The organism is Candidatus Limnocylindrales bacterium, assembly GCA_035559535.1.
GTDB lineage: Bacteria > Moduliflexota > Moduliflexia > Moduliflexales > JAUQPW01 > JAUQPW01.
The window spans coordinates 57672-156374 of record DATMBG010000017.1 but is presented as its reverse complement, the minus strand read 5'-3'; the positions used below and the strand labels follow the sequence as shown (position 1 = coordinate 156374).

At 45.5% G+C, this 98703-nt stretch carries 76 protein-coding genes (1 of these 76 cut by a window edge); 38 read left to right on the top strand and 38 right to left on the bottom strand.

The window, feature by feature from the left end; all coding sequences use genetic code 11:
* Positions 1-508: 508 nt before the first annotated feature.
* Both VNM22_05595 and dapF read right to left on the bottom strand, forming a co-directional pair.
* Positions 509-2062 carry a hypothetical protein gene (locus VNM22_05595; GenBank protein ID HWP46615.1) on the bottom strand — a complete coding sequence of 518 codons (1554 nt, stop codon included), beginning with the start codon at positions 2060-2062 and terminating at the stop codon, positions 509-511.
* 557 nt (positions 2063-2619) lie between these two features.
* A complete protein-coding gene (gene dapF, locus VNM22_05590) occupies positions 2620-3468 on the bottom strand; it encodes a diaminopimelate epimerase (GenBank protein HWP46614.1) in 849 nt (282 codons plus the stop codon).
* A gap of 447 nt (positions 3469-3915) precedes the next feature.
* On the opposite strand from dapF, the gene VNM22_05585 reads away from it, so the two are divergent.
* The 5 genes from VNM22_05585 to VNM22_05565 all read left to right on the top strand — a co-directional run bounded on the left by VNM22_05585 (position 3916) and on the right by VNM22_05565 (position 8530).
* On the top strand, positions 3916-4641 hold the full coding sequence (locus VNM22_05585) for a hypothetical protein (protein HWP46613.1): 726 nt from the start codon (positions 3916-3918) through the stop codon (positions 4639-4641).
* A 93-nt stretch (positions 4642-4734) separates the two neighbouring features.
* Positions 4735-6081, top strand: coding sequence for a DNA double-strand break repair nuclease NurA (locus tag VNM22_05580; protein HWP46612.1), 1347 nt, complete (start codon positions 4735-4737; stop codon positions 6079-6081).
* Positions 6082-6147: 66 nt separating this feature from the next.
* Positions 6148-6750 carry a hypothetical protein gene (locus tag VNM22_05575; protein HWP46611.1) on the top strand — a complete coding sequence of 201 codons (603 nt, stop codon included), beginning with the start codon at positions 6148-6150 and terminating at the stop codon, positions 6748-6750.
* A 5-nt stretch (positions 6751-6755) separates the two neighbouring features.
* A complete protein-coding gene (locus tag VNM22_05570) occupies positions 6756-6911 on the top strand; it encodes a hypothetical protein (protein ID HWP46610.1) in 156 nt (51 codons plus the stop codon).
* Positions 6887-8530: a DUF87 domain-containing protein gene (locus tag VNM22_05565; protein ID HWP46609.1), complete on the top strand. Its 1644-nt coding sequence runs from the start codon at positions 6887-6889 to the stop codon at positions 8528-8530. Before VNM22_05570 ends, VNM22_05565 begins: the two co-directional genes overlap by 25 nt.
* Before the next feature lie 75 nt (positions 8531-8605).
* Here VNM22_05565 and VNM22_05560 read toward each other — a convergent pair whose 3' ends face one another.
* Positions 8606-9748 (bottom strand): branched-chain amino acid ABC transporter substrate-binding protein, encoded by a 1143-nt coding sequence (locus VNM22_05560; protein ID HWP46608.1) that lies wholly within the window; start codon positions 9746-9748, stop codon positions 8606-8608.
* A 510-nt stretch (positions 9749-10258) separates the two neighbouring features.
* Here VNM22_05560 and VNM22_05555 point away from each other — a divergent pair.
* The 10 genes from VNM22_05555 to VNM22_05510 all read left to right on the top strand — a co-directional run bounded on the left by VNM22_05555 (position 10259) and on the right by VNM22_05510 (position 22998).
* Entirely contained in the window at positions 10259-11521 is a 1263-nt protein-coding gene (locus tag VNM22_05555) for an exonuclease SbcCD subunit D (protein HWP46607.1), read from the top strand.
* Between the two features lie 83 nt (positions 11522-11604).
* On the top strand, positions 11605-14652 hold the full coding sequence (locus VNM22_05550; GenBank protein HWP46606.1) for an SMC family ATPase: 3048 nt from the start codon (positions 11605-11607) through the stop codon (positions 14650-14652).
* Positions 14653-14744: 92 nt separating this feature from the next.
* On the top strand, positions 14745-15146 hold the full coding sequence (locus tag VNM22_05545) for a PPOX class F420-dependent oxidoreductase (GenBank protein HWP46605.1): 402 nt from the start codon (positions 14745-14747) through the stop codon (positions 15144-15146).
* A 252-nt stretch (positions 15147-15398) separates the two neighbouring features.
* Positions 15399-15821, top strand: a complete 423-nt coding sequence (locus VNM22_05540; GenBank protein ID HWP46604.1) for a thioesterase family protein — start codon at positions 15399-15401, stop codon at positions 15819-15821.
* Between the two features lie 28 nt (positions 15822-15849).
* Positions 15850-16143, top strand: a complete 294-nt coding sequence (locus tag VNM22_05535; GenBank protein HWP46603.1) for an antibiotic biosynthesis monooxygenase — start codon at positions 15850-15852, stop codon at positions 16141-16143.
* A 117-nt stretch (positions 16144-16260) separates the two neighbouring features.
* The gene (tyrS, locus tag VNM22_05530; GenBank protein HWP46602.1) at positions 16261-17481 is read left to right on the top strand and encodes a tyrosine--tRNA ligase; all 1221 of its coding nucleotides are present in this window, start codon (positions 16261-16263) and stop codon (positions 17479-17481) included.
* A gap of 693 nt (positions 17482-18174) precedes the next feature.
* On the top strand, positions 18175-19335 hold the full coding sequence (locus VNM22_05525) for an ABC transporter substrate-binding protein (GenBank protein HWP46601.1): 1161 nt from the start codon (positions 18175-18177) through the stop codon (positions 19333-19335).
* 69 nt (positions 19336-19404) lie between these two features.
* A complete protein-coding gene (locus VNM22_05520; protein ID HWP46600.1) occupies positions 19405-20292 on the top strand; it encodes a branched-chain amino acid ABC transporter permease in 888 nt (295 codons plus the stop codon).
* Positions 20289-22115, top strand: a complete 1827-nt coding sequence (locus VNM22_05515) for a branched-chain amino acid ABC transporter ATP-binding protein/permease (GenBank protein ID HWP46599.1) — start codon at positions 20289-20291, stop codon at positions 22113-22115. The genes VNM22_05520 and VNM22_05515 overlap by 4 nt, the downstream gene beginning before the upstream one ends.
* 61 nt (positions 22116-22176) lie before the next feature.
* Entirely contained in the window at positions 22177-22998 is an 822-nt protein-coding gene (locus VNM22_05510) for an ABC transporter ATP-binding protein (GenBank protein HWP46598.1), read from the top strand.
* A gap of 305 nt (positions 22999-23303) precedes the next feature.
* Here the strand turns inward: VNM22_05510 and VNM22_05505 are convergent, their stop codons facing one another.
* From VNM22_05505 to VNM22_05450, 12 genes are all read right to left on the bottom strand, one after another.
* Positions 23304-23981, bottom strand: coding sequence for a hypothetical protein (locus tag VNM22_05505; protein HWP46597.1), 678 nt, complete (start codon positions 23979-23981; stop codon positions 23304-23306).
* Positions 23982-24012: 31 nt separating this feature from the next.
* Positions 24013-26493, bottom strand: a complete 2481-nt coding sequence (locus VNM22_05500) for a hypothetical protein (protein ID HWP46596.1) — start codon at positions 26491-26493, stop codon at positions 24013-24015.
* Positions 26494-26550: 57 nt separating this feature from the next.
* Complete coding sequence (locus VNM22_05495) at positions 26551-27531, bottom strand: ROK family protein (protein HWP46595.1); 981 nt, start codon at positions 27529-27531, stop codon at positions 26551-26553.
* On the bottom strand, positions 27532-27699 hold the full coding sequence (locus VNM22_05490; GenBank protein HWP46594.1) for a hypothetical protein: 168 nt from the start codon (positions 27697-27699) through the stop codon (positions 27532-27534).
* Between the two features lie 14 nt (positions 27700-27713).
* Entirely contained in the window at positions 27714-30509 is a 2796-nt protein-coding gene (gene bamA / locus VNM22_05485) for an outer membrane protein assembly factor BamA (protein HWP46593.1), read from the bottom strand.
* A gap of 326 nt (positions 30510-30835) precedes the next feature.
* Positions 30836-32197, bottom strand: coding sequence for a nitrate/sulfonate/bicarbonate ABC transporter ATP-binding protein (locus VNM22_05480; GenBank protein ID HWP46592.1), 1362 nt, complete (start codon positions 32195-32197; stop codon positions 30836-30838).
* A gap of 68 nt (positions 32198-32265) precedes the next feature.
* Positions 32266-34014 (bottom strand): ABC transporter permease subunit, encoded by a 1749-nt coding sequence (locus VNM22_05475; protein ID HWP46591.1) that lies wholly within the window; start codon positions 34012-34014, stop codon positions 32266-32268.
* A gap of 9 nt (positions 34015-34023) precedes the next feature.
* Positions 34024-34782, bottom strand: a complete 759-nt coding sequence (locus VNM22_05470) for an SDR family oxidoreductase (GenBank protein HWP46590.1) — start codon at positions 34780-34782, stop codon at positions 34024-34026.
* Positions 34783-35058: 276 nt separating this feature from the next.
* Positions 35059-35697, bottom strand: coding sequence for an FMN-binding negative transcriptional regulator (locus tag VNM22_05465; GenBank protein ID HWP46589.1), 639 nt, complete (start codon positions 35695-35697; stop codon positions 35059-35061).
* A gap of 356 nt (positions 35698-36053) precedes the next feature.
* Positions 36054-37436 (bottom strand): efflux RND transporter periplasmic adaptor subunit, encoded by a 1383-nt coding sequence (locus tag VNM22_05460; GenBank protein HWP46588.1) that lies wholly within the window; start codon positions 37434-37436, stop codon positions 36054-36056.
* Positions 37412-38074: a TetR/AcrR family transcriptional regulator gene (locus tag VNM22_05455; GenBank protein HWP46587.1), complete on the bottom strand. Its 663-nt coding sequence runs from the start codon at positions 38072-38074 to the stop codon at positions 37412-37414. The genes VNM22_05460 and VNM22_05455 overlap by 25 nt, the downstream gene beginning before the upstream one ends.
* A gap of 157 nt (positions 38075-38231) precedes the next feature.
* Positions 38232-39500: an MFS transporter gene (locus VNM22_05450; protein ID HWP46586.1), complete on the bottom strand. Its 1269-nt coding sequence runs from the start codon at positions 39498-39500 to the stop codon at positions 38232-38234.
* A gap of 260 nt (positions 39501-39760) precedes the next feature.
* Between VNM22_05450 and VNM22_05445 the strand changes: the two genes are divergently transcribed.
* The 4 genes from VNM22_05445 to VNM22_05430 all read left to right on the top strand — a co-directional run bounded on the left by VNM22_05445 (position 39761) and on the right by VNM22_05430 (position 44354).
* Entirely contained in the window at positions 39761-40930 is a 1170-nt protein-coding gene (locus VNM22_05445) for an aminotransferase class I/II-fold pyridoxal phosphate-dependent enzyme (protein ID HWP46585.1), read from the top strand.
* A 458-nt stretch (positions 40931-41388) separates the two neighbouring features.
* Positions 41389-41595 carry a hypothetical protein gene (locus tag VNM22_05440; GenBank protein HWP46584.1) on the top strand — a complete coding sequence of 69 codons (207 nt, stop codon included), beginning with the start codon at positions 41389-41391 and terminating at the stop codon, positions 41593-41595.
* A gap of 695 nt (positions 41596-42290) precedes the next feature.
* Positions 42291-44024 (top strand): S8 family peptidase, encoded by a 1734-nt coding sequence (locus tag VNM22_05435; GenBank protein HWP46583.1) that lies wholly within the window; start codon positions 42291-42293, stop codon positions 44022-44024.
* A 48-nt stretch (positions 44025-44072) separates the two neighbouring features.
* Complete coding sequence (locus VNM22_05430) at positions 44073-44354, top strand: hypothetical protein (GenBank protein HWP46582.1); 282 nt, start codon at positions 44073-44075, stop codon at positions 44352-44354.
* A gap of 208 nt (positions 44355-44562) precedes the next feature.
* Here the strand turns inward: VNM22_05430 and glgB are convergent, their stop codons facing one another.
* From glgB to sfsA, 5 genes are all read right to left on the bottom strand, one after another.
* Positions 44563-46455 carry a 1,4-alpha-glucan branching protein GlgB gene (glgB, locus tag VNM22_05425; GenBank protein ID HWP46581.1) on the bottom strand — a complete coding sequence of 631 codons (1893 nt, stop codon included), beginning with the start codon at positions 46453-46455 and terminating at the stop codon, positions 44563-44565.
* A 102-nt stretch (positions 46456-46557) separates the two neighbouring features.
* On the bottom strand, positions 46558-47532 hold the full coding sequence (locus VNM22_05420) for a 2-hydroxyacid dehydrogenase (GenBank protein HWP46580.1): 975 nt from the start codon (positions 47530-47532) through the stop codon (positions 46558-46560).
* Positions 47533-47630: 98 nt separating this feature from the next.
* The gene (gene pdxA, locus VNM22_05415) at positions 47631-48662 is read right to left on the bottom strand and encodes a 4-hydroxythreonine-4-phosphate dehydrogenase PdxA (protein HWP46579.1); all 1032 of its coding nucleotides are present in this window, start codon (positions 48660-48662) and stop codon (positions 47631-47633) included.
* Between the two features lie 22 nt (positions 48663-48684).
* On the bottom strand, positions 48685-50112 hold the full coding sequence (locus VNM22_05410) for a four-carbon acid sugar kinase family protein (GenBank protein ID HWP46578.1): 1428 nt from the start codon (positions 50110-50112) through the stop codon (positions 48685-48687).
* A gap of 43 nt (positions 50113-50155) precedes the next feature.
* On the bottom strand, positions 50156-50980 hold the full coding sequence (sfsA, locus tag VNM22_05405; GenBank protein ID HWP46577.1) for a DNA/RNA nuclease SfsA: 825 nt from the start codon (positions 50978-50980) through the stop codon (positions 50156-50158).
* A gap of 90 nt (positions 50981-51070) precedes the next feature.
* On the opposite strand from sfsA, the gene VNM22_05400 reads away from it, so the two are divergent.
* The 7 genes from VNM22_05400 to VNM22_05370 all read left to right on the top strand — a co-directional run bounded on the left by VNM22_05400 (position 51071) and on the right by VNM22_05370 (position 58894).
* Positions 51071-52591, top strand: a complete 1521-nt coding sequence (locus VNM22_05400) for a sigma 54-interacting transcriptional regulator (GenBank protein ID HWP46576.1) — start codon at positions 51071-51073, stop codon at positions 52589-52591.
* 366 nt (positions 52592-52957) lie between these two features.
* Entirely contained in the window at positions 52958-53404 is a 447-nt protein-coding gene (locus tag VNM22_05395; protein HWP46575.1) for a hypothetical protein, read from the top strand.
* A 153-nt stretch (positions 53405-53557) separates the two neighbouring features.
* A complete protein-coding gene (locus VNM22_05390; GenBank protein HWP46574.1) occupies positions 53558-53809 on the top strand; it encodes a hypothetical protein in 252 nt (83 codons plus the stop codon).
* A gap of 157 nt (positions 53810-53966) precedes the next feature.
* Positions 53967-54206 carry a hypothetical protein gene (locus tag VNM22_05385; GenBank protein ID HWP46573.1) on the top strand — a complete coding sequence of 80 codons (240 nt, stop codon included), beginning with the start codon at positions 53967-53969 and terminating at the stop codon, positions 54204-54206.
* Between the two features lie 413 nt (positions 54207-54619).
* The gene (locus VNM22_05380; protein HWP46572.1) at positions 54620-55090 is read left to right on the top strand and encodes a transcriptional repressor; all 471 of its coding nucleotides are present in this window, start codon (positions 54620-54622) and stop codon (positions 55088-55090) included.
* 436 nt (positions 55091-55526) lie between these two features.
* On the top strand, positions 55527-57635 hold the full coding sequence (locus VNM22_05375) for an ATP-binding protein (GenBank protein ID HWP46571.1): 2109 nt from the start codon (positions 55527-55529) through the stop codon (positions 57633-57635).
* Positions 57636-57718: 83 nt separating this feature from the next.
* A complete protein-coding gene (locus tag VNM22_05370) occupies positions 57719-58894 on the top strand; it encodes an ATP-binding protein (GenBank protein HWP46570.1) in 1176 nt (391 codons plus the stop codon).
* A gap of 44 nt (positions 58895-58938) precedes the next feature.
* On the opposite strand, the gene VNM22_05365 is transcribed toward VNM22_05370, so the two are convergent.
* Entirely contained in the window at positions 58939-60165 is a 1227-nt protein-coding gene (locus VNM22_05365) for an NYN domain-containing protein (protein HWP46569.1), read from the bottom strand.
* A 383-nt stretch (positions 60166-60548) separates the two neighbouring features.
* Here VNM22_05365 and VNM22_05360 point away from each other — a divergent pair, with 383 nt between their 5' ends.
* The 10 genes from VNM22_05360 to VNM22_05315 all read left to right on the top strand — a co-directional run bounded on the left by VNM22_05360 (position 60549) and on the right by VNM22_05315 (position 74818).
* Entirely contained in the window at positions 60549-61802 is a 1254-nt protein-coding gene (locus tag VNM22_05360; protein HWP46568.1) for an acetoin utilization protein AcuC, read from the top strand.
* A gap of 255 nt (positions 61803-62057) precedes the next feature.
* Positions 62058-63344 (top strand): ABC transporter substrate-binding protein, encoded by a 1287-nt coding sequence (locus VNM22_05355; GenBank protein ID HWP46567.1) that lies wholly within the window; start codon positions 62058-62060, stop codon positions 63342-63344.
* A gap of 50 nt (positions 63345-63394) precedes the next feature.
* Positions 63395-64330 carry a branched-chain amino acid ABC transporter permease gene (locus VNM22_05350; GenBank protein ID HWP46566.1) on the top strand — a complete coding sequence of 312 codons (936 nt, stop codon included), beginning with the start codon at positions 63395-63397 and terminating at the stop codon, positions 64328-64330.
* A 71-nt stretch (positions 64331-64401) separates the two neighbouring features.
* A complete protein-coding gene (locus tag VNM22_05345; protein ID HWP46565.1) occupies positions 64402-66987 on the top strand; it encodes a branched-chain amino acid ABC transporter ATP-binding protein/permease in 2586 nt (861 codons plus the stop codon).
* Positions 66988-67068: 81 nt separating this feature from the next.
* The gene (locus tag VNM22_05340) at positions 67069-68268 is read left to right on the top strand and encodes a mandelate racemase/muconate lactonizing enzyme family protein (GenBank protein ID HWP46564.1); all 1200 of its coding nucleotides are present in this window, start codon (positions 67069-67071) and stop codon (positions 68266-68268) included.
* 229 nt (positions 68269-68497) lie between these two features.
* The gene (sixA, locus tag VNM22_05335; protein ID HWP46563.1) at positions 68498-69016 is read left to right on the top strand and encodes a phosphohistidine phosphatase SixA; all 519 of its coding nucleotides are present in this window, start codon (positions 68498-68500) and stop codon (positions 69014-69016) included.
* A 316-nt stretch (positions 69017-69332) separates the two neighbouring features.
* Complete coding sequence (locus tag VNM22_05330) at positions 69333-70496, top strand: acyl-CoA dehydrogenase family protein (GenBank protein ID HWP46562.1); 1164 nt, start codon at positions 69333-69335, stop codon at positions 70494-70496.
* Positions 70497-70637: 141 nt separating this feature from the next.
* Positions 70638-71798, top strand: a complete 1161-nt coding sequence (locus VNM22_05325; GenBank protein ID HWP46561.1) for a thiolase family protein — start codon at positions 70638-70640, stop codon at positions 71796-71798.
* Positions 71799-71826: 28 nt separating this feature from the next.
* The gene (locus VNM22_05320; GenBank protein HWP46560.1) at positions 71827-74226 is read left to right on the top strand and encodes a 3-hydroxyacyl-CoA dehydrogenase/enoyl-CoA hydratase family protein; all 2400 of its coding nucleotides are present in this window, start codon (positions 71827-71829) and stop codon (positions 74224-74226) included.
* Positions 74227-74251: 25 nt separating this feature from the next.
* Complete coding sequence (locus VNM22_05315) at positions 74252-74818, top strand: cupin domain-containing protein (protein HWP46559.1); 567 nt, start codon at positions 74252-74254, stop codon at positions 74816-74818.
* A 703-nt stretch (positions 74819-75521) separates the two neighbouring features.
* On the opposite strand, the gene VNM22_05310 is transcribed toward VNM22_05315, so the two are convergent.
* Positions 75522-77165 carry a phospholipase D-like domain-containing protein gene (locus VNM22_05310; protein ID HWP46558.1) on the bottom strand — a complete coding sequence of 548 codons (1644 nt, stop codon included), beginning with the start codon at positions 77163-77165 and terminating at the stop codon, positions 75522-75524.
* Positions 77166-77352: 187 nt separating this feature from the next.
* On the opposite strand from VNM22_05310, the gene VNM22_05305 reads away from it, so the two are divergent.
* Positions 77353-78153: a pentapeptide repeat-containing protein gene (locus tag VNM22_05305; GenBank protein HWP46557.1), complete on the top strand. Its 801-nt coding sequence runs from the start codon at positions 77353-77355 to the stop codon at positions 78151-78153.
* A gap of 65 nt (positions 78154-78218) precedes the next feature.
* Here VNM22_05305 and VNM22_05300 read toward each other — a convergent pair whose 3' ends face one another.
* The 15 genes from VNM22_05300 to VNM22_05230 all read right to left on the bottom strand — a co-directional run bounded on the left by VNM22_05300 (position 78219) and on the right by VNM22_05230 (position 94914).
* The gene (locus VNM22_05300) at positions 78219-79100 is read right to left on the bottom strand and encodes an anti-sigma factor (protein HWP46556.1); all 882 of its coding nucleotides are present in this window, start codon (positions 79098-79100) and stop codon (positions 78219-78221) included.
* Between the two features lie 5 nt (positions 79101-79105).
* Positions 79106-79765: a sigma-70 family RNA polymerase sigma factor gene (locus VNM22_05295; GenBank protein ID HWP46555.1), complete on the bottom strand. Its 660-nt coding sequence runs from the start codon at positions 79763-79765 to the stop codon at positions 79106-79108.
* 96 nt (positions 79766-79861) lie between these two features.
* Positions 79862-81616 (bottom strand): sulfite exporter TauE/SafE family protein, encoded by a 1755-nt coding sequence (locus VNM22_05290; protein HWP46554.1) that lies wholly within the window; start codon positions 81614-81616, stop codon positions 79862-79864.
* A 48-nt stretch (positions 81617-81664) separates the two neighbouring features.
* Positions 81665-82948: a tetratricopeptide repeat protein gene (locus VNM22_05285; protein ID HWP46553.1), complete on the bottom strand. Its 1284-nt coding sequence runs from the start codon at positions 82946-82948 to the stop codon at positions 81665-81667.
* A gap of 101 nt (positions 82949-83049) precedes the next feature.
* A complete protein-coding gene (locus tag VNM22_05280) occupies positions 83050-84888 on the bottom strand; it encodes a DUF4331 family protein (GenBank protein ID HWP46552.1) in 1839 nt (612 codons plus the stop codon).
* 450 nt (positions 84889-85338) lie between these two features.
* A complete protein-coding gene (locus tag VNM22_05275) occupies positions 85339-86232 on the bottom strand; it encodes a DMT family transporter (GenBank protein HWP46551.1) in 894 nt (297 codons plus the stop codon).
* A 140-nt stretch (positions 86233-86372) separates the two neighbouring features.
* Positions 86373-87653: a hypothetical protein gene (locus VNM22_05270; protein ID HWP46550.1), complete on the bottom strand. Its 1281-nt coding sequence runs from the start codon at positions 87651-87653 to the stop codon at positions 86373-86375.
* 304 nt (positions 87654-87957) lie between these two features.
* On the bottom strand, positions 87958-88458 hold the full coding sequence (gene tpx / locus VNM22_05265) for a thiol peroxidase (protein HWP46549.1): 501 nt from the start codon (positions 88456-88458) through the stop codon (positions 87958-87960).
* Positions 88459-88707: 249 nt separating this feature from the next.
* Entirely contained in the window at positions 88708-89841 is a 1134-nt protein-coding gene (locus VNM22_05260) for a transglutaminase-like domain-containing protein (protein HWP46548.1), read from the bottom strand.
* Positions 89842-89875: 34 nt separating this feature from the next.
* Entirely contained in the window at positions 89876-90727 is an 852-nt protein-coding gene (locus VNM22_05255) for a PhnD/SsuA/transferrin family substrate-binding protein (GenBank protein ID HWP46547.1), read from the bottom strand.
* Positions 90728-90765: 38 nt separating this feature from the next.
* Positions 90766-91923 carry an acyl-CoA dehydrogenase family protein gene (locus VNM22_05250; GenBank protein ID HWP46546.1) on the bottom strand — a complete coding sequence of 386 codons (1158 nt, stop codon included), beginning with the start codon at positions 91921-91923 and terminating at the stop codon, positions 90766-90768.
* Between the two features lie 308 nt (positions 91924-92231).
* Positions 92232-93059, bottom strand: coding sequence for an amidohydrolase family protein (locus VNM22_05245; GenBank protein ID HWP46545.1), 828 nt, complete (start codon positions 93057-93059; stop codon positions 92232-92234).
* A gap of 102 nt (positions 93060-93161) precedes the next feature.
* Entirely contained in the window at positions 93162-93725 is a 564-nt protein-coding gene (locus tag VNM22_05240) for a DNA-3-methyladenine glycosylase I (protein ID HWP46544.1), read from the bottom strand.
* Positions 93703-93867, bottom strand: coding sequence for a hypothetical protein (locus tag VNM22_05235; protein HWP46543.1), 165 nt, complete (start codon positions 93865-93867; stop codon positions 93703-93705). The genes VNM22_05240 and VNM22_05235 overlap by 23 nt, the downstream gene beginning before the upstream one ends.
* 3 nt (positions 93868-93870) lie before the next feature.
* Positions 93871-94914 (bottom strand): adenosine deaminase, encoded by a 1044-nt coding sequence (locus tag VNM22_05230; protein HWP46542.1) that lies wholly within the window; start codon positions 94912-94914, stop codon positions 93871-93873.
* Positions 94915-95849: 935 nt separating this feature from the next.
* On the opposite strand from VNM22_05230, the gene nrfD reads away from it, so the two are divergent.
* Complete coding sequence (nrfD, locus tag VNM22_05225) at positions 95850-97238, top strand: NrfD/PsrC family molybdoenzyme membrane anchor subunit (protein HWP46541.1); 1389 nt, start codon at positions 95850-95852, stop codon at positions 97236-97238.
* An 89-nt stretch (positions 97239-97327) separates the two neighbouring features.
* Here the strand turns inward: nrfD and VNM22_05220 are convergent, their stop codons facing one another.
* Positions 97328-98703 carry the 3' portion of a hypothetical protein gene (locus tag VNM22_05220; GenBank protein ID HWP46540.1) on the bottom strand. 535 nt of this gene lie beyond the right edge of the window, so only the last 1376 of its 1911 coding nucleotides appear in the window; its start codon lies beyond the right edge, outside the window; it ends in the stop codon at positions 97328-97330.

The window sequence follows — 98703 nt, the reverse complement described above, 5'->3', positions numbered from 1 at the left end:
TACTTTCAGGCTCGTTTGGCTTTTACCATGGCTATGTTCAACGTGCTGGTTCAATGGAATGGCTTGCAAGTTAATGAGGATGGCTTCATACCCCTTTCTATAGCCAGATTCAGCCTTTAAAATAACTAGCACCATTGGTTAATACTATAAATAGAAAGGTCGTATGACCTGCAGGAAGATCATCCAGGGTTGCCCTTAAACAGGACAGTCCCAAAGGGTTACTCCCTACGCATCAAGTCAAGAAAGGGAGAAGCCTTTTTTCGGTCTGAACATCCCTCTCCAGGGGCATAAGCACCAGGATAAGAAGGTTAGCCCCGGCGGGGCAACCTGTTTCACAGGCCGCTCCTACAGAGCTTGAAAAATTCCGAATCCCCCGACGCAAGTCGGGGGTTACCAACTGTTTGCCCCTGATAGAAGGGCTTTTCAGCTTATCCTGGTGCCTGGGAAGTAAGGGGAAGATCCAGACCCCTGCAGGTTAAACATGAGGATTCTTGCCTTTTCTTTCTACTTATTTAAGGGTAACGGTAAACTGATTACGACCCTTGGGATTTGGAACCTTGAAATTATGCTCCATAACCTGTTTATTGCCCTGAGTGACGATGGCTTTATAGGTTCCATTGGGAAGTGTTAAAGTAAGATTACCCTGCGCGTCGGTCTGACCTTCTGCCACCTTTTGTCCTCCCGGAACGGCATAAACGGTGATTCCATAACCTGCCAGAGGTCTTTTTTTCCGATCCTGCAAGTGAACACTAAGTGCAGTAGAAGGTTGGGATGGCTGGGAGGTAGGGGCTGTCACCTGGGGTTGTGGAGGTTGTGAACTTGGAATCGATTTAAGAGCTGTCGTTGCTATGGTTACGGTTAATTGATTACCACCCCCCTCACCGGTAGGAACGGAAAAAGCCTGTTCCGCCAGTTGATCGGTTCCTCGGGAGTTACGGGATACATACACACGATAGCTCCCATTGGGAAGGTTGAAGGTCGCATTGCCTTGCCGATCGGTTTGGGTATCTCCCCACTTCTCTGGATTGGAGGTCGGTCCGGAATAAACCCAAACCCAGTATCCTGCCAGAGGGGTCTTATTTTGATCCTGTACATGGATGGTAATAGTTTGGGTTGTAGGGGAAGGAGGATTGGCGGTTTGTGTGAGCGTGGAACTTCCCCGGGGGGTAATAGTGACTGTCAGAACCCCCTGGTTATCCTCAACCCCGGAATCGTTAATTCCTAGAAAAAGTTCCCCACTTCCGGGCATAGTCAATTCCGTAGCGGATCCCACCGGACGTATCTGATTTCCTACCTTAGCCAGCAAAATTCCTGGAGGTTGTACAGGAAGAGGAAAACTACTTCCGGCTCTGCTGACAGTTTTGACTCCATCGGGGCCATGCATACCACTTCCCACGGGATCAAAGGACCAGGTTCCCGTTGCTCGAATGTCAAAAACCTGACCGGCTATAACCGATATCCCAGTATCCGTCCAGGGTACATTGGCAGGAACCTGGATCGTAACACTCTGAGGGGACTGAGCCAATACAGAAGATTGGGCGTAACCGGTTCCCACGGTACTCGTTGTAGACTGGGGAAGGGGGGTTGTGGCTGTACTACTAGGCGTAGGACCTATCATCCGACCGGCCTTGGTTTTTATGGTAACAACCACAGCGCCCTGATTATCACTTACTCCAGAGTCGTTGATTCCCAGAAAAAGCTTGCCACTTTCCGTCATCTTGAGTTCAGCGCTGGATCCTACCGCACGGATATGGTTACCCACTTTAAGCAATAAAATACCGGGAGGTTGACTTGGAAAAGGAAAACCGGGACCAGCTTGTGAAACCGATTTAACCCCATCGGGGCCATGCATGCCGCTCCCCTTCGGGTCAAAGGACCAGGCTCCCGTCGCTCGAAAATCAAGAATCTGCCCTGTCGTTACCGTTATGCCGGTATCTGTCCAGGGTACGTTAGCAGGGACTGTTACAGTGACAGATTGAGCTAATGTAAGGGATGGGATCAAAAAAAGACCCCCTAAGATAAGCAATCCTAATCTCATTAAAAGTTTTGGACGAACAAACATAGTCAATTTTTCTCCTTTTGATTTTTTAATGATTCTTACCCTTTTACCTGATAACAGTACACTGTTTACTTAGTTTTGGCTTAACTTTTAAGTGGCCCTTACCCCCGGCCCCTCTCCCCCTCCCTCACCCTCCCCGTCCACGGGGAGGGAAGGGGTGGGGGCGGAGAGGGGAGCGAGAAGATCTCCGGGTCAACTTCCCAAATACCCCCCTCTCCCGAAGCCTCGGGAGAGGGGTCGGGGGTAAGGGTAGTAGTTAAATATTTTCTTCCCATTGCATTTCGCAGGGTTATTAATAAATTCCATAGCGGCAAGGTTGAATCCTGCCTCTATGGTATGAAAGGCAAATGGGTATCCCTCTAGCCGGAGTTGCAATTCCAAAACGCCGTTCTCAAAACGACCATTTGGGTTACAACCTCCGATTTAAACCTGGTTATTTGTAATTTCCTCTACTTTGGTAGACGCACGGCCAGGGGAAAAGTTTCTATAAGCCAGATAGTTCGATAAAATTAAAAAATTCGGAAGTCAGAATAACCTCTGAATTTAAACTCTGACCTTCTTTACTCCCAGGCCTCTTCCCACATTTCCCCTTCATAGATGACGCGAACGTCACCTTCCATAAAGACCTTGCTTATACGATCACCGGTCTTTTCAAAATAAATCTTCAAGATTTCACCACTTCGAACATGAACATCTACCGGAGAAACCGTCCATCCCAACTCGCTGGCAATAAGTGCCGCAGCCACAGAACCGGTTCCACAGGCCAGGGTTTCATTCTCAACGCCGCGCTCATAAGTTCGAAGCTTGAGGGCGTGTTTATTCAAAACCTCGGCAAAGTTTGCATTGGTTCCGGCAGGTTGAAATTCCTTATGGTAGCGCGTTTTTCTTCCCAGACCGACGACATCCACCCGTTCTATATCGTCTAAAAAATAGACGACATGAGGAACTCCCGTATTGATAAAGTGAACTTTCCAGGTTTCTCCATCGATATCGAGGGGAAAGTTTAATCGAAGATCTTTAGGATCACCGAGTTGTACCTTCACCCTACGTTCATTGGTTAGTTCGGCTTGAATAATTCCCGCCAGGGTTCGAAAAGCCATTTTCCTTGGAGCAATTCCTTTAAGATATGCGAACCGGGCTGCACACCGGGACCCATTCCCACACATCTCGGCTTCTCCCCCGTCGGCATTATAATAATGCCATTTAAAATGAGCAAGCCCTCTTCGAGCATCTTCTTCATCGGGATTCTCTATGAGAATGAGTCCATCCGCTCCTACCGAAACAGCCCGTCGACAGACTTTGTAGATAAATTCCTTGAGTCGGGTTTTGTCCACTACCTGGTTTCGATTATCAATCAGGATGAAATCGTTTCCACTTCCACTCATTTTTAAAAAAGGTATTTTTTTCATAGGCCTTGGGTAGATGGGAAGCATTTACCATCCAATCTGAGTTTACTTCTCATCTTCATCGGTATAGTTTGCTTTTATTTGGTTTGAAATTTGCATACTTACCTTGGGATAAGAATACCACTCTTTTAAAACTTTTGTGCCGGGTGTAATTTTTAGGACAAAACGGTAATCAATACATATAATAGTATTTTCCTCTTGGAAAGCCATGCCATTATTTTATTGGACAAAAATTTTAAAAAAAAGTTGACAAGGTACCGGGGACTTGTTAGCCTAAAAGGCCAAGATTAGGTGAATCCAAGGTAGAAAACGTATAACTTATCCCATAAGCTCTAAAAACCATGGAAATGGTTAGAGGGTTAAGGAGATTTTAGTAAAAATCGTATTAAATCTCCAGTAAGACTCCGGTAGAAGTTCAAATAGAGTTAGTTTTAGGCTCAGGAGGATTTTATGGTTGAATTTATTCCTAAGCAAGTTATTCAGAAGGTAGCAGAACAGGATTTATGGAGATATCGAAGTTATACGGGAGATTTTAATTTAGAATTTCCTTTAAATGTTGGGGATGTTTTTCAGCGTATTTTTGGGCTTCAGATAGACTTTATTGATCTAACCCAAGAAGAATCCCTTAAAAAGGTCTCAACCCAGAATACGTGGGGAGGGTTATATCCTGAGAAGTGTTTTTTTCAGGGAAAAGATAAGGTTATTCTCATCAATACCGGTTATGCGGGCATGACAGAAGAGTTTTGTCGTTTTGCCATTGCCCATGCAGGTGGACATTATGCCCTTCACTATCGTCCAGAGGGCGCCTTTAATGCCGGATGGGATGATCTCCTACATGTTTCATCTGAACCCACTGCGCCCTTGTTATCTGGACCCCTGTTCTGCAATCCATTGGATACCTATCACCCTCTGGAAATCCAGGCCAGTTATTATGCTGCAGCCATTCTGGTGCCTCGAGGAGAAATCTTTCGGCTTACCGGAGGTCCGAATTTATTAAATCTCTATCACCATGAAAACGAGCTTTGTCATAAATTTGGAGTCTCCAGACAAATTCTGGAGTTAAGGCTTCAACACCTAGAAGCTGAGTTAGAAGCAGATAGGAGATCTAACCAGCGTTTTTATTCCCTTTCCGAGTCTGCAAAAAACCTCGGATCTATAGAAAAACTGGCTCCTTAGTTCCTTGTTTGTTGTTATGGCCTGCTGTTTAAGTAACTAAAGGCTTATCCTTCCGACAACGACGAACAATGGACGACAGATAACGGATCGGCTGTGTTAGATTTTTCTGCTGTCAAAAAACAGATTGTTTACATGGTGGGAGAGCAAAAATCCCATCAGAATCTTTATCAAAAAAAAGTTGAAAAAGCCCTGGAAGAACTTAAACGCTGGCAGGATTGGCCGCTTCTTAACTTCAAGCTAAGTCAAAGTAAAACCTCTTGGTTAACCGCCCAGGATTTTTCTGAACCCCTTACAGCCTTCTCTCCCCTTCCTCCAAAACCCAAACAGTTTACCGTTATAGCAACAGATGGCTCGCAGATTTTCCCGGATCGACACGAGATCGCCCTCTGTTATCTTATCAACATTAGTTCCGTTGTCCTTCATTATGGAACCGGTGAAAGGCCCCTCTTGACCAGTCGTCCCACCCTCTTTTATAGAGAAGAAGATCTTTATAAAGAATGGAATCGACATAAAGTTCCCGTGGATGGAGAGATGGTTGGGATTTTACGGAATCTCATGGAATTTCAAGAGCTGGTCCGCCTGGCTACAGAGACACGGGAGCAATGTGAGATACGGGAACAAGAGAATATGGGGACAGGAGAGCCTGGGGATAGGGAGATAGGGAAATACGGAATAAATTACGATACAAAGATACCGGAACAAAGTGATCTTAGAGTAGGAGATGATTCTCCCCATCCCTATTATATCCCCACGTCCCCGCGTCCCCACGTCCCCGTGTCTCCACAAGTAGCCCTCTATGATGGAACTTTGATATTCTGGCACCTGGAGGCAACACCGGAAGATTTCAGTGCCTATATCTTAAAGGAATTTTTGAAGGTATTGGATAGTTTTCAGAAATGGCAGGTCCCCATTGCCGGGTATATTAGCTATCCCCGGAGTGCAGATGTTATTCACACGCTTCGTGTAGGAATGTGCCCCGAGTACTTTGTAAATTGTGATAAGTGCCCCTATCGAGATCTTCCTGAACTCCCCTGTGAGCCCATCCAGGGGGTTATCGATCAGGTTATTTTCTCGTACCTTCTGGAACCCGGAGAACGTTCAACCGTTTTCAAAAGCACCTCTAAAATTCTGAAAAATTACGGTCCTCATAGTATCTACTTCTTTTATTTGAATGTAGGTTCCGAAATTGCCCGGGTAGAAATCCCAGAATGGGTCGCCAGGGACCAAAATTTACTGGCTTTAACCCATGCCGTTATTTATGATCAGGTTGAAAAGGGGCAGGGATACCCGGTGAGCCTAGCTGAAGCCCATGAAAAAGCTGTTGTACGTGGACCGGATCGAGAACTATTTTATCGTATGCTCCAGGACGCTTTGGTTCAACAGAATATCCGAATCCAGAGTTCCCGGAAAAGCCAGAAAAAGAGACAGATCTCTATCTGACAGGAGCCAGAGGCCCGGAATCAAAATTTTCTGGCACTGACTCCTGATCTCTCCCAGCGGCTCCCTATGAAAGAAGCTCACATAGCCGAGGTTATCGAAAGTAACACGACCGAACTGATAGCTCAATGTAGGGATCTCCATTGCTCACCGCCCTTTGGATCTTTTGTCAAGGTCAAACCTACTTCGAACCCGGTGGAAGGAGCGAATTTTCTTATTTACGGATTGGTCTTTAATGTCATGACTCACAGCATTGAGCCCAATCGCCGTGCTATAGCCTACGGGAAAACAGAGGAAGAGCTTCGTAATGAGCAACCCCAGATCTTCGAGCTTCTGAAGACAGAATTTCAAGCTCACCTGATTGGATATCGGGACCAGACGGGAATTAAACAGATTCTTCCCTCCCAACCTCCTCGAATTCATAGTTTTGTATATACCTGTTCTTTAGAGGAAGTCCGAGAATTCACCCGGCAATCAGATTACCTTCGTACGCTTTTTACAATCAGCCGGGTTCCTCCCGATGAGCTGGTTATTGCAACCATCCGAAATAGTCTGGAGGCCCACGCCGAGGATTCCCCTCAATACCTCATCCAGGTCGGTAAGGAGTTATCCCGGCTTTTACGAGAGGATTACGATCGTCTGAGTTCGATTTTGAAAAGAATCGCACCTTAAAGGGTATGGAGTATAGGAGTATGGGAGTGGGGAAGTATGGAAGTATGGAAGTATGGAAGTATGGAAGTATGGGAGTGGGGAAGTGGGGGGGTGTGGGTGTACTTCCATACCCCCACACCCCCATACTTTTTAAAACATGGATCATCGTTCAGGCGAATTAGGTATTATCACCCGAGGTTCTCTTCTGGAAGGGATAGAGATGAAGTTAAATCCGAACCGGAGTGTCGAAGATATTAAGGCGGGAAAGTTTGTCGTTATTGAAGGGGAGAAGCATCTCTTTTTTTCGATGATTACCGATGTTCGGCTGGAGGTGACCAATCCCCAGATTCTTACCCATCCACCTTCCCGAGAAAATACCCTCTTACGTCAGGTTCTGAGCGGCACCAGCACCTATGCCACGGTAATTCTGCGCCCGATGCTGGCATTAGAACGGGTAGAGAACTCTAATTTAATCAGTCCAACACCTCAACCCGTTAAAACCATTCCTATCCACTTTGCCTTAGTTTATGAAGCGGACGAAGAAGATGTCAATCGGATCTTTGGAGGGGAAACCTTGGATCGAAAATACTTCAACATTGGGAAGCCTCTGGATATGGATACTCCCGTTTGCTTAAATTTAGATCGCTTTGTGGAGCGGAGTAATGGAATCTTCGGTAAAACCGGGACCGGAAAGACTTTCCTGACACGGCTGGTCCTCAGTGGTCTTATCAAAAATGAAAAGGCGGTTAATATTATTTTTGACACACATAACGAATATGGATGGGGAGCCATGAAAGAGACCGGAGGGAGCAGACAAGATTTTGTCAAAGGGCTTAAACAGATCTTTGGGAATCGGGTCGCTATCTTTACCCTGGATCCGGACTCCTCCCGGCGGCGCAAAGTCCAGGCGGATCATGAGGTTCTTATCGGCTACGATCAAATTGCCGTGGAAGATGTGATTCCCCTCCAGGACGAACTCAGTTTACATCCTACGGCTATGGAAGCTGCCTACTCGATTTGGGCTCGTTATAAAAATGATTGGCTGGATACCCTCCTTGAGCGGGGAGAAGAAGATATCCAGGCTTTGGCCGATGAACTCAGGACGCATCCTGAATCCCTGGCAGCCCTTTATCGAAAGCTCCGAAGGCTCCGCACCTTTAAATTCCTGATCCCTAAAACCAGCGAAGATATCATCCAAAAAATCATGGAGTATATCGACAAAGGTATTCATATCGTCCTGGAGTTCGGAAAAGAATCCAGTATGCTCTGTTATCTTCTCGTAGCCAACATTATCACCCGTCGTATTCATGAACTTTATGTAAAAAGAACCGAGGAGTATCTGGCAACACAAAATCCGGCGGATAAGCCGAAGCAATTGGTGATTACCATTGAAGAAGCCCATAAGTTTTTGAACCCACGGGCCTCAAAGCAAACCATTTTTGGTACCATTGCCAGGGAGTTGAGAAAGTATTATGTTTCTCTGCTGATTGTGGATCAACGCCCTTCTGGAATCGATGATGAAATCCTTTCCCAAATCGGAACCAAAATCATCGCACTTCTTGACGATGAAAAGGATATTCAAGCCGTCTTAACCGGAGTCAGTAATCCCGCCGGACTCCGGAGTGTTCTGGCCAGTCTGGACTCTAAACAACAGGCTTTGATTCTGGGTCATGCCGTCCCTATGCCAATGGTTATTCGTAGTCGAGATTATGATGAACAGTTTTATAAAGATATGGGTTCCCTCACAGAAAAAGAGCGAGAAGAAAAGGTTGCAGCAGATATTGAGGCCCTGTTTGGTTAGGAGCCTTTGTAGTGCGAAATGCTGTCTCACAATGTGTCGGTGCGAAATAACATTTTGCGCTATCGCTCCTATTTTTTAGGGCTTCTTAAGTTCCTGGACCTGCACAAATTTCCCATTCTGAACCTGCCAAAATACATAAGGAGGCGCCAACACATCGCCTTTTTCATCGAATCGGATTGGGCCCAGCGCAGTATTAAATTGGGCCTTATGAAGATAGTCTACCAGTTTCTGTCCTTCTGTACTCTGAGTGGCCTGAATGGCTTCCAGGAGAATGTTGGTGGCCACATAACTGTGAACGGTATAAACACCTATTTCTCTGACTCGTGGGAACTTTTCCCTAAATTTTTTAATGAAGGGTTGGGCTTCTGGAATTCTTTCAGGATCCGGATTAGAGCTGAAGTAAGTCCCTTCAGCCGCCGGACCTGCTCCATCGATAAATTCCTGGACATGCAAACCTTCCCCTCCCATAAGAATAACATTCAAACCGATATCCTTGGATTGCTTAGCCAAAAGGATCGCCTCGGGATAGATTCCTCCGAAGTAAAGAACTTCTGGATTTTTCTGTTTGGCAGCCGTTAGAATCACGGTATAATCTTTATCTCCTTGAACAATTCCCGTGTAAAAGACCGGCTCAACCCCCAACTTTTTTAGCCGCTTGACCGTCTCATCGGCTAACCCCTGACCATAAGTCGTCTTATCATGGAAGACGGCTACTTTGGTTTTCTTGAGGGTATTGACGATAAAATCTGCGGCAACCGCTCCCTGTTGGTCATCCCGGCCGCAAACCCGAAATACATTTCTCAGTCCCTGCTCAGTATATTGAGGATTGGTGGAAGAAGGTGTGATTTGGGGGATAGGAACCTTTGCATAAATCGTTGAAGCGGGAATGGAACAACTGGAATTGAGATGACCGATGACGCCAACGATGCCTTCATTGATAAACTTATTGGCTATGGCAACTGCCTGTTTCGGGTCATGCTGGTCATCTCCCCAAGCAGCCTCAATCTTTTTTCCCAGAACCCCTCCCCTTTCATTCCATTCTTCAATGGCTATGGTCCCCCCATTTTTTAACATATCCCCCAAAGACGCCTGATCTCCGGTGAGAGGACCTGCGAGGCCTATCTTGAGGGTATCCGCAGCCAGGGTTGAAGGGATAAGAAAGAAAACGGTCAACAGACTAATTAAGAGTATCTCTACTTTTAATAAAAATGGTCTCATAATGCCCTCCTCTTCATCGCAAATGGGTGCTATTTCCCATTTGCCCTTTAAAAAGCAACCTAACTCCCGGCCCCGTTCCTTACAAGGGAAGGGAATCGGGGAATCGGCCTATACAGGTTACTATCATTTCCAATCCATACGAAAGAAATTAAGAGTCATCTTGCCCTTATTTTTGACACAATCAAGACCTCTTGTCAAGACTAGCCTTTGAGCAAAACCTTTATTAATTCCCGAGAAAATCCTAAAGCGATTTTTATAAGAAACAGTCATGATCTTCCAGGTTCTCCCAAAACATGGAAATTCTAAGGTGATTTTCGCATGAAAGAGATCTCCCTATTCTATAAAAATAGAGTTGACTTTTAAGATCAAATCCGATACTTCTATAGATATGTTTTGTAAAGAGTTAGCTCCTGATTATCTCAGGCTTACGGTGGAGAATCCTAAGGTTCAGGTAACTGCTTAGGTAAATAGGTTTTTCTTTAACCAATAATTTAGAATGGGGGGATAAGCATGAAACCCCTTAAAGTTTTACATATCTCCGATACTCATATTGGCATGGAAAATTACGGGCGTATTGATCCTGAAACAGGACTTCATACCCGCCTCAGGGATTTTGTGAAGTGCCTGGAGTTTGCCGTTGATACTGCCCTTGCCGAAGGAGTGGATCTGGCTCTTTTCGCAGGAGATGCTTATCGGACCGCAGATCCTAATCCAACCCATCAGCGAGAATTTGCGGCAAAAATCCGGAAGTTAGCCGATGCCGGAATTCCCGTCGTTATGGTAACGGGAAATCATGATATTCCGGCTGCCTATGGAAAAGCTTCTGCCCTGGATATTTTTAAAACCCTGGGATCTGAAAAGCTTTATCGGGTCATAACCCGTCCGGAGCTTATAACGGTCGAAACCAGAAGCGGACCTGTGCAGATCCTGGGTCTTCCCTGGCCAACCCGACATGTACTTCTGACCCGACAGGAATATAAACATCTGACCGATGAAGAAATTACCAGGAAAATCGAAGAGAGTTATACCGGAATCATTGATTTCTATGCCCAACGTCTGGATCCTCAAATTCCTTCGGTTCTTTTGGCCCATCTGGCCGCGGCTGAAGCTACCTATTCCGGTTCTGAGCGATCTGCCATGATCGGTAAAGATCCTGTTTTCTTGACCGGTGCCCTTGCCAATCCTGCTTTTGATTACGTTGCTCTGGGGCATATTCACAAGCACCAAAACCTCAATCCCGGTGGTCATCCACCTGTGGTTTATCCGGGAAGTATCGATCGGGTAGATTTCGGAGAAGAATTTGATGAAAAGGGCTTCTGTATGGTTTCCCTAAAAAAGGGAGAGGCTTCCTATCGGTTTCTTCCTACCTGTGCCCGACCTTTCTTAACCATTGGGGTAAATATTACAAATAAAGAGGATCCCACCCAGGATATCCTTCAAGAAATTGATAAACACCGTCCCAAACTAAACGGCGCGGTGGTTCGGATCTTCTATACGGTTGATGAAGAACGAGAGAGTCTGGTGGATCTCAAACGGGTCCGGGCTGCCCTAGAACCGGCCTTTCTGGTGGCCGGTATTATTCGCAAAACGGAAAATGTCAAACGAACCATGCGGATTCCTATCTCGGAGAGCCTCGGAATGCTGGAAGCTCTGGATAAATATATTTTCAATAATCCAGACCTACAACCCTATGCCGAGGATTTAAAGAGCTATGCCGCCAGATTGGAGCAGGAGCTTATGAGGGATACGGAAACGCAGAGATGCGAAGAATGAGGGAACATGGGCAGGAACACAGCACTATAAATAAGCTATCTCTTTGTTCCCGAATCTTCGTATCGCCGTGTCACCAAAAATGAATGATCCCTGTTAAGTTGACCCTTAAAAATTTCTTAAGCTATGGTGAAAATGTTGCTCCTTTAGATTTCACAGAATTTCATGTGGCCTGTCTGTCGGGTAATAACGGTCACGGTAAATCTGCCCTCCTAGATGCCATAACCTGGGCCCTTTGGGGAGAAGCTCGAAAAGGTCCTGGACAGAAAAAGCCCGATGAAGGTCTCGTTCGCCTGGGAACTACCGATATGGAGGTAGAATTCGAATTTGACCTGGAAGGGGCGCGATATCGGGTCATTCGAAAGTTCAGCAAAGTAAAAAAAAGTAAACCTATCCTTGAACTTCAACTTCTGAACGAAGCAACGGGCAATTTTATCCCCATTGGGGGAAGTAAAATTGGAGAAACCCAGGAGAAAATCAGAAAACTCCTGGGAATGAGCTATGATACTTTCATTAATTCCGCTTTCATCCTTCAAGGGCGAGCCGATGAGTTCATCCAAAAAGGGGCTACAGACCGAAAAGCCATCTTCACAGAAATCCTGGGCCTATCCAGATATGATGAACTGGCCAGGTTGGCTAAATCCCATGCCGAAGAAGCTAAAAAATTTTGTGAGCAACAGCAAAAAATCCTGGAGGATATAGACAGGGAACTGGCTCAGAAAGAGGTTTATCGAAGTCAGATAGAAGATCTAGAGTTAACCCTTACGACCCTTTCCCGGCAAATAGAGGAAAATTCGAAAAAACTGGAAGCTTTAAAAGAGGAAAAGAATCTCTTGAACGGTAAAAAACATAACTTAACAGATCTTAATCTCCAAGTCCAACAGATAAACTCGGATCTGAAGATGCTGGTTAAGCAAATCCAGGATCAGCAGGAACAGGTTATAGCCTACGAACGGATTATTCAGCGTAAGGAAGAAATCCTGGAAAATTATCAGAAATATCAGGAACTGCACCGCCAGGAAGAAATTTACACCGAAAAATGGAAGCAGTTACGAAATCTCGAATCCGAAAGAAGTATTCTAGAAAAGGCAATTCAAAAGGCCCAACATGAGTTAGAGAAACGTAAAGAGCGATGGGAAACCAATCTGGCCCAAATACAGTCAAGAATTCAAGAAGCAGAATTGATCTTAAACAAATCCCAGGAAATCGAACAAGGTTATAGAGACTTACAAGAGATTCGCAAGAGGGAGGAAATTTGGGAAGAAAAACGAAATCGACTGGAAGAATTGGAGAGAAAAGCGTGGGATCTGGAACACCAGATCGAAGCCATCAAAACCCAACTTCAAGCAGAAATCCAGGCCCTTAATCAGCAAGCCAAAGAACTTCGAGGGAAGGTCAGCCAAGAATTCCGACAAAAAACTCGACTGGATCAGCTTCAAACCCTAAAATCCGACCTAGAGACTCTGGAAAAGGATAAAGAACAAGTTGTTGAACGAGGGAACCAGCTGAAAGTATCCCTCGAAAACCTGAAAAATCAATTAAACATTTTGGTGCAAGAAAAAATCCCGGAACTCTCCGGCAAACTTTCCATCCTGCAAAGGGACACGCAGGCCCGATGTCCAGTTTGTGAGTCTGACCTGACTGAAAGTAAAAGAGCTGTTTTAGAGGCCAGGCTAATCGATGAACTCTCGAAGGCCCAAAGTAAAAAAGAAGAACTGGAACGGCAGATCCTAAGGGAAGAAGCGGAGCTAGCCAAACTTCGCTTACAGTATGAAGAGATGAAGAAAAAACTGCAGGATCTCCCTAAAGTGCAGCAAGATCTGGCCAGGGTCGAAGCCGATTATCAAGAAATTTTATTATCCAAAGGAAAACTTCTGGAGCTCGGAGGAAAGATTGAAGGTTTAAAAGACCAGATTCAGAAAGGAAATTATGCCTCTGAAATCCAACAGGCCTTAAAGCTCCTTAAAGAAGATATCAAAGCTCTGGGATATAGCAAGGAAGAATATCAGGCCATAAAACAGAGGGTAAAGGATTTGAGCCATTTTGAATTGGACAAAGATCGGCTCGAAACTACCCGTGTCCAACATCAAAAACTCTATGAGACGCTTCCAACGATCCAGGAGGAGATTTCTAAGATCTCGGAGATGCTTCAGAATCGCGATTATGCCGTATCAGAGCAAATTCAACTTCGAGAGCTACAGGCCAAAATTCAGAGTTTGGGTTATGAGGAAGAAACCCATAGAAAAATAAAAGAAGAGCTTCAAAAGCTCTATCCCACCTTGGGGGAAAGAGATCAGTTGGTTCAGGCTGAAGAAAAAATCAATCTGGTCCGGGAAGCCCTTCAGCGTTCTGAAGAAACCCGAATGGCAAAAGAAAACCTCCAGAAGGATCTTCTGCAAAAAATAGAAGAACTACAACAAGATCTCAAGCGGCTTCCGAAGTTGGAAGAAGAGATCCAGGTACAAGAAGATCGGCTAAAAACCTGGGAAAAGGGCCGGGATCAAAGACTCGAGGAGCGGGGGGTTCTCCAAAGCAAATATCGGCGTTGTCTTGAACTGGAGGAGAAGCGACAAGAGGTTGCGGTTCAATGGCAGGCTGCTCGTAAAGATCAATTTATTTATGAAAAATTGACAACGGCTTTTGGAAAAGATGGAATTCAAGCCCTCATCATTGAAAATGCTATTCCAGAGTTGGAAGATGAAGCCAACGCTATTTTATCCCAATTAACCGATCATCGGGCCCATATCACCATCGAATCTCTCCGAGATAAGAAAAGTGGAGGAATCAAAGAAACACTGGATATCAAAGTCAGTGATGAGCTTGGGACGCGAGATCTGGAGTTATATAGCGGGGGAGAGAGTTTCCGAACCAACTTTGCTTTGCGTATAGCCCTTTCTAAACTCTTAGCCAAACGGGCTGGAACCAAACTCAGAACCTTATTTATTGACGAGGGATTCAGTACCCAGGATGCTCAAGGATTAGAGCAGCTCATTGAAGCCATCCGGGCCATTCAGGATGATTTCGATAAAATTTTAATCATTACCCACCTGGATACCCTTAAAAATGCCTTTCCGGTAAGAATCGAAGTGACTAAATTTCCAGATATAGGCTCTTCTTATCAGATTATCCGTTAAATTAGTTACAGGGGCCCGAAAATCCAGAGTTTAAAAAGAGATTTTTTCCAGATACTCTAGATTTTTGTGGCAATACCCAAAAGGAGGAAATAATGGTAGAATTACCTGAATTAGCCCGTAAGCTCATGACCGAAGGAAAAAACTTTGCCAGCGTGGCTACCCTTATGCCGGATGGTTCCCCCCAGGTAAGCGTGGTCTGGATAGATACCGATGGGCGTTATATTCTTTTCAATACCGCCAGAGGACGTCTTAAAGAAAGAAACCTCCGTCGGGACCCACGGGTTGCTTTATCTATTACCAATTCTCAAAATCCTTATCAGGAGGTGATGATTCGCGGACGTGTAGTTGAAATGACCCAGGACGGTGCCGATGCCCATATCGATAAGCTGGCAAAGAAGTATTTAGGAGTAGATAAATATCCTTACCGCCAGCCTGGAGAACAACGGGTTATTATAAAGATCGCACCGGAAAAGGTGGGAATCTCGGGAGGTTAGATTAAATTCAAGAACATCCTACATTGTAACAAAGGAAGGACGACCGATTGGTCGCCTTCCTTACCCCTTTTATGAAAATCATCGAGATTCTTATCTATAACTTTTAATGCGTGTGATATCACCGTTTTGAGTATTTGTAGGGTGAGTGATTAGTCCAGAAGTACTTCATCACATACAAGCTCAAGGGAATGCAGAACCAGGTTCAGATATTGACGTCCCAATCCGTTCTCGAGGGCCCTTGAGATCTCGATTATGAAAGAACCCAAAACTTTCTCTTTCTTTCTCAAAGTCCGTAAATATGAACTGGACTCTTTTGGCCATGTAAATAATGCTGTATATTTCCATTATCTGGAAACTGCCATCGATGAGGCTATGTCCTCCTTAGGGTACACAGTCCCAAGGCTTAAAGAACTCGGAATCATCATCCTCGTTAAAGAACTAAATATTAAGTTTAAACACCCGGCACTGCTTGGAGATGAACTAGAAGTCAGAAGTTATGTTTCAGAAGCCAGGAGGGTACGGGGTACCTGGCATCAACAGATTATAAACCGAAAGACCTCTAAGGTACTGGTTGAAGCCTATAATACAGGAGTTTTTCTCGACCTGGAGGGTAAACCTACTAAAATACCTCAGGAAATAGTCGAAGCCCTTTTACCTTATACAAAACAAGGATAAGGTCTTTAAGGAATAAAAAGGAGGGAAGATGATATTAGAAATTGCAACCATTTCCGTTAAAGAAGATCAGATGCAGGCTTTTGAAGACACCTTTAAAAAAGCTGTTAGGATCCTGGCCTCTACTCCGGGCTATATTTCCCATGAACTTCAAAGATGCCTGGAGGTTAAAGGAAAATATCAGTTATTGGTCCGATGGCAAACCTTAGAGGCCCATACCGTAGGGTTTCGGGGTTCTGAAGGATATAAGGAATGGAGGGCTTTTATGAATCCCTATTTTAACCCTCCACCGCAAGTTGAGCACTTTGAACAGGTAGATCCATAAAATAAATCGGCATATCTATCAGAAAAGTCCTGATCCTGGTATGTGGCAGAACTTAGTCCATAAAATATCGGTAAAATCAGGGACTCTTTTCAGGAACTTTTCAGATAGATTCTGGATATGAAACTAACGGTATCAGAGCAACTTAAGAAGATTAAACGTGGAACGGTTATGGTTTTGCCGGAAGAGGATTTAGCTAAAAAGATCGAACGATCCCTCAAGGAAAATAAACCCTTAAAGGTAAAGCTAGGATGTGATCCCAGTCGGCCTGATCTGCATCTCGGACATACGGTTGTGTTAAGGAAGCTCCGTCAGTTTCAGGATCTGGGCCATGAAGCCATCCTGGTTATTGGAGACTTTACTGGAATGATTGGAGATCCTTCGGGGCGAAGTAAAACCCGTCCTGCCCTGACTTTGGAGGAAACCCGGCTTAATGGGCAAAGCTACTTTGAACAGGCTTCTAAGGTTTTAGATCCTACCAGGGCCCGTATTGTTTACAACTCCCAATGGCTGGGTAAGATGACCTTTGAAGATGTAATCAGACTGGCCAGCAAATATACGGTGGCTCGAATGTTAGAACGGGATGATTTTCATAACCGGTTTATCCGAGGAGAACCTATCAGTATCCATGAACTCCTCTATCCCCTGGCCCAGGCCATGGATTCGGTTGCCTTACAAGCGGACGTTGAATTGGGTGGGACAGATCAAACTTTTAATTTGCTGGTAGGTCGAGATATTCAGCGAGAATATGGACAAGAGCCTCAAGTGATTGTAACAACCCCCATCCTTACAGGTCTGGATGGGGTAGAGAAAATGAGTAAATCCTTGAACAATTATGTAGGAATTACCGATCCACCTCAAGAAATGTATGGGAAAATCCTCTCGATACCGGATAAATTGATCTATGATTACTTCGAGCTTCTAACCGATACTTCTGAAGAAGAATTGGCCCGGATCAAAGCAGATCTCCAAAATCCTCAAGTAAATCCCCGGGATTTAAAGCGGAGACTGGCCCGTGAGATTGTTACGATTTACCACTCTGCCGAAGACGCTAAGAAAGCAGAAGCCGAATTCGATCGAATCTTTGTGGAAAAAGAAGTTCCCTCTGAAATCCAGGAGTATACCCCGGAGGTTCAAGGGGATAAGATCTGGATTGTCAAGCTTTTGGTTTCATCGGGAATGGCAACCAGCAATACCGATGCCCGACGACTTATTGCCCAAGGTGCCGTAAGTTTGAATGGTGAACGAGTTCAGGATGAAAATCTGGAATTACCCCTCAACAGAGATTTTATTTTAAAGGTTGGTAAGCGTCGGTTCCTTAAAGTTGTTGGACGGAAGTAAGGGACTTCCATTTTTCTGTTGACATTTTATAAACTTTAAAATGAACTAAAATCAATAAGAACCGTGTATAGGGACGAAGTGTTCAGGGGTAATCATGGATACTTCGCCTTTACTACCTTGTAAAGTTAATTCTGTGTAACCTCCCCCCCGACCCTTCTCCCACAAGGGGGAGGGGCGAGAAGATCTCCAGGCCGGCTCCCGGTGAACTCTCCCTAAGCTTCGGGCGCGAGGGGTTGGAGGGTAGGATAGAATAGCTATTCACATTTAACTTTATAAGGTACTTCTAGACTGTTTGCTTAGTTTTGGCTTAACTTTTAAGTAGCCCCCACCCCCAGCCCCCTCCCTCTTCTCCCTCCCCGTCCACGGGGAGGGAAGGGGTGGGGGAGAGGGGAGTTAGGGAGTGAAAGCACCCTATGAGGCCAAAATTAAGTAAACAGTGTACTACTACCTTGTAAAGTTAATTTTGATAAATCCTTAAAAGCTCTGTCAGGAGCTGATTGTTTGGAGTAGGCCCAACATCTCATTTGACTCTCCCAGCAGCGATCTGGGCTGGATCTGTTCCGAACCGGTCGCTCCTAACGGAGCTTCCTCTCATAAGGCTGGAGATGCTATAAACAAATCCCCCCTAACGAGGTTTTTAAGGTATATTCAAACTAACTTTACAAGGTACTATTGTGATCAGGAGGTAGAAACGTGAAACGTACGGGTAGGCTTTTTATGCTCTTCCTCATCTTTTTTCTCATCCTCATGGGAATAAACCCTTCGCAAACCCTGGCCGATCATATTAAAATAGGTTTTTCCGGATCTCTGACCGGAGGTACTTTTGACTTTGGTCAGGCGGCTGTGAGGGGTTTTAATCTGGCCATCAAAGAATACAACGAGCAAGGAGGTTATCAGGGGCATCCTGTTATTGGAGTTGTCTATGACGATGAAACACAACCGGCTAAAGGAGTTCAGAATACCACCCGATTGATTACCCTGGATAAGGTTATCGGAGTCATCGGTCCGGTGAATAGTGGTGTTGCTTTGGCTACCATTGATATAACCCAAAGGTATGAGATACCTCATATTATCTCCATTGCCACGGCAGTTCCCTTAACGCAACGCTACAAGAACGCCCCTAAAAACTATATCTTTCACCTGTCCCTGGTAGACAGTGCTCAGATTGCCCTCATGATAGAATATGTTAAAAAGAAAGGCTGTCAAAGGGTCGGTCTTATGAACGATACAACCGGCTGGGGGGAAAGTGGTCGACAAGAAGCTTTGAAACAATTAAAAGAAAATGGTATCACACTGGCTGCGGAAGTTCAGAGGTTTGCTGTGGGAGATACGGATATGACCGCCCAGCTTACCCGGTTAAAAGAAGCCCAGGTAGATTGCCTGATGGCCTTTGCTTTGGCTCCCGAAGCTGTTCAAATTTTAAAAAGTATGGACAAGATTGGGTATAGAATTCCCTTTGTAGATACCTGGGCGCTTCTCGCTCCCAGTTTTGTGAAGCTAGGAGGTAAAGAACTCGTTGAGGGGGTTGTATCGGTAAGCTCGTATACCATTGATCACAGTGAAAAGGCCAAGGAATTTCATAAAAAAGTGGTAGCAGAGTATGGGGATGATTTTTATCCCATTGTAACCGCCCAGACTTACGACGCAACCCGTCTTATGTTAAAGGCCTTAAGTAAAGTAGGACCTGATCCCAAGAAGATCCGGGACGCCATAGAAGAAACAGACGATTTCACCGATGCTGTGACGGCTATTTCTCCTAAACCTTATAGCAAGGACGATCATGAAGCTCTGGGACCTGGAAAAGGTTTCCTGGTTACTTATAAAAATGGAGAGCTCGTTCGATTGGAAATGTAAAAGGTAAAGGCAAAAGGTAAAGAGGTACCTGCACCCCAACCCTGGGGGCAGGGTGAGAATTTTTACCTTTTGCCTTTTAATTTTAAAATGACCAAACTCTGGCAGGCCCTTATCAGTGGTATGGCGGTCGGGAGCATTTATGCCCTTATTGCTCAAGGATATTATATTACCTCCATTACAACCAATACCCTCAATTTCGGTCAAGGAGATTTTTTGATGATTGGGGCTCTTTTTGGTCTTACCTGCTATCTGGCTCTGGGCGGACCTTCCATAACGGCTTTTATTATGGCTGCGATTCTGGCTACCGGATTGCTGGCCATGATGGGGGCTGCCTTGGAGCGGATTGCTGTAAGGCCCGTCCGACATTTAACCTCTTTAAGCTGGGTGCTTAGTACCCTTTCGGTGGCAGTTATCCTTCGAAATGCTGCTCAATTGATCTGGCGACCGGAGCAACATCCTTTTCCGTCCCCCTTGGGAGATAAAGCTATTCACATTGCCGGAGCCGGGATTCTGCCCCAAGAAATTCTTATCCTGGTCGTTTCCATATCGGTCATGATTCTATTGATGGTTTTTCTGAGGCGGTCTATTTTGGGAAAAGCCCTTCTGGCCGTTGCCCATAACAGCAATGCTGCAGCGGCTATGGGAATCAATGTTCAGCGAATGGTTATTCTTGCTTATGTTTTGTCCTCCGTCCTCGCGGCGCTTGGCGGGGTGCTCATTGCTCCCATCACCTTTGCCTACGCCTATATGGGAACCGTTGTAGGCGTTAAAGCATTTGCAGCCGCTATTCTGGGAGGACTGGAAAACCCCCTGGGTATTTTAGTAGGGGGTCTGATCATGGGGGTTATCGAACAAGTCGCTGCAGGAATTAACTCCAATCTTAAGGATGGAATCACGTTTGCGCTGATTATTTTAATCCTGGCCGTGAAACCAACCGGATTGCTTGGAAAACAATGATGAAGTCTCTTCCTATTTTTGCGGATTATACCCTGACATCCTGGATAAAAATAGGTTTGGTTATTTTAGGAATTATCCTGCTTCCGATGGTTTTTCAGGATCCTTTTTACCTCCTTATGATGCAGAGCCTAGCCTATTTATCCATTGCGGCTCTAGGTTTGGATATCCTCGTCGGATGGACCGGACAGATTTCCCTGGGACACATGGGATTTTATGCTGTAGGAGCTTACACAACGGCTATTTTAACAACCCGTATGGGAATCTCCTTCTGGATTACCTTACCCCTTGCGATGATTCTGGCCGGGATCCTCGGAGCCATCGTAGCCCTCCCCTGCTTACGGGCCAAGGGCCATTATCTGGCCGTTGTAACCCTGGCCTTTGGATTTGTTATAGAAGTAACAGCTAACCGCTGGATGGACTTAACCAATGGCCCTATGGGAATCTTTGGAATTAATCCACCTAAGATTCCCTTCGGAGATTTCATGACCCCCCGGCAATATTTCTACCTGGTCGCTTTCTTTACCCTTTTCGCCCAACTGGCTGCCAATCATCTTTTAACCGCCAGGTATGGTCGAACCTTCCTTGCTTTACAGCAAAGTGAGGTGGCGGCAGAGACGGTCGGGGTTAATGTATACAGGTACAAAGTACTTGCCTTTGTCATTTGCTCTATTTATGGCGGTATGGCCGGGGTTTTCTTCGCCCACCAGGTTCCACCCGGTTATATCAACAGCGATACCTTCGTGTTCAGTCAATCTATCCTCTTCCTGGCCTCCATCCTCATGGGAGGGAGTCGAACGCTATATGGCCCTCTTGTGGGAACGGTCCTATTAAACTCGATCCCCCAGATATTTGCCTCATTACATGATTACCATTTGATGATTTATGGGCTTATTATTTTAGGGACCGTAATCCTTCTTCCCCGGGGGATTGTGGGCTCTCTGGGTAACCTTCCTTATTTCAAAAAACGCAAAATAAAACCCCTAGAAGAAAAGCCGATAGATATTCAAAAATTGCGATTCATCCGCCATGAAGAAACAAACGGGCAACCTATTATTGAAACCCGGGCTCTGGTAAAGGATTTTGGCGGCTTACGGGCTATTGATCGGTTGAGTGTGCAAATTGAGCCTGGAAAGATTCACGCGTTGATCGGCCCTAATGGCTCCGGAAAAAGTACCTTTGTCAATGTTTTGACCGGGGTTTATAAACCCTCTGGGGGAGATATTTTCTACCGGGGCAAAAAACTTTCTAAGATTCGTCCCCATGAAATGGCCAGGTTAGGAGTTACCCGAACCTTTCAGACGGTCAACCTGTTCCAGGGGTTAACGGTCCTTGATAACGTGATGGTCGGATTCCACCTCCACCTCAAAGCCGGTTTCTGGCACCATTTGTTCAGAACCCGTAAAGCCGTTCAAGAAGAAGAAATTTATCGACAACGGGCTTTAGATTTGCTCAGATTCCTGGGAATTCAAGACAAAGCGTATGAAGAAGCCCAGAATTTATCTTATGGTCATCAACGGCTGGTAGAAATCGCCCGGGCTCTTGCGGTAGAACCTTCTTTGCTTCTACTGGATGAACCTGCCGCCGGGGTCAATCCAGCAGAAGTTCACCTTCTTTCCAAGGTTATTCAAGATATTCGAAATATGGGAATTACCGTCCTGGTCATCGAGCATCATATGGAATTGGTGATGCAGATCTCTGATTGGATTACGGTTCTGGATTTTGGAAGTAAGATTGCAGAAGGAAAGCCAATCCATGTGCAACAAGATAAAAAGGTGATCGAGGCCTATCTGGGAGATCCGGAAGCGTTGAAGGAAGTAGGATAAGTAATTAATAAAGTATAGGGTAGGGGAGTGAGAAGGTGTGGAAGTATGGAAGTATAGAGGTATGAAAGTATGGAAGTGTAAAGGAGCTACCTACACCCCCACACCCCCACACCCCCACACTTCCATACTCCCATACCTCTATACTTCCATACCCTATACTTCTTTAAGAAGCGTGCTACAAGTTAAAAATTTAGTCGTAAACTACGGTCATGTGGAAGCTTTACGTGGGATTGATCTCCAGGTTGAAAAAGGAGAGATCGTGGCTATTATTGGAAGTAACGGGGCCGGTAAGACAACGACCTTAAATGCTATTTTTGGTTTGATCCCTAAAGTTCAGGGAACCGTCTATTTCAAGGATGTAGATATTTCGACCTGTAAGCCCCATGAAATCCTTCGTCTGGGGATGTCTCCGGTACTCCAGGGTCGTCAGATTTTTGCCGATCAAACGGTTTACGATAATCTTCTTTTGGGAGCTTATACCCGTTTTAAAGAGGGCCGAGACCGGATTACGAAACTTATCGAGCGGGAGTACGCGCGCTTTCCGATTTTAAAAGAACGGAAAAATCAGATGGCCGGAACCCTGAGCGGAGGGCAACAACAGATGCTGGCCATCTCCCGGGCCCTCATGTCGGAACCTACCTTCCTCCTCATGGATGAACCTTCCATGGGCCTGTCTCCTGTCATGGTCCTGGAGATCGTCAAAACCATCAAAGCCCTTAACCAGGAAGGTGTAACCATCCTCTTGGTCGAACAGATGGCTGCCATCGCCCTTAAAATTGCCCATCGAGCCTATGTGTTGGAGCGGGGTAAAATTGCTCTGACAGGTACTGGTAAGGAACTTCTGCAGAATCCCCAGGTAAGAAAGGCTTATCTGGGGGCTTGAAAAGTTCTTTTTATTCGGGATAAAAGTTAGGGTCTAGGACCTCTTCGAGAGTGTATTCACACCTTTAAGGTACGGTTGATTCATCGCGACCTGACCTTCTAATTCCTCGGCCATAGGTTCAACAGCTCATTCTGATTTCAACACCGAATTAATTCGGCACTTTTTAACAACCAGGCATAAAAATCTTGCTCATAAGTTGCATTAGCTATGGGTTGGCTCCCAGCATTTACCTGATAATTCACCTGATTCCTGGCAAGGCCAGAGTGGAGTGGTTGTGGTAAAGAGTTTATTTCCTTACCTTCCCCTTATTTTCGCTCTGTCTCCTCAAGAACCTGTCTTAATTTTATAATAGTCCGGGCCGGAAAGTAACCACCAATCGTTGCATTGGGATAAACCAGGCATCCCGGTCCCAGTAAAGTTCCCGGGTTAAGAACCGAATTACAGCCCGTTTCTACCTGGTCACCTACCATGGCGCCGAACTTGAGAAGACCCGTGTCATAGAGTTGTCCACGAATTTTGATTTTAATATTATCCCAGGTCACTTTTAAATTAGATAACTTGGTACCGGCTCCGAGGTTACAACCGTTACCCAGCACGCTATCCCCGACATAATTGAAGTGAGGGGCCTTACCTTCATCCAGAACAATGGAATTTTTAATCTCTGAAGCATGACCGATAACACAACGATCTCCAATGATCACATTTTCGCGAATGTAAGCGCCGTTTCGGATTTCGTTATCTTCCCCGATGATGGCAGGACCTCGAATATAAGCACCGGGTTCCACTACGGTTCCTTTTCCAATATACACTCTATCCTTTTCAACATAAGCGCCTTCTTTAACAACTCCCCAAATACCCGGCTTCAAATTTTTTTCAATATAAGCCTCGATAACCTTTAGAACATCCCAAACATAAGTCAGATCTTCAAAGATGGCGCGATGTTTAAACTTAGATAAATCAAAAAAATCTACCGGTTTTAGCATAGATTCCTCCCTGGCTGGTCCGGTTAAAAAATTACGGTATGATGGGAGCTTCACCGATCATGTTGGTAACCGGACGAGATGAACGGATAGGATCATCGGTATGGGGCCCCAATCCACTTCTGGCCTTTAAAAGCTTCAGCCATTTTTCAACAACCTTTTTATTTCTCTTTTCTACCAGAAACCGTACCTTATCCGCCTGCCTCCTCTCCAGTTCCTGGATCACATGATCCAGGATATGGCCCTCATAGGTCTTCTGACCCAGATTTTTGATAACCTCAATGGCCAGGTCTGCCAGACGCTGGCTGGGTTCTGTAACGGTAAGGGTATCCACCAATTCCCAAAAACTCTGGACTTTTTCAAGGACCTCCGCCGAGAACTCTTCCAGTTTTTGAAGGGCCTCTTTTTCGATTTTTTGCCGCTTTTCTTCAGAGGGGCTTTCGGTGTAAACCCTGTTGAGAGGTTCCGTACCGGAAGCACGGAGAATCAGATAACTACGTTCGTGCGTTTTTTCGTCTTCCAGAATGATTTCGACATTATCGTAGCGAACCCCTCCCAGATAGACGACTTTGAGTCCGGCAATCCTCTTTTGATCTAATTGCTCGGGAGTTAGGTTTTGATAGCTATCCAGATAGAAATCGATAAATTTCTCTTTGGCTTTGTCGGTGGCATCGACATCGACCCGGTCGGAATGAAATTCCCCATATCTTTTCGTGAAATCCCTCCAAAGTTCATGGATTGACTTCCTCTGTACGGCCATCATTTCCATGATCAACATACAGGCCCAGATTCCATCCTTATCCAAAATATGCCCCTGGGTGGTTAATCCTGAACTCTCCTCCCCCCCAATAATAAAATTATTGCGATCTGGCTCCATAACCTCTGCAATGTATTTGATTCCCACCGCCACGACGTGAAGCGGAAGTCCGGCCAGATCTTCCTTTTTTCCAACCCGGGTTTGATAAGAAGCACTTCTGGCATAGTTGGGGAGTTCGGTAGGACCGGGTTTGACAATTCGACCTGTAGATGCCAGGTTTTTGGCCACCTCATCCATCGCCCTGGAAGTTGATTGGGTTCTGACAATCTTGCCCTTATAACCTTTAATACGAACTAAATAATCCGTCAGCATGGGCAGGATTTGATTGGGTTTGAAAAAAATACCTCCGCCATCGACCACACCGTAGCGATCTGAATCGGTATCTACGGCCAATCCCAGGGTTGCTTTTTCTCTTTTGACAGCTTCCATGCAGTCCTGGATAAACGGCGGCTCCGGGCTGGCATAATCCAGATTGCCCAATTTTCGATCTATTTTTCCATGGATGAGCTTATGCTCGATTCCTAACTCTCCCAGGATACGGCTCAAATAACCCCGTGAAGCACTATGCATTTCATCGACGATGACCCTTTTGTCCCCGAAGAAATCCCGGATAGCCTGCTTGTTAAGTCCCTTTTCCTCGGAGAGGATCCAGTTACAGTAATCTTCGATGGCATCAAAGGGAATAACACGTCCGGTTTCCTGGGCTTCATCCAGGTCAACGGGATCAAAGGTTTTTTTCAGAAGCTGGAGAAGATTGGCCCGTGAACCAATCCAATCGGTCACCGAAGTCGGTGCAGAGGCTCCATTGGGTTTACAATATTTAATCCCATGCCATTCGACGGGATTATGGCTGGCAGTGCAAATGATAATACCCGCAATATTTTGTGAACCCAGTTTTTCAGCTCCCCAATAGATCAACACAGGGGTTGGGGTATCGCGATTAGCCAGATGGACTGTAAATCCATTGGCTAGGCAAACCTCTGTAACCCAATGGGCGACCCGGTCGGCATATAAACGACTGTCATACCCGACTACCAGGGTATTGCTGGGAAATCTTGATTTCTCTTTGATATAATCACAGATGGCCTGGGTTACCCGCTTCGCCTTAAGTTCATCGAAGTCGATCTTCCACCGCCCCCGAACACCTGAAGTCCCAAATCGAGGATATTTCATGGTATAAATTTGCTCTAAAAGCCCTTGCAATTCTGGGTTGGTAATCCGATCGGTAAACTTAAACAGAGTATCTGCCACTTTACCCATCTGGATCACTCGAAAAGGCATCTGTCGGGTTATGGCTTCTTCCAGAAGCGGCATAACTTCTGCTTCAACAAAGGAATGAATGTCACGGAACTCTTCCCGGGCAAAATAGGTTTTAAATACCTGAACCACTTCACTTCGCAAAGCCTGCATGTCGGAACAAATCTCCTGATGCTCCGGTTTATCTGAAGTCTCAAAGCGCGGAGGTCCAGCTTCCGCAAGCAGGGTGCTTAAGACTCCAAATAAGGTATCCAGGGGGAGAGAATCTATCGGTCTTTCTTTTAGCTCAACGGCAAGTTTTTGCAGAAGCTGTCGGGTATCTTCAATGGATTTTTGAATAGCTTTTTTGTCTTCAGACTCGGTAAGTTCGTGTTTTAACACTCTAAAAGTCGTTCCCAGGGTTGAAAAATCTAAAGATGGGATATTAACCTGAGTTTCCATAGGATTCTGAAGAAGCTAAAAATCAGAATAGCGTCCGGCTTCTGATATCTAACTTCCTTATTTAAATTCATCAAAAATCATCGCAGCAGCGCCTAATACACCGGCATCGTCTCCCAGATGGGATTCTACAATTTCAACGCTATTCCGGGCCAACAGGTGAATATTTGATTTAACGGTAGCCACTACAGTCGGTAAAAGAGACCTGCATGAAGTAATCACGCCCCCTCCCAAGATAATCATTTCTGGATTAAAGATTGTGGTCAGATTGGCTACTGCGATACTGAGATAGTGTTTAGCTTCGCTCCAAAGTTCACAGGCCAAAGGATCTCCTCTTTCCTGAGCTTGATGAAGGATTTCAGGTGTAATTCTCTCCAGTTTATATTCTACCATCTCCGGAACAATGGATTTACGGCCTGAGTTAATTTCTCGGATGGCTCTGTTTTTTAAATGGAGTCCTCCACAGTAAAGTTCTAAACATCCTTTATTACCACAATTGCAGAGGAATCCATCCGGTTTAACGATGGTATGACCAACTTCACCTGCTACATTATCCCGGCCTCGAAGAAGCTCTCCTTCCACAATGATGCCAGAGCCTACGCCAGAACCTACAAAAATACAAATTAAAGTCCTTTTCCCCTTGCCGGCTCCATATTTATATTCTCCCCAGGTCACGACCCGGACATCATTATCCACCAGAATGGGGAAGGACAACCGGGTGGGATTGTTCTTCTGCAAAGCGGAGAAAAGCAGTTCTTTTAAGGGGACATGTTCCCAACCCAGGTTGGGTGCAAAAATAACCTCCCCGGTAACGGGATGCACCTGCCCGGCAGCTCCTATCCCAATTCCGGCCATTTCGTGGATGGGAAGGGATGTTTCTTCTGTGATCTCTTTAATACCCTCTACAAGGGTATTAATAACATTGTGAACCCCTCTCTGGCTTTCCGTCCAGCGCCTGGTTTTACTCACAATTTCCCCTTGATCACTCACAACGGCCATGCGAACGCTTGTTGCACCTAAATCAACTCCGATACCAAACATTTATAAAGAAGTATGGAAGTGTGGGAGTATGGAAGTGTGGGAGTATAGAAGTGTGGGAGTGTGGGGGTGTGGAGGTGTGGGAGAATTTACTCCCATAGTTCCATACCCCCATACTCCCGTACTTCCCCACTTCCCCACTTCCACACTCCCATACCTCCACACTTCCATACGCCCATACTTCTTTAGAAAGGTAATCCGATAGTTACATGCCAGGCTCCCGGGCTTTCATCCGGCAATCGATTCAATTTAAACCCATATTCGACCCTCAGAAGCCCAACCGGCGTACTGAATCTAAGACCGGTCCCTGCCGTATAGCGTAAGTCCGGCAAATCAAAATTCCGATTCCGTAACCAGACATTTCCTGCATCGAAGAATAAAACACCTCCCATAAATCTGTAAAGGGGGAATCTTAACTCTCCGTTGAATACTAAATAAGTATCCCCACCGATGGGGCTATCTGCAGTTCCTAAGGGACCGACCGTTTGGGGTTCAAACCCTCGAATGGAATTATCTCCGCCTGCAAAGAATCTTTCAAAGATGGGAATTTCTGAAGAATCTCCCAGGGGGTCTGCTACCCCTCCCCGTAACGAGAAAGCCAAAATGTTTCTCTTCAAGAGAGGAAAGTACCAACTGGTCTGTCCGGTTACTTTAATGAAATCGGTTTGAGAATCCAGGAACCCCAGAGCTAAATCGGTTTGAATAACATGAAAAGAACCCCGCGTGGGATTCAAAAGATTATTTCGGCTATCTCGATTAATCCGAAAAATCAACCTGCCAACATCTGTAACTCCCCTGTCCAGAGTCGGATCTAGAATGGCATCCTCCCTTACAGAGAGGAGGTCGGACCGGGTGAAATTATAACCCAGATCGGCTCGGGTAATATCTGAAAAATTATACTCCAGGGCGATTTCTCCACCTCGACGGCGAATATTAAAGCTCGTCATGGTTTCATCCAAATCATCAAAAAATCTACCTAATAAATCCAGATGGGAATCAAAAAATCGAGGTTGTAAATAATTAATAAAAAACTTAAGGGTCTTAAAGCCGGCGGTCACCCTGAAGCTTCCTCGTCCCCCATAACCCAGAAGGTTTCTATCTAAGAGCTCGGCCGAACCGCTAAATCCGGTTTCTGTACCATATCCCAGCGCAAATTCAACACTTTTTGTTTTGGCTTCCTTTACAGAAAGGACCATATCCTGTATAGGATCCTCGCTATCCGGATTTTGGGGTTCGAATTGGACTTGATTGTAAATTCCAAGTTTCAAAAGATTTCGAACGGTCTTGCGGATCTTCTCGGGGTTATAAATCTCTCCTTCATGGATTAAAAGCTCCCGCTCAACCAACCTTTTACGGGTATCTTTAAGACCTGTAATGGTAATGTCTCCAATGTAATAGGTATCCCCTTCGGTAATAAAAAAGGTTACTGTAGTTTCTGTTCTATTCGGGCTAAACTCCGTACGAGGCTCTACGCGGGCCTTTATATGCCCACGTTGAGCATATAAACTTTGGATCGTACTTGCACTGTCCCGAATTCGATCGGGATTAACCGGAGTATCCACTTTAAGAGAAATCTTCTTCAGGAGCTCTTCAGAGGTAAAAAGGGTATTGCCCTGAAATTCAACTCTTTTTACCATAGACTGAACTCCTTCTGAAATAAAAAGGGAGATAAGCAGGCCTTTCTGATCCCGAGTTAATTTAAAAGACTGCACCTGAATATTGGCATTAAGATACCCCTGTCTTATATAGAAATTTTTAATGGCTCTTAAATCCTCCTGAAAGGTATTGTCGTCATATCGTCCTTTAGAGAAAAACGACTTCGATTTGGTTCTCATGAGATCTTTTAAGGTCTCACTCGAAAAAGCTTGATTTCCTTCAAAGGAAATTTCTTGGATCGCAATTTTGTGCCTTTTATTTATTAAAAAAATAATCTGGTTGCTTCCGGTTCTCGCCTCCTCCATTCCGATTACCTCAGGCTTGTTAATTCCGGTTTCACGCCACCGTACCTCAGCAAGATAATAACCTTTGCTTCTATAATGGTCCCGGACCTCCTCTGCAATCTGTTCCAGTTCGTTAGAGTCATAACTCTGGATCCTTTCCATAAACTCCCTTTTCAAAATCTTGTCAGGACGCAGGGTCTTACTATCCTCGATGAATACAACCCTATCACCTTCCATAATTTGTACTGTAAGGTCAATTTTTTGCGGCCCGGGGGGTTGATGGGGTTCCAGAGTTTTTTTCAACTCACTCACCTTAACCAGGAAATAACCTTCTTTCAGATATAAGTCCCGTATATGTTGAAATCCTCGCTCGAGTTTGGATTTTTTATAGGTTTCCCCCACTTTTATACCTAATTCTTGATAAAGTCTTGAAGAATTAAAAACCGTGTTGCCAACGAAGGTAATCTGACCAATCTGGCCCGGAGATCCCTCCAGGATTTCAAATTCTACCTCAATGGTATGGGTTTTTTTATCGATACGTGTATTAGAAGTTACTTTTGCATTATAATAACCCCGATCTTTATATAACTCCTGGATATGTTCTTGTAGCCTTTGAAGTTTTTCTTTAGTGAATTTATCTCCAGAGGTTAATATCTCTCCGGGAGCGATTTCATCAAGGGATAAAATTTGATTGCCGGAGATTTTAACAGATGAGACAGTCCATTTGACAACCGGGCAAAAGATAAGTTTTAAATTACCCGGGATATTTCCAGAATGGGTCTCCTCAACATAAACATAAACCTGGGAAAAATCTCCGATTTTATAAACTTCTCGAAGGTTCTCCCGTATTTTCTCCGGAGAAAAAAACTCTCCAGGTGAAATAGTAATATGGGAAAGGAGGTTTTCTTTTAAAACAGAATCTTCAATACAATCGACCTCAACAGTCTGGATACTTTTACCCTGAAAATCTTCCCCATAGGCCAGATCTCTAAGGAGATGAGAATAAGTCCAGATTAAGATCAAAACAAAAAAGAAGATCATGGTCTTACGACTCTTACAGGGTGGATTTTCCTATAGAGGATATCCTTAGTACTAAGTCGGTGTTGAAAGGTAGTATAAAGGATAGGGACCTCCCCACCCCAGCCCTCCCCGCCTGTGGGGAGGGCTGGGGTGGAGCTGCCTGCTTGAGGACCTTTAATCAGAATTGGTATAAGTAATATCGATTTTTTCTTATAAAAGCATTCCTGGACGACTTTCAGGAAAGGGTAGGGGCACATGGTAACGGGTGCCTTTGGTTAAATGACCCTGTTTAGCGTGAGTATAAGGTATTAATGTAAACCGGAGACAAAATCTCTACTAACCGGTGGTTATTTTTTATTCTCAACTCTTTCTTCACCGGTATCCAGATACAAAATCTTCTCGTCGGCATTATATCCTAACAACTCTGCATACCGACCCCATCTCACAACGGTTTCAAAGAGTTTTTCAGGATTTTCATTAGGCAAGAGAATGGCCAACATTTCCAGAACGGTTTCCTCTTTAACAGCGTGATCTTTTTGGTTATGAAGCATATCCAAAAGAACCTCGAATAATCGCATTTTTTGTAGTTGCGCGTTCAGCATTTTCTTCCGTTCATTGACATCACTTTTTATAAAAGTCCTGCCCAACTCTGTGAATATGACTCTGTGTTTAGGAGTATCTACAAAATCCAGTTCTTCTGCTGCTTTAGCGAGGGCAATAACGCTTCCGAATTCCTTCCTCAGCTCTACGGCCAGATCGAAAATATCCAACTCCCCGCCTTTATCATCCAGAACCTCCAGCAATCCGATAACCTCACTTACATTAACATAGGGGAGTGGCGTAATCCGTTGAAAACAACGATTGGTTTCGGTAGAAGCTGTTACAGAGATAGGAAATTCCTCCAAAACAGGAACTTCATCGGGTATATAGGTATGGGTAATAATCCCATGAATTTTGTCTACCATGGCTTGAAATCCAGGGTCTCGATAGTTCCTGGGAAAAGGAAGGTTATTGTTCAGAACCACGCGAACGCGACCGGGATTAGTTTCCAGCACGACGATACGGTGGGCCAGGAAGACCGCTTCACTGATATTATGGGTCACAATCAAAATGCTTTTAAGATCCGTTTTATGATTAATCCAGAGGTTAAGGACTTCGGACCGGAGCGTTTCGGCCGTCAGAACATCCAATCCACTGAAGGGTTCATCCATGCACAGTAGTTCCGAGTTTGCGACCAATGCCCGGGCAATGCCAACCCGCTGCTTCATACCACCAGAAAGTTCCTTAGGATAAGCTTCTTCAAATCCTTCAAGACCCACGGTATCGATGGCTCTACGAATACTTTGTATTTTTTCTTCTTTGGGAAGCTCAGACTTGTTAGCTCCAATAGCCACATTTTCATACACCGTCAACCAGGGAAAGAGGGCAACACTTTGAAATACCATGGAAACTCCTGGATTAATGCCTGTCATGGGTTTTCCATGGTAGAGAACCTGACCCGAGGAAGGTGGCAGAAGTCCTGTTAAAATGCGAACGATGGTTGATTTGCCGCATCCAGAAGGCCCGAGAATCGCGAGAATCTCTCCAGAATGGACTTCCAGGTTCACAGCCTCTAAAATTTTAATTTCTTTACCCGTCGGGAGGACAAAGGACTTGTGAACATTTTGAAGTTCTGTAATGACATAGGTTTCGCTCATCACTTTATTCATGAAGGATCCTGAAGGAACAATAAGAAAAACTCTTGGTGACCCTTCGTGGCCCTCTGAGGATTAACTCCTTACTTATTGAGACTATATCTCTCCTCTGCCAATTTGTAAAGTCTTTTCCAAAAAAATCGATTCAACCCGACCACGGTTGCTGACATGGCCAACAGGCTCGCGGCAAGCATGGCAAAGTTCCCCTGATCTGTTGCAAGACTAATGGTAGACCCCAATCCAGTCGCGATCAGCGTGGTTCCTTTGTAATGCACATATTCTGCCACGATACTGGCATTCCAGGCTCCACCTGTAGCGGTCACCCATCCCGTGACCAGATTCGGGAAAATAGCCGGTAAGATAAGCTCTTTCCATTTTTTCCAGCCCTGGAGTTTATAAATAGCGGCTGCTTCCCGCATATCGTGAGGAATAGCCATGGCTCCGGCAATCACGTTGAATAAAATATACCACTGGGTCCCCAAAAGCATCAGGACGATGGCACCGTATTCAATACTGCCTCCCAGGGCTGTAACTCCCATTAACACCAACGGAAATAACATGGGTGCCGGAAAAGAAGCAATCACCTGAATAACAGGCTGTAAGACCCTGGACCATCGTGGGTTTAGCCCAATGCTAACCCCTACAGGAACGGTCCAGAGAGTACCCAAGGCTACGGCCCCGAAGACCCGAAGAAAGGTTAAAAAGGTCTGTAAACCGATGTTCAACCAATCTGAGAAGGAAAGGTAGGATAACAGTAAAGAGAGTCTCCAGATTCCGTAAACCGTCAAAAAAAGAAAGATACCCAGGAGGAACCCTTGAACCAGCACGAAAAGTCTTTTTTTTACCCTTGAGTCCTGGCTCTTTTGTCCGTTTTCGATTCGCCTTTGTTTCTTGTTTTTAATCCGGGGTAGCAAAAAGTCAACAAAAGATCGGAAACGCCGAACCCCCAACAAAAAATGTTTAAAGAGATAAGAATGCCGGTAAAGATCCAGGATAAAAGAGCCCTGAACTTCGGAGGATTCCGTTTCTTCAAGCTTGAATTTTTGCGCCCAGGCCACAATCGGTCGCCAGAAAAGTTGATCTACCGCAATAATCATAAGCGCCATGGCTGTGATGGCATACATCATGGCAGGAATATCTCCCTCACCGATGGCAACGCTCATGTAAGAGCCGATACCTGGAAGCCTGAAATCCTTATTTTCCAGCACAAACGATTCACTCACCGTGAGGAAAAACCATCCACCCGCCATCGACATCATGCTGTTCCAGACTAATCCCATCATAGAGAAGGGAATTTCAAGTTTTAAGATTCGCTCCCACCGGCTAAGTTTATAAATCCTGGAGACTTCTCTTAAATCGGTCGGAATAGACTTAAGCGAGTGATAGAAACTAAAAGCCATATTCCAGACCTGTCCGGTGAAGATCATCAAGATGGCGGCTAATTCAAGTCCTATATTACTGTGTGGAAAGAGAGCTACCAGTCCCAACACAAGCCCTGGCAAGAAGCCAAGTACCGGAATACTTTGCAAAATATCCAGGAGAGGAATCATAACCGCTTCTGCCCATCGACTATAGGCGGCGATATAACCGTATATGAGCGTAAACAGAAGGGAGAATCCATAGGCTGCAAAGCCTCGAAACAAGGAAAAGAGGGTATACTTGGGAAGAGCCCAGGGGCTTAAATCGATTTGAAAGACCGGGTGTAGCTCTTCCCGCCATTCTGAAGCGATACCTATTAATCCGTAAACAAGGGCTGCCAGTGTAATCAGGAGGAAGATATCAATGATGCTGAAAAGTTGTTTTAATTTGATATGGGGTTTGAAGAGGCTCATGGAAGGCTTTTATTGTGCCATAAATCCACCGTCTACCAACAAGGTATGCCCGGTAACAAAGGAAGCAGCATCTGAACATAACCAGAGAACTGCTTCGGCTACTTCTTCGGGAGACCCCACCCGTCCGAGAGGTATAGTGGCAATCATTCGTTCCCGGCTTTCTGGATCATTCAGTCGACTTTCTGTTATGGGTGTACGGATCCAGCCCGGACAGACGGCATTAACTCGAATTCCGGACCCGGCATATTGTAATGCGGCGGATTTGGTAAGTCCTATAACTCCATGTTTACTGGCAGCATAGATGGGTTTGTTAAGATGCCCGACCAATCCCATGATAGAAGAAATATTGACAATAACCCCACCACCCTGCTTAAGCATAGGAGGAATCTCATACTTCATACCTAACCAAACCCCTTTGAGATTAATATTGATCACATGATCCCAGGTCTCTTCTGAGGCTTCATGAAGGAGTCCCCATTCGTTAGCGGTTCCGGCATTATTAACGGCACAATCCAGTCGACCATAGGTTTCCATCGTTTTTCTCACCAGGGCCTCCACGTCGCTCGCCCTGGATACATCGGTTTTGACGAAAATAGACTCACTCCCTATAGCTTTAACCTCCTCTATGGTTTCCTGACCACCCTTTTCGTTTAAATCGGCTACAATAACCTTTGCTCCTTCCCGAGCAAATACCAGGGCCATAGCCCGACCAATTCCCGAGCTTGCCCCGGTTACTAAAGCTATTTTTCCTTCCAATTGTTTTTTCACGTCCTTACCTCCCAGAGACTTATGGGTCTGAGCAACATACCGACAACTCTTATCAGGTATTGTCGGACCCTTCTTACCCTTCTCATATAGGGATATGACCCCACAGGCAGAAGCATCTCTACAGAATTGCCCGATTGGGGGGCGATCCCATGGGGCAATGACATTAACTGAGTAAGAGTGTTTTGGAACAAAACGGAATCCTTTTAAAGTTTCCAGGCTCCGTGGGAGCCTGTCCTTGAAGGTGTCAAAGGAAGCCGCCGGTTAAGCAGACTACCCCTACGAGGTTTCCAGAGTTGGGGAGCTATCCCGGGCCTTCATGAGTTCTGCAATCTTAATTGCATTTTCGCTGCCGTACTTTTCCAGGGCAGCTATAACTTTTCTCCGCCGCTCTACCGATTGATTTTGACTGATTTTCCATTTCCCTTCTATTCGTGTGATCTCAATTTTAAATCCCACGATTCCTTTCAGAAGCTTATGGATATAATCTGAAGGGGCTATGGCTATATTCCAGGGTTTTGGTAGAGAGGATTCGTAGAAATCTATAAGATTTTGAAGGATTTTTAGTAAATCCGATTCATCGTTTATTACATGAAAGTTTCCATACACATGAACAGCGATATAATTCCAGGTGGGAACCGCTTCTATTTCTTCATACCAGGATGGGGAAATATAGGCATGCGGGCCGGAGAAAATCACCAAAACCTCACCGTCGATTTCCTTCCAATGGGGATTAGCCCGGGCCATATGGCCGTAGAGATACCCTTGGGGCCCGATACTTTTGTCCAGTAAAAGCGGCAGGTGGGTCGCCAGGAGTTTTCCATCCTTTTGAGAGACTAAAATGGCAAAACTGTTTTTCTGGATAAAATCCAGAAGCACTTCCCTATCCTTTATTTCAAACAGTTCCGGTATATACATAGTCAGTGATAAACTCTCACCTTATCCCCTCTCAAGGGCAGGTTTTTTGGACCCGATCCCTCCGATTCCCCTTTCCCCTTACCTCCTGTCCCCTTCTCCCAGGTTGGGAGAGAGGGAATGAGAAAAGGAAGGGAGAGTGGGGAAGGAAGGCCATCCCCGAGTTCCCTCCTCCCGCATCGAGAAGGGAAGGAGGGAGTCAGGTTAGAAAAAAATCTACTCCTCCAAGCGCCTTATCCCCTCTTTTCTGAAGCTTCAGGAAAGAGGGAAGGGAAGAAGGTGAAAGTAGGGGAGGAAAGGATAGGGGTGTGACGTTTCATAGAGATTTCTTCCAAAGCTTTATACACCCGTACCTTCCTTCACTTTTTTACGGTAACAGGAGCTCCATCGTGCAATTTACTATGTCCTGAGATGGCCACAACTTCTCCGGGATTGACCCCATGAACGATCTCTACCTCATTACCCAGGGTTATTCCCTTCTGCACAATCCGTTCAGAAGCCTTATTATCGGCAATGACAAAAACCTTGGTTACTCCGGCAAACGTAATCAGAGCTTCCTGGGGAACGGTCACCGATTTTTCATCGGTCTTGGTAAGTACCGAAGCCTTTGCAAAAAACCCGGGTTTTAGTTTTTTGTCTGGATTAGGAATAAGGGCTTCAACGGTTATGGCGCGGGTTTCAGGATTGGAGGCCGGACTGATTCGACTTATCTTTCCTCCAAAGGTCTCATTAGGAACTGCATCCACGGAGATCTTAACCTCCTGACCTTCACTAATTTGGGTAGAGAATCGCTCCGGAATATCTCCCCGGAGCCTTAGCTGGCTGGAATCTACCAGGGTAATCAGGGGAGTTCCGACTTGCACGTACTCTCCCACAGAGACTTTTTTGCTTAAGACCTCTCCACTAATAGGAGCGATCACGCTGGTATCCGAGAGCTTCTTTTGCTTCATGGAAAGATCTGCCTTTTTTGCATCAATGGTTGCTACCAAAACCCTTGCATCCTCCAGGGCCGCATCATAAGTGGCTTTGGCTATCTGGTATTTCGTTTGTGCATCATCCACCTGTTGCTGGGGAACGAGCCGATCTTCCAGGAGCTTACTTAACCGCTTATAATTTAACTCAGCATTCTCCATATCTGCTCGAGCTTTTTTTACCAAAGCGGTTTTGTTAAGATCGATATTCCCCCTGGCCGAGTCCTCAATCCCTAATTTGGCTAAAGTCTGTTTTAAATCGGCCAGGGCCTTATTCACATCCAGTCTGAACTCTTCATCATTGATCTTAACCAGAAGATCCCCTTTTTTAACCGTATCCCCCAGGTCCACAGTTACCTTTTCGACTCGTCCTTCTACCTGGCTGCTAATGGTACTTTCTTCAAAGGCAATCAGAGTCCCCACAAAATCAACGGTTCTCTGAATGGGTCGGGTTTTAGCCGGCGCTACTTCTACCTCTATCGATTGGGGAGCAGGACCCGAAGGTTTTGCAGCGGGCGGTGCAGCCGGATCTGAACTCTTGGCAGGTTGTTGAGCTGGCTGTTGGGGAGATTGTTGGGCAACCTGCTGGGGTTGGGGGGCGGGAAGGTTATTTTGGGCTGACGGAGGACTCTTCTTCTCGTTGGAAGCCTGAGGCCGCTTGACCAGGTTCATGGGATCTATAAAACCCATATATGAAGCTATTCCGGCACCGATTAAAACTAAGGCAAGAAGACCCGCAATAAATTTTATAAATTTGATGACTTTTGACATATCTTCTGATATTCCTCCCGAGGCCTAGTAGCTGCACCATTTAAAAATAAATTTAAAATGGTCCGGCTTTTAGCCGTTAAGGAGTCCTTTTCGGTATCTTTGAGAACCCATTGAAAAATGAAAGAATTAATCATTCCAGTCAGAGCATGAGCCAGCTCAAAGGGATCTACTTCCTTAAGCTCTTTATTCTGAATTCCTTCTTGAATAATCTCGGCCACAAAGGATATATAAGAAACATATTTATGATGAACCTTCTCCCCAAACTCATCTTTCATATTCCACTCGAAATGATAACGATCTCGAATGTAAATCTTAAAAAACTCTCGATTCTCCTCAAAGAAGGAAAGGTGAGCCTGTATCAACCTGCAAAGCTTGTTAATGCTTCCCTGCTCATGGGAGACCTCAGATCGAACAAAAGAGAACATCTCCTCGGCTTTTTCCTCTAACATGGCTATATAAAGCGACCTCTTATCTTCAAAAAATTTATAGAGAGTCCCGGTTCCAAATTCTGCCGCCTCGGCTATCTCAGCCATGGTCGTTCCATAAAATCCCTTAGTGGCAAAGAGTCGTTCAGCAGCTTTAAGTATTTCAGCACGTCGCGCTTGAAATTCCCTTTCCTTACGACTGAGTAAAACCATGGAAACCTCCTCATTGATTAAATATTCAAAATATGAATGGTTGTTCATAGAATAACAAAAGATTATTGAGACTGTCAAGGGATTTTTGAGAAGATCACAGACCCGGGGGGAAGAGTTTCTGTCAGGATCTTGGGTCTTTATTCTGGAACATTTTCTTTCAGATCAGGGAAGGTTCCCTATGAATGGATCGTGGTTTCTCCGAAATAACCCAGCTCATAATGGCCGCAGCAATACAGAGGAGGGCTGCTCCCAGAAAAAAAAGTCGATAACTTCCTGTTTCATCGTGAATAAGACCCCCTGCGTAAGATCCCACTGCCGAACCTACCTGATGACTCAATGAAACTAAACCGATAACAGTACCGCCGGATCGACGGCCGAAAAGTGAAGTGGAAAGTGCGGTTGTGGGAGGTACAGTAGCAAAATCTACTATACCAAAGGTCACGGCAAAAACGAAAAGCATCCACGGCTCTCGAACAAGGAGAAGGAGAATTAACGTCAAAGCACGACCGGCGTATACCCCTCCTAGAACCCATTTATGGCCCCATTTATCCGAGATGACTCCCGCCAAAAGAGTCCCTAGCACATTAAAAGTACTGAGAACTCCAAAGGCTGTAGCCGCCATGACCGTATCAATATGAAGATCCTCAGCATAAGGAATCAAATGGGGATCAATAAGCCCGGCCGTAGTCACCCCACAAATCCAAAAACTACCTGCAAGCCACCCAAAGTTTTTCTGTTGGATAATTTCCGATAAAGATTGAAGTCGATCCACTCCCCCTTTTGTTGCCTGCGCTTCTGTATGTCCGGGAGGATCGTCCTTGAAAAGGAAGAACATAACCGGAATAAGCAGGGTCAGAACCCCTATTCCACTCCAGATAAAGGTCGTACGCCAACCGACCCTTTGCATAACCTCTACGATGAGCCTGAGTGCCAGTTGACCTGCCGCAGCTCCGGCCATGACCACGGCAATTGCCAGGGCTTTTCTTCGCCTGACCCAGCGATTAATCGCCACTCCAGCGGTTACATTGGTGGTTCCGGCCACCGACATCATAAGGGCAACTCCAAAGACCAGATAAACCTGCCAGAGACTTTGTACAAATCCCATCACAACCGAAGAGAACCCGAGGAGTAAAAGGCTACCCAGGTAGACCAGACGAGGACCATAACGGTCCGCCCAACGCCCTACAAACGGCTGGGTTAAACCAAAAGCCAGAAAGCCAACAGAGGCCGTTAAACTCATAGCTGCCCGGTCCCAACCAAATTCATTCTCCCAAGGTTTAAATAAAAGACCAATGGTGGATCGAATCGCCATAGTTACAGCTGAAGTCAAAAATGCTAAAGCTACGATGACCCAGGCATAGGGTAACTCACCTTTTTGAGGAATGCTTGTAGAACTACCTGCTTGGAAAGAAAGATTTCTTTTCATGGGAACCTTTTACCTCCCTTCTCTTATCGCTAAAACTGCCTCTTAAGATTCTCGACAAATCTCATCCGGACTATTAGATTTTGTTTAGGCTGGAAATGTCCTTTAACATAGTTCCTTTATTTGAAGAGAGTCAAGGTTTTTCCCGAAAAACTACGGAACCTGTTTTATTTTTGAGTATCAAAAGCAGGGACTATGAAAAATTCTGATAAGATATATAGATAATATAGATCTTTGAGAACTTTAGGAAAGGAAAGTCTACCATGGGAATTTCACGACGAGCCGTTCAGGTACCTCCATCCAGTATCCGGGAAATATACGATTTATCCTCGAAAATGGAAGGTGTGTATCGACTCTTCCTGGGAGAATCCAATATTGGAACCCCGGATTTTATCAAAAAAGCTGCAAAAAAAGCCCTGGATGAAGATTATGTTTTTTATACTGCCAACGCCGGATATTTAGATCTTCGACAGACCTTATCGGAAAAAATTCGGGAATGGCATCAGGTTCACTATGACCCTCAAACCGAAATTGCCATCACGGCGGGAGGAGTGATGGGAATTCATCTGGCCGTTTATACGGCTATTGATCCCGGCGAGAAAGTCATTCTGATCTCACCGGCCTGGCCTAATTTTAAAGCTGTAATTGAAATGGTAGGGGCAATCCCCATAGAAATTCCTCTCACCCAACTAGACCAACGCTATTCTTTGGACTTTGATAGAATCTTAGAAGCCATCGATAATAAAACCAAATTGATCGTCTGTAACAGCCCTTCTAATCCTACAGGCTGGGTGGCAACTCTGGAGGAGAAGGAAAAACTTTATCAGATTGCCGTCACACATGGCTTAACCCTGATCTTTGATGAAGTCTATGAGCATCTTGTCTTTACCGGCAAAAGGCCAGCTCCCTCCATTGCAAAGGTTGTATCTGAGCCTTCTGAAAACCTTATTATTCTGAATAGCCTCTCCAAAACCTATTCCATGACGGGTTGGCGGGTCGGGTATGTACTGAGCCACCACAAGGTTATTTCCCAAATTTCCAAGCTTCAAGAATTTACCGTCTCCCATGCGACCAGTATCGCCCAACGGGCGGCCATTACAGCCCTCCGTGAAGGGGAAGGGTTCATTCAGCAAAGTGTAGAAATTTATCATAAAAATCGAGACCTGATTTGTCAACGCCTGGCCGCTATGGAGGAAGTGGATCTCATAATCCCGGAAGGAGCTTTCTATGCCTTCCCCAGAATCAAGGGTATGAAAGATTCTCTGGAATTTTGCAAAAAACTACTTCTGACCAAGAAAGTAGGCCTTGCACCTGGCTCAGCCTTTGGAGAAGGGGGAGAAGGACACGTTAGAATTTGCTTTGCAGCCGAGGAAAGCCTGCTGAAACCGGCACTGGATAAATTTGAAGAGTTTCTGAAAGAAACATTAAAATAAAAAGTCCAGGACCTCTTAGAAAAAGAAAATTCCATGGATAGTTTTGGGGTTAGATGAGGTTTTTAGACCGTCTCACGAAGCTTAATACCCTGCCTTAACCCTGCAAAACTCACCGGATCCTTTATGCTGGGGGATTATACCAGTTCTGATGGGATAGATCGTCTTAACCTTTCTTAAAGGTGACCGACCCGATACCCCTACAACCGGATTACCTGTCAAAGGGGTATTTTTGGCCCCACTTTTAACAGGGAACAGAAGGAGAAAGGAGGCTCCTGGGATCTGGGAGAAAGCCCAGAAACAGGGAAGATCACCCAAAGTCTTTCAAAGTATAGGAAGTTGAGAACAGATTTTGAATATACTAAGATTATAGTTAAGATTATGTTTAAATTTAGTATTACTGACGAATATAAGTGTTAAATTTACTGATGACCAAATCATCCACCAGGAGGTTTAAGGCTATGAGACGAAATGTTTTAGAATTATTAAGTATCAAGAAATGTTGTGATGAACTGGCCTTTGCCGTTCAGTGTCAATATTTTATCGTTTCCCCGGATGTGGACTATCCACCTGGAAAGCTTTCCTTGAAAAGTGAAAAACCTGGAGCCCCCTATGTAGGTATTTCCCATTGTCCCTGGTGTGGAGCTGAAATACAAAGTGAAGAATAAGAGCTTATTGATGATATGAGATTATAAAAGAAGGCTGAAAAATACACGTTGAAGAAGCGAGCAGAACCAGGGAGGCGAGGGTGGGAGTATTAATTAACCTCTTTTTCTGTCCTTCAGATAATTTTTCTACACGTTTTTTGAGAGAGATTCCTATCCTGTTTCTCTTCCTTTACTTCCAGAAAACCGCCTGTTTTCTATCCATTCTTCAGGAAATGTTGGCTAATGAAATAAGGATAACCCCCTACGCAGTAAGCTAAGAAGGGGGAAAGCCTTATTTTCAGCCTGAACACCCCATTTACTCTCCGGCAGGAACTGACACTCCCACGCGCCTTTTTTAAGCTGAAAAGCCCCGTCAGGGGCGAAGGGTTGGTAGCCCCCGACGCAAGTCCGGGATCCAGTCATTCAGAATTTTTTTCAAGCTCCGAAGGAAGCTCCCCTTTCCGCTATATTCCCCCCTTCCCCGCATGCGTAGGAATTCTCCCCGTGTACGGGGGGAATTGAGGAGCAACCTGTGAAACAGGTCGCCTTTAATCCTTATCCCATCCCGTCCCCTCCCCACAACCACAAGAGAAGGAATAGGATGAGGACTGGCCTGGAAAAAAGATGGGTAGCGGGAGATTTCTTACTAGGGGGAAGAAAAATAGATTGCAGAATTCACCTTTTGTGGTCATATTAACCGAGAAGGGAGGGAAATAATGAGACATGAAAAAATTGCTCCCCAGTTAATGGTGGCACTGGAGAATTATCAGGAAGAAGGACGGGTAGGATTGATTCGGCATATGCGTTCTCTGGGGGTTATTCCGTCGGTAGGTAGTCCGAAACCGGCCCGTGCAGTGGTTTTTATTCATTGTGAAGAGCAGGCACGATTGGATAACCTGGCGCAATATGGCATTCGGGTTAATCAGTCCAGGGGTAAAATACGGACGGCGCTTTTGCCTATAGAGAGTATAGGCCCCTTATCAGACGATCCTGCCGTAGAGCGTATCATTTCATCCCACTATTTGCGGTTACGGATGGATGTGGCTCCCGGTAAGGTACATATCCCAGAGTTTCGACGTAACAGTCGATTGAGTGGAAAAGGTGTAATTATCGGGATCGTAGATACCGGCATTGACCCTAATCATCCCGCCTTTCTGGGACGCATTCTGCGTATCTGGGATCAGACCTTAACCGGTCCGGGAGTTGCAGAGGGAGGGTATGGCCTTGAATTAACCGGGGCTCAACTTACAGCGTCTCGGGATCGAGAGGGACATGGAACCCATGTTGCCGGAATTGCTGCCGGGTTTGATCCTGTTTTTGGAGGGATAGCCCCAGGAGCAGACCTGGTGATTGTTAAATCGGATCTGCAGGATGCTCATATTGCCGATGGGATCCGATATATCTTTCGAGTAGCCCATGATCTCGGGCGAGCAGCCGTGGTCAATTTGAGTCTGGGGGGCCATTATGATGCCCACGATGGGAGCGACTCGTTATCTCAAATTATTGATATGGAGTCTGGAGAGGGACGCATTGTGTGTTGTGCGGCAGGTAATGAAGGAAACGACAATATCCACGCTCAAGGCGTAATCCCTGCAGGGACTCTACGTACCGTTCGCTTTCGGGTTCCAACGGGTACAGTTCACATGGCGGCCCTGAACGGTTGGTATTCGGGGGCAAATTCCTTAGAAGTTTCTCTACGAACCCCTGGAAAGTTTGTAACCCCCTTTCAGGGAGTTATTTCTTCAGGATCCTATGTAAAAACCTATCCTTTACCAGATGCGAGGATACGGATAGCCACCCCAGGCCCCGATCCGGCCAACGGTGACCATAACTTCTTTATTGAGATGGGTGCTCCACCCGGCCTTCCGGTCAAGGGAGGCATCTGGCAGTTACGGGTTCGTAATATTTCGGCAACTGATGCCCGATTAGATATATGGACCCTGGATGATCAGATTTCCCCAGAGGTGGTTTTTACCGGAGCAAGTGTCAAAGACTCGATGAAAATAGGTTCTCCAGGCGCAGCTGCCAGTGCCATAACGGTTGCCTCGTATACCACAAAAGTCCAATGGACGGATATCGATGGTCATGTTCGGACGGTGGGACTGGTTTTAGATGATATCTCGGATTTCAGTAGCGAAGGTCCTCTTCGTAATGGAAAACAGAAACCTGATGTGACGGCACCGGGAGCCATGATTGTTTCTTGCCTTTCCGCGGATTCTCAACCCTCCCGAGCGGAAATGGTGAATCCGAACTTCCTGGTCATGGCAGGTACCAGTATGGCAACCCCCTTCATAGCCGGAATTGTGGCTTTACTTTTAGAGCGTGATCCTAAACTAGGTCCCCAGGACGTCAAAACTTTGCTTCGTGCCCATAGTTTAATCCCGGGACAGCCGGCAGGAATTTTCGATCCTAAATGGGGATTCGGATTGATTGATGCCTTGGGCCTTTAAGCCGGGAGGTGGAATAGACCCTGGCCTAAAGCCGGGAGAAAACAGCTTATGACAGATTATAAGAAATTAGATGCGGCCCTGGCTACGGCGTTAGAAAGTGCTCAAGATCCCGAGGCGCCCCTTTTCTCCGTCTTCATCCATACAGAACCCACTTCCGACAAGGCTAAAGTTGCATTCTTAAAAAAACTAGGAGTAAATATCGGTTCCGGTGAACAATTTATATTTACCGGAACCCTTTCGGCGCATGCCGTTCGAGAATTATCTGAACAACCCTGGGTTCGATATCTTAAACTTTCCAGAAAGCTTCGACTCTTGAACGATTCGAAGTAGAGGCTTTGAGGGCCTACATGCCGGGATAAGATAGAAAAGCCTGATTCTGGCAGTGCAGGGTAGAGCAGACGGTTGCGCTCCCAACTAAGCTTTATACTAGCCCCTATGAACTCTGAGGGGTAGAGATCCTAAAATTATTAAAGGAAAGTAGGTTAAGCGTCCATGCTTGACATAAAAGAAGTCTGAGCCTGGGCTCTTGACTGGCGAACTAGGAGCTTTTAAAGAAGAGAACCCCTAAAGGGGGTAGTGTCAGCGACAGGGCGTAGGGCCTCCCAAAGACCGTTTGGGAAATTGCTTCAACACCGCCTGCATTTCCGACCCCACTCCCACCGTAAAAATCCGCATCGCTGTTGAGCATTTCCTTCCAGAAACCACCTCGCGGAACCCCTATCAGATAATTTTCTCGGGGAACAGGGGTGAAGTTGCATACCACCAGAATCAAATCGGAGGTGGTCTTACCTTTTCTCAGGAAACTGATAATGCTGTGCTCCCAATCATGGAAATCGATCCACTCAAAGCCTTCCATTCGGAAATCCAACTCATATAAGGCAGGTTCAGTACGGTAGAAGTGGTTCAAATCCCGAACCCACTTTTGAACCCCTCGATGGAAAGGATAGTCCAGGACATGCCACTCGATACTCTCCTCGTGATTCCACTCTCGCCATTGCCCTATCTCTCCACCCATAAAAAGGAGTTTTTTTCCGGGATGACCGTACATATAACCAAATAGAAGCCTGAGATTGGCATTCCGCTGCCATTCGTCCCCGGGCATTTTTCCAAGTAACGAGCCTTTACCATGAACGACTTCATCATGGGAGAGCGGAAGCACAAAGTTTTCCGAAAAGGCATACCAGATACTAAAGGTTAACTGGTTATGGTGATACTTCCGGAAAATAGGATCGGTGGACAGGTATTTCAGGGTATCGTGCATCCATCCCATGTTCCATTTCATCCCAAAGCCGAGGCCTCCGATGTAAACCGGCTTTGAAACCATGGGCCAGGCCGTGGATTCTTCGGCGATGGTCTGGACATCGGGGTATTCCCCATAGACCATTTCATTAAATCTCTTTAGAAAGCTTATGGCTTCTAAATTTTCCCTTCCACCAAATATATTGGGTATCCATTCCCCCTCTTTTCGAGAATAATCCAGATAGAGCATAGAGGCTACGGCGTCGACCCGAAGACCGTCGATATGATATTTATCCAGCCAGAAAAGGGCACTACTGATCAAAAAGGCACGTACTTCGTTTCGACCGTGGTTAAAGATGTAACTGTTCCAATCCGGATGGTAACCTTTCCTGGGGTCCGCATGTTCGTAGAGATGAGTACCGTCAAAATAAACCAATCCATGCTCATCGGACGGAAAATGAGAAGGAACCCAGTCCAAGATGACTCCGATGCCATGTTGATGAAGATAATCAATCAGGTACATGAAATCCTGAGGGGTTCCATATCGGCTGGTAGGTGCAAAGTAGCCCACGATTTGATACCCCCAGGAACCGTAAAAAGGATGCTCCATAATCGGTAAAAATTCCACATGGGTAAAACCCATTTCCCGGACATAATCCGCCAGGTAAGGAGCCATTTCCCTGTACGTGAGGAATCTATTCCCTTCTTCAGGTACCCGCCGCCATGAACCTAAATGAACCTCATAAATGGCCCAGGGAGCCTCCAAAGCATTCGCTTTATATCTGTTTTCCATCCAATTCTTATCGGCCCATTCATAGGTGAGATCCCATACCATGGAAGCTGTTTTGGGGGGAGTTTCCCAGCGAAAAGCAAAGGGATCCCCTTTATCTACCCGGTAGAGATTGTATCGAGAGATGATGTGGTATTTGTAAAGGGTTCCCGGGCCAACACCTGCAATAAATCCTTCCCAGATACCCGATTCATCTTCCCTTATCTTGAGGGGATGGGATTCTCGATTCCATCCGTTAAAGTCTCCAATCACCGATACATATTCGGCATTGGGAGCCCATACAGCAAAGTAGGTCCCCTGGACCCCTTCCAGGGTTGTGATATGGGAACCCAGCTTATTATAAAGTCTGAAGTGGCTCCCTTGTTTGAAGAGGTAAATATCATGACTTGTAAGAAAACTCACATTCTTTAAGGCTAAAGGGCAAAAGCGAAAGGAAAAACACCCTTCTATCAAGCGCGGACGCTTAACCTACTTTCGCCTTTGCCCTTTAGTCTTTTATTTTTTCTACTTAACCCGGTTTAAAATAGGTTTCCCTTCCACAAATCGAACCATGTTGGCAAAGGCCGCCTGGATTTTGGTTTTAAACCCATCGAGGGTTCCAGCTGCGATGTGGGGGGTGAGAACGACGTTATCGAGCTTGAACAGGGGATTCTGGGGATCCGGGGGTTCTTGATAGAAAACATCCAGTGCTGCTCCGGCAATAGACCTGTTTTTTAAGGCTTCATAAAGGGCGGATTCATCCACCACCTGACCTCGACAGGTGTTGATGAGCACGGCCGATTTCTTCATCAATTTAAGTTGATCCCGTCCCATCAGGTGATGGGTTTCCTCACTCAGGAGGACATGAAGGGACACAATGTCCGAAGTCGATAGGAGTTCTTCAAAGGAACAAAACCGGGCCTGTAACTCTCGCTCTTCCTCGGCGTTTAATCGAAGGTATTTATCGTAGTAAAGGATATTCACGCCAAAATTTTTTGCACGGAAAGCAACAGCCCGACCGATCCGCCCCATTCCTACAATCCCTAAGGTCTTACCGTACAAATCAAAGGACTGCATCCGTAATCCCCATTGGAGCCATTTTCCCTCCAACAAGGATTGATGGGCTGTGGGAAGCCTTCTATAAAGAGCCAGAATCAGGAGAATGGTATGCTCGGCAACCGGTATGGTTGTCCCCTCCGGAGTTATTCCTACCACGACCCCTGCTTCCGCCGCTGCGGCTAAATCAATTTTTTCATAGCCTACCCCTTGATGTTGAATCATCTTTAAACGGGGGGCTGCCTGGATATGGACCCTGGTTATCGCCGAATCGGCTACCAGAATAAAATCTGCTTCCTGGAGTTTCTCTAATCGTTCGGGTTCATCTCCCCGGTCCAGAGTTATTACTTCAAATCCCTTTGGAGCCAGAGATCGGATGACTTCATACAACTCGGGATTTGTAACACTAAAATACAAAACCTTGAAAGGGCCAGAGTCATTCATACTTTCCCCTTTGTATACCTTGAAGTTTTGGTTTTATTTGTAATCAGATTCTTTTTATTTCGTTTTCTATTCGGATCAAATTAAATTAAAGGTATTTTCTACCTCGTCCCTCCTGCCAGTTCGACGGCAACCTGGATGGCTTCCCGTAAACTATTGGGGTTTGCGATTCCCTTTCCGGCCTTATCATAAGCCGTTCCATGTTCCACTGAAACCCGGATGATGGGAAGTCCAATGGTTACATTTACCCCTTTCATATCGATCCATTCTCCGGTCTCCGGATCCACGACAAATCCCAGGACTTTGGAGGGGATATGTCCCTGATCGTGGTACATGGCTACCACCCCATCAAAGACCCTTCCCCGTAAATGGGTAAAGATGGTATCCGGGGGAAGGGGACCTACCACCTGAATACCTTCTTTTCTCGCTTCCTCAATGGCCGGGGTAATCTCCTTTATTTCTTCATCTCCGAATAAACCATGTTCCCCGGCATGGGGATTAAGCCCGGCAACCCCAATTCTAGGAGATTCAATTTTAAGCTGCCGGAGGGTATTGTGGAGTAATCGGATAACCGTTAAAACCCTGGGTTTTTTAACCCGATCGCAGGCTTCTCGAAGGGAGCAATGGGTGGACACATGGGCTACCCGGAAAGTACCGTTAACCAGGAGCATGGCATAATTTTTGGTATGGGTCAAATCGGCCAGAAACTCGGTATGCCCATCGTATTTATATCCCCCAGCTTGCAAGGCTTCTTTATTGATGGGACAGGTCACTATGGCATCTATTTGCCTGGCTAAAGCCAGATCGACGGCTTTTATAATGTAATCTCCGGCTGCTTTACCTGCCATGGCACTCACTTTTCCGTACTCGAATCGGCTCATATCTATATTATCCAGATCCAGGACATCCATGGTTCCATACTCAAACTTTGCTTCGGACGGTTGTTGAAGGGAATGAATGGTTAACGGAACCCCGGTGACTTCACAGGCCTTTTTCATGATCTTACCATCTCCGATAACCAGGGGCTTACAGATCTCATAAACCTGCTTGTGGGCAAGGACTTTAGCCGTCACTTCGGGCCCGACCCCTGCTACGTCTCCGATGGTTATTCCGATAATTGGTTTCTCTGACATGATAGAAAACAGGATCCAGGATTCAGGAATCAGAATTCGGAAGATTTTCCTTCTGACCTCTGAAGCCGGTATCCTGATGCCTGGTTTTTAAATATTCGATGCATCGGGCTATGGCTTCTGGATGACCAAAAGCGCCTGCTTTCGTAATAATGTTTAACCCTGCAGAATCTCCTCCGATTAAACGGCCGGAGGGAATTCCCGGTAATACCTCCTCCACCAGATAAATACCCCTGGCTCCCAAATGCTGACACACACTCAAGGCAATATCTCCTCCGGTTAAGAATAAACCCGAAATTTGTCCCATCTCCTGGACTTTACAGCGGGTGGAGTTAAGTAGCTCCACCGCCAGATCTCCTAAAGCCTGAGCTACCTGACGGCTATGCCTTAAAAAAACCTCCGACGGAAGTTCTTTTCGGGAGTTGTCGGTGGTTACTAAAATATCTTTACCCTGGATAAGGTAGGAAAGGGCCCGGGTAACGAGCCTTTGAATCTCCCCTGTCTTTTCTTGCTCATCCACCATTTTATCTGATAAAGCTTCTAAAACCGGTATTTGCAAATTTCTTGCGGCATACTCTACCTGTTCCCGGGTCACCGGGCTCAGACTTCCACAAATTCCCACTACAGAAAATCGAGGGGGAGAATCGGAGAAAGGGAGGAAAAAGCTTCTTTCTTTTTCCTCGTCTTTCCTTCTTCCGTTCTTTTTTTCCTTCCCCGCTGTTCCCTCCAGATGAAATGCTTCCGGAATCTCGGCAGCCAATCCTGCGGAACCGCAAATTAAAACGGGCATGGAGAGCCTGGCGATGGTCTGAGCTGCGATTTTCAGGTCATCCTGGACTAAAGCGTCCAGGACAAAAATCTCGGTACCGTCCTGGATAAGCCGATGAACGTTTGGGAGTAAAGTCTCTTTCCCCTGGCGAAGGGTTTCTAAAGGAATTACCTCTACCTTCCGTCGGGTCTGTCGGACCAGCAAATCCGGAATAAAGGCGTTTTTCATATAAAAGGTAGGATCTGAAGCTATCGCCGTTTTATGGATGGGAACTCCATCAAGATAGAGACTTCCATTTTGAACCGTTCGCCCATAAACCGGAAAAGCCGGGGTCAGAAAACAGACTTTAAAGTTTAAAATCTCCATGAGGGCGTCGATCTCGGTTCCGATATGACCCCGTAGCGTAGAGTCTATTTTTTTATATACTCGGGAAATCTTTAAATTTTTCAAAACAAGACCCATGGCCCTGGTTTGGGCATACGCCTGCTCGGGGGCCAGGAAACGGCTATCGGTATTCAACACCACCACCTGAATATCGTTGATCAACCCGGGCTCTATTTCCAGATCAAGAATCACTAAGGTTTTGAGTCCTTTCTTCAAAAACTGAATTCCTGTATCATTGGCCCCGGTGAGATCATCGGCAACGATGGCAAAGGTTTTTTCAGGGTTTAATTGTAAGTCCATGTTGGACTCTAATTTAGCGTGTTATCTGGCCGGTGTCAACCCTTTAAATTTCAACGGGAACAGGCCCTTGATAGAAGTAACCCTCTAAAGAGACTTTAAATTTGACCCCGAAAAGCTGGACCCCTTGTTGATAAGCCTCTTTCAATACGGTGGCAAATCGGGGATCGGTATCCCGATTGGGGCGAATGCAGAGGAGATCGTCTCTCTGGGCTACAAATAAAACCGCTGCCTGTTTTCCCTGTCGCCTGAGGTCGATTAATTCATGAAGGTGCCGGACTCCGCGCAAAGTAGGAGCATCTGGAAACAGGGCGATTTGATTTTTTACCAGGGAGACCGATTTAACTTCCAAAAATAACTCATGCTTATCTTGATGAAGGTAAAAATCCAGCCGACTTTCTCCGATTTTGTATTCTCGCTTGAACTGCCAGGAGGTTCCTATAGGGGAGAACCGGGAGTGTCTCAAAATGGCCTCGGCGAGGCGATTAGCAGAGGGAGTATCCAGAGAAACCAGAGGATAAGGGGGATCTGAAGACCGGACCAGAAGAAGTGTAGAGAAGGTTTTCCGGTTTCGTAAGGATTCCTTCGAAGAGGTTAAGGCGGCCAGGCTTACATAAACTTCTACGCCGGGTTGAAGTAATTCCAGAAGTCGTCCGGGGTCGGGTACATGGGTTACGACAGGTTCCTGGGTCAGCCCGGTTAAAAGAGAAGGATTAAGACCTAACTCCCCGGCCCGGGATAGGAGATCCACCCGGTCCAATTGGACCTGGGCGGCAAAACGATGAGGTCGCCGGATAAACCGTCCTTTTAAAAGCGGACCCGGGTAACGGTGGGGAAGAAAAAGACTTGAAAATGGCCTGGAAATCCGCATAGAAGGAGGTAAATAAATGGGTAAAGGTTTTCAGGGATTGTTAAGGATTTTCCTTGACGATGAACAAAACTTCTGTTAATAAAACATTATATGTTATCTCTTCAAGAGAAAAAAGAATTTTTACAGGGTATTGATCTCTTTACCGCTTTAAAAGAAGAAGAGTCTCTCCGATTGGCCCTGGCCGCTAAGGAAGTTTTTATTCCTGAGCAGACCTCCGTATTTGAGGAGAATAGTCCCGGGGATGCCGTCTATGTGATTTTTCGAGGTAAAGTTCGGGTTTACCATCACGATGCCGAGTTGATGATTGGGGAGCGTGGAGATGTACTCGGTGAAATTGCCGTTGTGGATAGAGGATTGCGGTCTGCATCGGCCCAAACTCTGGAAGATACCCTCCTTCTCCAAATACCCTGCGATACTTTCCACGAAATTCTGGCCCATGATCCGCCTTTGATGCTGGCTATATTCAAGCTTTTAAGTCTTCGACTGCGCCGAAACGTAGAGATTTTTGAGCGGCAGCACCTGGAACTTTTAAAGGTCTACAATCAGATAAAGGCTATTAAAGAACGATTGGCGGAAGAGAATATTTATCTCAGGCAGCAGCTTAAAGAAAGCTCGATTTTTAACAGTATCGTAGGAACCGATGAAAAGCTGGTTAATATCCTGAACCTGGTCGAACAGGTTGCCCCAACATCTGTTCCGGTTATTGTTTATGGAGAAAGTGGAACCGGAAAAGAGCTTATAGCCCGGGCCATTCATTATAGTAGTTCCCGATCCGAGTATCCTTTTATTACGGTCAATTGTGGGGCCATCCCTGAAAGCTTACTGGAGTCTGAGCTTTTTGGACATGAACGGGGATCCTTCACAGGAGCTACCTATACCCGAATCGGAAAGTTCGAGGCGGCTAACCATGGAACACTGTTCCTGGATGAAATCGGGGATATGAGCCTGAACCTTCAGACCAAGCTCCTTCGGGCCCTCCAATTTGGAGAAATCCAAAGGGTAGGAAGTAACCAATTGTTGACCGTCGATGTGCGTGTTGTAGCCGCAACCCATAAAGATTTGAAACGGATGATTGCGGAAGGGACCTTCCGTGAGGACCTTTATTACCGACTTAATGTGGTTACACTGGAACTTCCTCCTTTGCGAGGGCGGCGAGGAGATATTCCGTTACTGATTAATTTCTTCATGAAGAAATTTAATAAGGAGTTTCGCAGACGGATTCAGGAGATAGAACCTGCCGCTCAAGAGCGCTTGTTGGAATACGATTATCCCGGGAATATTCGAGAATTGGAAAACATTATTAAAAGGGCCATCGTTTTAGCCAAAGGAGAAACCATCAAGTTAAAAGATCTTCCTCCGGAACTTCAACAACCTCAGCGCTTTTTGAAGCGACCCTACCCGGCCATTCCAGAGAACTACAGAGAACTCAAAGAGGTCAAAGAAGCTGCCAGACAACTGGCTGTGAGGGATATTGAAAAAAGCTTTTTGCGGCGCCTGTTGCAATCAACCCGGGGGAATATCGCGGAAGCCTCCCAAAAGGCCGGGGTTAACCGAACCTTCCTTTATAAGCTCCTTTCGAGGAATGGGCTGGATTTAAATCAATTCAAGTAAACCTTATTTTATACCTTTTTCGATTCTCCCCGCCCTTGTTTCCTTTCTCTTCGCTGTCTTTAAGAAAGAGACTAATGGTAAAAAAATTTTACTTATTTAAGCTCGCTTAATTTAAATACTTAAAAGAATCTTTTGAATTTTTGTCTCTAAAAGAGAGACAAAAGAAAAAGGATTTTTCCAGGGATCTTATAAGCTTTTAAAAAACAGATACTTATAAAGGATGATTTTTTGCAGCCCTGGCACGGGGATTGCTCTTATTAAAAGTAAGCAAATCGATAGCATCTATAACCGAGGCAAGTAAACCCGGAGAACGCCGGGTCGTCTTAAAAAAACTTGCTTCTTTTACTTCTTCAAAAGGAGATCATCATGAAAACACATCTCTTATTTCAAAAGAGTATCCTGATAATCCTCCTGGCCGTGGGTATTACCCTGACCACTTCCCTAGCTTTTGGACAGGATGATCGGTTTATGGGAGTCGGGGAGAAGGGAGGACAGGTGGTAACGGAATTTGGAAGCTTCCTGAAACCAAAGCCGACAACTCCTTCCCCTTCTCCGAGTACAATCTATCAATCCCCCAGGGGAGAAAATCCCAATATGACAGGGGATCGGTTCTTGGGAATAGGCGAAAAGGGAGGCGAACAGGTTCCGGAAATGGGAAGCTTCTTGAAACCTAAACCCGTCACTCCACCCGAAACCATAGAGACCAAAGAATTTTCTCTGCCTCAAGTGATCTATCAGGTTCCAAACAACCCCAAGGGTCCAACTTACTTTCAGGATGGGGCAGATAAATGGCCCTGGCTGAATACCCGTTAAAGAGTCGAAGAAGTAGGTCCTTATACCGACGGCTATATCATACCGTTACCAAACCCTATATCCTAAAGGTGAGATCGAAAAGAGGGAAATTTTAAAAAGAAATTCAGGAGATCCCCGCCCTCTTTCCGACTTTCACCGGTCAGGAGAAAGCTTATGAAAATGAAAGATATTTTGATAAATATTTGTCTAATTGCCATGGCTATAGTTGGAAGTATGATTTTGATCCGGGCTCCAGCTTTTAGGCAGAACAGTGTGGCGGACTCTGGGTTGGTGACGGGTAAATATGTTCAGCGGGAAATGGAAAGCTTCTTGAAATCTAAACCTAAGATTTCTCCAGAGGCAGTTACAGGAAAAGAACTGCCGGTTCCGAAGGCAATTACAACCGTCCCAGAGGGCTCTAAATAATTGAACCCCATGAGGGATGGAGTTCTTATAGGCAAAAACTCAGCCCTTAAGAAAGCCCTGAGGATATTCTCAGAAGAAACGTTATTTAACCCTTACCAATTGGTAAGTGGATGTTTTCTGCTTCTCTTAAACCAATATCGTCAGAAGAAGACCCAGGATGGGTTTGAATAAACAACCTATGGCTAATAATCATCGTGTGGAACTTTACGTGAAGGATTTAAATTATTGGATAAACTTTTATATAACCCAAATGGGTTTCAATCCGGTCAACATAGAAGATTCTACGGCCCTGCTATCGGATGGATATACCCTCTTACAGATTCGGAAAGAAGGGCGAAAGAGGACCGAAAAGAGGAATCCAGAAACCTTCAAGGCATGGAGATGCCGGATCTGCTAAAAAGAGGAATCTCCAGGCTTATTTTTTCCGAGTCTAAAAACCTGTTTCGTGGTCTATAGAAGGAGGAAAGTTTCACCATGAACTGTAAACAGGAAGTACCCGTTGTTTTAAGGCAGGCGCTTAAAGTGCCTTCAGCCTTTTTTCTCGAAGAGAATATCCTGTAAAGTCGAACCTCTCAATTCGAGGGAATTTGCCTTAATTTCCCACTTGAACGCTTAAAATTTTCCCCTTGGGTCCCTCCGCCTTTATTCATCCATAGTCAATTTCAGATTTGGATACCTTTTTATTCATTAAAAACGGTAAAGCGATTCCCCCTCCATAGGTTTTAAACTAACCCCGGTTGGCTTAAGGTTTCCTATAAAAAGAAGGGTTGTTCCTAATCAAAAATTGAGTTAAATTAATTATATCAGATTATGAGTAGAGAAAAACAAGTCCTTCGAGAATATATCAGTCAAAACAAGTTAAAGCTTACGGAACAGCGTGAGCTTATTCTAGAAGCCTTCCTGTCTGTAAAGGGTCACGTAACCGCAGAAGAGCTTTACCAAATTGTCTGTAAGCAAAATCCCATGATCGGACTTGCCACTGTCTATCGAACCTTGAATCTGTTATGTGAATGCGGTCTGGTTCAACAAAGGCAATTTGGTGATGGACAGACGCGTTACGAGCTTGTCCAGGCCCACCACGATCACCTCATATGTACCAAATGCCGTAAGATTGTTGAATTCGAAAACGAGGCTATTGAAAAGCTTCAGGAACAGATTGCCAGGCAACATGGTTTTATCATTCAGACCCACAAGCACGAACTCTATGGCCTTTGTTCAGATTGCCAAGACAAGGAAAGAGAAACCCATACAACCGAAAAACAAGACTTTCTTGTGTATTAAACACCCGTAGAGAGAAGGCTTCAAGCAATCTCTTTTTCTTTCTTCATTTCATTTTTCTTCCCATTTTCCGATTAACTTTTAACTTTTTCTAAAAGAATCTGTATCCCCTGGTAAGTGAAAGAAGAAGTACCTCCTGCTCCCCTCAAGAGGGAACCTAGGGGGAATCGTTCCCTACTAAAATCCTCCTTTGAGGTGGGTCAGGAGGGCATATTTTCAGGGAAAGGGGTAGGGGAAAGGATATTTTGCCCGGGACCTATCAACGATTCATTCCCTTGAAAGCCCTAAGGAGGTTAGGAAAAGGTTACAGCTACCAACCAACACGGAGGAGACATTTCTAAATAATTTGTTGACGGAGATAATAAAATATAGGATGATGTTTCTACCTTAATAAGGAGTCAATTTTGACGGGAGTTCAGCGTATAAAGGGGTTCAGATCATGAAATACTTCCGGGTATTGCCAAATCGATTTCCCATTCAAACCAAGCTTATCCTTACCGTACTACCTCTATTTCTGACTTTAATTCCTCTACTCAGCTATATTTATATCAAAAATCAAGAGAACAACTTACAGGAGGAAATGGAGAGCAGAGTCCGGATTATCAAAGGTAACTTGCAAAGGCGGGGTATAGCTCTTGCCAGAACGCTGGCTCTGGCCTCTGAGAATGCCATTGCAGGGTTTGACCTGACCTTTTTATCGGATCTCATTCGTGCTGCTGCCGAAGGAAGTCCTGGAATTTCGTTTATCCTGATCATGGACAACTCCCGACAGGTTTTAGTTCATACCGATGTAAATCAGGTCAATCAAATTCTCAATGAGCCCGTCGATATAGAAGCCTCTCAGATAAAAGATGTGACCATTTACGAATATCAAAGACAGGGTCAGGATATCATGGAGGTGAGTGTTCCTATCCAAAGTGAAGGGGAACGACTCGGAACCCTTCGGATAGGTTTTGATCTGGAAACCTCTTATTCTCAAATCAAAGAAGTTAAGGAACGTCTTTCCCATAAACTGGAAGCCACATGGAAAACCGCGGGGATTATTACCGGTATTTTCTTGATTATGGGAAGTATCATTTTAAGCTTAATTAGTAAGCGGATTACCACTCCGATTCAGAAGCTGGTTCATAGTGTCCATCTTATTTCCGGGGGAGATCTGACCCAGAAGGTTGACATAAAATCCAGAGATGAAATCGGTGAATTAGCCGAAGCTTTTAATCAAATGACTTCCCGGTTAAGACAGTCCTACGAACAACTGGAAGAATACAGCCGAACCCTGGAGCAGAAAGTCGCCGAAAGAACCCGAGAGTTGGAGGAATTATACCGATTCAACGAAAGTATTATACGGAATGCACCCATTGGAATTTCCACCGTGAACGATCAGGGAATTGTAACGAGTCAGAATCCGGCATGGGCTGAAATTATGGGTTTTAAAGGCTCAGAAACCGCTGTGGGTATGAAAGTCGTTGAAATACCGACCATTAGAGATACCGGACTACTTCATGTTTTTAAGGATGCCTTAGAGAAAGGGATTCCCTTTAAGGGATTCAATATTCCCTATACCTCTTATCTTACCGGTAAGGAAGTTTTGCTCAACGTAGTTTTAACTCCTATCCTGGGAGAAGATGGCCAGGTGAAGACCTTATTGTGCTTGATTCAGGACAACACTGAAAAAGCAAGGGCTGAAGAAGAGTTGAAAAAAGCCTATGAGGAATTAAAAAAGGCCCATCAAGATCTCCAAAATGCTCAACTTCAATTAGTCCAGTCTGAGAAACTGGCTTCCCTGGGACAACTGGTTGCCGGGGTAGCCCATGAGATCAATAACCCGGTTAATTTTATCTCATCGGGATTAACACCCCTACGCCGAAATATCGATGATCTCATCAGTCTGGTTCGTAAATACTCTGAACTTTCCTCTATAAAGCCGGATCAACTAGAGAACTTTGTTCGAGACGTGGAGGCCTTCAAAAAAGAAATCGAATATGAAGACGCCATAAACGGCATTTATAATATGCTGGAAAGCATTCGAGAAGGGGTTCAGAGAACGGTACGAATTGTCAGGGATTTACGAAGTTTTTCCCGTCCCGACGAGGCAGAACTTAAGGAAGTTAATTTACATGAGGGTTTAGAGAGTACCCTCAATCTACTCTCCAACCCTTATAAAAATCGAATTGAAGTCATTCGGGAATACGGAGATATTCCTCCGGTAGAGTGCTATGCAGGGCAGATTAATCAAGTCTTCATGAATCTTCTGGTGAACGCTTCTCAGGCTATTAAAAATACCGGTCAGGTTCGTATAAAAACCTGGCGTGTAGAGGATAAGGTTAAAATCAGTATTAAAGATTCTGGATCTGGAATCCCCCAGGAAATCCTGGGGAAAATATTTGATCCGTTTTTTACCACCAAACAGGTGGGGGAAGGAACCGGTTTAGGGCTTTCCATCAGTTATGGGATTATCCAAAAACATCACGGTAAAATAGAAGTTCAGAGTGAGGTAGGGGTGGGATCGGAATTTATTATCACCTTACCGATTAAACAAAGCCGTTAGGTCGCGGGTAAGGATGGGGGAATAGGAAAGTACTTACTTTCCTCCTATTTCTTCATTCTCTCTTTCGCCCTCTCGTTTTTGGCATGGGAGAAAAAAAGTATAAAATCCTTTACGTGGACGATGAGTTGCACAATCTGACAACCTTTAAGGAGACTTTTCGGAAAGAGTACGAAGTTTTTACTGCTTTATCCGGAGACGAAGGGCTGAACATTTTACGGAAAGAAAAAGATATTGCCTTAATTATCACCGATCAGAGGATGCCCCATATGACCGGGGTCCAGTTCCTTGAAAAGACCATTCCGGAGTTCCCCGACACCATCCGGATGATCCTTACGGGATTTACCGACATTGAGGCTTTGATCGATGCCATTAACACAGGCCGGGTTTATCGATATATCACCAAACCCTGGGATGAGAACGAATTGCGAATTACGCTTAAACGCGCCCTGGAAGCCTATGAACTCAGCCGGCAAAACAAAAAATTGATTGAAGATCTCATCCGGATTAACAAGGAATTAGATCAAAAAGTTGAAGAAAGAACCCGGGAACTCAAACAGGCCAATGAAAGAAAAGATGAACTCCTGGGTATGGTAGCCCACGATTTGCGTAACTCCTTAACGGTTATCATAAATTTTGCAGATCTTCTTCGAAAGTCCCTGACAGGGAGAGCCAGCCAGCGAGAGATGAGGTATCTTGATATTATCTATGATTCTTGCTATCAGGCCTTAGAACTCATCAAAGACCTGTTGGATATCCATGCCATTGAATCTGGAAAATTGAAGCTGACAAGGATAAAAATACAGTTAGATTCTCTCCTGAAGGAGAACCTGGAGAAGAATCAATACCTGGCCACCAACAAGGGAATTCAACTCCTATCAGAAATTCCAGAGAATCTTCCCCCGGTGTATGTGGATCCCCGACGAATTCATGAAGTTCTAGATAATCTGATCAGTAATGCCATCAAGTTCTCTTATCCCGAGAGTTCTATTAAAATCAAAGCTATCCATCGAGATAGCCAAATTGAAGTGAGTATTCAGGACCAGGGGCAGGGGATTCGAGCCGAAGAACTAGGTACTTTATTTACAAAGTTCGGAAGAACCACCACCAAACCGACCCAGGGTGAGACCAGCACGGGACTCGGGTTAGCCATTGCCAAAAAAATCGTGGAACTCCATGGGGGTCATATCTGGGTAGATTCCGTTTACGAGAAAGGCTCTACCTTTACCTTTTCACTACCGGTTGCAAAGGAAGAAAACTAGAGAAAAGGCCGGAAACTAGAGATTAAAAACTGCTAACCCTTTTCCTAAGTTTCGATCTTCGCGTCTCGGGTTTCCATGGTCATGATCAGATTATTGAGATAACTTTCATGCTCTACATCCCCATACAGACACTTGGATAATTCTTTGGTATCAATAGCCTTTGTATCCAGGATACTTTGCAATTTTCTTATTAAATATTTGTTAATCTCATCTTCAAGATTTGACTTTTTATACAATTCCACATCCAACTCTATAGGACTTGAAAAGGTATTAGAATCTGAAACCCTTATAAAGGGTAAATTAAAGATTATCTTAATATAGGATTTAAACAGTCTATTAGGAATTTCAGCAAGATCTGCTAAATCTGATGGGGTAACTTTGCCATCTATTTTCTCGATCATATTTTTAATGATTTGATATCTCGTGTTATTCCCTATAATGATGTTCCTGTTTCTAAATACATCCTTATAGCTATAATCCCTCTTATGTTGGGCAGGTAAACCTTCCTGTTCTATTTTAGATAAATCGATATCGATAAGAGTGGGAAATCCTAATTTTTGATCATCTACCTTGATAATACCCTTTTTCTCAAAATACCTGGCCAGCTCTCCAAATCTTTTATAACTGGTATACCTGATATCGAAACTCTTATCCAACTGCTTCATCCTATCGTTAATAACCGAAATATTATAGGGGAGTCTCTCTAAATCAATACTGGTCAGAACCTCTTTAAATAACTCCCGGGCTTTTCTATCATTATCCTCGAGGTACTCCCGTTTCGTTTTTTCATCAAAACCACCGGAATCACTCTGATAAAAATCCTCTAAAAAGAGCATTTTATCACAGGATTTCGCCAGGATCTGCCGCTCTTCATCATCTTTCCGACATACCAGCCACACTTCTTTTCCATATTTCCGGAGTTTATCCATAATTACGGTAAAATCCGAGTCGCTGGTTACAAAAATATACCGATCCAATGCAGGATTGTTGACATACAAGGTTTCAAAGGCATCAATACTGATAAATAAATCCGCCCTATTTTTTTTGGATCCGATATGCGGTTTTTCCTGCATAGAAAAGTTGTAATCTCTTAATTGAGTCTTTAACTCCGACGAAATCGAATTTAATGCCCCGTAAGCTGCCTTGTAAGCAAAAACAAAATTATAATTAGATTGTTCACTCAAAATAAGGGAATTCATCAAAACTTCTAAATTGAGTCTGCTGGGAATGTTTTCAAGATCTATAAAAATGGCCAAAAATATCTTTTCCATACAATATACCTCAATGAGAATTATTTTCTAATTAAACAGAATACAAACATTATAAATAATAAGTAAATTTTAAGTCAAGGTATTTGTAAGTTAAAGTATTTGGATCAATCTAGTAGGTGGAAGAAGAAACATCCTCCCTGTTCTCCCCCGTTTCACAGGGATCGGAAGGGGCGTTCCTCATGGATCTCACTCTTATCCTAGCACCTATGCCCTCAAAGGAGGGTCAGAGGGGTGGTTTTCTTCCGTACCGATACAGATACCAGTTAGGAAGGTGCTCTTTACACAAAAGAAGAGTACAACTATAATAAACATAAAAGAAAAGCATCGTCTTGAACAATTCTGGCTATTAAAAAATTTTCTTTTTGCAAGTATTTTTAAACAGCATGAACCCATATTCCTTTTCCCGAAGACAGTTCCTCATCAAACTCGGTCAGACCATAACGGCCCTTGCCACGGGTTCTTTTGTTTCAAATTTCCCAGTCCGGGCTCAGGAAACCGTAGGGGACGGGAAAACCGCCTTTCTCTATACCGATGCCTATCTCCAATACGATTATGGGGGACAGCATCCCTTAAAACCCTATCGACTCAAGCTGACCTATGAACTGATTAAGGCTTATGGCCTTCTCGACCTTCCTGAAACGCAACTTCTCACACCTGAAAAAGCACTCCGTCAAGAGTTAGAGCGGATTCATACGCCTGATTATTTGGATGTTCTGGAGGATGCCGATAAAGGAATTGAGAAACAGGCCTATCATAAGTATGGGTTGGGTACAGGAGATAATCCCGTCTTTCCAGGTGTTTACCAGTGGTCTTTATTAACCACAGGAGGCAGTTTACAGGCAGCCCGGGGGGTGGAAAGAAAAAAAGTAAGTACGGCTTTTAACATTGCCGGAGGACTCCACCACGCCATGCCAGATAAGGCTTCTGGATTTTGTTATATAAATGACCCGGCTGTTGCCATTGCCTGGCTTATGGATCAAGGGTATCGAATCGCCTATATTGATATCGATGTCCATCATGGGGATGGGGTTCAGGCGGCTTTTTATGATACGGATCAGGTTTTAACCATTGACCTTCACGAAAGTGGACGGTTTCGCTTTCCAGGAACCGGATTTGAAACGGAAATCGGAGAGGGTAAGGGTAAGGGATACTCGGTTAATCTTCCTTTTCTCGCCAGAGCCGATGATGAAATTTATCTATACGGTTTCTCTGAGATAGTCCCTCCCCTTCTAAAGGCATATAAGCCCGATTTTGTGGTGACCCAACTGGGAGTTGACAGTTTCCATGACGATCCTTTAGCAACCATGTTATTGACTACCAACGGATTTTCCAGGGTCGTCAGCCAGATTAAAGATCTGGCACCTCGATGGATTGCCCTTGGGGGTGGGGGATACAATCTCAGTAATGTAGCAAGGGCCTGGACCCTCGCCTGGGCCATCATGAACGGGGTTCAATTACCGGATGAATTGCCTGCCTCGGTACTTCCTTTGTTTGAAAAGGTTGGATATAAAGAGAAAACGCTGCGAGATCCCGAGATTCGAACAAAACCTAAAGACCGGGATAATATCTTGAAAGCATTGGATAAATCCATTAAATATTTGAAAGATACAGTGTTTCCCATCCTAGGAGCTTCCTGATTGGAGAAGAGGCAGAACAGGGAATGAAAAGTCAACCGGATTCATTGACCGAAACAGAAGATTAACTTCCTGCAAGGGGGTCTATACATCGGCAAATTTTCACCTTGATTTACTTTTCCCTTGACTATTGGATGAAATTTTTATCCTATCAAAGAAGAGGATCCTGAAATTTTTGCAGGAATTGTTAGAAGTTATTGAACACTAAAATAGAACTTTTACACCTTTAATTCTAAGGAGGGATCAAGGAGGAATTTTATGTTAAAAGAGAAACAAGAACCTGAAAGTTCTAACCCTTACGGACTAACGCGACGGGAATGGTTAAAGGTTACAGGAAGGTTAGGGGCTGCCGCCATTATTGGAAATTTTGGAAAGCCTTTATTTTCTAAAGCCTTTGCTGCAGAACCCATCAAAATAGGACACATTACCCCTCGTACCGGATTTTTAGGTCAAATCGGGGCTTATGCCGTTATGGGAGTCCAACTGGCTGTTGAAGAGGCTAATGCCAGGGGGGGTGTTCTGGGCAGGCCTATCGAAGTGATTTATGAAGACTCCGTAAATCCAGGTACGGCGGTTCAAAAAGCGAGGAAGTTGATTGAAAAAGACAAAGTTGTTGCTCTGGTAGGAGAGATCAGCAGTGCTTCGACGCTGGCGATTGGTGAGGTTGCTCAAGAGGCAGGGATTCCCTTTATCAATACCGGGGCTAATTCAGATGAGATCCGGGGAACCAAATGCCATCGATATGTTTTCTCCACAGAAGGTAGCAACACCATGTATGTAAATACCATCGGGCAATGGCTGATTAAGAACCAGAAGTTTAGCAGGTGGTATTTTCTAACGGCCGATTATGCCTTTGGGCATGACCTCTATCGTGTGTCTAAAAAACTTCTTCTAGAACATGGAGGGACCGAACTGGGGAATGATATGATTCCTACGAATACCCCGGATTATAGCTCCTATATTCTCAAGTTAAAATCTGTGAATCCGGATCTTCTGTTTCTGAACCTGGCCGGAGTGGATCAAACTACTTTTCTGAAGCAATACAAAGAGTTCGGAGCGCCCTTTGAGACGGCCGGAGGGGTTATGGATACCGTCCAATTCTGGGCCGCAGGTCCTGATGCCATTACCGGGGTCTGGCCCTCTCTTTGGTATCATGGGATTGATGTACCTGCTGCTAAAGAATTTACTGCTCGATTCATGAAAAAGTTTGAGAAACCCCCTGATAATCAGGCCTGGTCCGATTATGTGGCCATGCAGATTATCCTGCAAGCCATAGAAAAAACGGGAGGAACCCAAAGTAAAGACCTGGTGAAATTCTTAGAAAGCGGCGTCGAATTTGAAATTTATAAAGGACGACCGGGTAAGTTTCGTGAGTGGGATCACCAACTCATGCAACCCCTGTATGTGGTTAAAGTCAAACCAAAGGCACAAATGAAAGACCCCTGGGACATTTTTGAAGTTCTCGAAGAGATCCCAGGTAAGAATGAATCCCTGGAAACCATCATGATGAAAAAAGAGGAAGGCTGTAAGCTGGAACCCCTATAAAAGACCATAGGGTGTGTAGGGGCGACCGGCCAGTCGCCCGTACTGGGGGTATGGGAGCATGGGAGTATGGGAGTTCTACCCCCCACACTCCCACACTCTCTATACTCCCATACTTTTTACTTATGTTGTGGGAATACATCGCCAATGGTCTTGTAGTAGGAACCTTATATGTAATTGTGGCACTGGGATTGTCCATTATTTTTGGAATGATCGGGGTGATTAACTTTGCCCATGGGGCTTTTTACGCCTTGGGAGCCTATTTTGCTGTCCAACTCCAACATGCTTTGGGTTTTACAGGGGTTCTTATTATCTCTCCCATTATTGTGGCCATTCTGGGAATGCTGATCGAAGTACTGTTTTTAAGACGGCTTTATTCAGGAGATCCGCTCCTGGGACTTTTGTTTACCTTCGGTCTGGCTATGGTCATTGAACAATTGATCCGAATTATCTGGGGTCCCAGTGGTTATCCTTTTGATATTCCCAAGGCTTTGTTTGGAGCTATTCCCATCGGACCGTTTATCTATTCTAAATATCGCCTGTTTACTCTCATATGCACGGCTACGATTATTGTGGGACTCTGGTGGTTTCTTGAAAAAACCAGGTATGGAACCATCATTCGTGCCGGAACCCGAGATCCCGAGATGGTACGGATGCTGGGGATAGGTCTCAATTCTATTTTTACGCTGGTTTTCGGCCTTGGAATTGCACTGGCTGCATTGGCCGGAGTTCTTTCCGCTCCCCTGGCCGGCGTACAACCGGCCATGGGAAACGAAATAGCCACCGCTGCCTTTGTGGTTGTAACCATTGGGGGTCTCGGAAGTTTTTGGGGAGCTATTGTAGCAGGACTTCTGGTCGGAGAGATTGTCACCCTCAGCATTCGCTTCTGGCCACCCGGGGCCCAGGCTTCCATGTATATCCTGATGGCTATCATTCTGCTCACAAGACCTCATGGACTCTTAGGAGAACGATGGGAAAAGTTTGAGTAACGGTCCAGGGTCTGTTGTCTATGGCCTCTTAGCAAGAGCCACCCACAACAAACCACGGACATTGGATAGATTTGTTAAAAAATCCTCTCATTCCCTTTTTTATTTTTCTACTCTTATTACCCTTTGCAGTTGAATACTTCGGTTCTACCACCTCACTGGCTACCGAAATTATTATTTTTACCCTGTTGGGTTTTGGCTATAATCTGTTGTTGGGATATACCGGCCTTGTTTCCTTTGGACACGGTGCTTTCTTTGGTCTGGCAGCCTATGCAGCGGCCCTCACCCAACTTCATCTCTCTAAAGGAATGATACTGCCCCTTATCGTTGGGATTTTAACAGCCACCCTGTTGGGAGCTGGAGTTGGATTTCTCATCATGCGCCGGCGAGGTGTCTATTTCTCCCTTTTGACCCTTGCTTTTACCCAGATGTTTTTTTATATCGTATACCGGGCCACCTCTATAACCGGAGGGGAAAATGGGTTGGGGGGTATTACTCGCCTGCCTGTAGGCTTTCCACCCTTTTTTACCCTGTCTCTCTCAAATGCTCAAACCTACTACTATTTTGTAGCCATCATCGTTGCCATATCCACTTTTCTCATCTGGCGTATCGTTCACTCTCCCTTTGGTAAGGTTCTTCAAGCCATCCGGGAGAACGAGCAGCGTGCCAGTTGTGTAGGATACAATACCAAACAATATAAACTGGTTGCCTTTATTGTCTCTACAACCTTTACCGGATTGGCCGGGGTACTTTATGCCTTCCTTTTAAAATTTGTTTATCCCGAAACCGTTCATGTGACCATGTCCGGTGAGATTGTAGCCATGACTTTGGTAGGTGGGATGCACAATTTCTTTGGCCCTGCAGTGGGAGCCCTGTTTTTCATCTTTCTGAGGGATTTTCTGACCACCTACACAGAAAACTGGATGGTCTACTTCGGAACTCTTTTCATGCTCTTTATCCTATTCTCTCCTGAAGGTCTTGTAGGAATCGCTAAGAAATTATTTTCATTCCTACCCCTGGGTTTATGGGGACGCAGGGAGTCGGAGACCCGGGGACGCGGGGATACGGGGACACGGGGAGGAGACCTGGGGATTATCTCTACGTCCTCGCGTCCCCGGGTCTCCGCGTCTCGGGATACTGCATCTCCGCGTCCTGTTTCCACCTCTGAGCTTCTGGTGGTTAAAAATCTGGAAAAACGCTTTGGGGCCCTGGCTGCCACAGATAATGTCAGTTTTTCAGTTCGGGAGGGGGAATTACATTCCATTATTGGACCTAATGGGGCAGGTAAAACGACTTTTTTTAATTTATTAACCGGTCTCCTGCCCGTAGATAAAGGCCATATTTTTCTCAAAGGGGAAGAAATAACCGGACTACCTCCCTATGCGTTTATCCAACGAGGGATCTCCCGATCCTTTCAAATTATCAGTATCTTTCAACAACTAACGGTTCTGGAAAATATACGCATTGCCGTACAGGCGGCCAGCAAACATCGGTTCAATATGATCTCAAGAGCCGATCAACTCCAGGATCTGTGGAAGGAGGCCGAGCGGATTGTAGCTTTGGTAGGTCTTCAGGGTAAAGAAGAAGTGTTAGCCAGTAATCTTTCCCATGGAGATCAACGATTATTGGAGATCGGAATTGCCCTGGGAACCAAACCGGATATTCTGTTGCTGGATGAACCTTTAGCCGGACTACCTCCTGTGGAAAGAACCCGTATCAGTAAGTTTATCAAAGAACTTGCCGGAAAGTTAACCATCCTCCTCATCGAGCATGATATTGATCGGGTTTTAGCCCTCTCAGACCGGATTACTGTGTTACATCAAGGACGGGTTCTTGCAGAGGGAACTCCTGAAGAAATTCAACGAAATGAAGCCGTCCAACAGGCTTATTTGGGAGGTACCCAGATTAGGGTCAAAGAGCCTGGTAAGCCCGAAGAAGAGAAAGTTCCCCGAGAATCCCGGCGTCCTCTCCTCAGCCTGAACAACATCAATACCTATTATGGAAAGAGTCATATTCTCCATGATGTAAGCCTGGAGATTCGGGAGAAGGAAGTTGTATGCCTCCTGGGAAGAAATGGAGCGGGTAAAACGACAACCCTTAAAAGCATCATGGGGACCAACCCTCCAAGGAGTGGACAGATCCTCTTCAAGGATATAGAAACCACCCGATATTCTCCTGAATCCATAGCCCGATTGGGGATTGGAATCGTCCCGGAAGGACGGCGAATTTTTCCTAATCTCACCGTAGAGCAAAATCTCCTCATTGCTTATCGAGAACGTGGCCCTGAGGGATGGAACCTGGAAAAGGTTTACGAGAGTTTTCCCAAATTGAAAACCTTGAGACAGCGAAGGGGGGAACATTTAAGCGGGGGAGAGCGTCAGATGCTGGCCATTGCCCGGGCTTTAATGGGAAATGTAGAGCTTCTTCTTTTGGATGAGCCCTTCGAAGGATTAGCCCCGGCCATTGTTACCGATGTGTACAACATTCTAGAGCAGATTCGAGGAGAAACCACACTACTCCTGGTCGAACAAAACGCCCATATCGCCTTGAATCTCTCTGATTGGGCTTACATCATTAATAACGGTCAAATCATCTATACAGGAGATACCCGGGAGTTGATGGAAAATGAAGAACTTCGAATTCGATCCCTTGGGGTTTAACGGAGAGAGGGTGGACCGGGAGCAGTTCAAAAATAAGTAAAAAAGAACTTTGCCCGTCCACCCTCTACGGCCTGTTATTTTATGAAAATTACCCGTATCGATACGATCCATGTGGCCGAGTTTCCACATATTCTTTTCGTTCACCTTTATACCGACCAGGGTATCGTGGGGTTAGGAGAAACCACCTATGGACCCCATACGGTAGCTACCTTTATTCACTCCCAGGTTGCCCCTTACCTGTTGGGGAAAAACCCTCTTCATATCGAACGACATTGGAATGAGATCTTTGCCCGTGGAAGAACGACTTTGAGTCGGGGTGCAGAAATTCGGGGACTCTCTGCCATTGATATCGCCCTGTGGGATATTTTCGGACAGGTCACCGGGCTTCCCATTTATCAATTGCTGGGAGGGCCTTATCGGGAGCGTATTCAAATTTACAATACCTGCGCGGGTTATCGCTATGGAATCAGTGCCACACAACAGGTGGCAGTAGGTTCTTTTCAATCTTCTAAAGAGGGTCCCTACGAAGACCTTGAAGCTTTTCTCTACCGGGCCGATGAACTGGCCGAAAGTCTGCTCAGCCAGGGAATTTGTGCCATGAAGATATGGCCCTTTGATCAGTTCGCTCCGAAAACCAACGGTCAATCCATCAGTCTTGAAGATCTGGACAAGGGTGTAGAGCCGTTCCGAAAGATACGAAAGGCGGTTGGACGTCGTATGGAGATAGCGGTAGAAATGCATGGCCTCTGGAATCTCCCCTCTGCGATACGGATTGCCAAAGCCCTTGAAGAAATCGAGCCCATGTGGTTTGAAGATCCCATTCGTATGGACAATCTGGATGCCCTATCCCAGTTTAAGGCCTCTACCCACATCCCAACTTGTGCCAGCGAAACCGTATCTACCCGTTTTGCTTTTCGTGAGATGTTAGAACGTCATGCCACCAGCATTGTCATGCTGGATGTAGCCTGGGCAGGTGGCCTGTCAGAAGCCCGCCGTATCGCTTCACTGGCCGAAACTCATCACCTCCCCTTTGCTCCCCATGACTGCACAGGTCCCGTAACCCTCGTGGCTTCGGTTCATCTGTGCATAAACGCACCTAACGCTTTAATTCAAGAGACCGTACGGGCCTTCTACTATGGTTGGTATCCCAAGCTGGTGACCCGGCTTCCCCGTATAGAAAACGGATATATCTATGCACCTGAAGGCCCGGGACTGGGTCTTGCCTTGCTGCCAGACGTAGTAAAGCGATCCGACGTAACAATCCAGACTTCGACTTTATAACCCGAAAAGGTTTCAACCCGATAACCCTTATAGAATCGGATTGATTACTTTCAACCTACGCCTTTTGCTGCCCCTCCTGATCAAAGAACTCGATAAAGATAAAAGACCGAGGGGTTTAAGGTACCTCCTGGTAAGAAAAGGATGAAAACTCTAAAGTCCCAGACTTCGGAAGTTTTAAACTGGACGACTTTGACGTCTCCGGAGCCTGAGGTGCTCGATAAAGAAAACTATGGAACTCTATCTTATTCAACATGGTGAAGCCAAGAGCGAAAGTGAGGATCCGACACGTCCTTTAACGGATCGAGGAAGAGAAGAAGTCCGGCGTGTTGCCGATTTTGCTGCTCGGATCGGACTACACCCCGCCGAGATTCGCCACAGTGGGAAACGTCGGGCTGAGGAAACCGCGCTCATCTTCGCAGAAGCCCTTTTCTTGAAGGATAAGATCCGAACCGTTCCCGGGCTGGCACCAAACGATGATGTACGGCCGCTGGCGGAACAACTGGACGTCGAAACACAATCCCTCATGGTTGTCGGTCATCTACCGTTTCTGTCACGTCTTGTGAGTTTATTGCTTGTGGATAACCCGGACCGGATTATCGTCCGGTTTCGCATGGGTGGAATAGTCTGTCTGGTGCGAGGGGATTCCGCTGAATCGGCAGGAATCGGCCGTAGATGGGAGTTAGCCTGGATAGTTACACCGGATATTATAGGACCTGTCTTCTCTACTCTTCATCAGTCAAATCGCTAGTACAATTTTTTCGATCCGGTCAGAATGAATGGGAGCCCCTATCTTAATAGATCTATCCTTCTACTTTCCCCCTCTTGGGGGAACTTTCGGGAAAAGCTGATACCCTTAAAGCCGCCGCGAGGAGGGGAGTGTTTAAATAGAAAAAAGTTATACCTGCTGGGCCGATACGGATACTTTGCCTTAACGGGGATGAGCCTCTTTTTTTATCCCTGCTCCCGGGGTTTGAAATAAAAAAATCCACTTGCCTTATCTGAAAACTTCCTCTAAACTTAGAGTCGATGTCAATGTTTATGTCAGAAAATTAAAGGAGAGGATTATGGACTTTTTAATTCCCGAAGATCTTAAAGACCTTAAAAATATGGTTCGTACCTTTGTCAGAAAAGAATTAATGCCTCTGGAAGAGGAAGTGGAACGGACTGGAAAAATTCCTGAAGAAGCCCTTCAAAAGATGAGGGAACTCGGCTTTTTTGGTTTAACGATTCCTACCGAGTATGGGGGATCCGGGATCGGTACCTTTGGATATTGTCTTGCAGCCGAAGAGCTGGGTTGGGCGCATTCAGCTTTTAAAACCATCTGTGGGGTTAATAACGGAATTGGCTCCAAACCCATTGTACTGGATGGAACTGAGGAACAGAAACGGAAGTATCTTCCTAAGATCGCCAGCGGGGAATATATCACGGCTTTTGCCCTGAGTGAGCCGGGAGCCGGGTCCGATGCCGCCAATATTTCTACCCAGGCCGTCCGAAAAGGAGACAGGTATATCATTAACGGTCGGAAACACTTCATTACCAATGGCCCCTTAGCCGATCTGGTTACAGTTCTGGCCGTTACAGATAAGGAGAAAAGAGCTCACGGCGGGATTACGGCCTTTTTGGTTGAAAAAGGAACTCCAGGATTCTCCGTAGGGCAGATTCATAAAACGATGGGAAGCCGGGGGGTTTATCACAGTGAGTTGATATTCGATAATTGTGAGGTTCCTGCCGAGAATGTAATCGGAAAGGAAGGAATGGGATTTATCACCGCCATGAAGACTCTAGATGATGGTCGTCTCACCCTGGCAGCCAGTTGTGTGGGCACAGCCGAAAGACTTCTGGAGATGTCTACGGAATATGCCAAGCGTCGCGTAACCTTCGGAAAACCCATCGCTGAAAGACAGGCCATCCAATGGATGCTGGCCGATAGTGCCACCGAGATTTACGCTGCCAGGATGATGGTCTACGCAACGGCAATTCGCTACGATAAAGGAGAGAGGATTCCGGCAGAAGTGGCCATGACAAAACTCTATGCCACCGAAATGGTTAATCGGGTTGCCGACCGAGCAGTACAGATCCATGGAGGAATGGGGTGGATTCAAGAGCTTCCCGTCGAACGAATCTACCGGGATGTTCGGGTCACCCGACTATATGAAGGGACCTCCGAGATTCAACGCATTATCATAGCTCGCAATATTTTAGGTTATAAAGGAGGTTTAGAGGGATAAAGGATGGAAAGTGTGGGAGTATGGAGGTATGAAAGTAGGGAAGTGTGGGGAGGGGGAAGTATGGGAGTAGGGGAATAGAGGGGAAGGATAGATCCCTCTCAAATTAATCCTTCCTCCTTTATTCTTTTATTCTCTGGTATTATGAAAGAAGCTGTTATTGTCAGCGCCGTTCGAAGTGCCATAGGAAAGGCCCATAAAGGATCTCTGGTTAATATGAGAATCGATGATCTGGGAGCTTTAGTGGTTCAGGAGGCTGTCCATCGGGTTCCTGGTTTAAAGGTAGAGGAGATCGAAGATGTTATTATCGGATGTGCCATGCCGGAAGGAGAGCAAGGGCTTAATGTAGCCCGGCTGATTTCTCTCTTAGCCAGAATACCCATGACGGCTGCCGGGACTACGGTCAATCGGTTTTGCGGTTCCAGCCTTCAGGCCATCAACTTTGCCGCCCAGGCCATTATGACCGGAAATGGGGAGGTATTCGTAGCCGGGGGAATCGAAAGTATGTCCCATGTTCCCATGCGGGGCTTTAATCCCAGTTTAAACGCAAAGTTCATGGGTGAGGATTATCCTGATGCCTATATTTCCATGGGGATGACGGCAGAGAACCTGGCCGAAAAATATCAAATTTCCCGTGAGGAGCAGGATGAATTCGCCCTTCTCAGTCATCAAAAGGCTATCCGGGCCATCCAGGCCGGTCAATTTAAACGGGAGATTGTCCCGGTAGAGGTAGTTCTCTCCGATGGAACCCTTCGGATTTTCGATACCGACGAAAGTCCACGCCCGGATACTTCTCTATCCAAATTGGCCACTCTGGAACCTGCTTTCAAGCAGGGGGGTACGGTGACCGCCGGAAATGCCAGTCCTCTCAGCGATGGGGCTGCCGCCGTTGTACTCATGTCCCGGGATAAAGCCCAAGAGTTGGGAATTAAACCCCTGGCAGTAATTCGAGCTATGGCGGTAGCCGGAGTCGATCCCACCATTATGGGAATAGGTCCTGTTCCGGCCGTGCAGAAGGCCTTAAAACGTGCAGGATTGACTCTGGAAGATATGGACATTATCGAACTCAATGAAGCGTTTGCCGCTCAAGCTCTGGCCGTGATTCGAGAATTAAAGATCGATCTGAAAAAACTAAATCCCCGGGGTGGGGCGATCGCCCTGGGACATCCTCTGGGAGCTACCGGAGCCCGAATTATGGCAACCCTGATCCATGAAATGCAAGATCTGGATGCCCGATTTGGATTGGAAACCATGTGTATTGGAGGAGGACAGGGAATTGCCACGATCATCCAACGGGAAGATTGAAAACTATCGCCAGGAGGAGATTTAAATCATGCATTTATCCATCCATAAAGTTGCAGTTTTAGGTGCCGGGGTCATGGGAAGCCAGATTGCAGCCCATTTTGCCAATGCCGGCATTCCCAGCTACCTTCTCGACATCGTTCCCTCCCAATTAACCCAAGAGGAAAAGTCCAAAGGTCTGACCCTGGAGCATCCCACGGTACGGAATCGATTTTCTCAGGTCGGAATCGAGAATGTTCAAAAGCTCCGACCTGCCGCTCTTTATTCAAAGACCCTGGTTAATCTGATGACCCCGGGTAACTTTGAGGATCATCTAGACCGGCTGGGTGAGGTCGATTGGGTGATAGAAGCCGTTGTCGAAAATTTAGAGATCAAAAAGCAAATCCTGGCCAAAATTGTACCCTACCTAGGTCAGAATGCCTTCGTAACCTCCAATACCTCGGGACTTTCTCTGGCAGCCATGGGAGCCGACCTTCCCCTTGCGTTTCAGGAACGCTTCTTCATTACCCATTTTTTTAATCCGGTTCGGTATATGAAACTCCTGGAAATCATCCCAGGAGAAAAAACAAACCTGGAACTGGTCAAATCCCTGGCCGACTTTGCCGAAGAGACTCTCGGTAAGGGGATCGTCTTCGGTAAAGATACCCCTTGTTTTGTGGCCAACCGAATCGGAGCCCATAACCGGGGGGCTATTCTAAAGATTATGCAAGAGGAGGGCTATACTGTCGAAGAGGTAGACGCTATCATGGGAGAAGCGATAGGGAGGCCAAAAACGGCGCTCTTTCGGCTAAGTGATCTGGTAGGATTAGATACCTCCGCCAACGTTATCCGTAACCTTTATCGAGATCTTCCCCAGGAGGAGGACCGGGACCTGTTTATACTTCCGGACTTTGTTGAGAAAATGTTGGAAAGGGGATGGGTTGGTAATAAGGCCGGACAGGGTTTTTACAAGAAAGTAGAACGGGATGGAAAAACTCAATTTCTGGTGCTGGATCTGGAAAAAATGGACTATCGACCTCAGCAGGATGTACAGATTCCTTCTATAGAAGTAGCAAAAAAAATCGACGACCCCGGGGCCCGGATCAAATATATGGTTCAGGCTGACGACCGGGGAGGTCGCTTTGCTTGGAAAGCCCTGAGTGCTAATCTGATTTATGCAGCCAAAAAACTTGGAGAGATCGCCGAGGATGTGGTAAATATCGATCGGGCTATGAGGTGGGGATATAACTGGGAGCTCGGTCCTTTTGAAACCTGGGATGCTTTAGGAGTCAAGGAAACGGTTGCAAGACTAGAACGAGAGGGACGTGAAGTTCCGGAATCGGTAAAGACCGTTCTTTCCAGAGGAGATGGGACCTTCTATAAACAAAAATTGGGAACCCGATACTATTTTGATCTGAAGGGTCTGGCCTATCAGGAAATCCCTCTAAGACCTCAACATATTCTTTTATCAGGCCTCAAAGAGCAACAGAAAGTCATCAAAAAAAATCCGGCAGCCAGCCTTATCGATCTGGGTGATGGGGTTGCCTGTCTGGAGTTTCATACCAAAGCTAACACCATCGACGAAGACCTCATCGAGATGATACGGATAAGTGTAGAAGAGGTTTCTCAAAATTTTCAAGGGCTGGTGATTGGAAATGAAGGGGTTAATTTCTGTGCCGGTGCCAATCTGGTCTTTCTCCTGGCCGCCTGTCGAAATCAAGATTGGAGTAGAATTGAGCAAGGGGTCAAAATCTTTCAAGATGCCGTTATGCTCCTTCGTTACTCTCCAAAGCCTGTCGTGGCAGCTCCCTTCGGAATGACTTTGGGAGGAGGTTGTGAAATCGCCCTGGGATCCGACCGAATTTGTGCCCATGCCGAGCTTTATATGGGACAGGTCGAAGTCGGAGTTGGGCTTATTCCCGCCGGCGGAGGCACAAAGGAACTTCTTATTCGAAGCGAGCACGTTGTCAAAACGGGAGGGCCTTTACCCAAAGTCCAGCATGCCTTTGAGACCATCGCCTATGCCAAAGTCTCTTCCAGCGCGAAAGAGGCCCAGGAGTTAGGATTTCTCATGCCAGAAGATAAAATCATCATGAACCGGGATCATCTTTTGTATGAAGCCAAACACATGGTTCTCAATATAGCCCGAAGCGGTTATCGGCAACCCACTCCGAGGGAAGATATTTCTGTGCCTGGATCAGGTGGGCGGGTGGCCCTGGAGGTAGCCCTCAAGGGGCTTAGACTTGCAGGAAAAATCAGCTCCCATGATGAGGTGGTCGCAAAGAAGCTGGCATACGTGCTGACCGGAGGAAATCTCCTCATCCCCAAAAAGGTTTCTGAGCAGTACCTTCTAGATCTGGAGCGGGAAGCCTTTGTAAGTCTCTGTGGGTATGAAAAGACCCAACAACGAATGGAACATATGCTAAGGACCGGAAAACCCTTGCGAAACTAGCTTATAAGAACCTAAACTAACGGAGATGAATCACGAAAATTTTGAGGAATTATGTCCACTATATGCGCTAAACCTTTTAGACGAAGTTGAGAAGGAAAGGTTAGAATCTCACCTTCAGACAGGATGTTCTCTGTGTGGTCAAATTTTAAAACAAATGTTAGAGATCCTTTCCCTGCTTCCGTATTCCCTTCCTTCTAAAACCGTACCTCTCCACGTGAAGCAAAAGTTGATGGAACAAATTCAGACGGAGATAAAGGAAAGAGCACCCCGTCCGACCCAGCATATTATTCGCTCCACCCAGTGTGAGTGGCTCCCTTCCCCCATACCCGGCGTGGAGATTCAACCCCTCTGGTCGGCAGGGGGTCGGAGTGCCCGATTGGTAAAATCTCAACCGGGAACTGTATTCCCCCCCCATCGGCATCGAGGGCCGGAGTTAGTCTATATTTTGAAAGGAAGTCTCCTTATTAATGGAAAGTCCGTTAAGGCCGGGGATTTTTGTATAAGCGACCCAGGCTTCGTGGATCAGGATATCCAATGCGAAGAGGAATGCACCTTTTTGTTGATCTCCAATGAGGATGACGAGCTTCTATAAAGGTATAAAAGGGAAAATTCTGTATGATTTTTCCTCACCCCTAACCCCCCTCCCGAGGCTTCGGGAGAGGGGCCAGAGCCTAGGCGCCAGGATAAGGCACCCCCACCCGGTCTCTCCCCCGTTTCACAGGCTTATCTTTACCCACATTTTTTGATTTGGGGGGATGGGGCTCAAAACGGTTAGTCCGGTAGGTCAACCGTCCCGGTTGACAATATGGGTAGGTTAACCATCCCGGTTGACAATATAGGTAGGTCAACCGTCCCGGTTGACCAGGACAAGCGAGACGCTTGTCCTACCATACCTTTCAATGACCCCGAATACGCAAAGGGCAGGCCAACCGTCTCGGTTGACAATATTTGCTATTCAACCAACAGGCTAGCTGAGCCCGCTATCAATCCCTCGAAATGAAAAAATATGGGTAATGGTTAGGTTTCACAGGGGAGGGAACCTCGCTTCAAAATTCCTTCCCCTGCAAACGTAAGGTAGGGGCGCAAGGCCTTGCGCCCGTACAACGTCTCGTTTGACATTAAGGAGACCCTCCTTAGGGATCTCACTCTTATCCTGGCGCGTATGGGGGTTGGGGGGTGAGGGCCACTTAAAAGTTAAACAAAACTAAGTAGACCATGTAATAGTTTCCCGGTCTTATTCCAGGAAGACCCGATACGTATCAGGTAAAATGGGGTTATCGAGATTCTGAGAATTTTTAAGCCCGACTGAAAAGCTCCCGCTCACGAAATTTAATACTGGCAGGATCGTAATAAGGCTTTACCCATTCATCGGTCGATTTTAAAATAAGTGGAAATCGGGTGGTACTCTTCTCGTGGAGGTTACGGAATCGATAATGATCAAACAGGCGAACGGCCTCAATGGCATAGCAGGTAGCAATTTCCCGATTGTAGATGGCTAAGAGATTATCCCCATTGGAAGTTTCTCCACCCTGAGCAAGATTAGAAGAACCACAAAATACCACTGGGTTTCGGTCGTTGAAATCACAAACTATAAACTTATGGTGGATAACTTCCCCTACGCCTCCGCTCCATTCAGGTTTGAAAGGTCCTGGAAGACTACCTTGAAGAAAATCAAAGGAAGCAACCTCGGCATGACCAATACCGGGTTTAAAAAGTCTGAGTTGATCGGTGGATTCGATGATTCCCAAGGAGAAAATCTGCTTTCGTTCTCCCAGATTTTCCAGATCCCGTAAGACCTTTCCCTGCCCACCCATTTGCATCACTGCAAAAAGAACAGAACTTTGAGCGGATTCAATAGCTTTAGAAATCTTATGGAGGGTAAACGGAGTAGGATGAGGCGCGAAGCTGAGGGATAATGGGAAACTTTGAGGGCGTTTCAAATTATACCATCGGGCGGCAATGGGAGATGATTTGAATTGATCCGGATGGGTGAAGGCCTGCTCAAAGGCCTGTTCATAAAGATTCGCAATGGTAGGATCATTAAAAACCAGGATACTGTTGGCCTGCACATAAAAACCCCGGACTGAAAAATTAGCCGAACCGGTTAATACTTTCGTGGCCTTTCCGTTCTTTTTCTGGATCATAACTTTGTTATGGGCAAAGCGGTCGAAATGCCCCAACTTTACCCGGACACCCGCTGCCCTGAGTGCGGCCACCGTTTTCGGTTCTAAGGCTTTAGGACCTATATGAAGAGCTGAATCGTCCTGAAAAACCCGAACTCGAGATCCCATTTTACAAAGGGCCCGAATGATATCAGGTTCGTCAAAATCATAGGCAAAAACATCTACCGAGATAAGAGGATCTTGCAGGCACTCGTCTAAAAACTGGAAAACCAATTTTCGGGCATGGGCTCCCAGCCATTGATACTGGTCCTGATAAGGGGTGGTATCAAAGTCCATAGATTTTGGATAAGGCCGTATATCTTTATTTTTATAACGCTCCACATAAGCCTGGGCCGAGATGTAAGCCCGGGTAAATCCCAGCTCTAAATCGGAGAAAGCCCGTCGTCTTAGATCCACTGTAACCGTTATCTTTGGACCCGGTTTAAGGGTACCGTTCTTGAAATAAGTTGCATAAACGATGTACTGATACACACCGGGACCTTGAGGGGGAAAGTGAATCCATTGAAATTTTTGAAAAGGGGCCTGATCCGATCCGACATAATCGGTTGAGGCCAGTTTCTTCCGATTGGTAAGCCCTTTTTGGAAATTAAGTCGATTCTTTAAAAAATATGGGGCCCCGGTCGGTGGGTGACACTGAATGGTAAATCCGGCCAGATGGGTCGTCAATTTTTTTTCTAAGTTAAAAGCCAGCAATACCGCACCATCTCCGACATGGGGAGTTACAGAAAAACCCTGACTCTTAACTACCGTAGACATACCTTTCCCTCCTCTAGATCGTTAAAGAATGGAATGAGGTTTAAATTTGAGATTTTTATACCGCCTTTCAGGTATTTAACCCAACTACCTTGTTTTATTTTCTTGACCGGTTTTTGAATTTTCACTATAGTTTAACTTAAGTCAAATGGATTTTAAAAATTCCGTATTTTAAAATTTATCGGATTTTATGATTTTCTATAAAAATCCCCTGTACCTTCTTCCCGATAGGAGGAAATATTTTTCAAAGTATTGGCTTGTTTCCCTTTTACTTACCTGTGGGATTCTACTTCCTTTACCCGGCTGGACGGCAGATCTTACCCGGGAACAGATCTTGAACATTCTCTCAACGGTCAGTGAAGGAAACATTGATCTTTCCAACAAGGATCTTTCTGGGTTAGATTTATCCCATATTGATTTTAAGCGGGCCAGGCTTTGGGGTACCAAATTTTATAATACCAATTTAAGTGGCGCCAATCTCTCCGAAACCAATATGGATTTAACCGTTCTCCAGTCGGCCAATCTTTCCCAGGCTAACTTGAGCAAAGCCAGTCTGTATGGAGTTATTTTAACAAATGCTGACCTTACCGGTGCCAACTTATCCGGTGTACGTATGATTGCCACCCTGGAAAAGGCTAATTTAACCAATGCCAATTTGTCTTATGCAAAAATGGGTGCAGACATGAAAAACCAGCCCATGGGTCTAATGCGCATGACCCTGGCAGGGGCTAACCTAACAGGAGCAGACTTAACAGGAGCGGATTTATCTAAAGCCCGTTTGAGTTTTGCTAACCTGACCCGTGCAAATTTGACAGAGGCCGATCTCTCCGAGAGTGATCTCTCCGGAGCCGATCTAACGGAAGCCGACCTGTCTCGGTGTAACCTATCTGGAGCCAATTTAACACGAACCCTTTTACGTCATATCAAGGGTCGGGATACCCTAGTGGGACTCGATAAGAGCCGTAATCTTGACAAGGCGATTTGGGAGTAAGCTTGGAAGAATGAATTTAGACGCTCCTCCGGGGAACGGGTTTGTACCCTCGACCTTTTAACCGGTCAGGAACCGACCAGGTATTTATCCCCTGATGGTTGGGGAAGTCCGCCGGCAGGTTCCAGGGTTACGGCAATGGCCTTTATTTTTTCTACCTCGGTCAGAAGTCCCGATACCTCAAGAAAAGCATTACCTTCGGAGTCCACAGAGAAAACCCCTGCACTCACAGGTTTATCTTTGATTACCCAAAGCTGGTAGGTTTTTCCAGGAGGAATCGAGGGAAGGTGGTAGGCATAAAACAGTGCTCGATGTTGGATTGGATCCAGAAAAATTTTTCCACGGGCCTCACGACTTTTGGCCGATCCGACGAGATTAACCGTCTTTACAGAGGGAGCCGTTATCATAGCCATATAACTCCGCAACTTTATCAGTTCATCCCTTAAAGCGTTTAAATCCTGTTGTTGTTGCATCAACTGGTTTTTTAACAGATCATCTTCGAGCTTTTGTCGGGTGAGTTGATTTTTCCACAAATCGGTTTCTTTTTGTTGCTGAACCAGTTCCTCTTTAAGCAAAGAAACTTCCCGATAAAGCAAAAAGGTATATCTTCCTAAAAATAGGACCAGACAGGCAACCGCAAGTGTCCATAAAGGGGCCAGGAAGCGACGTTTTCCCTCTTTGGTACGTCCAGGTCGGGGTTTCTGTTCCTCAAATCGTAGGCCTTCTTCCCTTTGAATTTTCTCCAGGAGCTTTTGCTTTCCTTCAGGAGGTGGAGGGATCAGCGGAAGTGAGTAAGGGAGCAGGGCAAATACTTCTCGGACTTGTGGAATAGACTCCCGGCAGGTGGCACAACCGGTATGGAGATGAGTTTCCAGTTGGGTCTGTTCTGCCGGAGTAAGGGATCCCAGTACATAAAGCCCATAGAGATCTTCAAATTCTTCATGAGCCATAGAAGTCATTCACGAAAATGAGGTCGTAGCATGTCTCTGAGTTTTTTCAACCCGAGATTGATACGTGTTTTTATAGTACCTAAGGGTTCTTTAAGTTTCTCGGAAATCTCCCTGTGACTTAATCCTTCAAAGTAAGCAAGCTCGATGGCACTCCTTTGGGATGGAGAAAGAGTCTGAAGGGCCTCTAATATCAGATCTCTCTTTTCCTTGTCTAACAAAGAGTATAAAGGCTCACCGGCTGATTGGGGATTCTCAGAAACAGGCTTTTCCATCTCCTCCCAGTTAACCTCTCGCTTTGATCTCATGAGACGGAATTTATCAATGGCCTGATTACGAGCTATGGTCATAAGCCAGGCTTGAGGACTTCCTTGTTGGGCATCATATTGAGAAGCTTTATGCCATACTTGAAGAAATACTTGCTGAACGATATCCTCGGCTTCTTGAGAGTTACGAACGATACGAAGAGCTAAGCTATAAATAACGGCTGCATAGGAATCATAAAATATACTGAAAGCGTTTAGATCTTTTTCGGCTATCCTCTTAAGAAGGTAGAGACTTAAATTTTGCTCCATGACAAAACTTAGAAAGATTAGCTCTCGATCCGATCCAAAAGAGCCGGGTTTATCCGTTTGAAGTATTTCCCCAATTGATAACCAATATGCCATAATTTGAGTCAGGAGTCAATAAGAAAAGCAGGAATATCTAGGATGACCGGGATTTGCCAGGTTAGAAGTTAAATTGAATTTACGACAAGATGGAATCTATAGAACTCCGCCGCTAATCAAAGATTGAATGGCGATTCCTAATCCCAGAATCGTGATAAGAATAGATGAGAGTAGAGGTAATCTCTGGATCAGAGTTCCCTCCCCACGAAATCTGTCCATAAATTGCTTTGCATAAACCATCAACAAACCGATGCCCATAAGGACTAAAGCCAGCCCTACACTGAAAGCTATGATAAGGATAAGACCCAATCCGATTCGATGAAGAGAGATAGCACTCAGAAGGACTACGAGGGCTGAGGGACAGGGGACCATACCCCCACTAATACCTAAAGCAAACAGGCTTCCCAGAGATACCTGCTCTTTACCTCCGTTAAACGTATGATGGGAGTGGCCGTGGGAATGATCGGGATGGGTGGGAAAGGGGTTAGGGTGGGTATGGAAATGGGAATGCCCGGCAGGATGAGGATGAAAATGGGTATGTGCAAAGTCGTGTTCAGGAGTATGGCTATGGGAACCGTAGAGATTTTGATATCGTTTTATAAACAAAGTCAATCCAATGGCAACAATTGTTAATCCTGAGAAAAATCCAAGCCAGGGATATAACTTCTCCGGGATAATGTATCTGGAAGCATACAAAGTGATTAACCCCAGTATAAAGACTCCTATGGTATGGGTCAGGGTCACAACAGCTCCTAGAAATAGGGCGTGAGCTGTAGTTCCTCTAGAACCTACCAGATAGGCGGCCACAACAGTCTTGCCATGACCTGGAGATAAAGCATGGAAGGCCCCTAAACCAAATGCAGTGGCCAATAAAATGAGGAGAGCTTGAAAAGTTAAATCCCGGCTGGAGATAAGCTCTGTAAATCCGTCTGCAAATCTCTTAGAATTCCTGAATGAGACTTCAGACGTTTTAGAAATCCCGGAGGTTGGCTCTTTCCCTGAAACTTCCGGAGTTTTTAAAATCTTAGAGGTTTGAACTTCGGAGAATGAAAAGCTTGCCACTAAATCCTGAGGTGGGCTTGAAAGAATATCGGTAGGATAATTCGAAAGCTCGTTACTTCGATCTACAGAGGGGATCGAAGCATTTTGTATAGAAATGCCCTCCGACCCGGTTACGATAATTTCCTTCCAGCCAGCTCTTCCTGAAAAGTTATTGTCTTGATAAAAAACCTGATTCAGGTTCGATAGATGGGTTTCCTTCACAGGGGCAAGATAATCTACATAAATCTTTAAAGTAGGAAGGTTCCCGGCCCCAGGTAGGAAAGTTATCTGGGTGGATTCTACCTGCAAATCAAGAGCCTGTTTGTTGAGTGTTAAGGTTAATCCTTTTTTAAAGTCCTCTACTTTCTGAGATAAGTACCTCTGACGCTCCGAAGGTGAGGGATTCTTATCCCCATCGGTATCCATCTCTGTAATCTCTTGGAATGTCGGGATTTCTGCCATATCGATGATATACCGGAGCCGAATAGCCCCGGGTTCAACTTTAATTCTCGAATAATGACTGATGGAGAAATTGCCCATGGGATGAGCAGAAGCCAGGGAAGGTAGAAAACAAGAGACAACTATCAACAGGTAAGAAGCTAACGGTAATACCTTTTCAAGTTGAAGAGCATACTTTAAGAAGATCCCTGCCAGCGATGACAGGTTCCCTATTAATCTGGAAAGATATAAGAAGCAGCAGGCAACGGACAGGAAGACCTTCCGGATCTTCTTCATGACCTCTAGAGGAGTCAATCTTCTGTTATTTTTACCTTTTATTTCTCCCCTACGAAAACTATCCTGTTCCATCATGTATTTTTTCCTCCCAGGGTAAGAATTATCTTGGTTTTTGTTTCTTCCTCAACGGCCCTTTATCTCTGCCAGTGTTTTCTCGGCCACCTCTGCATACAGAATGTGAAAATAAGGATTTAAAGTAAGGGCCTTGTTCAGGTACTCCGCTGCTTTATCTTTTTCACCCAGTTTATAGTAGATCATTCCGGCATGGAAAAAAAGGCGCGCATCTTGGGTTCCCAGCCGAAGAGATAGTGCTGAAGCTTTAAGGGCTTCCTGGAACTGCTGGTTCTTATAACAGGCCCAGGCCAGGGTATCCTGGGTATAAATGTTATCTTTCCGAAACTCCAGCTCCTTTCGGGCAAGCTCTAAGGCCTCCGTGAGTTTAAGGTCATGGTCGGCATAAAAGAGGGCCAGGTCTCGATTGTATACCACCTGGTTGATTTTATTTAATAGCCCCATATACTCCACCAGATCGTATTGTTTTCTAGCTTCGTGGGGATCTCCCATTTTTTGATAGACATCTCCCAGGGCTGTAATGAACTCGGGGAGGGGAATGATCTGGATTGCCTGCTTATACCAATCAACGGCCTGTGGATAATTTTTTTTAGCTGCTTCAACACCTCCTCTTCCGGCCAGGGCATAATGGTATCTTGGAAATATAGTCAGGGCTTTTATATATTGCGTCTCGGCTTTGGCAAGATCACCTTTATTAAAGTGTAAATTCCCCAGTTGGGTTAAACACCAGGCAACGGCTTCCGTTTCCCTGGGATTTGCCGTACGAACGGCCAGCTCCATCCATTGGATGGCCCCTTCTATATCCCCTCGCAGTTCACGTAGATAAGAAGCCCGACTATAAGAAACCAACCCGGGTTTGAGTTTTAGCATCTTTTGAATTACCTCGTCGGCTTTATCATATTCCCCCAACTCTACCAGGGCATCCCCCAGGGTTCCGTAGTTGAGATAATCCTCAGGGTGCATTTCGTTGAGCTTCCTGGCCAAAGTCAGGGCTTCCTGGAATTGGTGTTTTGACAGGTAAACCGTTGCCAGGTATTTGAGGGCTTCGTAGTCCTCTTTCTTAATTTCCAGGGCCCTTTGAAGGGTTGTTTCTGCCAGAAGATAGTAGGTAATATCCCCCGTTTCACGCGCCTTTCGTATGTAATTGGTCGCCAATGCATAGTAGTTATGGATCTGTTGGGGGTCTTGAGAAATTTTTTCCTGATAAAGCTGAATCTGGATATCTATCCTGGACTTTCCCTTCAGGGCATCTTCAGATTCCACCCGGGCTACTCTACCGGTTAAGAGTAAGAAATGAATCAGAATAAAGATTGAAACGCTCTTTCGAGATATCATAAATAATTTCGCCAGTTTGGAAGATGGTCTAGGACGTTTCTTGAAACCGATGACGGTTAAACCGAGGGTAGGGCGGAGAGGTACTCCGCCCTACCCTCGAATTATTGTAGTTGAACCTGACCCCGGAGTTCGCCATTAGGATTGGTCGTGGTGTGAATATTTACATAAGCCGTTCCATTTTTCATCTCGTTGATCAGATCACTATAGCTGATTCCATTCACATCTGCCGGGGTGAAGGTACCTTCAACCAGAGTACCGTTGATGGCTCCCGTGGTCGGTCCCGTATATAAATTTACCCGAATAGGTCCATTGACCCCTACCGCACCGGAGTGAATATGAGCCGCCGTTACACCTGAAATGTTAGAGAGGACAACCTTAAAATTAACGGTATTATCCTTCTGACTAAACGTGGCTGCACCGCTGGCGGTTGTGGAGACCGGGGGCACTTCGTTGGCACCGTTTAGCACGACCAGATAGCGAAATTCAGGTACCGTTTCGGAGACCGATCGGATTCCTGCAGATTGGATATAACCATTATAAGGTGTTGGTAGGAAGGGAAAGCCGTTCAGGAAAACCTTATCATTACCGTCTACTCCATCGCTCAGAGCGTTATTCGGCGCTATGTTGAAACCCGGAACCAGGACACCGGCCATGACCCGGAGGGCAATATCTACCACATCATCGTAAACACGGCGTCCGTTGGGAAACCCAGAGATATCTCCATCGATCACTCCCAATCTGCTGAATCCGGCATCCCCGGGTTTTTTAGGGGGTATGGCTACATTCAATCTTAACAAATCGGCAATGGGTGTACCACTACAGGTGGGTGAGGCATTCGGGCAGTTCAACCCGGGTACTCCGGTTAAGAGGGCCTGCACAATATCATTCCGGGGTGCCGAAGGTACATTCACACCAAACAACTGGCTTAACAGCGTAGCCACTTCAGGAAATTGATAGAAGAAAAGGAACTGGCTCTCATTGTTAGGATTACTGGTATTCCATTGATCCTTGAGGGATGCCGGAATAATGACTTCATTGACCAGGGGATTTGCCAGACGGGAAACTTGTTGAAGCTGGTTACCCACCTTTCGACTGGCAGAGGCATAAACGCCGATAATGGCGTTGGGATCATTGGGATCGGTAATTAACTGATGATTCTTAGTCACCGCCGTAATAGGAAGCTCCAGGGCAATCGTATGGACATTGAGACCTGCCAGAGCATCCACTCCTCTGCCTCCATTAGCTCCGGTCACGGTCCTGAGTTGCAGGAGATCGAAAATGGCCCCCAGGTCGGCATAGAATCCTTCTTCGCGTTGACCGGCAAAAACACGCATGGTTCCCCCGCCAATCTGAGTAGGCAAAGGTATGGATCCGATCCCGAAAAAGTTGGTGGTGTCAGGATCCGGTACAGAGTTGCTACCCACATAATTAGGGGGAACGGTCAATGGAAAAGGAGTTAATAAGACCTGGGCTTTGGGTTTATTCGTTGGTCCGGCAATGCCGGTTATGGTATAGGTCTGATAAATATTCTGATTGGAGTTAGGATTAAGCCCTGTCAACGGACCGAAGTTGTAGAGAAAGGTGAACGGATTTGAGATAACAGTCTGAAAATTAAACCGAAAGGTAAGGTCTTCGGTAGCATCCCCATCACTGAAATCGTTTACGATGTGTATATCGTAAGTTACCTGATCCGAGAAGTTATAAAAATTAGGTCCTCCTGCCGGAGCTTCAAAGGGAATGTAGTTGGCAAGAATGACCAGCTTAGTAGGATCTTCTGGACTTACAAAGGCATAGGTATCGGTATTATCGGCCGTAGGATCCTCTGCAATCAGAGGGGCTTCTCGATGGCTGGCGGCTTTAGGACTCGTTCCACCGGGAATAAGAAGTAAGATTATTAAAAATACTGCAAAAAATTTAGATGTTCTTCGAGTTACTTTCATATAGAATCCTCCTGGTTAACTTTAGGGAAACCCATCAATGTTCAATTATAATGCTTTCTCATACCATCCCTTTCATATTGAAATTCGACCTCCTTGTAAGGGTATGCGAGAACATATCCTTCCATTGATGACTCCTTTCAAAACGAATCTGGTATGGTTCTAAAGGAAATACGAATAAAAGAATCGGTTGGATTTACAGGTAAGGAGAAAAATTCATAGGAAACTCCAGTATCGCTTTATTTTCAGATTGTTTGTATGGCAATTTAAAGGATCAGAAGAGTTTGGTAGGGACTCAGGAGTCTGGAGTCCAAAGTTAAAGCAAAGCTGAAACATCTTCTCCATCGGAATAATCCTATTCCGAGGGGGTTAATTTCTTATGGACTCTGATTTTGGCTTCCCGGTACTTTGTTTACTTAGCTTTGCGTAGCTTTTAAACCACTTCTCACCCCTTTATTTGTCCCAAGAAATACGGGTTAAGATTAAACCTCCCAGGATCAGTCCAAATCCGGCCAGCTTAGCTGTACTAAAGGTTTCATCCAAAAACCAGGCAGAAAGTATCCCACTGAGAGGTGGAACGAGGAAGGTAAAGAGGGAAGTTCGGGCGACTCCCTGACGGGCAATAGCCCAATTCCAGATGGAATAGGCCACATAAGAAGGGAATATCGCCGAATAGATCAAACCTATCCATCCATACAAGGAGACTCCCAACCAGTTTTGCTTCAGGGTAGGAATCAAACAGATAGGAGCTAAAAATCCGGTTCCGAAGAATAAGGTATAAGTCATAATTTTAGTTGAAGAATATCGGGTAATCAAGGATTTGTTCAAAATACTATAGATGGAGAAAGAAAATGCAGCTCCGATGGTCAGGAGATCGCCCCATCCCGCCGTTGTCAACCGAACTCCTTCCATTTTCTCGGAGACAAACCATATGACCCCGATAAAACCTAATAAAGTACCCGTCCATTGGTAAAAATTGATTCGCTCCAGCCGAAAGAGGGTCAAAATCAACAGGGAGAAAAGGGGCATGGTACAATTGAGTACGGCCGAGGAAAAGGCGGTTGTTCGACTTAATCCTAAAATATAACCCAGTTGATAAAAGGTAAATCCAAAAAGCCCGGAAATTATAAAATAGGGAAGATCTTTTGGGTAGGTATGAAAATTCCGCTCCTTCATCCATAGAATTATTATCCCCAGCAGGGTGTTAAGAAGGATTCGGGCAAAGAGGAAAGCGAAAGGATCAAACTGAGGGAGAACCATCTTGACCACGATAAAACTATTAGACCAGATGGCTACTACCAATAACAAAGCGAGATCCACCAGCCGGATAGGCAGGGACTTTTTCATGGTAATTGCTTGTCCTCACTCCCAGTCCCTCTTCCATGGCGTGGGAGAGGAGAGAATAAGATGTTAAAATTTCTTCTCTTGGTCCCCCCTCTCCCAAAGCCTTGGGAGAGGGGTTAGGGGTGAGGGTCCAAATTCTTTCATTACATAAAGTTGGGAGTATGAAGCAAAGATATCTTCTCAGCCTGATCAAGGGGTAATCCGATAGATTGAAGTCTGTGGATTCGGTTTTTGTGCATACGTTGATAAAGCCGGTGGACATATTTCATACCTGCTCGAATTTGCTCAGGACTCTCTCCACCTCCGGCCAGGAATACCAACGCATCCTGTACGAGGGGATTAACACCGGATACGGATCTCATATAATCGGCCCGATCCTGCACTGCTTGTAAGAGCTTTTGAGAATGGGTGGCATCTCGCTGGAGATAAAATTTCAGGTGGGTGATTCCAAAACGGACATGACGGCTTTCATCCTGGCGGGCTCGTCTCAGGATCTCGGCTGTCACCGGGTCAGGTGCATAGGTCTCAATAAACCAGAGAAGATCTAAAAAGGTACCTTCTCCTAATACGCTTAAAAGAAAAGAAGCCGTGGTGAAATCCTCCTGATCATAGAGGGTTTTGAGAGACATTTGAGTAGAAGTCGCCGAATATTGTAATCCCCCTCCATTAGCCAGAGCACGTTTAGTAAAAACCTCAATATGACGGGCTTCATCAGCCAGTTGGGTGCCTAAGAATAATACCACCTCGGTGAATTGGGGATTAATCCGGGATATAAACTTGCCGGGAACGTAGAGGGCCGAATACTCATTTTCGACCAGAAAGGTCATCAACTGACAGACAGCCCGCTCTAAAAGTTCTGGAAGCGGTTTGAGATCTCCCCAGGGAATATCCTTTACGGCACTCCATTGATTTTGAGCTGCATGCTCGTATAACGCAGCAATCTCTTCACTCCAGACCTCTTCCTTTCTGTTGATCCGAAACCCATATCCTGGAAAACCTTCCTCTCGAACGGCTCCTCGTGGAGCAAATCCAACGGTTTGGGGGGCTTCTTCGGGTACAAAGGCCAATCGACCCACTCCCCAGTCTTCCATGGAGATACTTCCATTTTTCTGTCGCCTCGGATGAAGATCCCAGTCAGGCTTTTCGGTTACGTTTAAGGTGGTGGCCGTTCCTCTTTGAATCCAATACTCGTTATACGATCCAATTTTCTGGCTTTCACACAGACTGTGCCCCGTCCAGCGACACCAGGGACCTATTTCGTGCTCCACCATCGGATTCTGGGACCGTATAACCAAAATCTCTCCGGGATTCATGGCATCTAAATACCGCCTCAGCAAAACCGAAAGCCCACTTTCCATATCCAAACCTCCGGCTTCACAAATTATATCCGGAATCCTGGATTCTTTTACCTTTGAATTCATCATGCCTGACCTTCCTTAAAGGGGAATAGTTCAAAATAAATGCAAACCTCCAAGAAAACAATAGGGAATTCTATACAAATCTAACAATTCCAGAAAGATGGACCGTTTTATCCCAACCGATAATCCTGGCAGGGGTCGGATTAAAGGATTCAAGAACCATCCTTCCAGAGGAATCAAGAATTTTAGTTACCATCGATATGTTCTCTAGAAGCTTCTTGCACTTTGCTTCTAGAGAACAGGTATTTTCTGTATATACCTATACGGTATTAAGGGAAGATGTGGGTGTGAACTGAATTTAGCAGGGAGATTACCTGGCTGCTGCCAGAACTGCTTCATAATTAGGCTGTTCGGTGATATCCTTTACGTACTCCACATACTTAACCTTGTTATCGGGGCCGATTACAAAAACAGCCCGTGCCAGCAAACGATCCAGTGGCCCTCCACTGATTAAGACCCCATAATTCTTACCAAAGGAGGCTTCCCGATGATCACTGACGGTAATAACTTTATCGACATTCGTTGCACCACACCAGCGTTTTTGAGCGAAGGGCAAATCCATACTCACACATACGATTTCTACATTAGGTATTTTGGCCGCTTCTTCATTGAACCGCTTAGTTTCCATATCACAGACCGGTGTGTCCAATGAGGGAACCGATGCGATGATCCGGGTTTTACCGGAAGAGCTATTCAATGTATAATCACTCAGATCTGCTTTCTGGACTTTAAAATCCGGAGCCGTTTGACCGACTTTTACTTCATTGCCAACCAGTGTAACCGGATTGCCTTTAAAAGTAACTGAAGCCATTGTTACCTCCTTTGCTGATACCCCCTCACCTCCATCCCCCCGGCCCCCCCAGTTCCCCCTCTCCTGTGTAGGGGCGGGAGGCCTCCCGCCCCTACGGAGAGGGGGAACTGGGGGTGAGGGGAGAGGGAGGGGGGGGGGAAAGGATATGATATTCCTTTGCGTTTTATAAACCGGGGGCAGGTTCCAAACCTGCTTCCAGGATAAAGAATCTTAAGTCTGGATGGGTTAAAGGTCAAGATGGAAGACTCCTTAATTTTGACTATTTTTATTTAATTCCTGATAAGTAAAAAGGCGAGTCCAATCTTTGTATTCTTTACCATCCACTTCCACATAAATTTTAGAGAGGGCATTGACCGGACCACCGTCCTGTGGCGGAGACATAATAAGATCACGACCCTTGGACCATACCACACGCCGTTCGTCCAGGTTTCCAAAATAATAATTCACTATGTTGGGGTCTGGGCCATGGTAGCCGATAGCCGTAGTCAATTCCACCAATTTCGCATTTTTTTCTGTGAGTTTGATATCCCCGGCATAAATATCGGCAATAGCAGCATCGAGGGGAATCCAACCCAAATTAGGTGCGTAAAATTCAACCCAACAGTGATAGCTTCCATCGACTTCAACCCCGTTAAGGGTGGGCTTAAGTAAAGAACCGTAAACCAACTGGACGGGAATACCCAGGGATCGTCCCAGGGAGGCATATAGCGAGTGAAAATCCGTGCAATTTCCGGTTTTGGTCGTCAGACAATACTCGGTATCACCAAAGGCAGAAGCCTTAAGGTTATCAGGGTCTTTGACCCAATAGTCGATATTCTCGATGGTCCAGTCATAGAGCTTGCGGGCTATGATAACAGGATTTTCTTCATCTCCTGCGATTTGCCTGGCAAGTGCTTTTATTTGATCATTAATAATAATATGGGTAGCGGGTTTAAGGTATTCGGCCAGTTCTACATGCTCTTTCTCGTTGAGCGGACGGGTAGCGGTGGGTTGAAGATTGTTCCTAATTTCGGTACGGGTTAAGCTAAACCGCTCCCGAATAACAATTTCCTTCTGCTGAGGGGCTTGAACCTCTAAATAACCTACTTTGTTACCCTGGGAATCCTTATGATATTGAACGGGATAATCCGATTCTACAAGGAAATCTTTGATTTCTGAGTAGGCATCCTCCTGAGGAACGGTAAACCAGGCCCGCACAACCTTTGCTTCTGGGGGAACCTGAATTACAAATTCATTTTTGATGGCAAAGGAGGCCTGCTTAGGCTTTAAATCAGATGTGGAGTTACTCGCCTCTGCTTTTGAACCGGTTATTACCAGGAAGGAAACGAGGGGTACCATAATTACAGATAAATAATAAATAAACAGTCCAGTTAATTGTTTCATTCTTTTCATTCCTCCTTTTTTTATGGATTAAGCGTTAATCTTCATAAAGTTTCTGTTCCCGAACTGCTTCGGTCAGATTTTTGTAAAGGTGAGTTCGGGCAGGTCTCCATTCTTTAAGACCTTCCAGATCCATCATGTATCGATGTTCCGGGTTGTTATAATCCATTTTGAAAAGGGTCTCTGTCCATTGTTTTTCGAGTTCTGGATCAAAGTCTTCTAAAGCGGTGAAATTGCAATGATCAAAGGGCTCTGTAGAGGCAAGGATCTTAAGCCGGGTGGTATCCAACTTTCCCTCATTGGCAAATCGAATCCAGTTAAGATCGAGCATGGCCCCTGCATCGGCTTCTCCCCGTTGTACGGCCTTCAGAGCTTCCTCTTCACCTCCGATATGGTCTCCATGTTTACCGACCATCCAGTTAAAGCGGAGGATCTTAATATCCTTTTGAATATCTATGCCCTGCTTGCTGAGATAATGGAGGGGAAGGATAGAAGCCTGAGGGGAATCTATGGCTCCAAGGGCCAGGGTTTTACCTTTTAGATCTGCCAGGGTCTGAATACCTGTATCTATCCGTGTATAAATTTTGGAGGTTAAGTTTTGATCCGTATCCCTCATGGCCAGGGCTTTACAGGCACCTTTGGTTAACATTTGGGTTCGAACCCAGGCTAAGGGAGAATTCCAGGCAATATGGATATGTCGCTGGACGAGGGCTTCCACCAGACTCTCATAGTTACTGTACAAAACATAGTCTAGGGGAACTCCGGAGTCTCCGAAGTATTTTTTTATAATCTCCCAGATGGTTACAACTTTGGGGTCGTAGGCCACTGCGCCTACTATAATAGATTTCTGACGACTCATAAAGGGAAGAGAAGCTGGAGGCTTGAGCATTGAGAGACTTCTTCGATCTCTAAATCTCCAACCTCAGCCTATGCAAATAGATCCATACCAACCAGGGCTTTTCCTATAAAATCATAAAGAATATCGGAGGTAGGCGCCATGACGGCTCCGGCCCGACTATCCCGAAAATTTCTCTCTACTGTGAGATGCTTGCTGAAGGCCGCACCCCCACAGGTCCGCATGGCCAATTCGGTGACCCGTAAGGCCATTTCATTACAGGCCGCCTTACATTCCAAAACTCCCAGAAGGGTTGTTGCATCCGGTTTTTCCATTTTCTCCGCCACCTTATCTACAAGAGCCCGACAGGCATCCACTTCCATTCGCATTTTAGCCAGATTGGCTCGTATGTTGGGAAGGCTGGCCAGGTTGGTTTCCAGGTGTTGAAATCGAGTTTGTATTGCGTGCTGGATACTGGATTGAAGGGCTGCTTCTGCAAGGCCTACCGAAATGGCTGCATTTCCAATCTGGAACCAGGGAAGTACATGTTGAAAAGCAGCATTAAAACCCGTACCCGGTTCACAAACCCTTTGATCGACCGGAATAGAAGTGTTTTGAAGGGTCACCGGTGCGCTATCATTACCCCTCAATCCCAACCCATCCCAGGGACCTTCTACCTTAATGCCGGGAGTGGTCGTAGGTACAAAGTACATATTCCATTCCATGGGCCCTTTAGCGTCGGGAGCTTTGGTAGATAGGATATAACTATCGGCTTGGGAAGCACTGGTTACCCAGGACTTCTCACAACTAACAATATGAGTCGACCCATTCTGACGGGCCTGACTGACCGGGACCCAGAAATGACTCCGAGACCCTTTTTCGCTAAAGGCCAGGGTCGTCAAATGGCGACCGGCCACAATGTCCCTTAAAATTTGATCTCCCTGGACAGGTGGATAAGCTTGAATGGCCGCCGTACCACAAATGTGCATAAGATAAACCATGGCGGTGGAACCACAATATTGAGCCAGAATATCTACCACCGCCGCAAAGGTTTTTGGACCTTCTCCCCACCCCCCATAAGAAGTCGGTACAATAAGTCCCATGAAACCTGCTTCCTGTAAGGCTTTAATACTTTCTTTGGGAAAACGCCCTTTTTCATCTACTTCCCGGGCATATTTGTCTAACACCTCTTGCCCAAGCTTTTTAGCTTTTTCTACAATTCGCGTTTGATGCTCATTTAAGGCATACATAAAATCCAAGGCTTGTAAGGGAAAGGATACCCTGTGCCTTTTCCCATTCTCCCCAGGTTATCAACCCTTTAGGAGAGATCCTTTCCCTCAAAGGCAAAATGATCCGTGGAAAGGACAAACGGAAAATCTTAAAGGATTTAATAATGATTTCTCTGAGGGTTCCTGTTTAATCTAAATTAATAGAAGGATCTCAACAGGGGCCAATAGATAATTTCTATCCGGCAGGGGCGATAGCTTAAGCTTTTTTCTATGCCAGATAAAGCAAAGTTTGATTTACAAAGACCGAGAGAAGATTTTCAAGGCAAAAATCAATCCTTAAACCATAATTTCAAAGCCGTCTCTCCCAAAATGGCAGCTTTTTCTGATTCAGATAATCCCAAATGAATTTGAAAGATTTCAAGGTGCTGTTGATAAGTAACCTTAGGAATCCAGAGTGAAGTTGGAAAATCACTCCCCCACATACACCGCTCCGGCGTATAGGCATCGATGATCTGTCGTGTCATCTCGAACATATCCCGGCAAGGAAACTCTTGTTCCGATCCCATAACGACAAATGATAACTTCGCATACAAATTTTCGAATCGGGCTAAATCCAGAACCTTTTGTAGATATTCCGACTGCGGGTGGTCAGAAGCTTTCAGGTTTGCACAATGATCCAGCACAACCGGTACATCCGGGAATTCATTGAGTAGACTGGCCAGAGATCGAAGATTCGGTGGATTAAGTAAAGCACACACCACCATCTTCAATCGCCTGGCCGCTTCCCATAATCGGCGATGCCCGGCAAGTACCGAACCGTCTGTGGGCCATCCCTGGGATACCCTATTACCCCGTACTCCCACAGAAAGGGCCTGTTCCAAAATATCCAGGGAGTGAACATCGAAGGGATCAACGTTCACAACCCCTGTCATCCAGGACCGGTTATCCCGTACAGTGTCAAGAATCAAACGATTGTCATGGCCATAAGCGGTGAAGGTTTGCACAACCACCACCCGATCCACCCCACTCGTACGCATCTCGTTCCTTAAATCTTCAAGGGTTCCTCGACCGGGGGGTGGTAAATAGGGTTCTGGAATTTGAGGATACTGCGTCGTATCTTCAGAATAGATATGGGCATGGGTATCTACAAGTATCATAGGCCTCCTCCTGATCCCATAACTAAAAGGGAATTAAAAGGAATTTTAAAAATCATATAGGTTAATCTGTATCTGTCTTCTCGATTTGAGATTTGTCCGGATTTAAAGTCTCGCTATTTCCGTATACCGAAAGCAATCTACCAGGTGATCATTGACCATTCCCACAGCTTGCATAAAAGCGTAGCAGATGGTTGAACCGACAAATTTGAAGCCACGACGTATTAAATCTTTGCTTAATGCCTCAGATTCGGGTGTTCGGGCCGGAATCTCCTGGAGCGTTTTCCAGCTATTCTGTTTGGGCTTTCCGTTTACAAATCGCCAAATATAGGCGTCAAAGCTGTTAAACTCCCTCTGCACGGCAAGGAATGCTTTAGCATTTTGAATGGCAGCCATGATCTTGAGCCGATTACGAACAATACCCGGATTGGCAAGAAGTTCGTTGACTTTATGGATATCGTACCCGGCTATGATACGTGGATCGAAACGGTCAAAAGCCATACCATAGGTATCACGTTTTTTTAAGATAGTTTCCCAACTCAATCCAGCCTGCATACCTTCTAAAATTAGAAACTCAAATAAGATCCTGTCATCATGCACCGGTACACCCCACTCTTTATCATGATAAGCTATATACCATTCTGTTTTAGCCCATGGACAACGTTTCATGATAAATTCTATCCACCTGAGTAAATAACGGATGTTCTTCTAAGAAAATAAACCGTAACATCCCAGGACGATAAAGCTCTTTATATTTCTCCCTTTGTTGGAAAGTGGTTGGAACGCCTGTCTCTGCAGAAGCATCCTCCATCCCTTAGAGATTTCCTTCACCCTCTCTCCCCAAACTTCTTTGTTTAAATTTTGACATAAAACTTTCCAGCTCGGCGAGCAGGTTTTGCTTTTCCCTTTGATCCAGAAAAGAGGCCTTGAAAGAGTTTCTTACCAGGCGATAAATATGATTTTGATCCAGGTTTAAAGCTTTTTGTACGGCCAGGAAATTCTCTTCTATATAACCCCCAAAGTAAGCCGGATCGTCAGAGTTTACGGTCACACAGAGTCCCAACTCCAGCAACTGCTTGAGATTGTGTTCCTGGAGGCTATTAAAGACCCGAAGTTTAACATTGGAAAGGGGACAGACGGTCAGAGGTATCTGCTCGGCTACAAGCTTCTCTACTAATTTTGGGTCTTCTATACATCGAACTCCGTGATCGATCCGGGATACCTTAAGTTTCTTCAACGCCTGCCAGATATAATCCGCCGGTCCTTCTTCACCGGCATGGGCAACGGTCAAGAATCCTTCTTCCCGCGCCTTCTCAAATACCCGGGTGAATTTCTCCGGTGGATGTCCTACTTCCGATGAATCAAGCCCAACCCCTACGATCCAGTTCTTGAAAGGTAACGCCTGCCGTAGGGTTTCCATAGCAGCTTCTTCACTAAGATGCCGTAGAAAACACATAATGAGCTTAGAGGAAACGTCTAACTGTTGACGGGCATCGACCAAAGCATCATGGATTCCCATCACAACTGTTTCAAAAGATACTCCCCTACGGGTATGAGCCTGAGGATCAAAAAATATTTCTGTATGCCGAACATTCTGAGCTCGTGCCTTTTTCATATAAGCCCAGGTCAGGTCGTAAAAATCTTCCTCGAAGCGTAGAACCTGCAGGCCTTGATAATAAATATCTAAAAATGATTGGAGATTTGTAAATTCATAAGCCTTACGCACTTCTTCCACAGAGTTAAATGGAAGTGATAATCCATTCCGATTCGCAATCTCAAACATGAGCTCAGGCTCCAACGAGCCTTCAATATGAATATGTAGTTCTGCCTTTGGAATATCATGAATAAATGATTTCACTCTGTGCACCTCCTTATTCATCCGCCTAAGATTATCGATGCTCCGCAAAGAGATTTTTATCTGAACGCCATTCTGACTTTAGCTTTATTAAATCTATTTACTTCTTTATATGAATAAAATGAAGAGTGGAATCTCTCTCTTTCAATCTTTTTTTCTTAAGTCCTTAGGGTTCCCTTAACAAACTGCTCCGAAGTTAAATTCTAAAGATCCAAAATAACTCAAAATGGATAAAACCTGGGGGGTTGTCTTATTACCATAAAGTTGAAATTATCCTCTTCTTACAAGGAGAATAGATTTTCACAATATATTAAAAATTTAATAAAACCGAAGTATAATATTTCAAGTTTGGATAAATCCTTGACAGAAGAGTAAAAGAAGCAGGATAGTTTTTTAAGGAGTGTAATGGAGTATCTTGTGAAGTTAATTCTATATAGTTCTCTGCTCTCACCTCCGGCCCCTCTCCCCTTGTGGGAGAAGGGCGCCGGCAAATCTCTAAATCAACCCCCTAAGCGCCCTCTCTTCCGAGGCTTCAGGACAGGGGGTTGGGGCCTATGCACCAGGATAAGAAGGTTAGTCCCGATGGGGGGACCTGTTTCACAGGCCGCTCCTCCGGAGCTTGAAAAAATTCTGAATGACTGGATCCCCCGACTTGTGTCGGGGGCTACCGACAGCTCGCCCCTGACGGGACTTTTCAGCTTAACCTAGCGCGTATGGGGCTGGGGGGGGGTAGAGCTGAGGTTTAAACTTTACAAGGTAGTATTCAAGAAGAGGAGTGATGGGCCGGTCACTCCTCTGAGAGGTTTACGCGGCCTATTCAATCAGAAATGGTTTTACAGGAGTTGTTGAAGGATAAATAGTAAGGCAGAATCAGAGGTCGATAAAGAAAATTTCTGCTTACTAATTATCCATCTCTGACCATCATGAAGGCGGAACGCATGCACAAACAAACACGGGAATCTGTTGGGCCTCCTCCGGTCATCCAGCCGGGATATACCTTTGAATCCATCACAGATAAAATCAGCTCCATTGTATTAACCCGTAAAGTTTCCTGGGGTTGGTATGTGGGTTTCGGGCTATCGTTTATGATCGTTATGCTACTGATGTTCGCAACCGGCTATCTCCTGATAAAGGGAGTTGGAATCTGGGGTATAAATATTCCCGTTGCCTGGGGTTTTGCCATTGTTAATTTTGTCTGGTGGATTGGAATCGGTCATGCCGGAACTTTGATATCGGCTATTTTATTACTGTTGAGGCAAGAATGGCGGACCTCTATCAACCGCTTTGCTGAAGCGATGACGTTGTTTGCAGTGGCCTGTGCAGGCCTCTTCCCGCTTCTTCATCTTGGACGGCCCTGGTTCTTCTATTGGCTACTTCCCTATCCAAACACCATGGGGATTCAACCCCAGTTTCGAAGCCCCCTGGTATGGGATGTATTTGCCGTCCTGACTTACTTTACTGTATCGCTGTTATTTTGGTATGTTGGATTAATCCCGGACTTAGCCACTCTACGCGACCGGGCGCAAAGCCGCCTGGGTCAAATTATTTATGGTGTTTTGGCCATGGGCTGGCGGGGTTCTGCCAGACACTGGCACCGTTACGAGACTGCGTATCTTTTACTCGCCGGATTAGCCACGCCTCTGGTGGTTTCGGTTCATACCGTTGTCAGTTTTGACTTTTCCATATCCATCCTTCCAGGCTGGCATGCAACGATTTTTCCCCCTTATTTTGTCGCAGGGGCCATTTATTCCGGTTTTGCTATGGTGCTAACCCTGGCCATTCCCCTTCGGGCCGTCTATGGACTTGAAGATTTCATTACCTTACGGCACCTCCAGAATATGGCGAAAATCCTCCTGGCCACCGGACTCATGGTCGCTTACGGATATCTGATGGAGACTTTCATGGCGTGGTACAGTGGGAACCGTTACGAAGAGTATCTGATTCTCAACCGGATCTATGGACCCTATGCCCCATTTTATTGGGCCCTTATGGCATGCAATGTAGTCGTACCCCAGGTACTTTGGTTTAAACGGGTGAGAACAAGTGTGTGGGGACTCTTTATCATTGCACTTATCGTCAATACGGGGATGTGGTTGGAGCGCTTTGTTATTGTTATTACAAGTTTACATCGAGATTTCCTCCCCTCATCCTGGGACATGTACTATCCCACTGTATGGGATGTAGTAACCTTTATAGGAACCATCGGCTTATTTCTTGCCCTGCTGTTTCTATTTATTCGATTCCTCCCCATGATTTCTATCTTTGAAATGCGAACGCTTCTACCCCAGGCAGAGGTGAGGGAACTGGCCGATTATATTGAAGATTAATGCCAAGAAACTCTTTCAAAACCCCCCCTTTCTTAAACCTGCCCAAAGTAGGGCGAGACATCATTTCGCCCTACTTTGGGTTTTTACTATTACTTACCCAGCCACGATACGATTTTTTCGAGATAGCCGCCCTGTTCCTTTGAGTATCCTAACACTTTGAACCATACCGGATCATCTCCCGGCTTTTCTTGCCACTTTAGGGAGGTATCTGGCCCTTTGTCGAAGTAGACCCTTGCCAGGAGAACCTGGGGATATGTTCCCTGGACTCCAAAGAGCTTTTCAATCCTTTCTGCTTGCGTGTTCTTCGTACCCGTCACCGTTCCAGAATCCACAACGAGAAATACCGCTTTATCGGCCAGAGCAACCATTTTATCATCATAGATAATTCCATCCACATTCATTCCCCCCGAGAACATAATCACAAGAGGTTTTTCCAGAAGAAAAACAGCTTCCAGGGCTTTATTGAGATCTCTGAACCACGTAATTTTGGATTCATTTTTTTCCTTTGCCTTCTTAGCTTCCTCCCCAAGATCCGAATGAGTCGGAGCCGAATAATCCTCATAAATTTCAAATGAGCCACCGGCTACCTTCTTCCCCTCGATATATAAGTCTACCCGATAAGAGCCAGGCTCCCAGTTCCCAGGATTCTCCCAACCATAACCTAGGAGATGGTAAGATTGGGTCCAGTCGGCATCTCGATGCGCTTCTTTTGGTTGTCTTGTAAGAACACTGCCATCTGGACGATACCAGATAGATTTAATGGTAAAGTCCGTTACAGGTTTCTGAGTAGGAGGCGTAGGTTCCCAATCCAGGAGTAATTCCCAATTAATGAGTCGGGCCTTTGATTTGGCAAAGCGATGTTCATAAGCCCTTTGCCCATAGGGAGGTACTTCTTTACCACTCTCGAAGAACTGCAACGAATTTACTGTAGCCCGAAGGGAAGGAATATAAGTTGCCGGGCTTTCAGGTTCTGGGGTCTTGTCTGTAACCTTTCCGGTGGAGGGACCTGCCCCATAAATTTCAAAGGTACCACTTGCAACTTTCGTTTCCTCAACAAATATATCCACCTGATAAGAGCCGGCCTCCCAGCGATCAGGCTCATCCCAACCATAACCGTTATTATGATAAGACCAGGTCCAGTCAGACTGGAGGGAGGTTTGATGAACCTGCCGTTTAACGAGCGTAATAGGATTAGTATCCATACGGTACCAGAAAACTTCAAGGGGCAAATTAACCCAGCGACCCGGAGCCGGATGTTCAAGATTAAGTTCCCAAAAAATGTACCTGGTATCTGACTTTGCAAAACGATCCCTATAAACTCTCTCCTTATGGGGAGTCATATCATAACCGCTCTCAAAAAATTTTAAAGAAGTTACTTTGGCTTTAATAGATGGGATAAGATTCGTGGGTGTTGAGGTATCAAGCATTTTTTTACTGGTATCTTCATCGAACATTTTTTTACTGA

What these genes read in the sequence shown, in the direction of transcription:
- VNM22_05540 (HWP46604.1), top strand. Translation starts at nt 15,399, where the DNA reads ATGAAAGAACCCAAAACTTTCTCTTTCTTTCTCAAAGTCCGTAAATAT.
- VNM22_05475 (HWP46591.1), bottom strand. Translation starts at nt 34,014, where the DNA reads ATGAGCCTCTTCAAACCCCATATCAAATTAAAACAACTTTTCAGCATC.
- VNM22_05280 (HWP46552.1), bottom strand. Translation starts at nt 84,888, where the DNA reads ATGAAAGTAACTCGAAGAACATCTAAATTTTTTGCAGTATTTTTAATA.
- VNM22_05240 (HWP46544.1), bottom strand. Translation starts at nt 93,725, where the DNA reads ATGAAACGTTGTCCATGGGCTAAAACAGAATGGTATATAGCTTATCAT.
- VNM22_05500 (HWP46596.1), bottom strand. Translation starts at nt 26,493, where the DNA reads ATGGAAACTCAGGTTAATATCCCATCTTTAGATTTTTCAACCCTGGGA.
- VNM22_05570 (HWP46610.1), top strand. Translation starts at nt 6,756, where the DNA reads ATGGAGTATAGGAGTATGGGAGTGGGGAAGTATGGAAGTATGGAAGTA.
- VNM22_05270 (HWP46550.1), bottom strand. Translation starts at nt 87,653, where the DNA reads ATGATGAATTCAAAGGTAAAAGAATCCAGGATTCCGGATATAATTTGT.
- VNM22_05535 (HWP46603.1), top strand. Translation starts at nt 15,850, where the DNA reads ATGATATTAGAAATTGCAACCATTTCCGTTAAAGAAGATCAGATGCAG.
- VNM22_05575 (HWP46611.1), top strand. Translation starts at nt 6,148, where the DNA reads ATGAAAGAAGCTCACATAGCCGAGGTTATCGAAAGTAACACGACCGAA.
- VNM22_05510 (HWP46598.1), top strand. Translation starts at nt 22,177, where the DNA reads ATGAAAGTATGGAAGTGTAAAGGAGCTACCTACACCCCCACACCCCCA.
- VNM22_05375 (HWP46571.1), top strand. Translation starts at nt 55,527, where the DNA reads ATGAAATACTTCCGGGTATTGCCAAATCGATTTCCCATTCAAACCAAG.
- VNM22_05315 (HWP46559.1), top strand. Translation starts at nt 74,252, where the DNA reads ATGAATCACGAAAATTTTGAGGAATTATGTCCACTATATGCGCTAAAC.
- VNM22_05440 (HWP46584.1), top strand. Translation starts at nt 41,389, where the DNA reads ATGAGACGAAATGTTTTAGAATTATTAAGTATCAAGAAATGTTGTGAT.
- VNM22_05325 (HWP46561.1), top strand. Translation starts at nt 70,638, where the DNA reads ATGAAAGAAGCTGTTATTGTCAGCGCCGTTCGAAGTGCCATAGGAAAG.
- bamA (HWP46593.1), bottom strand. Translation starts at nt 30,509, where the DNA reads ATGATCTTCTTTTTTGTTTTGATCTTAATCTGGACTTATTCTCATCTC.
- VNM22_05250 (HWP46546.1), bottom strand. Translation starts at nt 91,923, where the DNA reads ATGTATGCCTTAAATGAGCATCAAACGCGAATTGTAGAAAAAGCTAAA.
- VNM22_05455 (HWP46587.1), bottom strand. Translation starts at nt 38,074, where the DNA reads ATGGTTTTACTCAGTCGTAAGGAAAGGGAATTTCAAGCGCGACGTGCT.
- VNM22_05545 (HWP46605.1), top strand. Translation starts at nt 14,745, where the DNA reads ATGGTAGAATTACCTGAATTAGCCCGTAAGCTCATGACCGAAGGAAAA.
- dapF (HWP46614.1), bottom strand. Translation starts at nt 3,468, where the DNA reads ATGAAAAAAATACCTTTTTTAAAAATGAGTGGAAGTGGAAACGATTTC.
- VNM22_05595 (HWP46615.1), bottom strand. Translation starts at nt 2,062, where the DNA reads ATGTTTGTTCGTCCAAAACTTTTAATGAGATTAGGATTGCTTATCTTA.
- VNM22_05330 (HWP46562.1), top strand. Translation starts at nt 69,333, where the DNA reads ATGGACTTTTTAATTCCCGAAGATCTTAAAGACCTTAAAAATATGGTT.
- VNM22_05275 (HWP46551.1), bottom strand. Translation starts at nt 86,232, where the DNA reads ATGAAAAAGTCCCTGCCTATCCGGCTGGTGGATCTCGCTTTGTTATTG.
- VNM22_05310 (HWP46558.1), bottom strand. Translation starts at nt 77,165, where the DNA reads ATGTCTACGGTAGTTAAGAGTCAGGGTTTTTCTGTAACTCCCCATGTC.
- VNM22_05365 (HWP46569.1), bottom strand. Translation starts at nt 60,165, where the DNA reads ATGGAAAAGATATTTTTGGCCATTTTTATAGATCTTGAAAACATTCCC.
- pdxA (HWP46579.1), bottom strand. Translation starts at nt 48,662, where the DNA reads ATGTCAGAGAAACCAATTATCGGAATAACCATCGGAGACGTAGCAGGG.
- VNM22_05260 (HWP46548.1), bottom strand. Translation starts at nt 89,841, where the DNA reads ATGAAACAATTAACTGGACTGTTTATTTATTATTTATCTGTAATTATG.
- VNM22_05490 (HWP46594.1), bottom strand. Translation starts at nt 27,699, where the DNA reads ATGGAAGTGTGGAGGTATGGGAGTGTGGAAGTGGGGAAGTGGGGAAGT.
- VNM22_05515 (HWP46599.1), top strand. Translation starts at nt 20,289, where the DNA reads ATGATGAAGTCTCTTCCTATTTTTGCGGATTATACCCTGACATCCTGG.
- VNM22_05565 (HWP46609.1), top strand. Translation starts at nt 6,887, where the DNA reads ATGGATCATCGTTCAGGCGAATTAGGTATTATCACCCGAGGTTCTCTT.
- VNM22_05430 (HWP46582.1), top strand. Translation starts at nt 44,073, where the DNA reads ATGACAGATTATAAGAAATTAGATGCGGCCCTGGCTACGGCGTTAGAA.
- VNM22_05495 (HWP46595.1), bottom strand. Translation starts at nt 27,531, where the DNA reads ATGTTTGGTATCGGAGTTGATTTAGGTGCAACAAGCGTTCGCATGGCC.
- VNM22_05460 (HWP46588.1), bottom strand. Translation starts at nt 37,436, where the DNA reads ATGTCAAAAGTCATCAAATTTATAAAATTTATTGCGGGTCTTCTTGCC.
- VNM22_05245 (HWP46545.1), bottom strand. Translation starts at nt 93,059, where the DNA reads ATGATACTTGTAGATACCCATGCCCATATCTATTCTGAAGATACGACG.
- VNM22_05300 (HWP46556.1), bottom strand. Translation starts at nt 79,100, where the DNA reads ATGGCTCATGAAGAATTTGAAGATCTCTATGGGCTTTATGTACTGGGA.
- VNM22_05550 (HWP46606.1), top strand. Translation starts at nt 11,605, where the DNA reads ATGATCCCTGTTAAGTTGACCCTTAAAAATTTCTTAAGCTATGGTGAA.
- VNM22_05290 (HWP46554.1), bottom strand. Translation starts at nt 81,616, where the DNA reads ATGATGGAACAGGATAGTTTTCGTAGGGGAGAAATAAAAGGTAAAAAT.
- VNM22_05445 (HWP46585.1), top strand. Translation starts at nt 39,761, where the DNA reads ATGGGAATTTCACGACGAGCCGTTCAGGTACCTCCATCCAGTATCCGG.
- VNM22_05390 (HWP46574.1), top strand. Translation starts at nt 53,558, where the DNA reads ATGAAAATGAAAGATATTTTGATAAATATTTGTCTAATTGCCATGGCT.
- VNM22_05480 (HWP46592.1), bottom strand. Translation starts at nt 32,197, where the DNA reads ATGAATAAAGTGATGAGCGAAACCTATGTCATTACAGAACTTCAAAAT.
- VNM22_05385 (HWP46573.1), top strand. Translation starts at nt 53,967, where the DNA reads ATGGGTTTGAATAAACAACCTATGGCTAATAATCATCGTGTGGAACTT.
- VNM22_05505 (HWP46597.1), bottom strand. Translation starts at nt 23,981, where the DNA reads ATGCTAAAACCGGTAGATTTTTTTGATTTATCTAAGTTTAAACATCGC.
- VNM22_05235 (HWP46543.1), bottom strand. Translation starts at nt 93,867, where the DNA reads ATGGAGGATGCTTCTGCAGAGACAGGCGTTCCAACCACTTTCCAACAA.
- tyrS (HWP46602.1), top strand. Translation starts at nt 16,261, where the DNA reads ATGAAACTAACGGTATCAGAGCAACTTAAGAAGATTAAACGTGGAACG.
- VNM22_05350 (HWP46566.1), top strand. Translation starts at nt 63,395, where the DNA reads ATGGGAGCATGGGAGTATGGGAGTTCTACCCCCCACACTCCCACACTC.
- VNM22_05340 (HWP46564.1), top strand. Translation starts at nt 67,069, where the DNA reads ATGAAAATTACCCGTATCGATACGATCCATGTGGCCGAGTTTCCACAT.
- nrfD (HWP46541.1), top strand. Translation starts at nt 95,850, where the DNA reads ATGCACAAACAAACACGGGAATCTGTTGGGCCTCCTCCGGTCATCCAG.
- VNM22_05435 (HWP46583.1), top strand. Translation starts at nt 42,291, where the DNA reads ATGAGACATGAAAAAATTGCTCCCCAGTTAATGGTGGCACTGGAGAAT.
- VNM22_05410 (HWP46578.1), bottom strand. Translation starts at nt 50,112, where the DNA reads ATGGACTTACAATTAAACCCTGAAAAAACCTTTGCCATCGTTGCCGAT.
- VNM22_05370 (HWP46570.1), top strand. Translation starts at nt 57,719, where the DNA reads ATGGGAGAAAAAAAGTATAAAATCCTTTACGTGGACGATGAGTTGCAC.
- VNM22_05295 (HWP46555.1), bottom strand. Translation starts at nt 79,765, where the DNA reads ATGGCATATTGGTTATCAATTGGGGAAATACTTCAAACGGATAAACCC.
- VNM22_05465 (HWP46589.1), bottom strand. Translation starts at nt 35,697, where the DNA reads ATGTATATACCGGAACTGTTTGAAATAAAGGATAGGGAAGTGCTTCTG.
- VNM22_05360 (HWP46568.1), top strand. Translation starts at nt 60,549, where the DNA reads ATGAACCCATATTCCTTTTCCCGAAGACAGTTCCTCATCAAACTCGGT.
- VNM22_05585 (HWP46613.1), top strand. Translation starts at nt 3,916, where the DNA reads ATGGTTGAATTTATTCCTAAGCAAGTTATTCAGAAGGTAGCAGAACAG.
- VNM22_05305 (HWP46557.1), top strand. Translation starts at nt 77,353, where the DNA reads ATGATTTTCTATAAAAATCCCCTGTACCTTCTTCCCGATAGGAGGAAA.
- VNM22_05400 (HWP46576.1), top strand. Translation starts at nt 51,071, where the DNA reads ATGTTATCTCTTCAAGAGAAAAAAGAATTTTTACAGGGTATTGATCTC.
- sfsA (HWP46577.1), bottom strand. Translation starts at nt 50,980, where the DNA reads ATGCGGATTTCCAGGCCATTTTCAAGTCTTTTTCTTCCCCACCGTTAC.
- sixA (HWP46563.1), top strand. Translation starts at nt 68,498, where the DNA reads ATGGAACTCTATCTTATTCAACATGGTGAAGCCAAGAGCGAAAGTGAG.
- VNM22_05420 (HWP46580.1), bottom strand. Translation starts at nt 47,532, where the DNA reads ATGAATGACTCTGGCCCTTTCAAGGTTTTGTATTTTAGTGTTACAAAT.
- VNM22_05255 (HWP46547.1), bottom strand. Translation starts at nt 90,727, where the DNA reads ATGCTCAAGCCTCCAGCTTCTCTTCCCTTTATGAGTCGTCAGAAATCT.
- VNM22_05395 (HWP46575.1), top strand. Translation starts at nt 52,958, where the DNA reads ATGAAAACACATCTCTTATTTCAAAAGAGTATCCTGATAATCCTCCTG.
- VNM22_05320 (HWP46560.1), top strand. Translation starts at nt 71,827, where the DNA reads ATGCATTTATCCATCCATAAAGTTGCAGTTTTAGGTGCCGGGGTCATG.
- VNM22_05560 (HWP46608.1), bottom strand. Translation starts at nt 9,748, where the DNA reads ATGAGACCATTTTTATTAAAAGTAGAGATACTCTTAATTAGTCTGTTG.
- VNM22_05380 (HWP46572.1), top strand. Translation starts at nt 54,620, where the DNA reads ATGAGTAGAGAAAAACAAGTCCTTCGAGAATATATCAGTCAAAACAAG.
- VNM22_05450 (HWP46586.1), bottom strand. Translation starts at nt 39,500, where the DNA reads ATGAAAAGAAATCTTTCTTTCCAAGCAGGTAGTTCTACAAGCATTCCT.
- VNM22_05285 (HWP46553.1), bottom strand. Translation starts at nt 82,948, where the DNA reads ATGATATCTCGAAAGAGCGTTTCAATCTTTATTCTGATTCATTTCTTA.
- VNM22_05355 (HWP46567.1), top strand. Translation starts at nt 62,058, where the DNA reads ATGTTAAAAGAGAAACAAGAACCTGAAAGTTCTAACCCTTACGGACTA.
- tpx (HWP46549.1), bottom strand. Translation starts at nt 88,458, where the DNA reads ATGGCTTCAGTTACTTTTAAAGGCAATCCGGTTACACTGGTTGGCAAT.
- VNM22_05555 (HWP46607.1), top strand. Translation starts at nt 10,259, where the DNA reads ATGAAACCCCTTAAAGTTTTACATATCTCCGATACTCATATTGGCATG.